Annotated in this window: 96 protein-coding genes, 1 pseudogene and 1 riboswitch (1 of these 98 running past the window's edge); of the genes and pseudogenes, 50 read left to right on the top strand and 47 right to left on the bottom strand. The window is 74.7% G+C overall.

Going from position 1 to position 115,343, the window contains the following annotated elements; translation table 11 throughout:
• A protein-coding gene (locus WA788_RS08330) for an FGGY-family carbohydrate kinase (protein WP_335973397.1) crosses the window boundary here: on the bottom strand, positions 1–691 show its beginning. 836 nt of this gene lie to the left of the window's left edge; only the first 691 of its 1,527 coding nucleotides appear in the window; the start codon lies at positions 689–691; its stop codon lies off the left edge, out of view.
• 329 nt (positions 692–1,020) lie between these two features.
• Here WA788_RS08330 and WA788_RS08325 point away from each other — a divergent pair, with 329 nt between their 5' ends.
• The 3 genes from WA788_RS08325 (at position 1,021) to WA788_RS08315 (ending at position 4,440) form a co-directional block, all read left to right on the top strand.
• Positions 1,021–1,812: a DeoR/GlpR family DNA-binding transcription regulator gene (locus WA788_RS08325; RefSeq protein ID WP_335973395.1), complete on the top strand. Its 792-nt coding sequence runs from the start codon at positions 1,021–1,023 to the stop codon at positions 1,810–1,812.
• Positions 1,813–1,861: 49 nt separating this feature from the next.
• Positions 1,862–2,878 carry a 2-hydroxyacid dehydrogenase gene (locus WA788_RS08320; protein ID WP_335973394.1) on the top strand — a complete coding sequence of 339 codons (1,017 nt, stop codon included), beginning with the start codon at positions 1,862–1,864 and terminating at the stop codon, positions 2,876–2,878.
• 107 nt (positions 2,879–2,985) lie between these two features.
• A complete protein-coding gene (locus WA788_RS08315; protein WP_335973391.1) occupies positions 2,986–4,440 on the top strand; it encodes an FGGY family carbohydrate kinase in 1,455 nt (484 codons plus the stop codon).
• A gap of 76 nt (positions 4,441–4,516) precedes the next feature.
• On the opposite strand, the gene WA788_RS08310 is transcribed toward WA788_RS08315, so the two are convergent.
• Genes WA788_RS08310 through WA788_RS08290 form a run of 5 tightly spaced genes read right to left on the bottom strand, consistent with a single transcriptional unit; the run spans position 4,517 to position 14,819 of the window.
• The gene (locus WA788_RS08310) at positions 4,517–8,722 is read right to left on the bottom strand and encodes a glycosyl hydrolase (protein WP_335973389.1); all 4,206 of its coding nucleotides are present in this window, start codon (positions 8,720–8,722) and stop codon (positions 4,517–4,519) included.
• Positions 8,706–9,608, bottom strand: a complete 903-nt coding sequence (locus tag WA788_RS08305) for a carbohydrate ABC transporter permease (RefSeq protein WP_335973385.1) — start codon at positions 9,606–9,608, stop codon at positions 8,706–8,708. Before WA788_RS08305 ends, WA788_RS08310 begins: the two co-directional genes overlap by 17 nt.
• A complete protein-coding gene (locus WA788_RS08300; RefSeq protein WP_335973381.1) occupies positions 9,605–10,522 on the bottom strand; it encodes a carbohydrate ABC transporter permease in 918 nt (305 codons plus the stop codon). Before WA788_RS08300 ends, WA788_RS08305 begins: the two co-directional genes overlap by 4 nt.
• Complete coding sequence (locus WA788_RS08295) at positions 10,519–11,826, bottom strand: ABC transporter substrate-binding protein (RefSeq protein WP_335973379.1); 1,308 nt, start codon at positions 11,824–11,826, stop codon at positions 10,519–10,521. Before WA788_RS08295 ends, WA788_RS08300 begins: the two co-directional genes overlap by 4 nt.
• A complete protein-coding gene (locus WA788_RS08290; protein ID WP_335973376.1) occupies positions 11,823–14,819 on the bottom strand; it encodes an alpha-L-rhamnosidase in 2,997 nt (998 codons plus the stop codon). The genes WA788_RS08295 and WA788_RS08290 overlap by 4 nt, the downstream gene beginning before the upstream one ends.
• 316 nt (positions 14,820–15,135) lie before the next feature.
• On the opposite strand from WA788_RS08290, the gene WA788_RS08285 reads away from it, so the two are divergent.
• Complete coding sequence (locus WA788_RS08285) at positions 15,136–16,518, top strand: aminotransferase class V-fold PLP-dependent enzyme (RefSeq protein WP_335973372.1); 1,383 nt, start codon at positions 15,136–15,138, stop codon at positions 16,516–16,518.
• Here WA788_RS08285 and WA788_RS08280 read toward each other — a convergent pair.
• Positions 16,496–18,334, bottom strand: a complete 1,839-nt coding sequence (locus tag WA788_RS08280) for an ATP-binding cassette domain-containing protein (protein WP_335973370.1) — start codon at positions 18,332–18,334, stop codon at positions 16,496–16,498. The two genes, WA788_RS08285 and WA788_RS08280, sit on opposite strands and share 23 nt — an antisense overlap.
• Before the next feature lie 346 nt (positions 18,335–18,680).
• Here WA788_RS08280 and WA788_RS08275 point away from each other — a divergent pair, with 346 nt between their 5' ends.
• A complete protein-coding gene (locus WA788_RS08275) occupies positions 18,681–20,270 on the top strand; it encodes a hypothetical protein (protein ID WP_335973367.1) in 1,590 nt (529 codons plus the stop codon).
• 93 nt (positions 20,271–20,363) lie between these two features.
• Here WA788_RS08275 and WA788_RS08270 read toward each other — a convergent pair whose 3' ends face one another.
• The 5 genes from WA788_RS08270 to WA788_RS08250 form a co-directional block, all read right to left on the bottom strand.
• Complete coding sequence (locus WA788_RS08270) at positions 20,364–21,008, bottom strand: HNH endonuclease family protein (protein ID WP_335973364.1); 645 nt, start codon at positions 21,006–21,008, stop codon at positions 20,364–20,366.
• A 202-nt stretch (positions 21,009–21,210) separates the two neighbouring features.
• Positions 21,211–22,479, bottom strand: a complete 1,269-nt coding sequence (locus WA788_RS08265; protein ID WP_335973362.1) for a TerD family protein — start codon at positions 22,477–22,479, stop codon at positions 21,211–21,213.
• Positions 22,480–22,513: 34 nt separating this feature from the next.
• Positions 22,514–26,692, bottom strand: coding sequence for an ABC transporter ATP-binding protein (locus WA788_RS08260; RefSeq protein WP_335973361.1), 4,179 nt, complete (start codon positions 26,690–26,692; stop codon positions 22,514–22,516).
• Positions 26,692–27,741 carry an ABC transporter substrate-binding protein gene (locus WA788_RS08255; protein ID WP_335973359.1) on the bottom strand — a complete coding sequence of 350 codons (1,050 nt, stop codon included), beginning with the start codon at positions 27,739–27,741 and terminating at the stop codon, positions 26,692–26,694. Before WA788_RS08255 ends, WA788_RS08260 begins: the two co-directional genes overlap by 1 nt.
• 208 nt (positions 27,742–27,949) lie before the next feature.
• Complete coding sequence (locus WA788_RS08250; protein ID WP_335973354.1) at positions 27,950–28,822, bottom strand: NAD-dependent epimerase/dehydratase family protein; 873 nt, start codon at positions 28,820–28,822, stop codon at positions 27,950–27,952.
• Positions 28,823–29,072: 250 nt separating this feature from the next.
• Between WA788_RS08250 and WA788_RS08245 the strand changes: the two genes are divergently transcribed.
• From WA788_RS08245 to WA788_RS08215, 7 genes are all read left to right on the top strand, one after another.
• On the top strand, positions 29,073–30,005 hold the full coding sequence (locus tag WA788_RS08245; protein WP_335973350.1) for a 5-dehydro-4-deoxyglucarate dehydratase: 933 nt from the start codon (positions 29,073–29,075) through the stop codon (positions 30,003–30,005).
• Positions 30,006–30,057: 52 nt separating this feature from the next.
• Positions 30,058–31,263 carry a hypothetical protein gene (locus tag WA788_RS08240; RefSeq protein ID WP_335974132.1) on the top strand — a complete coding sequence of 402 codons (1,206 nt, stop codon included), beginning with the start codon at positions 30,058–30,060 and terminating at the stop codon, positions 31,261–31,263.
• Between the two features lie 266 nt (positions 31,264–31,529).
• Complete coding sequence (locus tag WA788_RS08235; protein ID WP_335973347.1) at positions 31,530–32,225, top strand: TetR/AcrR family transcriptional regulator; 696 nt, start codon at positions 31,530–31,532, stop codon at positions 32,223–32,225.
• A gap of 226 nt (positions 32,226–32,451) precedes the next feature.
• Positions 32,452–33,594 (top strand): FAD-dependent oxidoreductase, encoded by a 1,143-nt coding sequence (locus WA788_RS08230; RefSeq protein ID WP_335973344.1) that lies wholly within the window; start codon positions 32,452–32,454, stop codon positions 33,592–33,594.
• A gap of 61 nt (positions 33,595–33,655) precedes the next feature.
• A complete protein-coding gene (locus WA788_RS08225; protein WP_335973342.1) occupies positions 33,656–34,408 on the top strand; it encodes an alpha/beta fold hydrolase in 753 nt (250 codons plus the stop codon).
• 402 nt (positions 34,409–34,810) lie between these two features.
• Entirely contained in the window at positions 34,811–35,278 is a 468-nt protein-coding gene (locus tag WA788_RS08220) for a hypothetical protein (RefSeq protein ID WP_335973340.1), read from the top strand.
• 6 nt (positions 35,279–35,284) lie between these two features.
• On the top strand, positions 35,285–38,029 hold the full coding sequence (locus WA788_RS08215) for a tetratricopeptide repeat protein (protein ID WP_335973336.1): 2,745 nt from the start codon (positions 35,285–35,287) through the stop codon (positions 38,027–38,029).
• 42 nt (positions 38,030–38,071) lie between these two features.
• Here WA788_RS08215 and WA788_RS08210 read toward each other — a convergent pair whose 3' ends face one another.
• The 5 genes and pseudogenes from WA788_RS08210 to WA788_RS08190 form a co-directional block, all read right to left on the bottom strand.
• The gene (locus WA788_RS08210) at positions 38,072–38,989 is read right to left on the bottom strand and encodes a hypothetical protein (RefSeq protein ID WP_335973332.1); all 918 of its coding nucleotides are present in this window, start codon (positions 38,987–38,989) and stop codon (positions 38,072–38,074) included.
• Between the two features lie 353 nt (positions 38,990–39,342).
• Positions 39,343–39,903 (bottom strand): annotated as a pseudogene (locus WA788_RS08205) (SigE family RNA polymerase sigma factor); the annotation flags it as partial.
• A gap of 98 nt (positions 39,904–40,001) precedes the next feature.
• Positions 40,002–40,832, bottom strand: a complete 831-nt coding sequence (locus WA788_RS08200) for a class I SAM-dependent methyltransferase (protein ID WP_335973328.1) — start codon at positions 40,830–40,832, stop codon at positions 40,002–40,004.
• 65 nt (positions 40,833–40,897) lie between these two features.
• The gene (locus WA788_RS08195; RefSeq protein WP_443033992.1) at positions 40,898–42,412 is read right to left on the bottom strand and encodes an eCIS core domain-containing protein; all 1,515 of its coding nucleotides are present in this window, start codon (positions 42,410–42,412) and stop codon (positions 40,898–40,900) included.
• A gap of 183 nt (positions 42,413–42,595) precedes the next feature.
• Positions 42,596–43,366, bottom strand: a complete 771-nt coding sequence (locus WA788_RS08190) for an IclR family transcriptional regulator (RefSeq protein ID WP_335973326.1) — start codon at positions 43,364–43,366, stop codon at positions 42,596–42,598.
• A gap of 194 nt (positions 43,367–43,560) precedes the next feature.
• Between WA788_RS08190 and WA788_RS08185 the strand changes: the two genes are divergently transcribed.
• The gene (locus tag WA788_RS08185) at positions 43,561–45,093 is read left to right on the top strand and encodes an aldehyde dehydrogenase (NADP(+)) (RefSeq protein ID WP_335973322.1); all 1,533 of its coding nucleotides are present in this window, start codon (positions 43,561–43,563) and stop codon (positions 45,091–45,093) included.
• A gap of 43 nt (positions 45,094–45,136) precedes the next feature.
• Here the strand turns inward: WA788_RS08185 and WA788_RS08180 are convergent, their stop codons facing one another.
• Complete coding sequence (locus tag WA788_RS08180) at positions 45,137–45,511, bottom strand: DUF488 domain-containing protein (protein WP_335973316.1); 375 nt, start codon at positions 45,509–45,511, stop codon at positions 45,137–45,139.
• Between the two features lie 59 nt (positions 45,512–45,570).
• Positions 45,571–47,043, bottom strand: coding sequence for an MFS transporter (locus tag WA788_RS08175; RefSeq protein ID WP_335973313.1), 1,473 nt, complete (start codon positions 47,041–47,043; stop codon positions 45,571–45,573).
• A 70-nt stretch (positions 47,044–47,113) separates the two neighbouring features.
• On the opposite strand from WA788_RS08175, the gene WA788_RS08170 reads away from it, so the two are divergent.
• The 5 genes from WA788_RS08170 to WA788_RS08150 all read left to right on the top strand — a co-directional run bounded on the left by WA788_RS08170 (position 47,114) and on the right by WA788_RS08150 (position 55,677).
• The gene (locus WA788_RS08170) at positions 47,114–48,298 is read left to right on the top strand and encodes a GlxA family transcriptional regulator (protein WP_335973309.1); all 1,185 of its coding nucleotides are present in this window, start codon (positions 47,114–47,116) and stop codon (positions 48,296–48,298) included.
• Between the two features lie 199 nt (positions 48,299–48,497).
• Positions 48,498–49,832 (top strand): SGNH/GDSL hydrolase family protein, encoded by a 1,335-nt coding sequence (locus tag WA788_RS08165; protein ID WP_335973304.1) that lies wholly within the window; start codon positions 48,498–48,500, stop codon positions 49,830–49,832.
• A gap of 77 nt (positions 49,833–49,909) precedes the next feature.
• A complete protein-coding gene (locus tag WA788_RS08160; protein WP_335973300.1) occupies positions 49,910–51,010 on the top strand; it encodes an amidohydrolase family protein in 1,101 nt (366 codons plus the stop codon).
• A 243-nt stretch (positions 51,011–51,253) separates the two neighbouring features.
• Entirely contained in the window at positions 51,254–52,423 is a 1,170-nt protein-coding gene (locus WA788_RS08155) for an SCO1860 family LAETG-anchored protein (protein ID WP_335973297.1), read from the top strand.
• A 134-nt stretch (positions 52,424–52,557) separates the two neighbouring features.
• A complete protein-coding gene (locus tag WA788_RS08150; RefSeq protein WP_335973293.1) occupies positions 52,558–55,677 on the top strand; it encodes an ABC transporter substrate-binding protein in 3,120 nt (1,039 codons plus the stop codon).
• Positions 55,678–55,913: 236 nt separating this feature from the next.
• Here the strand turns inward: WA788_RS08150 and cobC are convergent, their stop codons facing one another.
• The 10 genes from cobC to WA788_RS08100 form a co-directional block, all read right to left on the bottom strand.
• Entirely contained in the window at positions 55,914–57,383 is a 1,470-nt protein-coding gene (gene cobC, locus WA788_RS08145) for an Rv2231c family pyridoxal phosphate-dependent protein CobC (protein ID WP_335973289.1), read from the bottom strand.
• Between the two features lie 23 nt (positions 57,384–57,406).
• Positions 57,407–58,804, bottom strand: coding sequence for a cobyrinate a,c-diamide synthase (locus WA788_RS08140; protein ID WP_335974124.1), 1,398 nt, complete (start codon positions 58,802–58,804; stop codon positions 57,407–57,409).
• A 59-nt stretch (positions 58,805–58,863) separates the two neighbouring features.
• The gene (gene cobO, locus WA788_RS08135; RefSeq protein WP_335973285.1) at positions 58,864–59,460 is read right to left on the bottom strand and encodes a cob(I)yrinic acid a,c-diamide adenosyltransferase; all 597 of its coding nucleotides are present in this window, start codon (positions 59,458–59,460) and stop codon (positions 58,864–58,866) included.
• On the bottom strand, positions 59,460–61,574 hold the full coding sequence (locus WA788_RS08130; RefSeq protein WP_335973279.1) for a putative cobaltochelatase: 2,115 nt from the start codon (positions 61,572–61,574) through the stop codon (positions 59,460–59,462). Before WA788_RS08130 ends, cobO begins: the two co-directional genes overlap by 1 nt.
• 91 nt (positions 61,575–61,665) lie before the next feature.
• A complete protein-coding gene (locus tag WA788_RS08125) occupies positions 61,666–63,159 on the bottom strand; it encodes a cobyric acid synthase (protein WP_335974121.1) in 1,494 nt (497 codons plus the stop codon).
• Between the two features lie 8 nt (positions 63,160–63,167).
• A complete protein-coding gene (locus WA788_RS08120; protein ID WP_335973273.1) occupies positions 63,168–64,124 on the bottom strand; it encodes a cobalamin biosynthesis protein in 957 nt (318 codons plus the stop codon).
• Between the two features lie 111 nt (positions 64,125–64,235).
• Positions 64,236–64,367, bottom strand: a riboswitch (cobalamin riboswitch).
• A 109-nt stretch (positions 64,368–64,476) separates the two neighbouring features.
• Entirely contained in the window at positions 64,477–65,400 is a 924-nt protein-coding gene (locus tag WA788_RS08115; RefSeq protein ID WP_335973270.1) for an SDR family oxidoreductase, read from the bottom strand.
• Between the two features lie 15 nt (positions 65,401–65,415).
• Positions 65,416–66,162, bottom strand: a complete 747-nt coding sequence (locus WA788_RS08110; RefSeq protein ID WP_335973266.1) for an SDR family oxidoreductase — start codon at positions 66,160–66,162, stop codon at positions 65,416–65,418.
• 196 nt (positions 66,163–66,358) lie between these two features.
• Positions 66,359–66,571, bottom strand: a complete 213-nt coding sequence (locus WA788_RS08105) for a hypothetical protein (protein ID WP_335973262.1) — start codon at positions 66,569–66,571, stop codon at positions 66,359–66,361.
• 11 nt (positions 66,572–66,582) lie between these two features.
• The gene (locus WA788_RS08100; RefSeq protein WP_335973259.1) at positions 66,583–67,896 is read right to left on the bottom strand and encodes an inorganic phosphate transporter; all 1,314 of its coding nucleotides are present in this window, start codon (positions 67,894–67,896) and stop codon (positions 66,583–66,585) included.
• Between the two features lie 290 nt (positions 67,897–68,186).
• On the opposite strand from WA788_RS08100, the gene WA788_RS08095 reads away from it, so the two are divergent.
• The 3 genes from WA788_RS08095 (at position 68,187) to WA788_RS08085 (ending at position 71,958) form a co-directional block, all read left to right on the top strand.
• Positions 68,187–68,837 (top strand): class II aldolase/adducin family protein, encoded by a 651-nt coding sequence (locus WA788_RS08095; protein WP_335973255.1) that lies wholly within the window; start codon positions 68,187–68,189, stop codon positions 68,835–68,837.
• Between the two features lie 502 nt (positions 68,838–69,339).
• Positions 69,340–70,473 carry an alpha/beta hydrolase gene (locus WA788_RS08090; RefSeq protein ID WP_335973251.1) on the top strand — a complete coding sequence of 378 codons (1,134 nt, stop codon included), beginning with the start codon at positions 69,340–69,342 and terminating at the stop codon, positions 70,471–70,473.
• 54 nt (positions 70,474–70,527) lie between these two features.
• A complete protein-coding gene (locus tag WA788_RS08085; RefSeq protein WP_335973247.1) occupies positions 70,528–71,958 on the top strand; it encodes a hypothetical protein in 1,431 nt (476 codons plus the stop codon).
• A 7-nt stretch (positions 71,959–71,965) separates the two neighbouring features.
• Here the strand turns inward: WA788_RS08085 and WA788_RS08080 are convergent, their stop codons facing one another.
• Complete coding sequence (locus WA788_RS08080; protein ID WP_335973242.1) at positions 71,966–72,370, bottom strand: VOC family protein; 405 nt, start codon at positions 72,368–72,370, stop codon at positions 71,966–71,968.
• 319 nt (positions 72,371–72,689) lie between these two features.
• Here WA788_RS08080 and WA788_RS08075 point away from each other — a divergent pair, with 319 nt between their 5' ends.
• From WA788_RS08075 to WA788_RS08065, 3 genes are all read left to right on the top strand, one after another.
• On the top strand, positions 72,690–74,288 hold the full coding sequence (locus tag WA788_RS08075; protein WP_335973237.1) for an ABC-F family ATP-binding cassette domain-containing protein: 1,599 nt from the start codon (positions 72,690–72,692) through the stop codon (positions 74,286–74,288).
• Between the two features lie 423 nt (positions 74,289–74,711).
• Positions 74,712–74,933, top strand: coding sequence for a helix-turn-helix domain-containing protein (locus WA788_RS08070; RefSeq protein WP_335973233.1), 222 nt, complete (start codon positions 74,712–74,714; stop codon positions 74,931–74,933).
• A 154-nt stretch (positions 74,934–75,087) separates the two neighbouring features.
• Positions 75,088–75,879, top strand: coding sequence for an enoyl-CoA hydratase/isomerase family protein (locus WA788_RS08065; RefSeq protein ID WP_335973228.1), 792 nt, complete (start codon positions 75,088–75,090; stop codon positions 75,877–75,879).
• A gap of 502 nt (positions 75,880–76,381) precedes the next feature.
• Here the strand turns inward: WA788_RS08065 and WA788_RS08060 are convergent.
• On the bottom strand, positions 76,382–77,143 hold the full coding sequence (locus WA788_RS08060; protein ID WP_335973224.1) for a hypothetical protein: 762 nt from the start codon (positions 77,141–77,143) through the stop codon (positions 76,382–76,384).
• Between the two features lie 143 nt (positions 77,144–77,286).
• Here WA788_RS08060 and WA788_RS08055 point away from each other — a divergent pair, with 143 nt between their 5' ends.
• The 5 genes from WA788_RS08055 to amaP all read left to right on the top strand — a co-directional run bounded on the left by WA788_RS08055 (position 77,287) and on the right by amaP (position 79,770).
• Positions 77,287–77,784, top strand: coding sequence for an Asp23/Gls24 family envelope stress response protein (locus tag WA788_RS08055; protein ID WP_335973222.1), 498 nt, complete (start codon positions 77,287–77,289; stop codon positions 77,782–77,784).
• Positions 77,785–77,847: 63 nt separating this feature from the next.
• A complete protein-coding gene (locus WA788_RS08050; protein ID WP_335973218.1) occupies positions 77,848–78,048 on the top strand; it encodes a hypothetical protein in 201 nt (66 codons plus the stop codon).
• Between the two features lie 23 nt (positions 78,049–78,071).
• Positions 78,072–78,419: an Asp23/Gls24 family envelope stress response protein gene (locus tag WA788_RS08045; protein ID WP_335973215.1), complete on the top strand. Its 348-nt coding sequence runs from the start codon at positions 78,072–78,074 to the stop codon at positions 78,417–78,419.
• A gap of 113 nt (positions 78,420–78,532) precedes the next feature.
• The gene (locus WA788_RS08040) at positions 78,533–79,162 is read left to right on the top strand and encodes a DUF6286 domain-containing protein (protein ID WP_335974119.1); all 630 of its coding nucleotides are present in this window, start codon (positions 78,533–78,535) and stop codon (positions 79,160–79,162) included.
• Between the two features lie 11 nt (positions 79,163–79,173).
• Positions 79,174–79,770, top strand: coding sequence for an alkaline shock response membrane anchor protein AmaP (amaP, locus tag WA788_RS08035; protein WP_335973210.1), 597 nt, complete (start codon positions 79,174–79,176; stop codon positions 79,768–79,770).
• 16 nt (positions 79,771–79,786) lie between these two features.
• Here amaP and WA788_RS08030 read toward each other — a convergent pair whose 3' ends face one another.
• The 3 genes from WA788_RS08030 to WA788_RS08020 all read right to left on the bottom strand — a co-directional run bounded on the left by WA788_RS08030 (position 79,787) and on the right by WA788_RS08020 (position 83,208).
• The gene (locus WA788_RS08030; protein WP_335973205.1) at positions 79,787–81,574 is read right to left on the bottom strand and encodes a glycoside hydrolase family 15 protein; all 1,788 of its coding nucleotides are present in this window, start codon (positions 81,572–81,574) and stop codon (positions 79,787–79,789) included.
• A 154-nt stretch (positions 81,575–81,728) separates the two neighbouring features.
• Positions 81,729–81,980, bottom strand: coding sequence for a hypothetical protein (locus tag WA788_RS08025; RefSeq protein WP_335973202.1), 252 nt, complete (start codon positions 81,978–81,980; stop codon positions 81,729–81,731).
• 106 nt (positions 81,981–82,086) lie between these two features.
• Complete coding sequence (locus WA788_RS08020) at positions 82,087–83,208, bottom strand: DEDDh family exonuclease (RefSeq protein ID WP_335973198.1); 1,122 nt, start codon at positions 83,206–83,208, stop codon at positions 82,087–82,089.
• Positions 83,209–83,435: 227 nt separating this feature from the next.
• On the opposite strand from WA788_RS08020, the gene moaA reads away from it, so the two are divergent.
• Positions 83,436–84,425, top strand: a complete 990-nt coding sequence (moaA, locus tag WA788_RS08015; RefSeq protein ID WP_335973194.1) for a GTP 3',8-cyclase MoaA — start codon at positions 83,436–83,438, stop codon at positions 84,423–84,425.
• Here the strand turns inward: moaA and WA788_RS08010 are convergent.
• Positions 84,408–84,635, bottom strand: a complete 228-nt coding sequence (locus WA788_RS08010) for a hypothetical protein (protein ID WP_335973191.1) — start codon at positions 84,633–84,635, stop codon at positions 84,408–84,410. The two genes, moaA and WA788_RS08010, sit on opposite strands and share 18 nt — an antisense overlap.
• Before the next feature lie 303 nt (positions 84,636–84,938).
• Positions 84,939–85,334, bottom strand: coding sequence for a DUF3099 domain-containing protein (locus tag WA788_RS08005; protein ID WP_335973189.1), 396 nt, complete (start codon positions 85,332–85,334; stop codon positions 84,939–84,941).
• A gap of 245 nt (positions 85,335–85,579) precedes the next feature.
• Between WA788_RS08005 and WA788_RS08000 the strand changes: the two genes are divergently transcribed.
• Positions 85,580–85,861, top strand: a complete 282-nt coding sequence (locus WA788_RS08000) for a GlsB/YeaQ/YmgE family stress response membrane protein (protein WP_335973188.1) — start codon at positions 85,580–85,582, stop codon at positions 85,859–85,861.
• 8 nt (positions 85,862–85,869) lie between these two features.
• Here the strand turns inward: WA788_RS08000 and WA788_RS07995 are convergent, their stop codons facing one another.
• Genes WA788_RS07995 through WA788_RS07985 form a run of 3 tightly spaced genes read right to left on the bottom strand, consistent with a single transcriptional unit; the run spans position 85,870 to position 89,424 of the window.
• Positions 85,870–86,442, bottom strand: a complete 573-nt coding sequence (locus tag WA788_RS07995; RefSeq protein WP_335973184.1) for an RNA 2'-phosphotransferase — start codon at positions 86,440–86,442, stop codon at positions 85,870–85,872.
• Between the two features lie 58 nt (positions 86,443–86,500).
• Positions 86,501–87,907, bottom strand: coding sequence for a metallopeptidase TldD-related protein (locus WA788_RS07990; protein WP_335973179.1), 1,407 nt, complete (start codon positions 87,905–87,907; stop codon positions 86,501–86,503).
• On the bottom strand, positions 87,904–89,424 hold the full coding sequence (locus tag WA788_RS07985) for a TldD/PmbA family protein (RefSeq protein ID WP_335973176.1): 1,521 nt from the start codon (positions 89,422–89,424) through the stop codon (positions 87,904–87,906). The genes WA788_RS07990 and WA788_RS07985 overlap by 4 nt, the downstream gene beginning before the upstream one ends.
• Before the next feature lie 596 nt (positions 89,425–90,020).
• Here WA788_RS07985 and WA788_RS07980 point away from each other — a divergent pair.
• The 5 genes from WA788_RS07980 to fabI all read left to right on the top strand — a co-directional run bounded on the left by WA788_RS07980 (position 90,021) and on the right by fabI (position 93,870).
• Positions 90,021–90,434: a globin family protein gene (locus WA788_RS07980; protein ID WP_335973173.1), complete on the top strand. Its 414-nt coding sequence runs from the start codon at positions 90,021–90,023 to the stop codon at positions 90,432–90,434.
• A 90-nt stretch (positions 90,435–90,524) separates the two neighbouring features.
• Positions 90,525–91,631 carry a globin domain-containing protein gene (locus tag WA788_RS07975; protein ID WP_335973168.1) on the top strand — a complete coding sequence of 369 codons (1,107 nt, stop codon included), beginning with the start codon at positions 90,525–90,527 and terminating at the stop codon, positions 91,629–91,631.
• A 49-nt stretch (positions 91,632–91,680) separates the two neighbouring features.
• On the top strand, positions 91,681–92,196 hold the full coding sequence (locus WA788_RS07970; RefSeq protein ID WP_335973166.1) for a DivIVA domain-containing protein: 516 nt from the start codon (positions 91,681–91,683) through the stop codon (positions 92,194–92,196).
• 160 nt (positions 92,197–92,356) lie between these two features.
• Entirely contained in the window at positions 92,357–93,076 is a 720-nt protein-coding gene (fabG, locus tag WA788_RS07965; RefSeq protein ID WP_335973162.1) for a 3-oxoacyl-[acyl-carrier-protein] reductase, read from the top strand.
• 5 nt (positions 93,077–93,081) lie between these two features.
• On the top strand, positions 93,082–93,870 hold the full coding sequence (fabI, locus tag WA788_RS07960) for an enoyl-ACP reductase FabI (protein WP_335973159.1): 789 nt from the start codon (positions 93,082–93,084) through the stop codon (positions 93,868–93,870).
• Between the two features lie 55 nt (positions 93,871–93,925).
• On the opposite strand, the gene WA788_RS07955 is transcribed toward fabI, so the two are convergent.
• Positions 93,926–94,609, bottom strand: coding sequence for a FadR/GntR family transcriptional regulator (locus WA788_RS07955; RefSeq protein WP_335973155.1), 684 nt, complete (start codon positions 94,607–94,609; stop codon positions 93,926–93,928).
• 22 nt (positions 94,610–94,631) lie between these two features.
• Between WA788_RS07955 and WA788_RS07950 the strand changes: the two genes are divergently transcribed.
• The 4 genes from WA788_RS07950 to WA788_RS07935 all read left to right on the top strand — a co-directional run bounded on the left by WA788_RS07950 (position 94,632) and on the right by WA788_RS07935 (position 97,317).
• Positions 94,632–96,020 (top strand): CynX/NimT family MFS transporter, encoded by a 1,389-nt coding sequence (locus WA788_RS07950; RefSeq protein ID WP_335973153.1) that lies wholly within the window; start codon positions 94,632–94,634, stop codon positions 96,018–96,020.
• Positions 96,021–96,063: 43 nt separating this feature from the next.
• A complete protein-coding gene (locus WA788_RS07945) occupies positions 96,064–96,186 on the top strand; it encodes an SGM_5486 family transporter-associated protein (RefSeq protein ID WP_262413603.1) in 123 nt (40 codons plus the stop codon).
• Between the two features lie 227 nt (positions 96,187–96,413).
• Positions 96,414–96,674, top strand: a complete 261-nt coding sequence (locus tag WA788_RS07940; protein ID WP_335973149.1) for a hypothetical protein — start codon at positions 96,414–96,416, stop codon at positions 96,672–96,674.
• Positions 96,675–96,795: 121 nt separating this feature from the next.
• Entirely contained in the window at positions 96,796–97,317 is a 522-nt protein-coding gene (locus tag WA788_RS07935) for a SixA phosphatase family protein (RefSeq protein WP_335973147.1), read from the top strand.
• Between the two features lie 48 nt (positions 97,318–97,365).
• Here the strand turns inward: WA788_RS07935 and serB are convergent, their stop codons facing one another.
• On the bottom strand, positions 97,366–98,634 hold the full coding sequence (gene serB, locus WA788_RS07930; RefSeq protein ID WP_443033991.1) for a phosphoserine phosphatase SerB: 1,269 nt from the start codon (positions 98,632–98,634) through the stop codon (positions 97,366–97,368).
• A gap of 299 nt (positions 98,635–98,933) precedes the next feature.
• Here serB and WA788_RS07925 point away from each other — a divergent pair, with 299 nt between their 5' ends.
• Complete coding sequence (locus WA788_RS07925) at positions 98,934–101,648, top strand: FHA domain-containing protein (RefSeq protein ID WP_335973145.1); 2,715 nt, start codon at positions 98,934–98,936, stop codon at positions 101,646–101,648.
• A gap of 92 nt (positions 101,649–101,740) precedes the next feature.
• Here the strand turns inward: WA788_RS07925 and WA788_RS07920 are convergent, their stop codons facing one another.
• From WA788_RS07920 to WA788_RS07910, 3 genes are all read right to left on the bottom strand, one after another.
• Complete coding sequence (locus WA788_RS07920) at positions 101,741–102,604, bottom strand: transglycosylase SLT domain-containing protein (protein ID WP_335973143.1); 864 nt, start codon at positions 102,602–102,604, stop codon at positions 101,741–101,743.
• Between the two features lie 274 nt (positions 102,605–102,878).
• Entirely contained in the window at positions 102,879–103,991 is a 1,113-nt protein-coding gene (locus WA788_RS07915) for an S-adenosylmethionine:tRNA ribosyltransferase-isomerase (protein WP_435129462.1), read from the bottom strand.
• Positions 103,988–104,803 (bottom strand): SDR family NAD(P)-dependent oxidoreductase, encoded by an 816-nt coding sequence (locus tag WA788_RS07910; RefSeq protein WP_335973141.1) that lies wholly within the window; start codon positions 104,801–104,803, stop codon positions 103,988–103,990. The genes WA788_RS07915 and WA788_RS07910 overlap by 4 nt, the downstream gene beginning before the upstream one ends.
• Positions 104,804–105,005: 202 nt before the next feature.
• On the opposite strand from WA788_RS07910, the gene WA788_RS07905 reads away from it, so the two are divergent.
• From WA788_RS07905 to WA788_RS07895, 3 genes are all read left to right on the top strand, one after another.
• Complete coding sequence (locus WA788_RS07905) at positions 105,006–106,205, top strand: GAF domain-containing sensor histidine kinase (protein ID WP_335973139.1); 1,200 nt, start codon at positions 105,006–105,008, stop codon at positions 106,203–106,205.
• On the top strand, positions 106,198–106,842 hold the full coding sequence (locus WA788_RS07900; protein ID WP_335973137.1) for a response regulator transcription factor: 645 nt from the start codon (positions 106,198–106,200) through the stop codon (positions 106,840–106,842). Before WA788_RS07905 ends, WA788_RS07900 begins: the two co-directional genes overlap by 8 nt.
• Positions 106,843–107,061: 219 nt before the next feature.
• Positions 107,062–107,301, top strand: coding sequence for a chaplin family protein (locus WA788_RS07895; protein ID WP_335973134.1), 240 nt, complete (start codon positions 107,062–107,064; stop codon positions 107,299–107,301).
• A gap of 109 nt (positions 107,302–107,410) precedes the next feature.
• Here the strand turns inward: WA788_RS07895 and WA788_RS07890 are convergent, their stop codons facing one another.
• Complete coding sequence (locus WA788_RS07890) at positions 107,411–108,199, bottom strand: hypothetical protein (RefSeq protein WP_335973132.1); 789 nt, start codon at positions 108,197–108,199, stop codon at positions 107,411–107,413.
• A 133-nt stretch (positions 108,200–108,332) separates the two neighbouring features.
• Here WA788_RS07890 and WA788_RS07885 point away from each other — a divergent pair, with 133 nt between their 5' ends.
• The 4 genes from WA788_RS07885 (at position 108,333) to WA788_RS07870 (ending at position 111,715) form a co-directional block, all read left to right on the top strand.
• On the top strand, positions 108,333–109,124 hold the full coding sequence (locus tag WA788_RS07885) for an ABC transporter ATP-binding protein (RefSeq protein WP_335973131.1): 792 nt from the start codon (positions 108,333–108,335) through the stop codon (positions 109,122–109,124).
• 78 nt (positions 109,125–109,202) lie between these two features.
• The gene (locus WA788_RS07880; RefSeq protein ID WP_335974110.1) at positions 109,203–109,613 is read left to right on the top strand and encodes an NfeD family protein; all 411 of its coding nucleotides are present in this window, start codon (positions 109,203–109,205) and stop codon (positions 109,611–109,613) included.
• Positions 109,614–109,762: 149 nt separating this feature from the next.
• Entirely contained in the window at positions 109,763–110,782 is a 1,020-nt protein-coding gene (locus tag WA788_RS07875; protein ID WP_335973128.1) for an SPFH domain-containing protein, read from the top strand.
• A 165-nt stretch (positions 110,783–110,947) separates the two neighbouring features.
• Positions 110,948–111,715 (top strand): sulfite exporter TauE/SafE family protein, encoded by a 768-nt coding sequence (locus tag WA788_RS07870; RefSeq protein ID WP_335973125.1) that lies wholly within the window; start codon positions 110,948–110,950, stop codon positions 111,713–111,715.
• Between the two features lie 27 nt (positions 111,716–111,742).
• On the opposite strand, the gene WA788_RS07865 is transcribed toward WA788_RS07870, so the two are convergent.
• Both WA788_RS07865 and WA788_RS07860 read right to left on the bottom strand, forming a co-directional pair.
• A complete protein-coding gene (locus WA788_RS07865; protein WP_335973122.1) occupies positions 111,743–112,246 on the bottom strand; it encodes an HNH endonuclease in 504 nt (167 codons plus the stop codon).
• A gap of 121 nt (positions 112,247–112,367) precedes the next feature.
• The gene (locus tag WA788_RS07860) at positions 112,368–112,910 is read right to left on the bottom strand and encodes a YbhB/YbcL family Raf kinase inhibitor-like protein (RefSeq protein ID WP_335973119.1); all 543 of its coding nucleotides are present in this window, start codon (positions 112,908–112,910) and stop codon (positions 112,368–112,370) included.
• Positions 112,911–113,006: 96 nt separating this feature from the next.
• On the opposite strand from WA788_RS07860, the gene WA788_RS07855 reads away from it, so the two are divergent.
• Both WA788_RS07855 and tyrS read left to right on the top strand, forming a co-directional pair.
• Positions 113,007–113,645, top strand: coding sequence for a DNA-3-methyladenine glycosylase (locus tag WA788_RS07855; protein WP_335973117.1), 639 nt, complete (start codon positions 113,007–113,009; stop codon positions 113,643–113,645).
• A gap of 142 nt (positions 113,646–113,787) precedes the next feature.
• Positions 113,788–115,062 carry a tyrosine--tRNA ligase gene (gene tyrS / locus WA788_RS07850; protein WP_335973114.1) on the top strand — a complete coding sequence of 425 codons (1,275 nt, stop codon included), beginning with the start codon at positions 113,788–113,790 and terminating at the stop codon, positions 115,060–115,062.
• Positions 115,063–115,343 lie beyond the last annotated feature (281 nt).

Raw genomic sequence — 115,343 nt, 5'->3', positions numbered from 1 at the left:
CCGTGGCGGCCGCGGCCTGCGCGCACACGGTGCCGAGCACACTGCCGGGCGCCACCACCGGCGGGAACTCCAGCTCGGCCAGGCCCAGTTGCTCGTGGAGAGCGTGCGGCCACTCCCGGCGGCGCAGGTCGTAGCCGGTCTTCAGGGCGTGGCTGGAATCGGCCGCCACCGGGTGCCCGACCAGCCGGCTGGTGACGAAGTCCGCCTGGTGGCAGACCCGGGCCCCCCGCAAGGCGGCCGCGCCGCCGCGGTCTTGGTGCCCGGCCAGCCACAGCAGCTTCGCCAGCCCCCAACTCGGCTGGATGCGGTAGCCGAGCGCGTCCCACACCTCGGCGCCGGTCTCCTGCGCGAAACGCGCCTCGGCCGACGCCCGCCCGTCGTCGTACATCAGCGCCGGGGTCAGCGGCTCGCCCTGCGCGTCGGTGAGCAGGACCGTCCCGGAGGTGGCGCAGACCGCCAGGCCCCGCACCCGCGCGGGCGCCACCGTACGCAGCGCCCCGGCCACCGCGGAGGTGACGCCCTGCCACCAGTCGGAGGGGAGCTGCTCGTGCCGGTGGCCGTCGCGGTGGCCGGTCAGCGGCGCGGAGCCGCGGCCGAGCACCTGGCCGCCGCCCGCGACCACCAGGGCGCGTACGCCCTGCGTCCCGAGGTCGATCCCCACCCACAGGTCCTGGCCGGGCGTGTCCGTCACGGGCTCGGGTCCTCTCGTTCGTCGTCCGCTCGCCGCACGTTCGCCGCCCGGTGGCGCGGGGAGGCTTTTCACACCGCGACCACAGCCGGGCCGGTGCCGGTCCAAACGGGCCCGCGAGCGCCGATATCCGGCCTCCCACCTGCCCAGAGGCGGAGGCGCGGGCCGCCCGACGCCTTGACCGGGCCGCCGCGTGTGGTGAACACTGCCGAACGCTACCTCAGTATTGAATGTTATATCCACAGTGCAGACTGTTATGGGCAGGCCGTCGCGCGCACCGACCGCGGCGGACCGCCGTCGTCGGTCGCCGGATCGGAACGGGAACCGCAGGGATGCCACAGGACAAGAACCGCCGGGGGCCGTCGCAGCGCCGCCGCGAGCTGTCGGACCACGTGCTGGCCGAGGGCTCGGTCTCCGCGTCCGTCCTGGCCGAGCGGTTCGGGGTCAGCCTGATGACGATCTACCGCGACATCGACGAGCTGGAACGGGAGGGCATCCTGCGCAAGTTCCGCGGCGGCGTCACCGTCCAGCCCTCCGGCGTGTTCGAGAGCAACGTCGCGTTCCGCAAGAAGACCATGCGCGCCGAGAAGGAGGCCGTCGCCGCGAAGGCGGCCACCCTGATCGAACCCGGCATGTCCGTGATGATCGACGACTCCACGACCGCCCTGGAACTGGCCCGGCTGCTGCCCGGCATGGAACCGCTCACCGTGGTCACCAACTTCCTCGAAGCGCTCAACCTGCTCTCCGACGAGCGCGGGCTGCACCTGATGGCGCTGGGCGGCGACTACGACCGGCTGCACGACTCCTTCCTCGGCGTGCCCTGCGTCGAGGCCGTCGAGGCGCTCCGCGTCGACCTGTGCTTCGTGTCCACCTCGTCGGTCTACGGCTCCTACGCCTACCACCAGGAACAGCGCATCGTGGCGGTCAAGCGGGCGATGCTCGGCGCCGCCGACCGCAGCGTCCTGATGATCGACCACTCCAAGCTGGGGCGCACCGCGCTGCACCGGCTGGCCCCGCTGAGCACCTTCGACCTCGTCGTCGTCGACGACCGCACCCCGCCCGACGTCCTGCGCTCCCTCGACGAGAGCGGCGTCCCCTACGAGACCGCTCCGACCGGGACGTGAGAGCGCCCCGGCCCGAGCACGCGACCGACCGATGAAGGAGACCTCGGCCATGAGAATCCTCGCAGCGGGCGACCACTTCGTCGCACCCGACCTGTTCGCCCGGGAACTGGCGTCCGAGATCGGCGCCGGCCACAGCGTCGAGCACCTGCGGCTGCCGTGGCCGCTCACCCCGTTCGGCCCGGTCGCCGAGGTCGACGAGGCGTCCGGCGACGAGGACACCATGCTCGCCGCACTGGGCGGGGCGGAGGTGTGCGTCACCCAGATGGGCCCGGTGACCCGCAGGGTCCTGGACGGCGCCCCCGACCTGCGGCTGGTGGTCGTCGGCCGCGGCGGCCCGGTCAACGTCAACCTGGAGGCCGCCAGGGAGCACGGCGTCCAGGTCTGCAACACCCCCGGCCGCAACGCCGCCGCCACCGCCGAGTACACCGTCGGCATGATGCTCGCCGCGATGCGCCGCATCCCCGAGACGTCCGCCGCGCTGGCCGCCGGCCGCTGGGCCGGCGAGTTCTACACCTACGACAACTGCGGCCCGGGCCTGGACGGCGCCCGGGTCGGGCTGATCGGCTGCGGCGCGGTCGGCAGCAGGGTGGCTCGCGCCCTGACCGCGTTCGGCGCCCGGGTGCGGGTGTACGACCCGTACGCCGACGAGCAGGTGCTGCGCGCGGCCGGCGAACCCGTCGCCGACCTCGACGCGTTGCTGCGCGAGTCCGACGTGGTGTCCCTGCACGCGCGGCTGACACCGCAGACCCGCGGGATGCTCGGGGCCCGCGAGCTGGCGCTGCTGCCGGACGGCGCGGTCGTCGTCAACTGCGCCCGCGGCGCGCTGCTGGACGAGGACGCCCTGTGCGACGGCCTGGAGACCGGGCACCTCGCCGCCGCCGCGCTCGACGTCTTCGCGGTCGAGCCCCCGCCGCCGCACTCCCGGCTGCGCACCGCCCCGCGCCTGGTCATGACCCCGCACCTGGCCGGCGCGAACACCTCCGTCGCCCACAACGCCGCCCGGATCGCCGCGGCGGAGGTCGGCCGCTTCCTGCGCGGCGAGCCGCTGGCCCACCGCGTGGCGTAGGCGCGCCGCCTGCTCCCGCCGTACCTCCCGCCTCACCCGCAAGCGGCGTTCGCGCCCTGTGCACGTGGTTCAGCCGAAGGTCTTCCAGCCGAGGGAAGGAACGCACGGTGTTCGTCGGAGTGGACATGGGGACATCCGTCGCGAAGGCGGCGGCCTTCGCCGAGGACGGCACGACCCTGCGCGTGGAGTCGGTGCCGATCGCGCTCGGCGGGCACGGCGAGGCCGTCGAGCAGGACGTCGAGGAGGTCGCGCGCGCCGCGACCGCCGTGATCGGCGCGGTCACGAACGGGCAGCGGCCCGCGCTGGTCGCCGTCACCGGCCAGGGCGACGGCCTGTGGCTGGTGGACGACCGGGGCCGGGCGGTGCGCCCGGCGATGTCGTGGATGGACGGGCGGGCCGGCGTCCTCGTCGCCGAGTGGATGGCCGACGGCACCGCCGACCGGCTCTACCACCGCACCGGCAACGTGCTCTTCCCCGGCTCGCCCGGGCCGCTGCTCGCCTGGCTGGACCGCCACGAACCGCACGCCCTGGACGCGGCGGCCACCGCCGCCTGCTGCAAGGACGTCATCCACCTGCGGCTGACCGGCGAACGCGGCACCGACCTGTCCGACGCGTCGGTGCCCTTCCTCGACCCGTGCACCCGCACCTACGCCCCCGACGCGCTCGCCGCGCTCGGCGTCGCCCACCGCGCCGGGCTGCTGCCGCCGATCGCCGCCACCCTGCCGTACGGGCAGGCCCGGGCGGGCACCGCGGGCCTGCCGGACGGCACCCCCGTCACCGGCGGCCCCTACGACCTGCCGGCCTGCGCGACGGGCGCCGGGGTCACCGAACCCGGTGACGGGCTGCTCATCGTGGGCACCACGCTCGCCTGCCAGGTGGTCGTGGCGGACGTCGACCTCGAAGGCGACCCGGTGGGCTTCCACCTCGCCACGGCCCGCCCCGACCGCCACCTGCGGGCGCTGCCGGCGATGACCGGGACCGCGGCGCTGGAGTGGGTGCTCGGGCTGACCGGCACGACCCACGACCAGCTCTCCGACCTGCTCGACGCCTCCCCGCTCGGGGCCCGCGGCGTGGCCGCGCTGCCCTACCTGTCGCCGTCGGGCGAGCGCGCGCCCTTCGTCGACCCGGCCGCGCGCGCGGAGTTCACCGGGCTCGACCTGCGGTCCACCTCCGCGGACGTGGTCCGCGCGATGTGCGAGGCGATCGCGTTCGCCGCCCGGCACTGCCTCGAAGCGGCCGGGCTCACCGGGCAGTTGGCGGTCTGCGGCGGCGGCGCCCGCAACTCCGGGTGGCTGCGGCTCTTCGCCGATGTGCTGGGCCGCCCGCTGCGGGTCGCGCGCGGCCCCGAGCCCGGCGCGCGCGGCGCGGTGCTGGCCGGCCTGGCCGCCCACGGCGCCGCGATCGGACGGGCGGTGGACACGGCCGCCTGGACCGCGCCCGAGGCCGTGGTCGACCCCGACCCCGCCGCTGTCGCCCACTACGAACAGGGCTACGCCGACTACCTGTTCAGGGTCGGCTGCGCCCGGGACCGCTGGCGGGGCCCGCAGTCCAGCCGCCCCTGAGGCGCACGCCACGACCCTGTCGTGCGGTCGGCGAGGCGTCGCCGCGTGCGGTGGGCGCGGCACGCGCCGGGGCGGGTCAGGCGTCGCGGGAGCCGCCACCGGCAGCGGGCGGCGGGGCGTCGGTGAGCAGCCGGACCGGGCCGAGCAGGCCCGAGACGCGCTGGCCGGGGAAGACGAAGTGCGTGGGGCTGGTGGCGTCCAGCCAGGGCGCGAGGGTGCCGAACACCGTGACGTCCACCGTGTTCGGGCCCGGCGCCACCAGCCCGGTCAGGTCGAAGACGTACGGTCCGCAGATCCGCACCCCCGCCGGGACGCCGCCGACCGCCACCTCCGCGGTGCCGCGGACCCGGCCGAGGTCCAGGCGCACCCGCCCGGCCGCGGCCGGCACGTGGAGGACCCGCCGGTAGCGGACCCCGCCGCTGTACCCGGCCAGGCCGCGGTCCTCCCAGTCGCCGACCGCGATCCGGCCCGGGCCGACCTCGCAGCGCAGCGGCCCGGCCAGGGCGGCGCCGCCCTCGCACCCCGGCTCCGGGACCAGCCGCAGCGCGGCACGGCGCACACCCGGCAGGTCCGCTCCGGCGGCCAGACACGCGGACAACGTCTGCCGTCCGCGGGCGCCGGACGTACGGCCGCACTCCTCGCCGTCGACGAACAGCGTGCCGCCGCCGTACACGTCGACCGCCACCCGTACGGCGCCGGGCGGCAGTTCGCACCACAGCCACTCCACCCGGGGCCGGGCCCGCCCCGGCACCGCGAACCCCGCGGGCAGCACGGTGCCGTCGTCGGCGTCCGGGTCCAGCCAGGCCGCGCCCGGCAGCGGGTGCGGCCGATGCCACAGGTGGAGGGCCGCCGGGTCGCCCTCGGGCGCGCGCCGCACCACCGGCGGCACCCGTACGCCGCCGCGCTCCGCCCACCAGCGGCCGTCGCTGTGGAAGGCCGCGGCCACGGCTCCGGCGGCGTCGTGGCAGCGCGCGTCCACCAGCACCGCCAGGCCGTCGCCGCCCGCGCCCTCCACCACGATCTCGTTGCGGCCCGCCCGCAGCGCCGCGGCCACCTCGTGCCGCCGCACCCGCGGCACCGCGTGCTCCACGTACGGGTCGAACCCGCCCTGGCGGCCGACCACTTCGCCGTTGACCCGCAGCACGCACCGGCCGAGGGCGGCGACCTGCACCACGGCGCGCGCGGGCCGCCGCGCCAACGTCACGGAGGTGCCCACGCGTACGGCTCCTTCAACGGCCTCATCAGGCGGGGGAGTCGCGGTGATCCACTCCGGGCGGCGGTAGCGTGCCGCGTCCCGGACCAGCGCCATGTGCACCCGCAGGTCCGTGTCCTGATGCGGCGTCAGATCCAGCTCCAGCGGGATACGGCCGGGCGACAACCGCACCCGGCCGAGGGCGAGATGGCCGCCGTCCGCCAACTCGACCGGCCGCCCGGCCAGCCGCACCGCCTTCGCCGCGGTGGCGCCGACCGCGAGGTGCCCCTCGAACGCCGCCGGAAGCAGCAGGTCCGCGGCCACCCGCCGGGTCGTGCCCGCGGGCGTCGGACCGACGTGCACGAACTCCTCCGGCACGTGGCCCTTCGGGCCGAGCACCGCCCGGTGCACCGGGTCCTTCCGGATGCCGCGCGTCTGCGACCACTCCAGCACCCGCACCGACTTCCCGGCCGCGCCCCGCAGCACCGCGTGCGGCCCGAACGTGGCGTACACGCCCACCGCGTCCGGCACCGCGCCGCTGCCCGCCTCGGCCCATCCGTCCCGCACGCCGTCCTCCCCGGCCGCCTCCACCCGGTGCCGGAACGCGTGCACCTCGGTGCGGACCAGCCCGGGCTGTTCGGGCCGATTGCCCGCCGGACGGTCGAAGTCGCCCCAGGAGTTGTCGGCGGTCGGCACCAGCACCGACTCCCACGCGGTGCCGGGAGGCAGCGTGGTCACGTGGACGGGGGCGCCGTCCCGCGACGGGCCGCCGCCCACCGGGTCCGTTCCGGCGGTCGGCGGGAGGAGGAGCAGGAGCGCGGCGGGGCCGGCGTCGAAGGGGACCTCGATGTCGTGGTGTCCGGGGGAGTCCGGGGCGGGGGTGGGGGTCAGGGTGCGGGGGGCGGCGCCGAACGGGTCGAGGAGGAGGGCGGGGCCGGGCGCGGGTCCGGTGCGTACGCGCACGCGGGCGGTGGGGGCGTAGCGGGCCGGGTCGAAGTCGTAGCGGGCGTCGAGCCAGCCGAGGGCGGCGCCGCGCGCGTCGGGGGCGGCGACGCGGGCGCGGGTCGCGCGGGGGGAGGCGGCCGTCAGGAACACGACCGTGGTGCCGGCGACCTGCCGGACGAGCGCGGGCACCGTCGCCTCGACGCGCGGCCGCGGACCGGCGGTGGCGTCCGTCAGCCGGCCGGGCGAGGCGACGAAGGCGGCCCGCCCGTCGGCGAAGCACGCCCGCAGCGCGCCGAGGGCCTCGGCGCCGCCCGCGCCGACCGCCTCCTCGGGCAGCGCGCCCACCGCGACGACCCGGCCGCCGGCGGTCGCGAACTGCGCCAGTCGGCGGGCGGTGTCCGCGGTGAGGACGGTGCACGCGGGCAGCAGGACCGTCGCGTAGCGCTCCTCGGCGACGCACAGCCGCGGCCCGTCCCCCGATCCGCCGCCCGAACCGGCCGACGATCCGTCCGCGGGCGCGCCGCCGTGTACCTCCGCCCGCGCCAGGGAGTCGTCGTCGATCACGTCGGCGTCGCGACCGAGCCGGTCGAGCACGCCGGGCCGGGTGCGGAACCAGGCCATGTCGCCGACGAGTTCGAGATACGTCTCCTGGGCGCGGGCCGCTGCCGCCGAGACGCCGTCCAGCGCGGTGCCGGCCTGCGCGGTGGTGGTGGGCGCGAGCACCGCGGTGTCGCACAGGTGGCGGCCCAGGCCGAGCACGGCGCACAGCCGGGTGACGGCGGCGGCGAAGACCCGGTAGTGGCGCCAGTACGGCTGGCGCCAGTCGGTGCCCGGCGGCGCCCACTCCCACCAGCCGCCCTTGGTGGTGCTGTACACCGCGTGCGGGTTGTACAGCGTCGCGCCGGCGCGCAGCCACGGCAGCAGCCAGTCGTAGGTCTCCTCCAGGGTGCCGCCCCACCCGGTGGAGTGGAACGCCTCGATCCAGGTGCGGCGGCGGCCGTAGAGGTGGGCGAGCGAGGAGTGCACGCGGGCGTCGCCGTGGTGGTCGCTGCCCGGCGCGGAGAACCAGCGGTGGGTGCGGGCGTAGTCGGCGTAGAGCTGGACGCCGCCGACGGGGTGGCCGGCGCGGGCCGGGTCCTGCTGGTCGCAGCCGACGAGCAGCCCGTGCCGTTCGTGCCAGGCGGCGAGCGGGCGGAAGAACGCGGCCTCGGCCAGCTCCGCCCGGGTGAGCTGGTAGTCGTGCCGCACCTGGGCGACGCCCGGGCCGGTGCCGGCGGGATCGGTGCCGGCGGGATCGGCGCTCGTACGAGGGGTGCCGCCGTCCGCGTACAGGGCGGGCAGATGCGGCCGCAGGTCGTAACCGCGCCGCCGCGCGAACTCCTCGGCGAACTCCGCCGACCAGGTGGGCAGGGACGGCAGTTCGTCCTGGAAGGAGCCGACGACCACGCTGCCGAGCCGGTCGCCGAGGTGCCGCTCGAACGCGCCGTGCACCCGGTCCAGGAGCGCCGCGCACGCCTGCGCGCCGAGGTAGTCGAAGCCGCGCGCCACATGGTGGTGGAGCGTCAGCCGCCAGTGCCCCGGGCCCGGCGGCCGCACCGCCCGGCCGTCGACGGGGAGGTGCACCGCGGGACCGGCCGGGCGGCCGGCGGCGGACAGCGGTACGGCGTGGCCGGCGACGGGCTGCCCGTGCGCGGGGCAGCGCAGCACACCGGTGCCGTCCACGTCGGCGCGGACGCGTTCCAGCGCGCGCCCGCCGTAGTCCGGCCGCTCGTCGACCAGCCGGGCCTGGAGGTCGGCGCCGGAGAAGCCCAACTGGTCGTAGAACCACAGGAAGACGCCCAGGGCGGCGGCGTCCTCGCACACCCCGTCGAGCAGTTCCCACCAGGCGGCCGACATGAAGGGCGGGTCGTCGGCGTCGGACCCGAACAGCGGCCCGGACGGTGCCAGGTTGAGGATGACGAGGTGGAACACCCCGCCCTCGGCGAGGCGTTGGAGCTGCGCCCGCAGCCGGGCCCGCTCCAGCCGCTCCCCGCTCCACCACCACAGCGCGGCCGGCGAGAAGGCGCGCGGCGGGTCGGCCATGACCGCGGCGATCTCCGCGGGGACCGCGGGCCCGGCGGGCGGGCTCTCAGCCCTTGAGGCCACCGGCGAACCCCTTGATCACGTAGCGCTGGAGCAGCAGGAAGACCACGAGCACCGGCAGCGCGGCGAGGACCAGTCCGGCGAAGACCAGGCCGTAGTCGGAGACGTACTGCCCGACGAAGGAGAAGACCGCCACCGGCACGGTCTGCTTGCCCGAACCGCCCAGGTACAGCAGCGGGGTGAAGAAGTCGTTCCAGACGAAGACCGCGTTGAGGATGATCACGGTGCCGGTGACCGGCCGCAGCAGCGGGAAGACGACCCGGGTGAACGCCTGCCGGTGGTCGCAGCCGTCGATCAGCGCGGCCTGCGCGTAGTCCCGGGGCAGCGCCCGGATGAAGCCGGTGTAGAGGAAGACGGTGAACGGCATCTGGATGCCGGTGTAGAAGAGGATCATGCCCTGGTAGGTGCCGAGCCAGCCGAGGTCGTCGACCAGCTTGTACAGCGGGATCATGCCGAGCTGGAAGGGCAGCACGATCCCGAGCAGGAACAGCACGTACAGCCCGTAGCCGAGGCCGCTCGCGCACCGCGCGAGGTAGTAGGCGCCGGTGGAGCCGACGACGACCAGCAGCACCAGGCTCGCCGCGGTGATGACCGCGCTGTTGACCAGCGCCGAGCCGAGCGACGCCGACGACCAGGCGTCGCCGAAGTTGCCGAACGTGGGTGACGTCGGCGGCGACAGCGGCGAGTCGGCGATCTGCTGCGGGTTCTTCAGCGCCAGCGTCACCAGGGCGTACACGGGGAAGAGGAACGCGACGGCGGCCGCGACCATCACCAGCTCCAGCAGGTAGCGCCCGTAGCCCGGCCGTCGGCGCCGGCGGCCGGGCGCGGCCACCGGGCGCCCAGCGCCGCCGGCGTCCGCGCCGACCGGTCCGGCCGTCGCGGCGGTCACGCGGCGACCTCCCGGGCCCGCAGGTAGTGCAGCTGGACCAGGGAGACCGCCGCCACGAACAGCGCGAGCACCAGCGCCACTGCCGTGCTGTAGCCGAACTTCCCGTACACGAACGCCTCCTTGTACAGCACCGTGGACAGCGTCTCGCTCGACGTGCCGGGACCGCCGTCGGTCGCGGCGTACACCTGGTCGAAGAGCTTGAGGCCGCCGATCGTCGACAGCATCAGGTTCACCGTCAGCGCGGGCGCCAGCAGCGGCCAGGTGACGTAGCGGAACCGCTGCCAGGTCCCGGCGCCGTCGATCCGCGCCGCCTCCTGGAGCTCGGGCGGCACGTCCTGGAGCCCGGCCAGGAAGATCACCATCGAGTAGCCGGCGTACTGCCAGACCACCATCGCCGCCACCGACCACAGCGTCAGCGACGGGTCGCCCAGCCAGTCCTGCCGCAGGCCGCCGAGCCCGACCGCGCCGAGCACGCCGTTGAGCCCGGCGCCGCTGTCGGGGTTGTAGACGTACTTCCACAGGAACGCCACCATCACCGGGCTGACCACGGCGGGCGCGAAGAAGACCACCCGCAGCAGCGTCCTGGAGCGGATGTTGGCGTTGACACCGAGCGCCAGCAGCAGCCCGACGAGGTTCTGCACCACCACGATCGCCACGGTGAGCAGCAGCGTGTTGCCGATCGACTGCACGGCCCGGTCGTCGTGCAGCAGAGTGTGGAAGTTGGCCAGGCCGACGAAGGAGAACGACCCGATGCCCGACCAGTCGGTGAACGCGTAGACCACGCCCGCCACGCTCGGGTAGAGCACCACGAGCGCGTACACCGCCAGCGCGGGCAGCACGAAGACCCACGGCGGCACCGTGGGGTCGCGCCGGCGCACCCGGACGGCGGGCTTCACGGCAGCCGCCCGCTTCACGACGCCTTCCTGTACGCCTTGTCCATCTGCGCCAGCGCGCCCTTGACGTCGGTGCGGCCGGCGAGCAGGTCCTGCACGGCGGCGAAGTGGGCGGGCTGCACCTCGGCGTTGGGCCAGCGCTGGTCCATGAACGGCACGGCGCGGCCCGCGTCGATGATCGGCAGGAAGGGCGACAGCACCGGGTCGAGCTTGGTGGTCGCGTCCCGCGAGAAGGGGATGGCGGACACCGCCGACGCCCAGGCGTTGAGGTTCTTCTGCTCGCCGAGGAACGCGACGAACTGCTTGGCCTTGGCGGCGTTCCTCGCCCGCGCGGAGACCCCGAGCCCGACGACGATGCCCGCCGGTATCCACAGCTTCGACGCGTCGTCGCCGCCGGGGAAGGGGAACATGCCCAGGTCGTCGGGGGACTTCGCGGCCTGCCGGAAGTTGGCGAGCACCGAGGTGACCTGAACGGCCATGGCCGCCTTGCCGGTTGCCACCATCGAGGTCTGCTGCTCGTACGTGGTGCCGTCCGGGTGGTCGTTGAAGAAGCCGCGCTTCTGCAACTCCAGGTAGCGGCCCATCGCGTCGGCCCAGCCCGAGCCGGCGAACGTCGCCTTCCCCGCGGCCATCTCGTCGTCGAAGTGCGGGTCCTTCGCGTACACGGCGTTGGGCACCAGCGCGTAGGTGATGAGCTGGGTGACCCAGGGCGTCTGCGCGCCGAGCGCGATCGGGATCGTGCCCTTGGCCTTCAACTTGCCGCACACATCCAGCAGTTCGGACCAGGTGCCGGGCGGCTCCACCCCGGCGTCGGCGAACGCCTGCTTGTTGTAGATGGCGCCGATGACGCTGCTGCCCGCCGAGTACAGGTACGTGTGGCCGTCCCTGCGGTAGGCGGCGTCGAAGTTCTTCGGGATGGTCTTCGTCCACGCCTGGTCGTCCAGGTCCGCCAGCAGCCCCGCCTTGGCCAGCTCCACCATGGACATCGCGCTGCCGCTGCCGGGGTAGAGCACGTGCACGTCGGGGGCGTTGCCGCCGGCGAGCTGGGTGCGGACCACCGTCTGCACCTGGTCGGTGGGCGCGAAGGAGGTGCTGAAGGAGACACCCGGGCGGCTCTTGCGGTAGGCGGCGATCAGCTCGGTGACCGGCTGCTGCTCGTCGGCCACCCCGACGACCCGCACCTTGCCGCCCGAGCCGCCCGACCCGGAGCAGGCCGCAAGGACCGGGGACAGCGCGGCCGCGGCCGCGACACCGCCACCGGTCCGCAGCAGTCCTCGGCGGCTGACTGCGCCCTGGCCGGGCAGGCTGCGGGAACCCGTGCTCATGCTGTGTCCTCCTCAGGGTGGCCGGCGGGCGGGAGTGCCGCCGCCGGGCGGTACACGGCGGTGAAGTGGTAGGTGCCGGAGGCGACGTGGCGGTGGACGTGACCGGGGACGGGGGAGGGGTCGGGTGCGGGGCTGAGTCCGGGTGCGGGTGGCGGGGCCGGCGCGGACCCGGGCCCGGCCGCGGGTACGGGTACGGGTTCCGGGCGGCGGCCCGGCGTGCGGGACGGCTCGGCGCTCTCGCGGACCGAGTCCGGATCGGTGGTGGGCACGTACACGTCGGCGGTGGCGCCCGGCGGCACCTGCACGCGCAGGCTGATCCGGCCGCCCTCGCGCCGCCACCGCACGTCGACGGTGCCGCGCGCGGACTCGTATCGGGCGCCGGCGTGGTCGAAGGCGCCCGGGCGGGGCCGGACCAGCAGCCGCCGGTACGCCACGGAGTCCGGGTGCTGGTCCAGGCCCGCGACACCGCGGTAGAGCCACTCCCCGACGGAGCCGAGCGCGTAGTGGTTGAAGGAGTTCATCGCCGGTGCCCGGAAGCCCGCCTCGGGGGTCCAGCCGTCCCAGCGCTCCCAGATCGTGGTGGCGCCGTGCCGCAGCGGGTAGCGCCAGGACGGGACGTCGGTGCGGCGCAGCAGCGCGTGGGCGAGGTCGGCGCGTCCGTACGCGTCGAGGACGGGCGCGGCGAGCGCCACCCCGAGGAAGCCGGTGTGCAGGGCGGGCCCGGCCGCCTCGACGAGTTCGGCGAGCCGGCGGGCGGCGGGGGCCGCGAGGCGCGCGGGCAGCAGGCCGAAGGCGAGTGCCAGCAGGTAGCCGGTCTGGGTGTCGCCCGCGATCCGCACCTGCCGCGGGCCGCCGCCGTCGCTGTCGTGGGCGATGCCGCCGTCACCGCCGCCGTGCGGTTCCGTGGTGACGAAGCGGGCGGTGAACGCGGCCCGTACGGCGGCGGCCAGCCCGTGGTGCTCGGCGGCGACGTCGTGCCGGCCCAGCTCCTGCGCGGCCAGCGCGGTGAGGTGGGCGCTGTGCGCGAAGTACGCGGTGGCGACGACCTCGCGCGGGGTCGGCGTGCCGGGCGCGAGCCAGTCCGCGAAGTGCGGGCCCACCCGGTTGCGCCACACCAGGTCGGGGTTGTGCCGGTGGACGAGGGCGACCCAGGCCCGCATCGCGTCCAGCGCCCGGCTCAGGAACCGCCGGTCGCCGTACGTCCGGTACAGGTGCCAGGGCACGATGACGCCCGCGTCGGCCCAGCCGGGCGCGCCCTCGTCGGCGACGCCGGCCAGCCGCGGCGCCACGTTGGGGAACCCGCCGTCGGGGGTGCGGGCGTCGGCGACGTCGTCCAGCCACTTGGTGAAGAAGGCCGCGACATCCGCGTTGAGCGCCGCCGTGGGCAGGAAGACCTGCGCGTCGGCGGTCCAGCCCAGCCGCTCGTCGCGCTGCGGGCAGTCGGTGGGCACGCTCACGAAGTTGGAGCGCTGGCCCCACTCGACGCAGGAGTGCAGCCGGCGCACCTCCGGGTCCGAGCAGTCGAAGGAGCCCGACCAGGCGGTGTCGCTGTGCAGGGCGACGGCCACCACGTCGGTCGCCGACAACTCCGGCATGCCGCTGATCTCGGCGTAGCGGAAGCCGTGGTAGGTGAAGCGCGGCTCGAACTCGACCCGGTCGCGGCCGTCGCCGACCAGGACGTCGGTGGCCGCGGCCGTGCGCAGGTTGGCGGTGTACAGGCGCTGCCCGTCGAGGACTTCGGCGTGCCGGACGACCAACCGGGCGCCTTCGGCGAGGCGGTTGACGGTCAGCCGGACCCGCCCGGCGAGGTTCTGCCCGAAGTCCACGATGTGGGTGGCCGGTCCGACCCGGGTGATGGCGGCCGGCGGCAGCTCCGCCATGGCCCGCACGGGTTCGTCGACGGCGGCGACCAGGGTGCGGTGGTCGGCGTCCACCACCAGGGCCGGCGCCCAGCGGCCCGCGTCGTAGCCCGGCAGCTCCCAGCCGTCCGCGGCCCGCCGCAGGTCGTGGCACTCGCCCTTGAGCAGGTCGGCGTACCGGATCGCGCCGGTGCGGGTGCGCCATGTGCGGTCGGTGACCACGGTGCGCACGGTGCCGTCGGCGGCGGTGAGGTGCAGTTCGGCGAGGAACTGCGGGCGGGTGCCGTAGTGCGCGCCGGCCCGGCGCGGCTCGAAGCCGACGAAGCCGCTCCACCAGCCGTCGGCGAGCGTGGCGGCCAGGACGTTCTCGCCGGGGACGACCAGCTCCGTGACGTCGTAGGTCCGGTACTGGACGCGGCGGGTGTAGTCGGTCCAGCCGGGGTCCAGTTGGGCGTCGCCGACCCGCGTGCCGTTGAGGTGCACCTCGTACAGGCCGCGGGCGGTGACGTACAGGCGGGCGCGGGCGAGCGGGGAGGTGCCCGGGGTGCCGGCCGGGCCGGGGAAGGCGCGGCGCAGCAGCGGACAGGGCGACAACCCGTAGTCGTCCAGCGCGAGTTCGCCCTCGGTGGGCGCGTCCATGACGTCGACCGGGTTCGGGTCGTGGGTGATCCAGGAGGCGCGCCACTGCGGCGGGCCCGACCCGGGCGCGCCGCCGGGCGGGCGCATCGCCATGCCCGTCTCGAACCAGGAGGACGCGGCCGCCGGCGGCCCGCCCGCCGCCGCCCACACCTGCACGCGCCAGTGGTAGCGGGTCCGCGCCCGCAGCGGCCCGCCCGCGTACACCGCGCCGACCGCGCCCGCGTCCTCGACCCGGCCGCTGTCCCATTGCGGGGCGCCCGCCGGGCCCGGCTGCTCGCCGTCCCGCTCGTCGTCCAGGGGCTGTTCGGCGACCACCACCCGGTAGGCGGCCGGGGCGTCGCCGCGCAGGTCCGACGCGAGGCGCCAGGACAGCAGCGGGGCGCCGTCGTCGATGCCGAGGGGAGTGGTGCGGTGCTCGCACCGCAGGGCGTACGGCCGCAGTGCGGTCACCGGCACGTCCTCCTTCCACACCATCTGACGCGTGAAGACGATCACCGTGGATGTGAAAACTAACGGCCATTCTGTGGCGTGGAGACTATGATCCCCCTGTGACGGGTGTCAATAGCCGCGTACGGCCGCCCCCACGGGGGCCTCGAACACCCGAACCACCCGCCTGACGCCCTCTTGTCGCCGGCGCCCCCCTGGTGATATCCGCACGTGATAACCACATCCGCGGACGTGAAATCGCGCTGCGGGGACGGCCGGCCGGACGAACACGACCCCGAACAGGCGCCACCCTTCCGCGCGTCACGGGACCGGGGGCATGCTGGGGGAGGAACTGCTCGGGGGAGCGAAGGGCGGTGGGCCTGGGATGCGGACCATCGACGCACTGCGCGCCGCGGCGGACGGATACCGATACCTGGACGAGGGCGGCCACGTCTACCTCGACTTCACCGGCGCGGGACTGCCCGCGAGGGCCCAACTGCGGGCGCACGCCGCGCGCGTGACCGCCGGCTGCTACGGCAACCCGCACTCCGTCAGCCCCGCCTCCGCGGCCTCGGGCGAGCTGGTGGAGCGCGCCCGCCGCCGGGTGCTCGCCCACTTCGACGCCGACCCGGCGCAGTACGCGGTGGTGTTCACCGCCAACGCCACCGGCGCCTGCCGGCTCGTCGGCGAGGCGTACCCCTTCGCGCCGGGCACCCGGCTGGTCCTCACCCTGGACAACCACAACTCCGTCAACGGCCTGCGGGAGTACGCCAGGAGCCGCGGCGCCGACACCGTGTACGTACCGCTGCGCGCGCCCCTGCTCGGCGTGGACGAGGACGCGATGGACGCGGTGCTGGCCGACCCGCCGCCGGGCGGCGGCCTGCTGGCCTACCCCGCGCAGAGCAACTTCAGCGGCGTACGCCACTCGCTCGCGTGGATCACCCGGGCGAAGGCGGCCGGGTGGGACGTGCTGCTGGACGCGGCCGCCTACGTGCCGGCCAACCGGCTCGAACTGTCCGAGCTGCGACCGGACTTCGTGGCGGTGAGCTGGTACAAGGTGTTCGGCTACCCGACCGGCGTCGGCTGCCTGCTGGCCCGCCGGGACGCACTGGCCCGGCTGCGCCGCCCCTGGTTCTCCGGCGGCACCATCCACGTCGCCAGCGCCCAGGGCCAGTGGCACCACATGGCCGACGGGGAAGCCGCGTTCGAGGACGGCACCGTCAACTACCTGAGCATCCCCGACGTCGAAGTCGGCCTGGACTGGGTCGAGTCGGTCGGCATCGACGCGATACACCGCCATGTCACCGCGCTCACCGACCAGTTGCTCACCGGGCTGGCCGGGCTGCGGCACTCCTCGGGTGCGCCGCTGGCCCGCGTCTACGGCCCGCCCGGCACCGACGGCCGCGGCGGCACCGTGGCACTCAACCTGCTCGACCCGTCCGGCGCCGTCATCGACGAGCGGATCGTCGCGCGCGACAGCGCCGCCCGCACCATCTCGCTGCGCACCGGCTGCTTCTGCAACCCGGGCACCGGAGAGGCCGCCTTCGCGATCGACCGGCGCACCCTGGACGGCGCGGTGCGCACCGCCACCGGCACCATCGACGACTACCTGGGCCGCCTCGGCCTGCCCTCCGGCGGCGCGGTCCGGGTCTCCCTCGGCCTGCCCTCCAACCGCGCCGACGTCACCGCCTTCCTGGACTTCGCGGCCGCCACCTACCGCGACCGCACCCCGGACCCGGCCGGGCTCAGCCCGCGGCTGGTGTGCTGACCGCTGCCGCCCGGGCGCCCTTCCCGGCCCCGGCCCCGGTGCTCCGCGCGGGCCGGCCGACCGTACGGCACCGCCCGGCCAGCACCGCCCACGCCGCCGCGAGGAACAGCGCGGCGAACCCCGCCAGCAGCAGCCAGTCCACCCACACCGCCCGCCCGAACGAGTCGCCGTAGGACGCCAGCAGCGGCGGCCCCAGCGGCGAGGCGCCGTGCGCCCACAGCCGGGGCAGCCCGATCCCGCCGCCCAGCGCCTCGAACGCCCACCGGTTGGTCATCGCCGCGCTCAGCACCCGCCCCGCCCACGCCATCTGCGGCACCGGCACGAACGCACCGGAGAAGAGCACCTGCGGGAAGCACAGCAGCGGCAGCATCAGCGTCGCCTGCTGCGGCTCGGCCACCGACGAGGACGCCAGCAGCCCCAGGGCCAGCGCCGCCGCCGACGCCAGCAGCACCGTGGTGAACAGCGACCCGTACGTGCCCCACCCGGCGGCCGGCAGCCGGTCCAGCCCGCGCAGCACCGCGAGCAGCAGCGCGTCCGCCCCGGCCAGCACCGGCAGCAGCAGCGCCGCCTTCGACAGCAGGTAAGGGCCCAGCCGCAGCGCGGTCAGCCGCTCCCGGCGCACCACCGGCAGTTCGGCGCTGACCTGGAGCAGGCCGTAGGTCAGCCCGAAGAAGAAGCCGCCGAACGCGATCCAGAACAGGATCATCGCCGCCGAACCCGGGCTGGGCGCGGCCGGGTCGAAGGCGCCCGGGCGGAAGAGCAGCGCGAACATCGCGGCGATCACCACCGGCGAGCCGACCACGACAGCCGCGGTCAGCCGGCTGCGCAGCATCAGCTCGGTGCTGCGGCGGGTAAGCAGCCACCACTGGCCGACCGCGCCCAACGGCCGCTGCGGGGAGCTGCCTTGACGCTCCGGACCATGCGGCGCCGGGGCCGGCGTCGGGTCGGGCTCGGGCAGTTCCGGGAGGTCGCGGGCGCCCCGGCGGGCCACCGCCGCGTACACCTCCTCGACGCTCGGCACCGCGAACGCCGTGGTCAGGTCCTTCGGGCGGCCGAGGTAGCCGGGGCGGCCGTCCGGGGTGAGGAAGAGCACCCGGTCGCAGCGGGCGAGGTCGGCGGGCGCGTGCGTCGTGAGCACCACCGTCACCCCCTCGCCGGCCAGGTCCCGCAGGGTCCGCATGAGCCCGGCGCCGGTGGCCGGGTCGAGCCCGGTGGTCGGCTCGTCGAGGAACAGCACCCGCGGCCGGGTCAGCAGCTCCACCGCGATGCACGCCCGGCGCCGCTCGCCCTCGCTGAGGGTGCGCACCCGCTGGGTGGCCCGCGCGGACAGCCCGACCGCGGCCATCGCGCCGTCCACCGCGGCGGCCCGCCGCTCCCTGCCGGTGCCCGCGGGCATCCGCAGCCGCGCCGCGTAGGACAGCGCCCGCACCAGCGGGAGGTCCTCGTGCATCAGGTTGCCGTGCGGCAGGTAGCCCAGCGCGGACCGCAGCCCGGCCGGGTCGGCGCCGTCATGCAGCACCCGGCCGCGCGAGGGCGGCCGGACCCCGGCGAGGATCTCCAGCAGGGTGGTCTTGCCCGAGCCGCTGCCGCCGGCCAGCGCCAGCAACTCGCCCGGAGCGACGGCCAGATGGATGCCGCTGAGGATGTCCCGGCCGCCCCGCACCCGCCGACCCACGCCGTGGGCCGCGACCGCCAGCCCGGTGCCGGCTGCCATTACCGGCCCGTTCGGCCCGTCCAGCCCGGTCGATCCGTCCAGCCCGTCCGGTCCGGTCGACCCGTGCACGCCGTCGCCGTCCATGCCGCCGTCCTCGCTCATGTCACCTGCCCCGTCCGCCGCCGGCCGCCCTCTCCCGGGCCCGCCCGTTCGGACTTCCTACCCCGGGGCGGCACGTAACGTACGCGACGGGGTGCGCGCCGGGGCGCGCGGCGCGGAGTGAACGGCGTCCTGCGGATGGATGAATACTGCGGGCCGCACCCGATCCGCCGGGTGGTGGCTCCGGGGATGTGCCGCGACGGCAATAGGCTGGTCCGCAGCGGCCGTTGTGCGCCGCCGTCGCTGCCACCGGGCGCCGGTGGCCGCCGCCGCGGGCGGCTGCGGCGGTCCGTGGAGCCGCCGCCTTGACCGTATCCTCGCCTCCTGAAGCCGAATGGGAGCCCGCACCATGTCCGCAAGTCCCCTTGCCCTGCCGCCGGTACGGCTGCTGTCCGTGGACGTGCTCGCCGGGCGGGCGCTGGCCGCGCCGCTGCTCGACCGCGCGCTGCGGCTGACCCGATGGGCCGGACAGGAACGGCGCGTCGACGGCATGGGCGAGCTGCTGGACGACGAACTCGTGGCCGCGGCCGAGGAGTTGGGCCTGACCGGTGGCGAGGGGCAGGCCGACGCCGCGCAGGCGTGGGGCATCGCGGTGGACACCGGGTTGCTCGTGCTGGAGATCGAGGAGGAGGCCGAGGAGTCCACGCCGCCCGGCGAGGCGGCCGGGCGGGCGGTCCCCGGCGAGCTGTACGCGCGGATCGGCGCCGGCGTCTCCGCCGCGGAGGGCGCGGGAGGGGCCGAGGGCGCCGCGGGGGCCGATCCGCACGACGTGCTCGACCTGTGGCTGGGCATGCTGGAGTGCGCGCTCGCCGAGTCCACCGCGCCGGACTTCGACAACCTGCCGGGCGACCTGGACGGCGACTTGGCCGGTGGCCTGGGCGGCGACGGCCTTCCGGTGAGCGTCGAGGAGGCGGACCGGGAGGCCGAGGCGGAGGCCGAGCTCCTCGACGCGGCGCTGGTCAACCTGTACGCGCTGTCCGCGATGGAGGACGGCGAGGCGGCGGCCGGCGCAGCGGAGCAGGAAGCGGACGGCGGCGGCCCCGCGGTCCCGCTGCCGGTGCTCGCCGCCTCCCTGGTGCTGCCCGAGGAGGAGGCGGAGCAGCCGAGCGAGGAGGTCCTCGAGGAGGTCACCGCCGTGATGCTCCGGCTGGACGGGCACTTCCGGCTGCTGGAAGGCACCGGCCTGGTCGCGTACACGCCGATGGACGACGCGCTGATCGAGGAGACCGACGACGAGGTGGCCGCGCTCGGCGGCGGCCCCGACGAGCCGGACGACGACGAGATCGCCCGCTACGGCGCGGTCCGGCTCACCGCGCTGGGTACGTACGGCGTCCGCGAGCGGCTGACGGACGCCGGGGCGTACGCGCCGGTGCTCGGCGACCTCGCCGGGGTGAGCGCGGACGACCTGCTCGGCGCGCTCGGCGGCTACCCCGACCACGGGCTGCGGGCCGAGGCGGAGTTGTGGCTCGACCGGCGCGAACCGGCCAAGGCGGCCGCGGAGTTGCTCGCCGCCGCGCAGGACGACGGCGCCGACGGGCCGACCCGGCGGCTGGTCTGCCAGCAGGTGCTGGCGCTGATCGGCGCCCAGGCGGAGACCGCGGTGCGCGACGTCCTCGACGACCCCCGGCTCGGCGGGCTCGCCCGCGTCTGGCTCACCGAGCGCGGCGCGTCCGACGTGCCCGCGCCCACCACCGACATGGTGTACTGGCTGACCATCGACACCATCGCGGCCCAGCTCGCCGCCGACGGCGACAGCGACGAACTCGCCTCCCTCGTCACCGAACTCGTCGCGCGCCACGAGGAGTTCTTCGCCGACGCCTGGCGCGTCGACCACCCGGCCACTGCCGCGGTCCTCGAAGCCATCGGCCGCCTCCACCCCGACCGCCCCACCGCCAAGGCCTCCCGCAAAGCCGCCTTCAAGGCCCGCTCCCGCCCCTGACCGCGCGACGCGGCGCGGGTGGGCGGCGAAGGGGGCCGCCCACCCGGGGCCGGGGCGCCGCTTCCCGGCGTTCCCGGCGAGGGATCGTTTCCGCTAGCAGCCGCTCAGCACCGAGCTGAGCGCGGACTTCTCGGCGCTGTCCACGGTCAGACCGTAGTAGTGCTTGACCTGCACGTAGGCACGCGCGTAGGTGCACTGGTAGGACGCCTGGGGCAGCCACTCCGCCGGGTCGTCGTCACCCTTGGAGCGGTTGGAGTGCGCGGAGACCGCGAGGAGCTGGGGCCGGGTGGTGTCGTTGGCGAACGCCTGGCGCTGCGCGGTGGTCCACGCCCACGCGCCGGAGTCCCACGCCTCGGAGAGCGGCACCAGGTGGTCGATGTCGAAGGTCGACGGGTCGGTGGTGGTGACGCCGTCGTACGGGCTGGTCCAGCTCCCCGAAGTCGCCTTGCAGGAGCTGTCGGTGACGACGTTCGAGCCGTCCCGCTTGATGACGTACTCGCGGGTGTCGCAGGTCCCGGAGATCGTGATCCAGGTCGGGAACAGGTCCCGGTCGTAGGTGGACGCGTGCGTCTCGGGCGTCGCGGTCATCCCCGAGAGGTACGTCCGCGCGGTGGAGGCGGCGATGGGTGTGGGCAGCGCGGCCTGGGCCGTACCGCTGCTGGTGAGCAGGAGGGTGGCCGTGAGCAGGGCTGCCCCGGCTGACGCGCAGAGGCCGCGCAGGAGACGGGTTTTGGGCATGGCTGAGCGCTCCCGTGACTAGAGGGTCGGAAGGTGTCGGGGGGTTGCCCGTCCAGCGTCCCGTCCTCAGGTCTATGCGGGTAGACAGTCAACGGTAAATTTTAGGTGACCATGACATTTTGTTCGGTGTCGGCATGCCAACGGCCCGGTCCCGTACGGGAACCGGGCCGCTTGTTCGAACGGGCGGCGGGTGGCGGGCGGGTCAGAGGGCGGCGGCGCCCGGGTTGACCATGTCGCGCGCGGTGCGGCCGTCGGCGAAGGTACCCAGGGCGGTCATGTCCCACTCGCCGGAGTTCTGGCGGATCAGTTTCGCCATCAGGACACCGCGCTTGGCCTCGCCGTTGGTGAGGTCGAAGCGGACCATCTCCTCGTTGGTGCTCGCGTCGAAGAGTCGGCAGTACGCCTTGGCGACCTTGTTCAGCTTCTGGCCGCTGTAGGAGTTGACGGTGAAGACCAGGCCGGTGGCGTTCGGCGGGAGGGCGCCGAGGTCGATGGTGATGACCTCGTCGTCGCCCGAGCCGGCCCCGGTCAGGTTGTCGCCGGAGTGCTGGATCGCGCCGTTGAGCACGGTGAGCCGGCCGAAGTAGCAGCTGGTGATGTGCTCGCGCTGCGGCCCGTAGACCAGAACCGAGGCGTCCAGGTCGATCGAGCGGCCGCCCCATGCGGGCTCCCAGCCCAGGCCCATCTTCACCCGGGTCAGCACCGGGCGGCCGCCCTTGACGAGCGAGACCGTCTGGTTCTTCTGGAGGTTCACCCGGCCCTTGTCGAGGCTGATCTTGCCGGTGCCGGTGCCGGTGCCGGGCGCGGCCGGGGGCGGCGGGAACTGCGCGGCGGGCGCGCCCTGCGGGGGCGGCGGCAGGTGCGTGGCCGGCGGTCCGGACGGGGGCGCCGAGAACGGCGCCGCCGGGGGAGCGGCGGGCGGGGCCGGAGGCGGCGGAGGCGTGGCCGCGGGCGGCGCCACCGGCGGCGCGGCCGGGGCCGCGGGCTCCTCGACGCTCACCCCGAAGTCGGTGGCGATCCCGGCCAGCCCGTTGGCGTACCCCTGCCCGACCGCGCGGACCTTCCACGCGCCGCCCCGCCGGTAGATCTCCACGACCACCAGCGCCGTCTCCGGCCCGAGCCCGGCGGGCGCGAAGGTGGCGACCACCGAGCCGTCGGTGCCGCGGAGGGTCGCGGTCGGGGTGGTGCCGGCGAAGACGCCGCCGCCGTCGATGCTGGCGGTCACCACGATCTTGTCGATCTCGGCGGGCACCGCCGCGGTGTCCACCTCGATCGAGTCCGGCGCCGACCGGCCGCCGGAGTGGTGGCTCACCCCGGGGCCCTGCGGCTGGTTGTAGAAGACGAAGTCGTCGTCGGAGCGCACCTTGCCGTCGGCGGTGAGGAGCAGGCCCGACACGTCGAGCCGCACCGGGGCGGTGACGTCGACCACCACTCGGGGTACGGAGAGCGGCACATTCGAGCCAGGCGTCATTGCGGTCATGCTGTAGGTAACGACAGATCGGGCGTCACGGTTCCACCCCGCGGGGCACGGACCGGGCCGCCGGACCACCCGCACCAGCGGCCGCAGGGGTATCGGCGGCGGTACCCCCGGCCGCGCCGGCACCCGAGCCGGAGGCCGAGCCGACGTCGGAGCCCGAGCCTGCCTTCGGGGCCGGCGTGGCGTCCGGGCCTGCTTCCGGGTTCGGCGTGGCGTCCGGGCCTGCCTTCGGGTTCGGCTTGGCGTTCGAGCCTGCTTTCGGGTTCGGCGTGGCGTTCGAGCCCGCTTCCGGGTCCGGCGCCGGTACCGCGGCGATCCGCCACCCCCGCGCCCGCTCGTACTGCGCCCACAGCTCCGCGTAGCGTCCCCCGCGCGCCAGCAGTTCCGGGTGCGTACCGCTCTCCACCACCCGGCCGCCGTCCAGCACCGCGATCAGATCGGCGCCCGCGACCGTGGTCAGGCGGTGCGCGACCATCAACAGGGTGCGCCCGGCGCCGAGTTCGGCCAGCGCCTCGTGGACCGCCGCCTCGTTCTCCGCGTCGAGCGCCGAGGTCGCCTCGTCCACCAGCACGATCGGCGCGTCCTTCAGCAGCGCCCGCGCGATCGCCACCCGCTGCCGCTCACCGCCCGACAGCAGCCGCCCGCCCTCGCCGACCCGGCTCCCCCAGCCGTCCGGCAGCCGCTCCGCGATCGGCTCCACCCGGGCCCGCCGAGCAGCGGCCCGCACCTCCTCGCCGGTCGCGTCGGGCCGCCCGAGCCGGATGTTCTCCTCGATCGTGCCGTCGGTGAGGTACACGTCCTGGAAGACCAGCGACACCGCCCCGGTCAGCTCCGCCGACGCCACGTCCCGCACGTCGAGGCCGCCGACCTCCACCCGGCCGCCGTCCACGTCGAAGAAGCGCGCGACCAGCTTGGTGACGGTGGTCTTGCCCGCGCCCGACGGCCCCACCAGCGCCACGGTGCGGCCGGCCGGCACCTCCAGGTCCACGCCGTCGAGCACCGGCCGGTACCCCGGCGCGGAGGCGTCGCCGTAGCCGAAGCGGACACCGGACAGCCGGACCGAGGGCGGGCCCGGGCGGTCCGCCGCCCGCAGCGGCGCGGGCTGCGCCGGTTCCGGCAGCGGCGCCGTGTCCAGGACGGCGGCCACCCGCGCGACCGCCGCCCGGCAGGCGCGCAGCCCGCTCGCGGCGCCCGCCACCACCGAGAACGGCTGGAGGAAGTGCACACCCAGCACCAGCAGCGCCACCAGCCGCGCCGCCCCCACGTCCCCGCCGGTCGCCAGCCGCATCCCCACCACCAGCACGGCGGTGAAGGCGAGTTGGATCGCCAGCCGGCCGAGGTTCTGGCCGGGCAGGGCGCCCAGCACCTCGCGCCGCGCCGCCCGGTGCTGCGCCTCCAGCGCCCCGCCCAGCAGCCCGCGGCCGGCCGCGCCGCGCCCGTACGCCCGCAGGACCGGCTGCGCGCCCGCGAACTCCACCAGCCGCGCGCCCGCCTCGGCCGCCGCCGCGTCGTGCTCGGCCTCCGTACGGTCCGTCACCCGCCGGGCGACCGCGAACACCGCGAGCACCACCGGGACGGTGACCAGCACCGACAGCGCGATCCGCCAGTCGTAGCAGAGCAGGAACACGAAGATCACGGCCGGCGTCAGCAGTGCGCCGACCAGCACCTGCGCGAGCCGCACGCCGAGCGTCACCGTCTCCACGCCGGGGCTGATCAGCCGGGGGAGCTCGCCGGTCCTGCGCTCGTCGAACCAGCCCAGCGGCAGCCGCACCACGTGCGCGCCGAGCTTCGCGTACAGGCCGCGCTGCCAGGCCGCCGACAGCCGCAGCGCGCGCATCTCCATCGCGTAGTGCGCGAACCAGCCGACCACCACCGCCGCGGCCTCGGCCGGCAGCCACAGCGCGGCCCGGCCCGCGTCCCCGGACAGCAGCGCGGTCAGCAGCGGTACGAGCAGGCCGAACGCGGCGCCCTCGCTCACCGCGTACACCGCGGTGGCCGCCAGGTGCCCCGCGACCAGCCGCCGCCGCCCGTCGCCCAGCACCCGCCCCAACATCCCCAGAAGCCCCTGCGGGGCGGCTTTTTCGGCCGGACGGTCAGAGGGTGCCGTGCCGGCGGCAACGGTGCGCCGGGGCGGTGCGATGCCGGTGGCCGGGGTGACGGTCGCGGGTTTCGCCTCGGGGGGCGAACTGCTCGCCGGTGTGGAGGCGTTGGCGTGGTCAGGGCGGTTGGTGTGTGGCGCGTCGGTGGTGGTGCTATCGGTCGGTGCGGCGGGGGCCGGGGTGGCGGTCGCGGTCCTCGCTTCGAGGGGCGAACCGGGCGCCGGTGCAAGGGCGTTGGAGGCGTCAGGGCGGTCGGAGGGCGCCGGGTCGGCGGCGGCCTCGGCCTTCGGGGCGGGCGGGTGCTGGGCGCGCCACATGCGGGCGTAGGGCCCGTCGGCGGCCAACAGCGTTTCGTGGGTGCCGCGTTCGACGATCTCGCCGGCGTCGAGGACGAGGATCTGGTCGGCGTCCACGACGGTGCGCAGCCGGTGCGCGATGACCAGGAGGGTGCGGCCGGCGGCCAGGCGAGCCACGGCGTCCTGGACGGCGGCCTCGGACTCGGGGTCGGCGAAGGCGCTCGCCTCGTCCAGGACCACGATCGAGGTGTCGGCGAGCAGCGCGCGGGCGATGGAGACCCGCTGCGCCTCGCCGCCGGACAGCCGCGCGTCCTCGCCCACCACCGAGTCGTAGCCGCGCGGCAGCCGGCAGACGCGGTCGTGGATCGCGGCGGCGCGGGCGGCGGCCTCGACCCGTTCCCGGCTCGCCCCGGGGTCGCCGAGCGCGATGTTGTCGCGGACGGACTGCCGCAGCAGCACCACGTCCTGGAAGACGAACCCGACGTGGCGGTGGAGTTCGGCCCGGTCCAGTTCGCGGATGTCGACGCCGTCCAGCCGTACCGCGCCGCCGGTCACGTCATGGAAGCGGGCGGGCAGCATCCCCAGCGTGGACTTGCCCGCGCCCGACGGTCCGACCACGGCCGTGACGGTGCCGGGCCGCAGCACCGCGTCCACACCGTGCAGCACCTCGCGGTCCTCGGTGTAGCCGAAGCGCACCGCGTCGAAGGTGAGCGTGGGCGCCGTACCGGGGGCGGGCGCGAGCACCGCGGGGTGCTCGGGCACCGCCTCGGCCGGTTCGCGCAGCAGCCCCGCGACGCGGTGCGCGGCCGCGCGGGCCCGGCGGGCCTGGTCGCGGGCGGCGTAGATCGGGGTGAGCTGCTCGAACAGGCCCAGGCCCAGCAGGACGAACGCGATCACCCGCACCGGGTCGGTCCAGCCCGCGGCGACCAGCGCGATGCCGCACCCGGTGACGAGCAGCAGCACCGTGGTCGGGGCGACCGTCGCCCGGGTCAGGCCGCGCTGCTTGGCGAACCCGGCCTGCGCCGCCTCGCCCGCGTCGGCGTACTCCGCCGCGGCCGCGGTGAAGCGGCGCGGCGCGCCCTGCCCGCCGAACGCCTTCGCGACCGCTATGCCGCGCACCAACTCGATGGTGGCGGCGGACAGTTCGAGCCGGGCGGCGCCGATCCGCCGCAGCGGCTCCGCGGTCTTCGCGGCCAGCCGCATCCGGATCGTCTGCGCGCCGCCGACCAGCGCCACGGTGAGCAGCGCCAGCCGCCAGTCCGCCCACAGCAGGTAGCCGACGATGACGGCCGGGCCCGCGACGGCGGCCGCGAGGTCGCCCCTGGCGTGGGCCACGGCGTGGTGCAGCGCGGCCACGTCGTCCTGCACCACGGTCTTGACCTGTGCCGAGACCCCGCCGGCGAACCAGCGCAGCGGCAGCACCGCGAGGTGGTCGGCGAGCGCGCGGCGCAGCGCGATCGCCAGGTCCGCGTCGGCGAGGTGGCTGACCAGCGCGGCCAGCAGCGACAGCACCAGCCGCGCGGCGAGCAGCCCGGCCGCCCACCAGGTGACCGTCCACAGCCCGCCGGCGTCGCCGCTCCACCGGCCGTGCGCGTCCACCCCGGCGAGCAGCCGCCGGGCCAGCTCGACGACGGCCACCATCGGCGCCACCGCGAGTGCGGCCGCCAGCGCCTCCATGACGGCGGCGGCCGTCACCCGGCCCCGTACCGGCCGCTGGATGTCCGCGAGGTCGGCCCGCGCCTCGGCCTCCCGCGTCTCCCGCGCCGCCTTCGCCGCGTCCTGCGTCCCGCCCTGCTGCCGTGTCCGGCGCATCAGGCGGCCGCCACGGCCTTGACCAGCTGCGGCACCGTGCTGTCCAGCCCGTAGGGGATGCTCAGCACGGACGGGAAGGCGACGGCGATCGCGGTCTTGAAGTCCAGGGCGATGTACGAGCCGCGCTTGACCGCCTTGAGGTTGCGGAAGAGCGCGCCCTTCTCGAAGGCGGCCTGGTCCTTGGGGGTGGGGTAGGTGAGGATCAGTACGTCGGCCTCCAGCAGGTCCAGCCGCTCGGCGGAGATCTGGGAGCGGCCCGGCGTGCTGCTCGCGGGCAACTTGGTGACCTGCGGGGCGAGTTCCATGCCGAGCTGGCTGAAGAAGACCGCCGAGGCGTCGGTGGGGCTGCTGATCGTGTAGACCTGGCCGGCCGTGACCGGGCCGAACGTGAAGGTCTTGCCGGCGAGTTCGGGGTGGTCGGTGCGGACCCCGGCGATCTTCGCCTTGACCTGGGCGACCAGGTGGTCCGCCTTCGCCTTCTGCCCCAGCGCCTGCCCGGCGCGTTGCGCCATCACGTCCCAGGTGTCCTTGCCGATGCCCGACTTGACGCCGAGCGTGGGGGCGATCGCCTTGAGCTTCGCGAAGTCGTCCTGGAGGGCGTAGTCGTCGGCGGCCAGGATCAGGTCGGGGCGGGCGGCGGCGATCTTCTCCAGTGGCAGCCCGGCGGTGCTGTCGACGAGGGTGACGCCGCTGCCGGGGCGGGCCCAGGGTGAACGCCCGTCGGCGAAGCTGCCGTTGCGGTTGGCGAGGACCAGGCTCGCGCCGAGTGCGAGCGCGAGGTCGGTGTCGCGGCCGTTGCCGTACGCCACCACGCGCTTCGGCGCCGACTTCACGGTGAGCGGGCCGGGTTGGCCCGGCACCGTCACCGGGAAGCCGCCGGCCGTTCCCGTGCTGCTCTTGGCGCTGTCCTTCGGGGCGTTCTTCGTGTCGGAGCCGCAGCCCGTCAGCGTCAGGGCGGCGCCCGAGGCCAGCGCGGCCCCCGCGAACAGGACGCCGCGCCGCGAGGCGGGGACAGGGGCCTTGGCGGTGGTGCGGGGGCGGGCGTTCACGGGCGGGGCTCCTTCGACGTCGGTAAGTTAGGTGAGCCTAACCAAACCGCCGTCCCTTCGCCCGGGCCTGTCCGGCTGGCGACACAGCCTGTCCGCAGCCTGTCCGCGGGCTTTCCGCCGCCGTCGCCCCGGCCCGCCCGCCGCCCTTCCCGCCGTGCGCCCGCCCCCGCCGTACGACTGCCGTCCGGCTGCCGACACGTGCTGTCCGTCAGTACGGCCAGATCGGCGGGTCGGTGCAGAACGCGCCGCCGAGGTTCGCGTGGGCGGGGTTGTCCGGGTCCAACTCACCCTGTTCGGCGATCAGTTGCGCGGCGAACACCTCGGAGTCGTCCTGCGGTTCGTAGCCCAGCGCCCGCGCTGAGGCAAGGTCCCACCACAGCCGGGTGTTCGCGGAGGAGCCGTAGACGACGGTGTGCCCGGTGGTGCCCGCGCTCAGCGCGGCGTGGAAGAGCCGGGCGCCGTCGGCGGGGCTCATCCAGACCGACAGCATCCGCACGTTCGACGGCTCGGGGAAGCAGGAGCCGATCCGGACCGAGACGGTGTCGACCCCGTGCTTGTCGGCGTAGAACTGCGCCAGGTCCTCCCCGAAGCCCTTGGACAGCCCGTAGAAGGTGTCGGGGCGGTGCGGGGTGCCGATCGGGATCAGCGGGTCGTCGCCCTGCGGGCGCGGGGTGAAGCCGACCGCGTGGTTGCTGGAGGCGAAGACCACCCGCGGGGGCGCGCCCCCGGTGCGGACGCCCTCCTCGCGGACCGCCTCGTAAAGGTGGTAGGTGCCCTGGATGTTGGCCGCGAGGATCTTGTCGAAGGTGGACTCCACGGAGATGCCCGCCAGGTGCAGCACCGCGTCCACCCCGCGGACCGCCTCGCGCAGCGCGTCCCGGTCGGCGAGGTCGGCGGTGATCGCCTCGGGCGCGCCGGCCGGGTCGCGGTCCGCCTCGCGGTCCGCCTCGCCCGGCAGCGGTTCGACCGGCCGTACGTCCAGCAGCCGCAGGTCGTATCCGTACGACGGCAGCAGCCCGCGCATCAAGGTGCCCAGCCCGCCGGCGGCGCCGGTGAGCAGGACGGTGCGAGGAGCGGTCATGGAGATGCCTCCTGGTTCGACTGGTTCGACGGGTTCGACGGGTTCGACGGCCGAGTGGGCCCGTGCAGCGTATGCAGACCCGCAGCGTATTCAGATACATGGACAATGGGGAGGGGGCGCCGGGGGCGCCGGGGAAAGTCCGTCCGCTTGACCCGTGCCCGGGGCCTCGCCTAGCGTGGCAGCGTTCATAAATATGGACGTGAATCACAAGGGCGCACGACGCGCCGTACAGCTCCGAGGGGGACACCCGATGACCTCGCCCGCGCTCGCCGAGCGACTTGACGGTCTGCTGTTCTTTCCCGTGACGGCGTTCGACTCCGACGGCGCGCTCGACCTCGACGCCTTCCGCACGCACGTCCGGCGCGGCATCGAGGCCGGCGCCGCGGCCGCGTTCGTCTGCTGTGGCACCGGCGAGTTCCACGCGTTGACCCCCGAGGAGTTCGGCGCGTGCGTGGCCACGGCCGTCGAGGAGGCGGCCGGCCGGGTCCCGGTGGTGGCCGGCGCCGGATACGGCACCGCGCTCGCCCTCCAGTACGCCGCCGTGGCCGAACGGGCGGGCGCCGACGGCCTGCTCGCCATGCCCCCCTACCTCGTGGTCGCCGACCAGCAGGGCCTGCTGCGCCACTACACCGCGCTCGCCGCGGGCACCGGCCTGGACGTCATCGTCTACCAGCGCGACAACGCCGTCTTCACCCCCGAGACGGTCGTCGCCCTGGCGAAGGTGCCGAACATCATCGGCCTCAAGGACGGCGTCGGCGACCTCGACCTCATGCAGCGGATCATCAGCACCGTCCGCGCCGAACTGCCCGGCCACCCCTTCCTGTACTTCAACGGCCTGCCCACCGCCGAACTCACCGGCCTCGCCTACCGCGGCATCGGCGTCACCCTCTACTCCTCGGCGGTGTACGCCTTCTCGCCCGAGATCGCGCTCGCCTTCCACCGCGCGCTCACCGCCGGCGACGACGACACCGTGCGCGCACTGCTCGACGGCTTCTACCTCCCGCTGGTCAACCTCCGCAACCAGGGCCGCGGTTACGCCGTCTCGCTGGTCAAGGCCGGGGTGCGGCTGCGCGGGCTGGACGTCGGCGAGGTGCGGCCGCCGCTGTCGGAGCCCACCGCGGCCCACGTCAAGGAGCTGGGCGAACTCATCGAGCGCGGCCTCGCGCTGGCCGGCGGGCGCTGACATGGCCACCGGCCGGCCTTCCGGCGCAGACGTCTCCGGCGCACCCGCCCCCCTGCGGACCTCCGCCTTCCTCTACCCCTGGGACGTCCTCGGCGACCCCGCGGCCGCCGACCGCGTCGCCGCCCTCGGCGTCCAGCAGGTCACCCTCGCCGCCGCCTACCACTCCACCCGCGCGCTGACCCCGCGCCACCCCGCGCGCCGCGTGGTCACCGCCGAGTACGCCGCCGTCCTCTACCCGCCCGACCCCGCCCGCTGGCAGCCGCACGCCCTGCGCCCGTACCCCGCGGGCGCCTGGACCGGCGGCGACCCCGACGCCTACGGTACGGCCGCGGCAGCGCTGGCCGCCGCGGGCCTGGACGTGCACAGCTGGGTGGTGCTCGCCCACAACTCCCGGATGGGCGCCGAGCATCCGGACACCAGCGTGGTCAACGCCTACGGCGACCGCTACCCGTGGGCGCCGTGCATCGCCCAACCCGCCGTCCGCGCCCACCTGGTGGAGCTGGCCGCCGAAGCCGCCCCCCGACCCGGCGCCCTCGGCACCGAGTTGGAGTCCCTCGGCTGGTACGGCCTGGCCCACCTGCACGCCCACGACAAGATCGGCGGGGTGCCGCTCGGCGACGCCGCCACCTACCTGATGTCGCTCTGCTTCTGCCCGCACTGCCGCGCGGGCTACGCCGGGCTCGGCGCCGACCCCGACCGCCTCGCCGCCGACGTGCGCGCCGCCCTCGGACCCGTCTGGTCCGGCGCCGCGGACGGCGCCGCCGACGGCGGGGAGCGGGCGGCGGGCCGCGACGGCATCGAGCGGCTGCTCGGCGCGGAAGCGACCGCCCTGACCTTCGACTGGCGCACCCGCACCGCCGGTTCGCTCCAGGTCGAGGCGATCGCCGCGGTCCGGGCCGCGGCCGCACCCGGCTTCCAGGTGCTTATGCACGCCGACCCGCTGCCCTACCGCTGCGGCGCGAACGCCGGGGTGGACCCCGCGCACATCCTCGGCCACGCCGACGGCCTGGTGCTGCCCTGCACCGGCGGACCGGCCGCCCGCGAGGCGGTCCTCGCGCCGTTCGCCGCGCACCGCCGCGACGGCACCGTGCTCGCCGCGAACTTCACGGTCGTGTCCGGCATGGGCGGCAGCCCCGGCACCCTCGCCGCCGACGCGGCCCACGCCGCCGCCCTCGGCGCCACCGAACTGCGCCTCTACCACGCGGGCCTGGCGAGCGACGCCGACCTCGCCGCCGTCCGCACCGCCCTGCACCCGTAGCCGCCTCCGCACAGCCCCTCTCCCGCCATGCGGCCCGGAGGACGTCCCCGCCGACGGCGCGGGCCCGCTCTTCGGCGTGGGGGCGGGCCTCCGCCGGGGACCGGCCACGGTGCCTGCGGCCGAAACGAGACCAACGCGGGTCCGGCGGCCCCTCGCCGATCCCGCTCCGGCAACGGATCGTTCGCGGCAACCGTCGTTCGCGGCGGGACGAGAGGGGACCGGACAGCCGGCCGGTGCGGCCCGAACATGTTCGTTACGATCGGGTGATGACCGCGAGAAGAGAGCCGATCAGCCGCCGGGAGCGTCCGGCGAAGCCCGCCCTGTCCCGGCGCTGGATCGTGGACACCGCCGTGCGGATCATGCGGGCGGAGGGCCTGGGAAAGGTCACGATGCGCCGCCTGGCGCAGGAGCTGGATACCGGCCCGGCGTCGCTGTACGTCTACATCGCCAACACCGCCGAACTGCACGCGGCCGTGCTGGACTCCCTGCTCGGCGAGGTCGACCTGACCGGGCGGGACGGCGGTGAGGACTGGCGCGAGCAGCTTCGTGCCGTCATGGCGTCCTACACCCGGGTGCTGTTCGCGTACCCGCAGTTGGCGCGGGCCGCGCTCGTCGCCCGTCCGAGCGGCGAGCACTACCTGCGGCTGTTGGAGCGCGTCCTCGATCTCCTCTCGCACAGCGGCGCCGGTCGCGAGCAGGTCGCCTGGGGGGTGGACAAGCTGCTCCAGGACGCGACGGCCACCGCTGCCGAGCACGCGACGCGTGAGCACGACCCTTCCTCCGCGGACGAGTGGAACGCCACGGCGCGTGCGCTGCACGCCGTGGACGGCGCGACGCATCCGGCGATCGCCGCGCACATGCCCGCGCTGATCGGCGGCTCGGTGCCGGCCAGGATGCGTTGGAGCTTCGACGTCCTCGTCAACGGCATCACGCGCACACCGCTGCCGGAAGCAGGGGACTGATCCCGGGCGGGGTGACCGGCTCCGGCGACGAGGTCGCCGGGAAGCGGCAGCCTCCCCGCCGTCTCTTGCCGCGGCGAGTCGAACTTGTTCGCAACGAACATGTTCGTTACCGTGGACGGAGTGAACGCGGCATCCCTCCTCCTCGCCGCGCAACCGCCCGTGCGAGCAGCCGTGCGCTGACGGACCCGCGCACCGAGGTGTTCCCTTACTGCTTTCGGAGGCCCCCATGAGCACCAGCCACGTCCCGATCGCGATCATCGGCGCGGGCCTCGGCGGCCTGACCGCCGCCCGTGTCCTGCACGTCAACGGCATCGGTTCGGCGATCTTCGAACGGGAGGCGTCGGCGGCGGCCCGTACGCAGGGCGGGATGCTCGACATCCACGAGGGCGACGGGCAGAAGGCCCTGCGCGCCGCCGGCCTCCACGACGGCTTCCTCAAGATCGTCCACGAGGGCGGTCAGGCCATGCGCCTGCTCGGCCCCGACGGCGCGGTGCGCGTGGCCGAGGAGGACGACGGCACCGGCGGCCGGCCGGAGGTGGACCGCGGTGACCTGCGGGACCTGCTGCTGGGCTCCCTGCCCGACGGCACCATCCACTGGGGACGGAAGGCCACCGGGGCCCGGGCGCTGGACGACGGGCGCCACGAGGTGGCGTTCGCCGACGGCTCGGCCATCACCACCGATCTCCTGATCGGCGCGGACGGCGCCTGGTCCCGCATCCGGCCGCTGGTCTCCAGCGCCCGTCCCGCCTACACCGGCATCTCGTTCGTCGAGACCGACCTGTTCGACGCCGCCACCCGCCACCCACGCAGCGCCGAGGTCGTCGGCGGCGGGTTCTTCATCGCGCTGGGAGGCGAGCGAGGTGTCCTCGCGCACCGGGAGAGCGACGGCAGCCTCCACGTCTACACGGCGCTCAAGGCCGGCGAAGACTGGCTGGACACGGTCGACTTCACCGACCACGCCGCCGCCAAGGCCGCGGTCCTCGCCCGCTTCGAGGGCTGGGACGAGGGCCTGCGCGCCCTGGTCGCCGACGCGGACACGATCACCCCGCGCCGTATCCACGCCCTGCCCGTCGGGCACCGCTGGGACCGCACCCCGGGTGTGACGCTGCTCGGTGACGCCGCCCACCTGATGTCCCCCTTCGCCGGGGAGGGCGCCAACCTGGCCATGTTCGACGGCGCCGAACTCGCCCTGGCCGTCGCCGCGCATCCCGGCGACACCGATGCCGCTCTGGCCGCGTACGAGGAGGCGCTGTTCCCGCGCAGCGAGGCGTCCGCCGCCGAGTCCGCCGCCAGCCTGGACAGCATGTTCGGCGAGCGGGGCCTGGAGCACATGGTCGCGTTCTTCACCTCCGGCCCGGCAGCCCGGTGACGCCGGCCCCTTCGGCCACCCCGCCCTCAGCCACCGAACCCCCCGCAACTGGAAGCACCTCATGACCGCACCTGAGCAGCGCACCGTTCCGGTGCGGCCCGGCCTGGACCTCGACGTGCGCGCGGCCGGCACCAGCGGCAACCCGGTCCTCGTCCTGCACGGCGGCCCCGGCCCGTCCAGCATCGCGCCCCTGGCCGACCACCTCGCATCGGATCACAGGGTGCTGGCGCCCACCCACCCGGGCTGGGACGCCACCCCGCGGCCCGACGATCTGGACTCCGTGCCCGCACTCGCCGCTGTCTACCTGGACCTGCTCGGCCACCTCGGGCTGGACGACGTCACGGTGATCGGCACGTCCTTCGGCGGCTGGGTCGCCACCCAGACCGTCCTGGACGACCGCGAGGGCCGGATCTCCAAGCTCGTCCTCATGGACGCCATCGGCCCCGCCCTCCCCGGTCGGCAGATCACTCTGCCCGCCGGGCCACCGGCTCCGACGGCCGCAGGACCGGCGCCGCAGGGCGGACCGTCCGCCCCGTCGACGGCCGCCATGCGCGCCTACGCGGGGCCGGCCATGGCGGACGCCGGCATGCTGCCCCGCCTTTCCACCGTCACCTGCCCGGTCCTGGTGCTCTGGGGCGCCGACGACGCGGTCGTCACCCCCGACTTCGGCCGCGCCTACGCCGCGGCGTTCCCCGACGCGCGATTCGCACTCATCCCCGGCGCAGGACACCTGCCCATCCGTGAGAAGCCCGAGACGGTCTTCACCCATCTCGACTCCTTCCTCGCCCCCCGGGCCCGGGCCGCCCGCCACTGAACCCCTGCCCGCCGGTTCCCCGCCCGCCGGCCGACCGCGGCGTGGTCCTCGGCAAGCGGCGGCGGGCGCAGCGAGCGAAAGCTTCCCCCAGGCGCCGCAGGCCCTCTCCTGCCGGAGCACCCCGGGGCGCGGCGATCATGGGGGTACCGCCGCGCCCCGGCTCCTCCGCCCCCGCCGGGGCGGGAGGGTCGGTGCGTATCCATGTCGCCACCGGGGCGCGAGGGGTTGCCGTGGCGGCGCAAATATTTCCCGAAGCCGCCGGAAGAGGGTGCCGATGGCCCTGCGGCGCCGGCGCCCGGCACGCCGGCCGGCCTCCGCGCTTCCGCTGACGCGGGCCGGCCGGCGCGGCATGATGGACACACGCGAAAGGAGCGCCGCAGCCCCGGACATCGAGGAGGATGCATGCTGGAAGCAGCCGCGGACCTGGCCCTGTCGGGCGCGACGACCGTGGTGGCGGCGATGGCGACCGACGCGTGGGCGGGCGCCCGTGACCGGCTGGCCCGGCTGTTCGGACGCTCCGGCGGCGCCCAGCAGGCATCCCTGGACGCCCAGTTGGAGGGAAACGCGGCCCTTGTGGCGCAGGCCGAGGACGCCGAGCGCGTGCGGGCGGCCCTGGTCCCGGTGTGGCAGCTGCACTTGGAGGGCTTCCTGCGCGAACACCCCGAGGCCGCGGACGAGTTGCGCGTCCTGCTGAGCGAGATCCGCTCCGCGCTGCCCGAGGACCGGCGGGCCCAGGTCCAGATGAACGTCGCCCGCGACAACGGCCGGGTGTTCGCCGCCCAGGGCGGCGACGTCATCGTGCACCAGGCGCCGGAGAACCCGCCGGGCGCACCCGGGCCCGGCGCCGGCCCCGCAGCGGATCGACGGTGACCGGCGGTGGCACCGCCGGCGACCCCGCCCCCTGACACCGGGGGCGACCGCCAGGTCGTCCAGGTCGAAAGCGGCTTCGGCTACGGCGTGGTCGGTGCCGACCTGCACGTCTTACCGGACCGGGGCCCGGTCTACCTGCTCGGTGAGCACCGCGCCACCGCGCAGCCGGACCCGCACTGGCTGCTGGCCCAGCCCAGCCGGCTGCTCAACGCCCGCTTCCGGCTGGTGGAGTTCACCGGACGGGCGCGGGAGCAGGCCGAGTTGGCGGCCTGGCGCGACGCGGACGGGCCGCGGCTGGCGGCCCGGTGGCTGCACGGGCCCGGCGGCCAGGGCAAGACGCGGCTGGCCGCCGAGTTCGCCGAGCAGAGCGCGGCCGCCGGGTGGAAGGTCGTCAGTGTGACGCACGGCCCCGGCACGGCCGCGCCACCCCCGGGCAGCCACGCCCTGGAACCCGGCGCTGCCCCCGGCATCCTGCTGGTCGTCGACTACGCCGACCGTTGGCCGCTGACCCACCTGACCTGGCTGTTCAGCAACAAACTGCTGCACCGCGACCTCCCGACCCGGTTGCTGCTCCTCGCCCGCTCGCTCCACCCGTGGCCGCCGATCCGCGCCGCGCTGACCGAGCTCCAGGCCCGCACCGACGCCTGCCTGCTCCGGCCCATCGGCGACAGTGGCGACGGCGGCGGTGGCAACAGCGACAGTGGCTACGGCGGCGGCCCCGGCGGCAGCGGCACCGACGCCGCCGCGGACGCCGCCCGGCGCCGGATGTTCACGGTGGCGCGCGACTGCTTCGCCCACCGCTACGGCGTCCGCGACCCGACGGCCGTCGAACCGCCCGGCCCGCTGCGGCACGCCGACTTCGGCCTCGTCCTCACGCTGCACATGGCCGCGCTGGCCGCCGTCGACTCCCACGTCCGGGGCGGCCGGCCCCCGACCGACCCAGCGGGCCTGTCCGCCTACCTCCTGGACCGCGAACTGCGCCGCTGGACCCAGCTCTTCGAGAACCAGGTCGAGGGCCTGGACTTCCGCACCCCGCCCGAGGACATGGCGCGGGTGGTGTTCGCCGCGGCGCTCACCGGTCCCACCGCCCGGCCGCGGGCCAAGGACATCGTGCGCGGCCTCGACCTGGAACTCCCCCCGGGCCGGGTGCTCGACGACCACGCCGCCTGCTACCCGCCCGCCGAACCCGGCGCGGCCCTGGAGCCGCTGTACCCGGACCGGCTCGCCGAGGACTTCATCGCCCTCACCCTGCCCGGCCACACCACGACCGGCCACCCCGCCCGGTCCTGGGCGTTCCCCGTCGCCCAGGCCCTCGGCCGGGCCGCCCCCGACGGCTCGCCGCCCGGCCACATCGGCCGCACCATCACCTTCCTGACGGCGGCAGCCGGGCGCTGGCCCCATGTGACGGCCCACCTGTCCCAGATCCTGGCAGCGGACCCCGGACTGGCGCTGGAGGCGGGCGGCCCGGCGCTGACCGCCCTCGCCGGCCTCGACCTGGACACCGGACTGCTCGAAGCGCTGGCCGCGCGCTTCCCCGACCGCCATGTCGACCTCGACACCGGCATCGCCTCCGTCGCGGCGGCCCTGGCCCGGCGCTACCCGGCGACGACCCACCCGCACGCCCGCGCGGACGCCCACTTCACCCTGGTCTACCGGCTCAACGACGCCGGTCTGCACCAGGAGGCGCTGGCGGCGTCGCAGGAGGCGGTGCGCCTCTACGAGCGCCTGGCCGGCACGGACCCGGCCGGCTACGAGATCGCTCTCGCCCGGGCCCTGCACAACCACGGCCACGTCCTCGGGCGGATGGGACAGCTCCGGGAGGGCCTGGCCGCGACGGAGCAGGCGGTGGCGGTCTACCGGCGCCGCACCGCCCGCGGTGCGCTGGCCCGGCTGCTGCGCTCGCGGCGCCCGGGCCCCTACGACGCCGACCTCGCCACCTGCCTGCTCAGCCTGGGCAGCCGGCTGGCCGAGGTGGGCCGTGAGGAGGAGGCCCTGACGGTCACCGAGGAAGCGGTGGCGGTGCGCCGCCGGCTGGCCGCGTTCGACCCCGCGGCCGCCGACGAGGACCTGGCCGACTCCCTCGCCAACCTCGGCATCTACCTGTCCGGGGTGGGCCGGGGCGAAGAGGCGCTGGGGCCGGCCCAGGAGGCGGTGGACGTCTACCGGCGGCTGGCCGCGCGCGACCCGCAGGCGTACGAACCCAACTTCGCGTCCTTCCTCAGCAACTTCGCCCTGCACCTCATCTATGCCGACCGGGCACGGGAGGCGCTGGGCCCGTCCGAGGAGGCCGTCGCGCTGTACCGGCGGCTGGCCGCGAGCAACCCGCACGCCTTCGAGGACGGCCTCGCGCGGGCCCTGCACAACCACGGCCTCGCGCTGGCGGACACCGACCAGGAGGCGCAGGCCCTGGCGGTGACCAGGGAGGCGGTGGAGTGGTACCGGGCGGCCGGTGCCAGGAGCCCGGCCGCCGTCGAGCCCGAACTCGGCGCGGCCCTCACCCTCTTCGCCCAGGTACGGGCGGGCGCGGGCCGGGAGCAGGACGACGCGCTGCGGGCCGCCGAGGAGGCGGTCGCCCGCTACCGGCGGCTGACCGAGGAGACACCGGGCGCGTTCGACGACCGGCTGCGCAACGCCGTCCGCGCCGCCGCGCGGGTGCTGGACGGGCTCGGCCGCACACGGGAAGCCGCGGAGCTGCGGCGCGCCCACGGCATCGACGAGGGCACCGGCGACGGTTCGGCGCCCAGCAGCTGAGGGCACCCCGGTCGGCTGCCCGGCCGGCTGTCCCGTCCGCGGTCAGAACCCGCCGGTGCAGGTGGCCGGTCCGGCCGGCCCGTCGGCGGTGACGGTGTAGCGGTCGGCGGAGGTGGCGCGGTCGCGGGCGGCGTGGTCGAACTGGCCGGCGAAGGTGTACGTGCCCGGCGGCAGCGTCTGGCCCGGGTTGAGCGTCCAGCGGTAGAGCAGGTCGCCGCCGCTGGTCGAGACCGAGGTGGTGACCCCGCTCGCCGAGGTGTAGCTGCTGTTGCTGTCGACCTCGCCCGACCGCCCGGACACGCGCAGTTCCACGGTGAGCGAGGTCAGCGCCACCGTACTGGTCACCTTGACGTCGTCCTCGGTCCAGTAGGCGTTGCTGTTCGGGTCGACGCTGCCGCCGGAGGTGACCCCGCCGTTCGCGTGGCCGGTCTCGGTCCCGGTCCCGGTCCCGGTGGCGGGCGTGGACGGCCCGGTGCCGTCGGGTGCCGCGGCCACCCCGCCCGCGGACGGTGTGCGGGTCGGCGCCTTCCCCTGGCCGCGGGTGGTGCGGTGCGCGCTCGGCGTCGTACGGCCCGGGTGCGGGGCGCTGTGCTGCTCGACCGGGTCGGACCGGGCCGCGCCCCCGGAGGCGTCCGACGGCGCGGGCCGCGGCGCTGTGGCGCTGGCGGCGCCGGACGTCACCGCGCCGTGTCCGGGCGCACTGCCGTCGCCGCCGACCTCGCCGACCGCGAGGCCGCCGATGGCGATCGCGGCGGCCACGGCCGCGGCTGCCGCGCTGACCCGCATCCAGGGGGCGGGGGAGTGCTCCCGGGGCGCCGCGTCCGGGGCGGCAGCGTGCGCCGGCCCGCACTCCGGGGCGGCGATCGCACGTTCCACCCGGGCGAGCATCCGCTCCCGGTCCGGGCGGTGCGCGTCGGCCGCCTCGCGCAGTTGTCGTGGCAGATGCGGCAGTTCGGTCATCGCAGTTCCCGTCCGGTGTGCGTACGCGGGCGTGCCGTGGGATGCGCCGATCCCGGTAACGGTGCCGCCGCGCCTGGTTCTGCGCCGGTCCCCGCCGCGGGAGCGCTCCCGCGGACCGGCGTACTGTCCCCCGTCCGTGCCTGCCGCCCTGTCTCGGCGCCCTCGCCGTCGCCTTCCGGCTCGGGCTCCCCGCCCCGGTCGCCGGTGCAGGGAGCCGCCAACTCGGCGGTCTGCGTGGGGCGTTGCGCCGCAAGGAGGGTAGCGCGCGCAACGGTGTCCACGGCGTTCGCGCCCTCCTGGGGACGCGCCGGGGCGGGCGCGGGAGCCTTGGCCAGGGCGGGCGCCCGGACGGTGGCCACCGTCGCGACCGGTGCCTGTGCCGGTGCCGGGCGGGGCGGCTCGGCCGGCTGGGCGAGCAGCCGCTCCAACTCCGCCACCCCGCGCGAGGTCTGGCTCTTCACGGTGCCCACGGAGATGCCCAGCGCCTCCGCGGTGTCCTTCTCCGACAGGTCGAACGCGTGCCGCAGCACCACGCACGCCCGCTTGCGGAACGGCAGCCGCTGCAACGCCTCCCGCAGGTCCAGCACCGCGGGCACGTCCGGCTGCTCCGTGACCCGTTCGGCCCGCTGCGACCAGAACAGGGCGACCCTGCGCCGCTCCCGGACCGCGCTGCGGATGCGCGAGCGGGCCAGGTTGGCCACCACCCCCCGCGCGTACGCCACCGGGTGCTCGGCCGCCCGCACCCGGTCCCAGTGCCGCCACAGCGCCACCAGCGCGTCCGCCGCGAGGTCGTCCGCGGTGTCCGCCTCACCCGTCAACAGGTGGGCGAGGCGGGCGAGTTCGGCGTAGTGCTGTTCGAAGAACGCGTGGAAGGCGGCCGCGTCGTCGGCCTCGGCGCCGTGCTCGACGGACATGCCCACGGTCACCTCTTCCTGCCCGGACCTCCGCGCTACGGCGCGGCGCGAGCGTAGCAGCGGGGTCCGGGCCGGCGGCAGAGGCCGGGAGCGCCGACTTACCGCCGTACCGAGCGCTGCACGACGGTGATCAGGGCCAGTTCGAACTCGCCCTCCGCGGTCTCCGGGCGCGCGGCCAGATACGAGCGCACCCGCTCGACCAGCGCCTCCCGCTCGGCCGGTTCGCGGGTCAGCGCGTGCGAGTGGGTGCCGATCGTCGCCGCCAGCGAGTCGGCGGTACGCCGCTGGGTGTGCGGGAAGTACGCCTCCTCGACCGGGAACAGCTCGGGGTGGGACCCGATCGAGCGGTCCCGGGACCAGGTGCGAAAGCCCAGCCGGCTCGCCAGGACCGTGCCCAGGCCCGCGACCCAGTCGACCCGTTCGTCGTCGGTGTTCCACAGCGCGCCCAGCACGCCGCCGGGCCGCAGCACCCGGGCGATCTCCGGCAGCGCCCTGGTCTGGTCGAACCAGTGCAGGGCCTGCCCGGCGAGCACCGCGTCCACCGAGGCGTCCGGCAGCGGGATCTCCTCCGCGCCGCCCTGGAGCGCCCTCACCCCGGGTGCATAGCCGCGCAGTTCGGCGAGCATCTGTCCGTCGGGCTCCACCGCGGTCACCCGGTGGCCGAGTCCGGCGAGCACCGCGCTCAGCTTGCCGGTGCCCGCGCCGAGGTCGAGGACGTCCAGGGTGCGGTCGGCCGCCCCGAGCCCGGCGTCCAGCGCGGGCTGGAGCGCCCAGCGCACGCCGTTGGCCGGGTAGTCGGGCCGGTGCCGGGAGTACGCGGCCGCCGCCGCGCCGAAGGACGAGGCGAATCTGCCGATCGTCTCCGGGGAGAACTTGTCGATGCCGCCGGTGTCTTCCGTGCGGGTCCCGCCCGCGTTCACGTCAGCCATCCCCCGAATCTACGGCGCCCCGCCCGGAGTCCGGCTCCCCGGGCGGGCGACTGACCGCTCCCGTCCTAGACGGCGGGTGCCTTCGGGTTGACGTTCTTCGCGAGGAGTTCGGTCATCTCCGCATGGGCCACGGACGCCTTGCTGTTGCTCTCGTCGTGGAAACGCAGCAGGTAGTGGTACATCACGGCGACGCACTTGTCGCGGCTGCGGTACTCCGCGTTGTCGGTGAGTTCCAGGCGCTCGGAGATCTCCCTGATCTTCCCGTCGGGCGTGGTGTAGAGCGGGTGCCACATCAGGGTGACCGCCGGGTTGAGCCGCTGGATCATCCGCAGTTGGGGGATCTCCTGCGCGATCAGGACGCTGTCGGGGTTGTAGGCCCGCAGGAAGACGTGCACCGGGCCCGTGGCGCGCTCGACGAACGCGGTGGACAGCACGTTCCACAAGGGCGCCTGGAGCTTCCAGTTGGCGTGCAGCTCCAGTTGGTCGACGACCTTGCCGAGCCGGGTGAACTCCAGCGAGGTGTGGCCCTTGCCGTGGGCGTAGACGCTCACGTCGAAGCCGCCCGACCACAGCGCCAGCGTCGGGGTGGTGATCCGCAGGTGGTCGCCGACGAGGTTGACCAGCTCGCGGAACCAGGTGTTCGAGGCCCGGATCTTGCGGCGCTCCGCGGAGTCGATCGACGGGTCGGCGGACTTGCGGTTCAGCACCTCCTGCTCGGCGATGCCGCCCAGCAGCAGCTGCCAGGCGCTCTCGATCACGTCCGCGGGGAAGCCGCCGGCCTTCATCATCTTCTGGAACACCGCCCATTCGGGGTGTTCCTGGGCCCGGTCCGCGAAGTGCTCCGTGGGCGCGGCGGCGGAGGGCTTGCGGCGTTGCAGGGCGGGAGCGGCCCCGTCGCCGGCCGTCGCGTCCTGGGCGGCCGGTTCGGCGGCGGGGGCGCTGCCGGACATGACGCGCCGGGCGTTCTCCTCGGCGGCGACCTCGAAGCGGTCGGACGGGTCGGAGATCTTCATCCCGTTGCCGTGGTCCGTCCCCGCGACGGGGCCCTGCCGCTGCTGGAGGACGTGCGTGAGTTCGTGGGCGAGCGTGTGGCGGTCCCCGCCGCCCTCGCCGATGACGATGTGGCTGCCGGAGGTGTAGGCGAGGGCGCCGATCTCCTGCGCCGACCGCTTGGCCACCGCGTCGTCGTGTATGCGTACGTCGCTGAAGTCCGCGCCGCCGAACCGTGCCTGCATGTCGTGCAGTTCAGGCTCCGGCAGCGGCTGCCCGGCACGGCCCAGCACGTCGTGCGCGGCCGTCCGCCGCTGTACCGGGCCGCCTTCGGGTTCCGGCGCGGCCTGCTGGTGCGCGCAGGACGGGCCGTGCGTGTGGCGCTGGGTCTCCAGCAGGTGGGCGACGCCGGCGTTGCCGACCGAGCGCTGCAAGGCGATGACGGACGCCGGTGAGTGCCCGCCCGGCAGCTGCCCGGCGGCAGCGGCGGCGGCCCTCGCCAGTCCCTCGGCGGACGGCAGGGCAGTGGGCTTGCGCGGTACGGCTCCCTGGTGTCGCTCGGCGCTCGCAGCCTGCTTTCGCTCCTGCACGTACTCACTCCTTCGGTGCGTCACACGGACGGCCGCCGGCGCGCGGTACGGCAAGAAACGCGGGAGCGCGCCGGACGTTCGTGCGGGTAGCGTACGTGCCCCGCCGGGCAATCGCGCGTGCGCCGGGGCAAGTTCTGTGGCGATGCGCCCTCGCTGCGGGGACTGCGGGCCGGAACGGGGCCCTCAGAGGCGGCGGGTGGCCAGCAGGAGGCGGTCGCGGGCGTCGAAGAGGGTGTCCTTGATCATCTGCTCGTGCCCGGGGGTGAGCCGGGCCACCGGCACCGAGCAGCTGACCGCGTCCCGCGCGGGGGTGCGGTAGGGGATGGCGATGCCGAAGCAGCGCAGCCCGAGGGTGTTCTCCTCGCGGTCCACCGCGTACCCCTGCTCGCGGATGGCCGCCAGCTCCTCGATCAGCTTCTCGCGGTCGGTGTGCGTGTGTTCGGTGAGCGGCTCCAGCGTCTCCGGGAGCAGCCCCCGCACCTGCTCGTCGGTGTAGGTGGCCAGCAGCGCCTTGCCCAGCGAGGTGGAGTGCGCGGGCAGGCGGCGGCCGACGCGGGTGAAGGGCCGCAGGTAGTGCTGGGACTGGCGGGTGGCGAGGTAGACCACGTTGGTGCCGTCGAGCCGGGCCATGTGGATGGTCTCGCTGGTCTCGTCGGAGAGCCGGTCCAGGGTGGGCCGGGCGGCGGCCACCACCTCGTCGCCGTCGATGTACGACGTGCCGACCAGCAGCGCGCGCACCCCGATGCCGTACCGCGTGCCGGTCGCGTCGGTCTCGATCCACCCCAGCTCGACCAGGGTGCGCAGCAGCATGTACAGGCTCGACTTGGGGTAGCCGACGGACTCCTGGACGGCGGCCAGGCTGTGCATGCCGGGGCGGCCCGCGAAGAACTCCAGCAGTTCGACCGTGCGGACCGCGGACTTGACCTGGGAACCGGCCCCCTCGGCAGCAGCCATCGCGTCTGACCCCTCTTGTTCGGCCGGGCCGCGTGGACGTAGGCTCCGGGCGTAGATTCACATGTGAAGACGTTGTTCAGTATAGAGAACGAGCGGGTCGGGACAACGGGCGCCGGGGAACAACCCGGGCGCACCGGCGGGCGATCGGCTCGCCCGGCAGCCGGCCGGCCCGCACACACGGAGGTGGAGATCCGGTGGCAGCAGTACCAGTCTGGAGCGTGGACCCCCGAACCGGGAAGCAGCGCGAGCAGGTCGCCGTCGAGGCCACGGCCGACGACGTCGACGCCGCCGTACGCGCCGCCGCCACCGCGCTCCCCGGCCTCGCCGACCGTAGCGCACGGGCCCGGCTGCTGCGGACGGCCGCCGGCCTGCTGGAGCGCGACGCGGAGCGGGTGATCGCCGCCGCCGACGCCGAGACCGCCCTCGGCACACCCCGCCTCACCGGCGAACTGGCCCGCACCGCCTTCCAGTTGCGCACCTTCGCCGACGTCGTGGACGAAGGCGCGTTCCTCGACGTGATCATCGACCACCCGGACGCGGACGCCAAGCCCATCCCGCGGCCGGACCTGCGCCGCTACAAGATCCCGCTCGGCGTGGTGGCGGTCTACGCGGCCAGCAACTTCCCGCTCGCCTTCTCCGTCCCCGGCGGCGACACCGCGAGCGCGCTCGCCGCGGGCTGCCCGGTCGTGGTCAAGGCCCACCCGGACCACCCGGCCACCTCCGAGCTGACCGCGGGGCTGCTGCGCGAGGCCGCGGTCGCGGTCGGGCTGCCCGCCGACACCGTCGTGCTGCTGCACGGTTTCACCGCCGGCGTCGAACTGGTCCAGCACCCGCTGGTGGCCGCGGCCGGCTTCACCGGTTCGGTCGGCGGCGGCCGGGCGCTGTTCGACGCGGCCGCCGCCCGCCCCCGCCCGATCCCCTTCCACGGCGAACTGGGCAGCCTCAACCCGGTGGTGGTCACCCCCGCCGCCGCGGCCGAGCGGGCCGAGCAGATCGGCACGGGCCTGGCCGGCTCCTTCACCCTCGGCAGCGGGCAGTTCTGCACCAAGCCCGGCCTGGTGCTCACCCCCGCCGGCGCCGACGGGGACCGGCTGGTCGCCGCGCTCACCGCCGCCGCGGACAGCGCCCCCGCCGGGGTCCTGCTCGACGGGCGGATGCGGGAGAACTTCCTCAAGGGCACCGCCGCCCGCGCCGCGCTGCCCGCCGTCACCGCACCGGTCACCGCGGGCGGCGCCGCCGACCCGCTCGCCGTCCGCCCCGGCTACGTCGTGGCCGACGCCGCGGAACTCGCCGCCCCCGGCGCGTACGACCTGCTGCTGGAGGAGTGCTTCGGCCCGCTCACCGTGGTCGTCCGCTACGACGGCGCCGGCCAGCTCGACGCGGTGCTCGACCGCCTGCCGGGCAACCTCACGGCCACCGCGCACCTCGGCGCCGACGAGGCGGCCGACCCCGACGGCCCGGCCGCCGCACTGCTCCACCGGCTGACCGCACTGGCCGGCCGGGTCCTGGTCAACGGCTGGCCCACCGGCGTCGCCGTCACCGGCGCCCAGCACCACGGCGGCCCCTACCCGGCCACCACCTCCACGTCCACCTCCGTCGGCGCCACCGCCATCGAGCGCTGGCTGCGCCCGGTCGCCTACCAGGACACCCCGCCCGCGCTGCTCCCGCCCGAACTGCGCGACGACAACCCCCACCGCGTCCCGCAGCGCGTCACCGGCCGCCCCTGACCGCCGCGGCAGCCGCGCCCCCGTACGATCCCGCTCCCTGCCGCTACGACGCGTCGCCGTCGCGCAGGGAGTCCAGGAGGACGGGGACGTGGCTGTGGTCGGGGTGCTTGACCGCCGTCAGCAGGGTCACCGGCTGGGAGGCGGCCAGGTCGCGCAGGTGGGCGAGGTCGTCCGCCAGGTCCGGAGCGCTCAGTTCCGCGCGGTAGCGGTCGGTGAACTCGCCGTACCGGTCCTCGTGCGCGTGGTACCACTTGCGCAGGTCGGCGGAGGGGGTCACCGACTTCGGCCACTCGTCGATGCCGGCCGCGTCCTTGGACACCCCGCGCGGCCACAGCCGGTCGACCAGGACCCGCACCCCGTCGTCCTTCTCGGGCGGGTCGTAGACCCGGCGCACCTTGAACCCCTTGCCGGACGCCATGGCGGACCTCCTCGGCCTCGGTGGATACCCCCGGCCGGGGGCTTGCTTCCCGGCCGGCCTCATTGACTCCCCCCTCCCAGCTTGCGTCCTCCCGCCGCGGACGTCTCGCCCCGCGCGCCGCGCAGCCCGTACGCGGTGGCCAGGGCGGCGGCCGCCAGCAGCACCGCCGCGATCAGCAGCCCCCGGCGCATCCCGGCCACGAAGTGCGTGCCGTCGCCGACCAGCGCGCCGAAGACCGCCACGCTGAACGCGCCCGCCACCTGGCGCCCGGCGTTGAGCACGCCCGCCGCCATCCCGGCCCGCTCACCCGGCACCGCCCCCATCGCCGCGGCCGTCAGCGCAGGCACCGCCAGCGCGGCGCCGAGGCTGAGCGGCACCATCGCGACCGCGGTCAGCACCGCGGGCGTGCCCGCGCCCACCGGCAGCAGCACCAGCAGCCCGACGACCGCCCCGCCCTGCCCGACCAGCATCGGCACCCCGGGCCCGTGGCGGTCGGTGATCCGGCCCGAGAGCACGTTCATCACCGAGATCACCAGCGTCATCGGCAGGAACATCAGCCCCGCGGTCAGCGCCGACTCGCCGCGCACCTGCTGGAAGAACAGGCTGAGCACGAAGACCCCGCCGAAGAACCCGAACGTCACCGCCGCGCCCGAGGCGATCGCCGTCGCCGCGGCGCCGTTCCGGAACAGCCCGAGCGGCACCACCGGGTGCGGGTGCCGGGCCTCGACCCGCAGGAACACGGCCAGCGCCAGCACCCCGGCGGCGCCCGCCACCGCGCCCGCCGCGCCGCCCTCGATCACCGCGTAGGTCAGCGCGGCCAGCGCCACCACCGCCGTGGCCTGCCCCGGCAGGTCCAGCGGCGCCGGGCGCCGCGGGGAGCGGGCCACCCGCGTGGACAGCGCCAGCGCGGCCGCGCCCACCGGCAGGTTGACGAAGAAGACCGCCCGCCAGCTCCACGCCGTGGTCAGTGCGCCGCCGGCCACCGGGCCGAGCGCCACCGCGATCGACCCGCCCGCCGCCCACACCGCGATCGCCCGCGCCCGCCGGCGCGCGTCGGGGAACGCCTGGCGCACCAGCGCCAGCGACGAGGGCAGTACCACGGCCGCCGCGCTCCCCTGCACCACCCGCGCCGCCACCAGCAGCGCCAGGTCCGGCGCCAGGCCGCACGCCACGGACGCGGCGGTGAACACCGCGGCCCCGACCGCGAACGCGCGGCTCGCGCCGACCCGGTCCGACAGGGCACCGGTGGACAGCATCAGCGACGCGAACGCGAGCGTGTAGCCGTCCACGACCCATTGCAGGGCGGACAGGCCGCCGTGCAGTTCGCGGCCCATGGCCGGCAGGGCGACATTGACCACGGACGTGTCGAGGGTGACCAGGAAGAACCCGATCACCGCCGCGACCAGGGTCAGGCGGGGGGAGGAGCCGGCCGGCGACGGGTCCGCGCCGGCGGGTGCCGCCGCGGGGGACGGGAGCGGTTGCTCCCGGCAGGACGGGAGGTGCGGCTCGGGGGTGACGCGTTCCTGTGGCATGCGTTCAGCGTGCCGAGCGCGGCCCGCCTACAGTAGTGGCCTGAATGCCATACTCCCGGAGGTTCTGGCCATGACGATCGCGGGGCCGAAGACGGCCGACCACCCGAAGACCGCGGACCGCCCCGAGACGGCGGACCGGCCCGAGACCGTCGACCGCCCCGAGACCGCCGACCACCCCGAGCCCGCCGACCCGGAGGCGCCCGGCCCTGCGGGCGCGGCGCGCCGGCCCGCCGCCGGACCCTTCACCTCCCACCGCCCGCACCGCGTCGCCGTCATCGCCTCCGAGCCCGTCTCGCTGTTCAACCTCGCCGTGCCCGAACTGCTCCTGCTGAAGGTCCAGTTGGACGGCCGGCCCGGCTACGAGGTCGAGATGTGCACGCCCGACCCCGGCACCGTCACCACCAGCGGCGGCGCCGACCTGGTGATCCGCAGCGGCCTTGACGCGGTCGACCGCGCCGACACCGTGATCGTGGCCGGCACCGGCGCGGCCGAGCACCCCGACCCGCGCGTGCTGAGCGCCCTGCGGGCGGCCGGGCGGGACGGCAAGCGGATCGCCTCCATCTGCACCGGCGCCTTCCTGCTCGCCGAGGCCGGGCTGCTCGACGGCCGCAACGCCACCACGTACTGGGCCTACACCCGGCAGTTCGCCGAGAAGTACCCCGACGTGGTCATCCAGCCCGACGTGCTCTACGTGCAGGACGAGCACATCCTCACCTCCTCCGGCTACGCGGCCGGCATCGACCTGTGCCTGCACCTGGTGCGCACCGACTACGGCGCCGCGGTCGCCAACACCGTCTCCCGTCTCGCGCTGGTCGCCCCCGTACGGCCGGGCGGCCAGGCGCAGTTCACCGACACCCCGCTGCCCGCCGAGACCGGCACCTCGCTCGCCGGGACCCGCGCCTGGGCGATGACCCGGCTCGACCGCCCGCTGACCCTCACCGACCTCGCGCGGCACGCCGCCGTGAGCGTGCGCACCCTCAGCCGCCGCTTCCACGCCGAGACCGGCCTCAGCCCGTTGCAGTGGCTGCTGCACCAACGGCTGGAGCGCGCCCGGGAGTTGCTGGAGACCACCACCCTGCCGGTCGACCAGGTCGCCCGCGCCAGCGGCCTGGGCACCGCCGACTCCCTGCGCCAGCACCTGGTCCGCCGGGTGGGGCTCACCCCCTCCGACTACCGCGCCACCTTCACGCGGCTGCCCGCGCCGGAACTGCCGGCGGAACCGGAACAGACCTCCGGCGCGTCCCCGTACGGGTGACGGAGACGGCCGCACCCCGGGTGCGGGTGTGCGGGGCTGTGAAGGGCCTGAGCACATGGGACGCTGATGTGGTCGTGACCAGTTCTCCGCATATGCTTTCGGAAGGGCTGTAGACATGCGACGGATCTCCGCCGCCCGGCACGGGGCGTCCGACCCGCCAGACCGCAGGCCGCACGCGACCACCTTGGGAGTAACCCGCATGTCCCGCGCCAGCCGCGCCCCCCGCCTCCGCACCCGCGGCCGGTCGCTGCGCCGTTCGGTGCTGGCCCCCGCGGCCGGCGTGGTCGCCGCCGCCACGGTCGGCGCGCTGCTGGTCTCCAACGCGCACGGCGGCCGCCATGACGACGGCCGCGGCCAGGCCACCGCCACCGCGACCGCCACCAGCAGCCGGCAGAGCGCCGCGACCTACCCCGGCCGGGTCGGCGCCTGGGAGAGCGCCATGAGCGCCGGCGGGCCGTCCTTCCGCCGCCAGACGGTCCGGATGGTGGTGCACACCAGCGTCGGCGGCTCCGGGCTGCGGATCAAGGTCTCCGACCTGCGCAGCGGCCGCCCGCTGACGGTGGGCGCCGCCGACGTCGCCGAGCAGTACGACGGCGGCCGCGCCGTGGCGGGCAGCCACCACCGGGTCACGTTCGGCGGCTCGCGCTCCACCACGGTGGCCGCGGGCGGCGAGCGCTACAGCGACGTCATCCCGATGCGGGTGAACGCCGACCAGAACCTGCTGGTCAGCCTCTACCTGCCGGGCCCGACCGGCCCCTCCACCTTCCACCGCGAGGCGTACGAGACGACGTACGTCTCCACCGACGGTGTCGACCACGCCGCCGACGACTCCGCCGCGGGCTACGCCCGTACCCGCGGCTCCTGGTACTACCTGTCCGGCCTCGACGTGGTCTCGCCGACCGCGCACGCGACCGTGGTCGCCTTCGGCGACTCGATCACCGACGGCTACCACTCGACCGCAGGCGCCAACCGCCGCTGGCCCGACCAGCTCGCCCGGCGGCTGTCCAGCGCCCCCGGCGGGCAGCGGCTCGGCGTCACCGACGCGGGCATCGCGGGCAACCGCCTGCTGAGCGTCGCCCCGCAGATCTACCGCGGCCCCAGCGGCGTCCAGCGCTTCGACCACGACGCGCTCGGCGTGCCCGGCGTCAAGGACGTCATCGTGCTCGAGGGCGTCAACGACCTGAGCAACGACATCAACAGCACCGGCGGCCCGCTGACCGCGCGCGACCTCATCGACGGCTACCGCACCCTCATCGCGAGCGGCCACGCCGCCGGGGTCCGGATGATCGGCGCGACGATCCTGCCCTACAGCAAGCTCAGCCCCGCGATGAACGCGATCCGCGAGCAGGTCAACCGGTGGATCAGGACCAGCGGCGCGTTCGACGCGGTGGCCGACTTCGACCAGGCCGTCCGCGACCCGTCGAACCCCGGCGCCCTCGCCCCCGCGTACGACTCCGGCGACCACCTGCACCCCAATGACGCGGGGATGCTGGCGATGGCCGACGCCGTCGACCTGTCCTCCCTGGTCTCCTGACGCGGTCTCCTGATGCCCTGGCGTCTCACGTCGTGACGCCCTGACGCCGGGGCCGCCCGGGGCCGTACAGTGCCCGTATGGGAGCCGGAGCGAACGAGGTGCTGCACGTGCGGGGCCGGGTGCTGGCCGGCCCGGACGACGCGGAGGTCAGGGACGAACTCTGGGTGGTCGGCGGCCGGATCACCTACCGGCGGCCCGCCGCCGAGGTCACCGCGACCGCCACCGGCTGGGTGCTGCCCGGGCTGGTGGACGCGCACTGCCACGTCGGCCTCGACGCGCACGGCGCCGTGGACGAGGCCACCACCGAGAAGCAGGCGCTGACCGAGCGCGAGGCGGGCGCCCTGCTGCTGCGCGACGCCGGCACCCCCGCCGACACCCGCTGGATCGACGACCGCGCGGACCTGCCCCGGATCATCCGCGCCGGCCGCCACATCGCCCGCACCCGCCGCTACATCCGCAACTACGCCCACGAGATCGAGCCCGGCGACCTCACCGCCTACGTGCGCCGCGAGGCGCGCCGGGGCGACGGCTGGGTGAAGCTGGTCGGCGACTGGATCGACCGCGGCATCGGCGACCTTGCGCCGTGCTGGCCGCGGGACGCGCTGCGCGAGGCGATCGCGGCCGCTCACGAGGAGGGCGCCCGGGTCACCGCGCACTGCTTCGCCGAGGACTCCCTGACGGACCTGGTGGCCGCCGGGATCGACTGCGTCGAGCACGCCACCGGCCTGACCGCCGAGACGGTCCCGCTCTTCGCCGAGCGGGGCGTGGCCATCGTGCCCACCCTGGTCAACATCGCCACCTTCCCGCGGCTCGCGGCCGGCGGCGCCGCCAAGTTCCCCCGCTGGTCCGCCCACCTGGAACGGCTGCACGCACGCCGCTACCAGACCGTACGGGACGCGTACGACGCCGGCGTCCCCGTCTACGCGGGCACGGACGCGGGCGGCAGCCTCCCGCACGGGCTGGTCGCCGCGGAGGTGGCCGAGCTGGTGGCCGCCGGGCTGCCGGCCACGGCCGCGCTGTCCGCCGCGACCTGGGGCGCCCGGCGCTGGCTGGGCCGCGACGGCCTGACCGAGGGCGCGCCGGCCGACCTGGTCGTCTACGAGGCGGACCCGCGCGCGGACGTCCGCGTCCTGGCCGCGCCGCGCCGGGTGGTGCTGCGCGGGCGCACCGTCGCCTGAGGCCGGGAGCGCGCCGGCGCGCTCCCGGAAGGGCGCGCGCTCGCCCGCGGCGGTGAACCGTACGGAACGGCCGTACGCCGGAAATCGAAGAAACGCGCGGAAACCACCCTTCTGAGTGAACTGGCTCCGTGTAGCCGTGTGTTGACGCTCAGTGCGTAAATATTGCCGGGTCGATGTCCCCGGCGGCTGTCCCCAATCAGCGCGCGCCGGGGGCGCCATCCCGTACGTGGGGGTTTCCCAACCGTGTACCGCACCATCAATTTCCGCCTGCCCGCACGCCGTTCGGCCGCCGCCCTGGGCGCCGCGACGGCGGTGGCGGCCGTGGCCGTGCTCGCCGTCGCACCGACCGTGCAGGCGGCGCCCGCGACCGCGCACGACCCCGGCGCCGCCACGGCCGCCGACCTGCGCGCGAGCCTGGACGTGGCCCTGCTGGGCCGCGCCGTGGACGTCCCGCTGAACGTCTCGCTCAACGACGTGCAGGCCCCGGCCGACGCCAGGAAGACCGCGCTGACCGTCACCGTCGGCCACGGCGTCGAGTTCGGCCGCGCCGTAGACCTGCTGCGCGCCACCGCCGCCACCGCGAACGCCACCACCGGCCCGGACAAGGCCGAGGGCGTGGCCCGGATCGCGGGCGCCGACCTGCACGTGCCCGGCCTGCCGCTGCTGTCCGCGGTCAAGCTGGACGCGGTGACGTCCACCGCGACCTGCCAGGTCGGGCACCGCCCGACCGCCTCCTCGCACCTGGTCGGCCTGACCGTGCTCGGCCGGCGGACCGAGCTGTCGGCGGTCGGCACCACCAAGGTCGCCGTCCCCGGCGTCGGCGAGGTCGACCTCCAACTGACCGACGCCGTCACCACCTCCAGCACCGCGGCGGCCACCGCGCTGCACCTCAGGGTCGACATCGACCCGCTGAACCTCGGCGTCGCCCACGTCACCGGGGACATCACCCTCGCCCGGGCCACCTGCCGCACTCCCAAGGGCGGCAGCACCTCCTCCACCGGCGGTTCGTCCAACGGCGGTTCGTCGACGGGCGGCTCCTCCACCGGCGCGGACAACGGCGGTACGTCCGGCGGCCACTCCTCGGGCGGCTCCGGCAACGGCGGCGCCGCGAACGGCGGTTCGAGCAGCAGCGGCGGGTCCGCCGGTGCGGCGGGCTCCTCCGGTTCGTCGGGCTCCTCCGGCTCCGCGGGTTCGTCCGGCGCGTCGGGTTCGGCGGGCTCGTCCGGCTCCGGGGTCCGCACCCAGACCGTCGCCGACACCGCGTCCACCGGCAACCTCGCCGAGACCGGCGCCAGTTCCAGCACCCCGTACCTCGCCGGCGGCGCCGCGGCGCTGGTGGCCGCGGGCGCGCTCACCTTCGTGGTCACCAACCGCCGCCGCAAGGCGGCCGGTTCGTCCACCGGCGGCGCGTGACCGGCACAAGGCGGTAACAAGCCCGGGGGGCGGCACCGGCACCGGCGCCGCCCCCGTAGGCTGTCCCCACGCCCGGGGACGGCTGACGATCGCCGCATGGGCACTGACACGGTGGGGCGACAGGGCGGGCAGGTATGAGCGACGGGCTTTTCGCGGGCAGATACGAACTCGCGGAGCTGCTCGGCTCCGGCGGCATGGCACGGGTGCACCGCGCCCGTGACACCCGGATGGGCCGGATCGTGGCGATCAAGACCCTCATGCCGGAACTGGCGCTCGACCCCGACGCCCGCCGCCGGTTCGCCCGCGAGGCGCACGCCGCGGGCGGGCTGAACCACCCCGGCATCGTCACCGTGCACGACCAGGACGAGTACCGGGACGGCGACACCGTGGTGCCGTACCTCGTCATGGAGTACGTCCGCGGCGGCACCCTGTCCCAACTCGTCCGCGAGCAGGCCCCGTTCGAGCCGGAGCGGGCGGTGCGGATCGTCTGCGACATCCTCGACGCGCTCGCCCACGCGCACAGCCACGGCACCGTGCACCGCGACGTGAAGCCCGCCAACGTCATGGTCACCGAGGAAGGCGCGGTCAAGGTCGCCGACTTCGGCATCGCCCGCGTGCTGGACACCGACACGCGGCTGACCACCGCCGGCTCCTCCGTCGGCACCCCCAGCTACATGTCGCCCGAGCAGATCAACGGCGGCGACGTGGACGCCCGCAGCGACATCTACGCGGTCGGCTGCGTGCTCACCGAACTGCTCACCGGCAAGCCGCCGTTCCACGACGGCAACCCGCTGAGCCTGATGTACTGGCACGTCCACGCCGAGCCGCCCGCGCCCTCCACCCGCAACCCGCGGGTGACACCGGAGCTCGACGAACTGGTGATGACCGCGCTCGCGAAGGCGCCCGCGGACCGCCCGGCCGACGCCGGGATCTACCGGGCCCGGCTGTGGGCCTGGCTGACCGCCGCCCGCTCCGCGGCCGTGAACGGCCCGGCCACGATGCCGACCGCCGACTTCGGCCTGGCGAAGCCCGCTCCGAGAAGCGGCCCGGCGTCCACCCCGAACCCGGCCCCCACCCCCGCCTCCACCCCGGGCCCCGCCTCCACCCCGAACCCGGCCGCGCCCGCCCAGCCGCCGGCCGGCGCCGACCCGCGCGCCACCTTCGGCGTCGGCGGCGCCCTGCCCGTCCTTCCCGCGCCGCCCGGCCAGGGCACGCCCCCGCCGCAGATACCCGGCCCCTACCAGCCCGCCGCGGCCGGCCCGCAGCCGTCCCCGACCCCGCCGCCGGAGCACCCCGCCTACTCCCGCAGCCCGCAGGTCCCGCTGCCCCCGCCGTATCAACCGGGCACCCCGCCGCCCGCGAACAACGGCACCCCGCCGCCGTCCGCCCCCGGCCTGGCGCAGGTCCCCGGGCCGCGCTGGAACACCCGCCGCAAGGTCCTCACCGGCGTGGCCGGACTCGCCGTCGCCGGCATCACCGTCTCGGTCGTGCTGGCCACCGGGGCCCTCAGCGGCGGCGGCAAGCCGGACCCCTCGCCCGACCCGCACCCGACGACCTCGGGACCGGTCGTCGGCACGCAGGCCGCCCTCAAACGGCACGGCGGCAAGGAGGGCAGCGGGTTCAACGGCGGCAACGACGGCGTCGTCCGCCCCTCCACCCAGACCGGCGGCACCGTGCAACTGGCCACCTCCAACTTCCCCGACGCGCTGCTGGACCCGGCCAACACCTACGACCCCGGCGCCTGGAACATCCAGCGGCTGCTCTACCGCAGCCTGGTCAGCTACGCGCCCGCGCCCGGCGACAAGGGCCGCCGGCTCCTGCCCGACCTCGCCACCACCACCGGCGACGTCAGCGACAACGGCCGGACCTGGACCTTCCACCTGAAGAAGGGGCTGCGCTTCCAGGACGGCTCGGCGATCACCTCCAAGGACGTCAAGTACGGCGTCGAGCGCACCTTCGACCTGACGGTGCACCCCAACGGCTCCACCTACCTGTCCGACCTGCTCGACCAGGGCCAGCACTACCCGGGCCCGTACGACGACAGCGACCCGGACAAGATGGGCCTGAAGTCGGTCACCACCCCCGACGACAGCACCGTGGTCTTCTCCCTCGCCAAGCCCTACACCGACTTCCCGTACATCCTCGCGATGGCCGACGGCGCCGTGGTCCCGCCGAGCGCCGACACCGGCGGCGGCAAGGACTACGAAGCGCACCCGGTGGCCAGCGGCCCGTACAAGGTGGCCGACTACACCCCCGGCAAGTCGCTCCACCTGGTGCGCAACACCGAGTGGCAGGCGAGCACCGACCCGGTGCGCTCCCAACTGCCCGCCGGCTACGAGCTGAAGTCCTACGACACCCAGCAGGCCGTCGAGCAGGCACTCCTCGACGGCAGCGCCGACCTGGACTTCACCGAGTCGCTGCTCGACGACGACACCGAGACGAAGGTCATCAACGACCCGTCCAACAAGGCCAACGCCGACCTCGCCTACACCGGCGCCACCCGCTACCTGAGCCTGCGCACCGACGTGGCGCCGTTCGACAACGTCGCCTGCCGCCGGGCCGTCGCCTACGCGATCGACCGCGAGCAGGTGCGGGCCGCGCTCGGCGGGCAGTACGAAGGCGGCGACGTCGCCACCACGATGCTGCCGCCCACCAACATCAGCTACGACCCCAAGGCGAACATGTACGCCTCCACCACCGGGGGAGCGGTGGACAGCTACGCCAAGACCGAACTGAGCCAGTGCGGCAAACCCGGCGGCTTCAGCACCACCCTGGTGGGCCTGTCCGGCGCCTCCCGGGGCCAGCAGGCGATGGAGGCGATGCAGGCGGCCCTGGCGAAGGTCGACATCAAGGTCACCGTCAAGGTCGTGGACAGCACCGACTTCTACGACACCCTCTTCTCCTCGGCGAAGCTCAAGGCGGCCAAGTGGGGCATGGTGTACACCGGTTGGGTCGCCGACTACCCGACCGGCGGCGGCTTCCTGCGCCAACTCGTCGCCCCCGGCTCGGAGACCAACTACGCGGGCCTCGACGACAGCACCCTGAACAGCATGGTCGACCAGGCCGACGCGCTCACCAGCGCCTCGGCCGCGCAGAAGGCGTGGACGAAGATCGACGCCCAGGTGCTCTCCGACGCCGCCACGGTGCCGGTCGTCTACGACCGCCACCTGGTCTACCGCGGCCCGCGGCTGACCAACGTCTACCAGCAGCAGGTGCTCGGCCAGATCGACCTCAGCGCGCTGGGCCGTGTCTGACAAATCCCTCCTGGCCGACGGGGTCTGGCACGCACGCTCTCCCCCTGCCTTCGGCGGGAGGTGCCCCCAGCGTTGTCGGTCGTCGGCGCAGCCCGCTGCGCTCTCTCCCCCAGAGCTTCGCCTGGGGGGACCCCCACCCTCCGCCTTGCGATCGGGGGGCACCTCCCATGCCGGAGGCCATGGGGGAGCACCAGACCCCGTCGGCCCCCGCCCTTTGGGCGGGACGACGGTATTTGTCAGACACGGCCCGGGCGTGAAATGAGCACCTCGGCCAGCGCGTCGGCGAAGCGGTCGGTGGTACGGCGGTCGCGTACCGCCACCCGCAGCCAGTCCGGGCCGAGACCGGGGAACGTGTCGCCGCGGCGCACCGCGTAACCGGACTCCCGCAGCGCCGCGCGCACGTCCGCCGCCCCCGGCGTGGACAGCAGGACGAACGGCGCCGCGGGGGCCGGCCCGGCGACCTCGACCCGCGGCAACTCGCCCAGCCGCGCCAGCAGGTGGGCCCGGTCGGCCGCGACCTGCCGGGCGGCCTCGGCGGCCTCGGCGACCGCGGCCGGCGACACGCACGCCTCGGCGGCCGCCAGCGCGGGCGACGACACCGCCCACAGCGGCTGCGCGGCGGCCAGCGCGGCCACCAACTCCGGACCGCCCAGCACGTATCCGATCCGCAGGCCGGCCAGGCCCCAGGTCTTGGTCAGGCTGCGCAGCACCACCAGGCCAGGCACCGCGCCGCCGCCGTCCGCCAGGGACTCCCGCTCGCCCGGCACCGCGTCCATGAACGCCTCGTCCACCACCAGGGTGCGCCCCGGCCGGGCCAACTCCCGCAGCAGCGCCGCCGGATGGAGCACCGAGGTGGGGTTCGTCGGGTTGCCGACCACCACCAGGTCCGCGTCGGCGGGCACCTTGCCCGGGTCGAGCCGGAAGCCGTCGGAGGCGTCCAGCAGTACCCGCTCGACCAGGTGCCCAGCCGCCCGCAGCGCCGCCTCCGGCTCCGTGAACTGCGGGTGCACCACCACCGCGCGCCGCGGCCGCAGCACCCGCGCCAGCAGGACGAACGCCTCGGCCGCGCCCGCGGTCAGCAGCACCTCCGCGTCCGCCCGCCCGTGCCGCACCGCCACCGCGTGCCGTGCCGCCCGCCCGTCCGGATAGGCCGCCAGCCCGGTCAGCGTGGCACCGACCACCTCGACCAGCCAGTCCGGGGGCGTGCCCGCGCGGACGTTCACCGCCAGGTCGACCAGCCCCTCACCCACCTCCGCGTCGCCGTGGTGCCGCAGGTCGTGGCCGTCGGGATACACGTCGTCGGCTCCAGGGGGGACACGGGCGACCGCCACCGTGGCGTGCGCCGACTTCCGTTTGGGCAGGGCGAGTTCGGCGCCGGGACCGGCCGACAGGAGCGCCGCGGCCTCGGCCACCGACGGGGTGCCGAGCGCGCCGAGCGCCACCGGCGACGGCGTCGGGACCGCCACCCGCGCCAGCTCCGCCGGGCCGAACCCGGCCACCGCCACGCCGAGTTCGGCCGCCGCACCGGCGATCGCGGGCGCGCCCTCCTTCCCGGCCACGGTGGCGATGCGCGCCAACCCTGGTGCGGCGGCGGGCCCCGCTGCCGCGACCGGCCCGGGGGACTCCGCCAGTGCGGCCGCCTCCGCCAGTGCCGCGCGGACCAGCGCCAGCACCTCGGCCGGGTCCGCGGCGCGGCTCGCGCCCACCCCGACGTGGTACGGCCGTCCGGTCACCGGGGCGGCCCGGCCGCGCAGGAGGTGACCAGCCGCCGGGCCAGGGCGGGCGCCGCGGCCCAGTGCGTGTGCAGGTAGGAGGCGTGCAGCCGGCCGTGGGCGAAGCCCTCGACGCGGCGCTCGGGGCGGACGAAGCCCCACGCCGGGGCCGGCCCGGCGCCCGGCTCGACCCGGGTGCGGTGGAACTCGTGGCCGCGTACCCGGGTGCCGGCGGCGGCCAGCACGCTGTCGCCGACGGCCACCGCCTCGCGGTAGCCGAGGGTCAGCCGCTCGCCCATCCACGCCTTCGCGTCGAGCACCCCGCACATCGGATGCCCGTCCAACTCCCGTACCAGGTACAGCAGTCCGGCGCACTCGGCGGCCACCGGGCCGGAGAAGCGCGCGACCTCGCGGCGCAGCGCGCCGTTGGCGGACAGCTCGGGCCCGTACATCTCGGGGAAGCCGCCGCCGATCACGACCCCCCGGGTGCCGGGCGGCAGCGCCTCGTCGGTCAGCGGGTCGAAGCCGACGACGTCGGCGCCCGCGGCGGCCAGCAGCTCTTCGTGCTCGGGGTAGGCGAAGGTGAAGGCGGCGCCGCGGGCCACCGCGACCACAGGTCGGGCGGCCATACGTCCGGCGCGTTCGGCGGGGGCGCCGGCGGTCACTTCGGCGGCGACTTCGGCGGCGGGGTCCCACGCCGGGCCGGCCAGCGGGGGAGCGGTGCGCGCCAGCGCGAACAGCGCGTCCATGTCGCAGCCCGCGGCGACCTTTCCGGCCACCGCCCGCACCCACGCCAGCGCCTCCGCGCGCCGCTCGGCCGCCGGCACCAGCCCGAGGTGGCGGGCCGGCACCGCCAGCACGTCGGAGCGGCCCAGCGCGCCCAGCACCGGCATACCGACCTCCTCCAGGGCCGTGCGCAGGATCTCCTCGTGCCGGGCCGACCCGACCTTGTTGAGCACCACGCCGCCCAGCCGCACCCCCGGGTCGAAGGACGCGAAGCCGTGCACCAGCGCGGCCACCGACCGGGCCTGCGCGGACGCGTCCACCACCAGCACCACGGGCGCGGCCAGCACCTTGGCGACCTGCGCGGTCGAGGCCAGTTCGCCGTGCCCGGTGGCGCCGTCGAACAGGCCCATCACCCCCTCCACGACGGCCAGCCCGGCCCCGGCCGCACCGTGCAGGAATAGCGGCACCATCCGCTCCACCCCGCACAGGTACGGGTCGAGGTTGCGGCCGGGCCGGCCGGTGGCCAGCGCGTGGTAGCCCGGGTCGATGTAGTCCGGGCCGACCTTGTGCGGGGAGACGGCCAGGCCGCGCGCGGCGAACGCGGCCATCAGCCCGGTGGCGACCGTCGTCTTGCCGCTGCGCGAGGACGGCGCGGCGACCACGAACCGCGGCACCGCGAGCCGCGGCACCGCGCCCTGCGGCACCGTCTCCCGCGGCTCGGGCACCGCGCCCGTACCGGTGGCCGGACTCACCACTCGATCCCCCGCTGCCCCTTCTGCCCGGTGTCCATCGGGTGCTTGACCTTCGCCATCTCCGTCACCAGGTCCGCGAAGTCCAGGAGTTCGGCCGGCGCGTTGCGCCCGGTGACCACCACGTGCTGGCTGCCCGGGCGGTCCCGCAGCACCTCGACGACCTCCGCCACCGGCACCCATCCCCAGTGCATCGGGTACGCGAACTCGTCCAGCACGTAGAGCCGGTAGGTCTGGGCCGCCAGGTCCCGCTTGACCTGCTCCCAGCCCTCCCGGGCGGCGTCCTCACTGGAGGCGGGGTCGCGCTGCACCCAGGACCAGCCCTCGCCCATCTTGTGCCAGACGACCTCGCCGCCCTCGCCGGAGGCGCCCAGCACCTTCAGCGCCCGCTCCTCGCCGACCTTCCACTTCGCCGACTTCACGAACTGGAACACCCCCACCGGCCAGCCCTGGTTCCAGGCCCGCAGCGCCATCCCGAAGGCGGCCGTGGACTTCCCCTTGCCCGGCCCGGTGTGCACGATCGTCAGCGGCCGGTTGCGGCGCTGGCGCGTGGTCAGCCCGTCGTCCGGCACCACACTCGGCTGTCCCTGCGGCATTACGCGGCCCTCCGTACGTCCTTGACCAGCGCGGACACCGTGTCGGCCCGCAGCTCCTCCAATGTCACCGCGGCGGCGCCCAGATCCCGGGCGAGCGTCCCGGCCAGGCCCAGCCGGACCGGGCCCGTCTCGCAGTCCACCACCACCGACGCGACCCCGGACGCGGCCAGCAGCCGGGCCGCCCGCGCCGCCCGCGGCAGCGGCTCGGGCCCGCCGGTGGCGCGCCCGTCGGTCACCACCACCAGCAGCGGCCGCCGCGAGGCGTCCCGCAGCCGCTCCACCCGCAGCACCTCGTGCGCCCGCAGCAGCCCCGCCGCCAGCGGGGTGCGGCCCCCGGTCGGCAGCTTCTCCAGCCGCGCCGCGCCCGCGTCCACCGACGACGTCGGCGGCAGCGCCAACTCCGCGCCGGCGCCCCGGAACGTGACCAGGCCGACCTTGTCCCGCCGCTGGTAGGCGTCGAGCAGCAGCGACAGCACCGCGCCCTTCACCGCCACCATCCGCTTCCGCGCGGCCATCGAGCCCGACGCGTCGACCACGAACAGCACGAGGTTGCCCTCCCGGCCCTCCCGCACCGCCTGCCGCAGGTCCGCCCGGCGCACCACCAGCCCGGCGCCCGCCCGCCCCCGCGCCCGCTGGTGCGGCGCCGCCGCACGCAGCGTCGCCGTCAGGTGCAGCGCCGCGAGCCGGCCGTGCGGCAGCTCCGCGCCCGTCGTCCGCCCCTGCGCGGTGCGGGCCCGAGAGCGCCGCCCGGCCGCGCCCTCTCCGAGCCCGGGCACGGTCAGCGCCCGGGTCCGGTACGGCTCACCGGCGGCGGACGGCGGCTGCTCGGCACCTGCCGCCGCGCCCGCGCCGGGCTGCGGGGATGCGGGTTCGGCGCCGGCGTCGGGGGCCGACTCGCCGGCCTCGGGGGCTGCGGTGTCCTCGCGCTGCGGCGGCACCCCGCCGCCCCCGCCGGGGCCGTCGCCGTCCGGGCCGCCCTCGGGGCCGCCGTCCGGGCCGGGGCCGCCGTCAGGATCGGGGTCGGGCTCCGGGTCGTCGTCCGGGCCCGGGCGCTCGTCCACGTCGTTCGCCGCCTGCTCGGCCGCCGCCTGCTCGGCCTCCTGCCGGGCCTGCTCCAGCGCCTCGTCCAGCTTCTGCTCGTCCAGCCCGGGCGCGTCGAACGGGTTGCGGCGGCGCCGGTGCGGCAGCGCCAGCAGCGCGGCCTGCCGGACGTCGTCGGCCGTCACCTCGGTGCGGCCCGCCCACGCCGCCAGCGCGGTTGCGGTACGCGCCATCACGATGTCCGCGCGCATCCCGTCCACCTCGAAGGCCGCGCAGGTCGCCGCGATCTGCCGCAGCACCGTGTCGCCGAGCACCACCGACGGCAGCAGCGCCCGTGCGGCCGCGATCCGCTCCCGGGTCCGCCGCTCCTCCTCCGCCCACCGCGCGGCGAAGGCCGCCGGGTCCGCGTCGTAGGCCAGCCGGCGGCGCACCACCTCCACCCGCTCGTCGGTCTCGCGCGAGGCGGTGACCTCCACGGTCAGCCCGAACCGGTCGAGCAACTGCGGCCGCAGCTCGCCCTCTTCGGGGTTCATCGTGCCCACCAGCAGGAAACGCGCCGCGTGCCGTACCGACACGCCCTCGCGCTCCACGTAGCTCGCCCCCGTCGCGGCGGCGTCCAGCAGCACATCCACCAGGTGGTCGTTGAGGAGGTTGACCTCGTCGACGTAGAGCACACCCCGGTGCGCCTCGGCCAGCAGCCCCGGCTCGAACGCCTTCACGCCCTCGGCCAGCGCCCGTTCGAAGTCCAGCGCGCCGACGAGCCGGTCCTCGGAGGCGCCCACCGGCAGCTCGACGAGCTTCGTGGCGCGCCGGGCGCCGGCCGGGTCCGGGTCGTGCGGCCCGTCCGGGCAGCCCGGGTCCGGCGCGGCCGGGTCGCAGCTGAACCGGCAGCCGGGCACCACCGCCACGTCCGGCAGCAGCGCGGCGACCGCGCGCACCGTCGTCGTCTTCGCCGTCCCCTTCTCCCCGCGCACCAGCACACCCCCCACCGCGGGCGAGACCGCGTTGAGCAGCAGGGCCAGCCGCAGGTCGTCCTGCCCGACGACAGCGGTGAACGGATAGGTGATGCTCATGCCAGGATCGCTCCTTCGAGCGGAAGTCGTGGGTTCAGGGCCATGCGCGGCGCCTGCGGCGGTGCCTGCTGCGCGCGGGGCGGCGGCGGTCTCACGGCGCCCCCGGCGGCAGGAACGGCAGGCCCTCCGGCGGGCCCTGCTCCACCAGCCGCAGCAGCGCCCCGGTGTCGGCGTGCTCCTCGACCAGGTCCGCCAGCCGCTCCAACTGCTCCTCCCGCAGCGCCTCGAAGCGGGTGCCCGGCGCGGGCACGAAGCGCCGCCCGGCCGCCGCGGCCACCTGCCGCAGGAACGCCCGCCGGAAGCCGTCGCTCTCCAGCGACCCGTGCCAGTGGGTGCCCCACACCGCGCCGACCCGGCAGCCGTCGAGGAACGGCTCGTCGCCGCCGCGCAGTTCGGCCACCCCGTGGTGGATCTCGTAGCCGCGCACCGGCTCGCCGTACTGCGTGCCCTCCGGGCGGGCGAGGGTCTTCTCCCGGGCGAAGCGGACCCGCACCGGCAGCAGGCCCAGCGCCCGGACCGTGCCCGCCTTCGACTCGACCTCGTCGTCGATGCGCTCGGCCAGCAACTGGAAGCCGCCGCAGATGCCCAGCACCGGGCGGCCCTGCGCCGCACGCTGCCGTACCGCGTCGGCCAGGCCGCGCGCGTGCAGCCACTCCAGCGCGCGGACGGTGCCGCGGGTGCCGGGCAGCACCACCAGGTCGGCGTCGGCCAGTTCGTCCGGGCGGTCCACGAACCGCACCACCACACCGGGTTCGGCGGCCAGCGCGTCGAGGTCGGTGAAGTTCGACATCAGCGGCACCGCGGCCACCGCGACCCGCAGCACCTCCTCGCCGTGGGGCGCCTCGACCGCGGACTCGCGCACCGCGCCGCGCAGCGACACCCGCAGCCCGTCCTCCTCGTCGATGCCCAGGCCGTGCGCGAAGGGCAGCACCCCGAGGGTGGGGCGGCCGGTGAGGCCGCGCAGCATGTCCAGGCCCGGCCGGAGCAGCGAGACGTCACCGCGGAACTTGTTCACCAGGTAGCCCGCGACGAGCCGCTGGTCCTCCTTCGCGAGCAGCGCCGTCGTGCCGTAGAAGGACGCGAAGACGCCGCCGCGGTCGATGTCGCCCACCACGACCACCGGCAGCCGCGCGCTCCTGGCCACCGCCATGTTGACGATGTCGGTACGGCGCAGGTTGATCTCCGCGGGGCTGCCCGCGCCCTCGCAGACCACCGCGTCGTGCGTACGGCCCAGCTCCTGGAGGCAGTCCACCACGGTGCCGAGCAACTCCGCCTGCTTGCCGCCGTGGTAGCCGCGCGCGCTCAGCTCGCCGACCGGCCTGCCCAGCACCACCACCTGGCTGCGCTGCTCGCCGCCCGGCTTGAGCAGCACCGGGTTCATCAGCGCCGACGGCTCCACCCCGGCCGCCTGCGCCTGCATCGCCTGCGCCCGGCCGATCTCGGCGCCCTCCCGGGTCACGTACGAGTTGAGCGACATGTTCTGGCCCTTGAACGGCGCCACCCGCAGGCCCTGCCGGGTCAGCCACCGGCAGATCCCCGCGGTCACCACGCTCTTGCCGGTGTCCGAACCGGTCCCGGCGACCATCAGCCCCTTCACCGCGCACCCCTCCTGCCGGTCCGGCCGCGGGCCGCCGACAGCAGCACCGACGCGCCCAGCGCGAGCGCGCCGACCCGGCGGGACAGCCGCACCGCGCGCCCGATGTCGGCCGGCCGCGGCGGCCGGAACCCCGCGCCCAGCACCGGCCGGTGCTCGACCCGCCCCCCGTACGCCAGGGTGCCGCCCAGCCGCACCCGCAGCGCCCCCGCGAACGCGGCCTCGACCGGCCCGGCGTTGGGCGAGGGGTGCCGCGGCCCGTCCCGGCGCGCGGTGGCCAGCGCGCTGCGCGGATACGGCCCGGCCAGCGCGGCGAGCAGGGCGGTCAGCCGCGCGCCGGGGTAGCCGGCCGCGTCGTCCAGCCGGGCGGCCGCCCACCCGAAGCGCAGGTGCCGCGGGGAGCGGTGGCCGACCATCGCGTCCAGCGTGTTGGCGGCACGGAAGCCGACCAGCCCGGGCACCCCCGCGAGCCCGCCCCACACCAGGGCGCCGACCACCGCGTCCGAGGTGTTCTCCGCGACCGACTCCACCACCGCCCGCGCCAGCGCGTCGGCGTCCAGCGCGGCCGGGTCCCGCCCGCACAGGTGCGGCAGCCGGTCCCGGGCGGCGGCCAGGTCGCCCGCCTGAAGCGCCGCGCCGATCGTGCGGGCCTCCCGGGCGAGCGAAGTGCCGCCCAGCACCGACCAGGTGGCCGCCGCGGCCAGCGCCGCGCCCAGCAGCGGGCGGCGCCGGGCCGCCCGATCGGCGACGGCGGCCGCGGCCACCGCGCCGCCCACGCACAGCGCCGCGTACGCGCTGCCGGCGCCCCGGTCGTCGCGCCACATGCGCTGTTCCAGGGCGCCGGCGGCCCGCCCGAACCCGGCCACCGGGTGGCCGCGGCGCGGGTCGCCGATCAGGAGGTCGCCGAGGAAGCCGAGTGCGGCGCCGTACGCGTAGGCACGGTGGCGGCCGCTCATGCCGCGGATATCCGGGTACCGGCGGCCGCCAGGGCGGGTGCCGCCTGCGTGCAGGGCATGGCGAAGTCCTCACTCAGGGTCCGCGCCCTGGCTCGACGTGACCGGCGGTGAGAGTCTCCTGGCTCCCGGATCAACGCACTCCCGGGCCTTCCCGCCGGCGTGCGCCGGCCGTGGCCTCCAGCTTCGGGAGTGCACTCCCCGGTGACAGTGGCGGGACCGCGTCGGATTCGCACCGACTTCCTCTCCTGCCGCCGCATTGCTCCCGGCAGTTCACCACGCCCGGAGAAACCCCGTCAACCGGGCCTGCCTGCGGCTTTGCGGCCCCGCGCCGACGGGTGGGCGCGCGGCCGGCTCAGAGGGAGGCGTGCTCGGGAAGCAGCTCCTGGATGCCGATGCGGTGGTAGAACTCCGCGCGGATGCGGTCGCTGACCGCGGACACGACCTCGCTGCCGTCGCGGCTGGGGTCGATGTGGGTGCGGAACGGCCGCTCGCCCTGCGGCAGTCCGACCACCCGGACGATCTCGTCCGCGACCTCGTCCACGGTCCGCCCCGCGGGGAAGAGGTCGGTGAGCGCCTGCGCCATGGAGTCGCGCACCGCGCCGTACGCCTCGTCGTACGCGGTGTCCCGTACGGTGTCGGCCGGCCGGGCCGCGTGGGCGAAGTGGTTGGTGCCCGACGGGTAGGCTCCCGGCACCACGATGACGGTGTCGATGCCGAACCGGACCAGCTCGGCGGCGTAGCTCTCGGCCAGTGCGTCCATGCCCGCCTTCGCCGCGAAGTACGGGGCGAGGAACGGCGGGTGGCCGCCGCGGGTGGAGGACGACCCCACCCACACCAGCAGCCCCTCGCCCTGGCGGCGCAGGTGCGGCAGCGCGGCGCGGTTGACGCGCTGGGTGGACAGGACGTTGGCGTCGTAGAGCGCGGCGAGCTGTTCGGGGGTGAACGCCTCGGCCGGGCCCAGCGCCATGTGGCCGGCGTTGTGGACGACCACGTCCAGCCGGCCCTGCTCGGCGGTGACCTGCTCGATCGCCGCGTCGACGGACGCCTGGTCCTGCACGTCCATCTCGATGCCGCGCACGTCCACGCCCTCCGCCTCTGCGTACGCGGCGAGTTCGGCCACGCGGGGGGCGTTGCGGTCGGCGGTGGCGCGCATGCCCGCGTAGACGGTGTGCCCGGCCCCGGCCAGGAAGCGGGCGGCGAGGTTGCCGATGCCGCTGGAGGCGCCGGTGACGACGATGACCTTCGGACCGGTGCGGTGTGTCGTGGCTGGTGTCATGGCTGTTCCTGCCTCCTAGATGATTCCGCCGTTGGCGCGGACGGTCTGGCCGTTGATCCAGTGGCCGGCGGGGCCGGCCAGGAAGGCGGCCACCTCGGCGATGTCCTCGGGGGTGCCCAGGCGCTCCAGCGGGGGCTGGGCCGCGAGGCGGTCGACGGTCTCCTGGTCCTTGCCGGCCATGAACAGCGGTGTGGCGGTGGGCCCGGGGGCGATCGCGTTGACGGTGATGTCCCGGCCGCGCAGCTCGCGGGCGAGGATCAGGGTCAGCGCCTCGACGGCGCCCTTGCTGGCGGTGTAGGCCCCGTAGCCGGGGAACTGGAGCCCCACGACGGAGGTCGAGAGGTTCACGATGGCCCCGCCCGCGCGCAGCCGGCGGGCGGCCTGCTGGTCGACCACGAAGCTGCCGCGGATGTTGGTGCGGTGCACCGCGTCCAGCTCCGCGAGGTCCAGGTCGACGATCGGCTTCAGCCGCATCACGCCGGCGGTGTGCACGACGGCGTCCAGCCCGCCGAAGGCGGCCTCCACGGTGTCGAAGGCGGCGGCCATGGCGTGCTCGTCGGCGACGTCGCCGCCGACGGTGACGGCCCGGCCCCCGGCGCCCGTGATCTCCTCGGCGAGCGCCTCGGCGGCGGCCTTGTTGCCGGCGTAGTGGATGCCCAGGGCGTACCCGTCGCGGGCGAGCCGCCGGACGACGGCCCGGCCGATGCCACCGGACCCACCGGTGACCAGGGCGACGCGGACAGGGGTGGCGCTGGTGGACATGGCGTCCTCCTTGTTTTCGTCGATACGATCTGACGAGATCAACGATAACACAGATGGGGATCGATGATTCGGTCAGAGTGTTATCGGCGAAAACAGGAGAGGGGCCCGCGGGCGCCGGCATGCGAACAGCCCGCCGCCGGGACCCAGGTGGCGGGTCCCGGCGGCGGGCCGGGGTGACGGCGGAGGGAGGGTGCGCTCAGCCGGCTATGAGGTGGATGCCGTAGGCGACGGCGGCGGCGCAGGCCGCGAAGCACAGGTAGGCGCCGGTGCGCGTCAGGAGCGCGGTGCCCTGGGCGGACGAGGGGCGGGAGAGCCCGACGATGCCGAGCGTGAAGACCCCGACGAGGCCGACGGTGGACAGCAGTGTGACCGCGAGGACCGTGCCGAGCGCGTGCCAGTCGATGCTCATGGCGTGCCCTTTCAGACCGTGGTGGGAGCGGAGGCGGGAGGCGGGACGGGGGAGGCCGCCGGAACGGCGGGCCCGGGGGCGGGTTGCGGCTCGGCCGCGGGCTCGGAGGCGCTGTCGACCACGGTGACCGGGACGAGACGGACGGCGGGGGTGGTGGGGGCGAGGTGGACGGCCGGTGCGGCCGGGACCGGGACCGTGGCCGGGACGGGGGCCTCGGCGGCCGCGGCGTCGTTGACGTTCGCGTGCGTGACCGGCTTGCGGCGGGCCGCCGTACGGACCACCGCGCACACCGCGAGGCCGATCACGCCGACCGTGGTGACCCCCCAGGTCCCGCGGTCGGCGAGGTAGGCCGCGGCGCCGGCGACCAGCCCGGCCGCGGGAAGGGTGAGCGCCCACGCGGCGACCATGCGCCCGGCGGTGCCCCAGTGAACCACCGCCCCGCGCCGCCCGAGCCCGGCCCCGAGTACCGACCCGGAGCAGACCTGCGTCGTCGACAGCGCGAACCCCAGGTGTGAGGACGCCAGGATCGTCGCCGCGGCGCCGGTCTGCGCCGCGAACCCCTGCTGCGGCTGGATGTCGGTGATGCCGCGGCCGACGGTCCTGATGATCCGCCAGCCGCCGATGTACGTGCCCAGCGCGATCGCGGTGCCGGCCGCGCAGATGACCCACAGCGGCGGGTCGGACCCGGGCGCGAGCGAACCGCCGGCGATGAGCGTGAGGGTGATGACGCCCATCGTCTTCTGCGCGTCATTGGTGCCGTGCGCGAGGGACACGAGCCCGGCGGAGGCGATCTGCCCGACCCGGTAGCCGCGCGAGGTGGCCGCCGGATCGGCGGCGCGGCCGAGCCGGTAGGTGAGCCGGGTGGCGAGCATCGAGGCGAGGCCGGCCACGACGGGCGCGGCCACTGCCGGAATGATCACTTTCATGACGACCGCGTCCCCGTGCACGCCGTGCGCGCCGACCGAGACGAGGGTGGCGCCGATCAGTCCGCCGAAGAGCGCGTGCGAGGAGCTGGAGGGGAGCCCGGCCAGCCAGGTCACCAGGTTCCACACGATCGCGCCGACCAGTGCGGCGAAGATCATCGCGGGTCTGATGCCGGCCGACTCGTCGATGATCCCGCCGGAGATCGTCTTGGCGACCTCCACCGACAGGAAGGCGCCGACCAGGTTGAGTACGGCTGACATGCCCACCGCGACGCGGGGTCCGAGGGCCCCCGTCGAGATGGTGGTCGCCATGGCGTTGGCGGTGTCGTGGAAGCCGTTGGTGAAGTCGAAGACGAGAGCGGTGGCGATCACGAGTCCGATCAGGAGCGTGATGTGTTCCATGGGCCCAGCAATCGTTCGGTCGGGCAGTGGCGAGGTGAACGTACGGAGCATTGATGAACGGAAGGTGAACTCACGGCAGACTCGGAGTGCTGACATGAATCATCGGTGAACGCGAGGGGATCGGGAAGGGGTGCGGAGCGATCGGGAGCGGTCGGCACGACGCCCTGGCGCACTCCTGCGTGATCCCGCGGACCGGTGAAGCGAGCTGTAATCCGTGCTCTTTGGTGGTCGGTCCGCCCGTGGCACCCTCGAACCGGTATCAGCGGCACCAACGGCAGCAAGGGGTTCCCGTGCACGACGCAGCACAGCAGACCTGGTCCGACGTGGTCGACGCGGCCCGCCGCACCGTCGCGGACGGCCTCGTGGTCGGCACCTCCGGCAACGTCTCCGCCCTCGTCGGCGACGACCTCGTCCTGGTCACCCCCACCGGCGTGCCCTACCACCGGCTCGGGCCCGGCGACCTCGTCGGCGTCGACCTCGCCAGCGGGCGCCAGGTGCGCGGCGAGCTCAGACCGACCAGCGAACTCCCGCTCCACCTCGCCGTCTACCGCGGCACCCCCGCGCGGGCGGTCGTCCACACCCACGCACCGCACGCCACCGCCGTCTCCACGCTCGTCGCCGAGCTGCCCGCCGTCCACTACATGGCCGCGGAGCTCGGCGGACCCGTCCGCGTCGCCGACTACGCCCTCTACGGCACCCCCGAACTCGCCGACGCCGTCCTCCACGCCCTCCGCGGCGACCGCACCGCCTGCCTCATGCGCAACCACGGGATGATCAGTCTCGGCGACACCCTCGACCGCGCCTACGACCGCGGCGCCCAGCTCGAATGGATGTGCCGCGTCTGGCTCACCGCGACCTCCACGGGCTCCACTCCCACGACCCTCACCCCCGCGGAACTCGAAGCCGCGGCAATCAAGTTCCGTGGTTACGGCCAACCCTGACCCCCCGGGTGCCCCCGTCTCCCCGTGCCGGGACCTTCCGGCCCGTGGGTGGCTTGTCGCGCCGTTCCCCGCGCCCCTGAGCACGCCCGGGTACCCCGTGGTGCGGGCCCGCCCGGGGGTGCCCCTGTCCGACGGCTCCCGGACCTTGCGGTGAGTGGGTGGCTTGTCGCGCCGTTCCCCGCGCCCCTGGGTAGCTACCTGGTCCTACCGGAGTGACCTGACCCGGTGCAGGAGGGACGTCGGCTTGCTCCGGAAGGACCAGAAGCATTCCAGGGGCGCGGGGAACTGCGCGACCAGCCCACCACCGGCCGCAAGGTCCGGGAACCGGACAGCAGGGGCACCCCGTGCGGAGCCCCGCCGCGGAAGACCAGAAGCGTTTCCAGGGGCGCGGGGAACTGCGCGACCAGCCACCCACGGGCCGGAAGGTCCCGGCACCCCCGTGGGAGGGGGCACACGTCGGGTGCGGTGGCGCCCGCCCGGAGGGGGTAGCAGAGTGAGGGTGATGCGCTTTCGACACGCGGTGGCCGTGGCGGCCACGACAGTGGTGAGTGCCGGCGCGGCCGCATTGGCGGCGGGCCGGTACGGATCGAGGTTCGCCCTGAACCCGGGGGTGGCGGGCCCGCCACCGGGCGGGGCGGTGACGGTGCACAGCGTGACGCCGCACGAGGTCGTGCTGACCCGCACCACGGAGTCGGGCCGCCCGGGGGTGTACGGCCTGAGCGGCCCGGGCGTGCACGCGACGGTGGGCCGGGTGCTCAGGACCGACGGCCGCTCCGTGACCAGGGAACTGCTCGGCACGGGGAAGGGCACCGTGGACGCGGGCGCGTTCGTCCGGCTGACCCCGCAGGCGTACGCGGGCGACCCGCGGACCGCGTGCGGCCTGGAGTTCCACGACGTGGAGGTCGAGGGCGAACTGGGCCCGATGCCCGCCTGGTACGTACCCGGCGCCCGCTCGATCTGGGTGATCGCGGTGCACGGCGTGGGCGCCACCCGCGAGCAGGCCCTCGCGGTCCTGCCCGCCCTGCACCGCTTCCGGCTGCCGGTCCTGGTCCCGACGTACCGCAACGACGCGGGCGCCCCCGCCTCCCCGGACCGTATCGGCCACCTCGGCGCCACCGAGTGGCGCGACCTGGACGCGGCGATGCGCCACGCGGTGGCGCACGGCGCGACGGCCCTGGTGCTGTACGGCTGGTCCACCGGCGCGGCGATGGCGCTGCGGGCCCTGCGCCGCTCCCCGTCGGCCGACAAGGTCGCCGGCCTCGTCCTGGACTCGCCGGTGCTGGACTGGCGCGCCACGGTCACCGCGGCGGTCCGCGCCCGCGGCCTGCCCGCCGCCGTCACGCCGCTCGCCGTCCGCGCCGCGCAGGGCCGTACCGGCGCGCAGGGCCCCCGCTCCGCGGAGGAAACCGCAGAAACGGAAGCGGGCGGGCCGGCCGGCCTGGACGTACCGACGCTGATCGTGCACGGCCCCGACGACACCTTCGCCCCCTGGTCCGCCTCGCGCGCGCTCGCCGCCCGCTACCCCGGCAAGGCATCCCTGCACACGGTGCCCGGCGCCGCCCACACCGCGATGTGGAACGCCGACCCGGCCGCGTACGAGGAGACGCTGCGCCGCTTTCTGACCCCGCTCATGTGAGCGCGTTCACAGTCGGGTTTGGGATTCTGGGTGCTGAGCGGCGAGACTGATCAGGTGACGTCCCGTATCCCGCGAGACACTCCGCTCCGCCTCGTCCCCCGCCGGCCGCTCACCGCGGCCCGCAGGACCGCCACGACGCGCAGGTCGCGACCGGCGCGCCCCCCCGAGGGCACCCCCTCGATCCCCGAACTCGCCCACGTCGCCAGGGCCGAACTCGCCGCCGCGGTACGGCTCGCGCGGTGGGCCGGCACCGGCCCCGGCACCGCGGGGCCGACCGGGATACTGCCGGACGGCACCGTCGCCCAGGCCGCGGCCGACCTCGGGCTGACCCCCGGCCAGGTCCGCACCGCCTGGGACCGGGCCCGGCTGTCCGGCCTGATCGAGCTGCACCGCGGCACCGCCCGCCCCGGCTGGCGGCTGCGCGCCTGGGACACCGACGACACCGCGGTGCTGCGCGGCTGGGTGGCCCTGTTCGACGCCTGGTCCCTCGCCCACCCGTTCCTCGCGCCCGACACGCGGGGAGACGGTGTCGACGGTGTCGACGGTGCCGATGGTGCCGCCGGTGCCGACACCGGCGGCGCGCTGGGCGCCGACCCCGCCCTGGTCGCCGAAGTCATCGAGGCCGCACCGCAGTTGCTCTCCTTCCTGCACCTCTCGCAGGGCCCGGTGCCGCTGGACACGCTGCTGGACCTGCTGCGGCAGCGCGTCGCCGAACTGCGCACCGAGCGGCACGAACCGCCCGCCGCGGGCGACCCGCTGCCCGCCCTGCTGGACTGGGTGCTGGAAGCCGCCACCGACGTGGGCGCGCTGCGCCCGCGCGACCCGAAGCGCCCGGACGAGGCCGCGCTGACCGCGCTGGGCAGCTGGGCGGTGTGGGTCAAGCTGGAGCAGATCTGCGTGGCCGCCCAGGGCCCGGCGGGGAACATGGAGCAGTCCGCCGAGACGATGCTGCGCGCCTGCGCCCGCCTGTCCCCGGGGCCGGCCCGCGCCGAGTACCGCGCGTGGCTGGCCGCCCGCCCGGTCGCGCCGGCCGTCGCCGAGCTGCTGGAGACCGCCCGCGGCGAGGACGCGCTGCTGCGCGGGCTGGCCTTCGAGGCGCTGCGCGTGGTCGGCGACCCGGCGGAGGCGGCGGTGCGCGCGGTCGTCAACGAACCGACACTGCGCCCCTACGCGGTGCTGTGGCTGGCGGAGTTGGACGGCGGCGACCCGGACACCGCGACCGGGCTGCTGAGCCGCGAGGAGGCCACCTGGCTGTGGGTGGACACCGCCGCCGCGGTCGCCGACCACGGCGACGAGCACCTGCTCGTCAGCCACCTGGAGACGGCCGTCCAGGGCTCGGTGCCCGGGCTGCTCCAGGAGGTGCGGCGGGCCGGCCACCCCCGCACCGTGCAGGTCCTGGTCGCCCTCGCCGCCGCGCACCCCGACCCCGCGCTGGCGAAGGCGATGCGCAAGGCGGCGTTCCAGGTGCACACCGGCGAGGCGTGAACAGGCCCTACGACGATGGGAGTTCGGGCGCGTAGGTGCCGAAGCACCACAGGTTCCCCTCCGCGTCCCGGACCACGTAGTCGCGCGAACCGTAGTCCTTGTCGGTGAGCGGCGCCACGATCTTCGCGCCGGCGGCCGCCGTACGGGCGTAGTGCGCGTCGACGTCGTCGACCGCCACGTAGACCGAGGTGGGCCCCAGGTGCTGGGCGGCCTGCCCGTACGCGCCTTCGTCCGTGGCGGTGCCGAGCATCACGATGCCGTTGCCGTGGGCGAGTTCGGCGTGGGCGACGGTGCCGTCGTCGTTCTCGTACACGGCGACCTCGGTGAAGCCGAACGTGTCCTTCAGCAGCGCGATGGCGCCCTTCGCGTCCTGGTACCGCAGGGCGGGGCAGACGCTGAGCCGGCCGGTCATGGGTGGTCTCCCTTCCCGAGGGCGGCCAGTGCCCGTCACTGGCACATGTCCGAGTATGGGCGATGTGCCCGGCGGGTGCGCGCAGCCGTGGCGGCGGAGCCGGGAAAAGCGGTTGCGGGTCGGTCGTAGAATGCACCTATGGCAGTTCTGCTCCTCGATTAGCCGAGTCGACCAGCCGCGGCGCCGACCCACCGGTCACGGCGCCCGCCCCGACCGCAGTCCGCGGGCCGGCTTCCGACGCCTTCGCGCCGCCGCGCCCCCGGACCTCTCGTCCTCCGCTGCCGCCTGGCGCGGCGCCCATCGCCCTGGAGCTTCACCCGTGATCACTGCCACCGGCATCGAGTTGCGCGCCGGCGCCCGCATCCTCATCGAATCCGCCTCCTTCCGCGTCGCCAAGGGCGACCGGATCGGCCTGGTCGGCCGGAACGGCGCCGGCAAGACCACCCTCACCAAGGTGCTGGCCGGCGAGGGCCAGCCCGCCGCCGGAAGCGTCACCAACTCCGGCGAGGTCGGCTACCTCCCGCAGGACCCGCGCGCCGGCGACCTCGAGACCATCGCCAGCGACCGGGTGCTGTCCGCCCGCGGCCTGGACGTGGTGCTGCGCAAAATGCGCGAGAACGAGGAGCGGATGGCCAACGGCAAGGGCGCCACCCGCGAGAACGCGATGAAGAAATACTCGCGGCTGGAAACGGAATTCCTCACCAAGGGCGGATACGCCGCCGAGGCCGAGGCCGCCACCATCGCCGCCGCGCTCGGCCTGCCCGACCGGGTGCTCGGCCAGCCGCTGCGCACCCTGTCCGGCGGGCAGCGGCGCCGGGTCGAACTGGCCCGCATCCTGTTCTCCGACGCCGACACGCTGCTGCTCGACGAGCCCACCAACCACCTCGACGCCGACTCCATCACCTGGCTGCGGGACTACCTCAAGTCCTACCGCGGCGGATTCATCGTCATCTCCCACGACACCGACCTGATCGAGACGGTCGTCAACAAGGTCTTCTATCTCGACGCCAACCGCTCCCGTATCGACGTCTACAACATGGGCTGGAAGCTCTACCAGCAGCAGCGGGAAGCCGACGAGAAGCGGCGCCACCGCGAGCGCGCGAATGCCGAGAAGAAGGCCGCCGCGCTGAATTCGCAGGCCGACAAGATGCGCGCGAAGGCCACCAAGACCGTTGCCGCGCAGAACATGGCGCGCCGGGCGGAGAAGCTGCTGTCCGGGCTGGAAGAGGTCCGGCAGGCCGACAAGGTCGCGAAACTGCGCTTCCCCGACCCGGCGCCGTGCGGCAAGACCCCCCTGATGGCCGAAGGGCTCTCGAAGTCCTACGGCTCGCTGGAGATCTTCACCGACGTCGACCTGGCCATCGACCGCGGCTCACGCGTGGTCATCCTCGGGCTGAACGGCGCCGGCAAGACCACGCTGCTGCGGTTGCTGGCCGGGGTGGAGCAGCCCGACACCGGCGCCGTCACCCCCGGCCACGGCCTCAAGCTCGGCTACTACGCGCAGGAGCACGAGACCCTCGACCCGGACCGCACCGTGCTGGAGAACATGCGCTCCGCCGCGCCCGACACCGACCTGGTCGAGATCCGCAAGATCCTCGGTTCCTTCCTCTTCTCCGGCGACGACGTCGACAAGCCCGCCCGGGTGCTGTCCGGCGGTGAGAAGACCCGGCTGGCGCTGGCCGCGCTCGTCGTCTCCAGCGCCAACGTGCTGCTGCTCGACGAGCCCACCAACAACCTCGACCCGGCCAGCCGCGAGGAGATCCTCGGCGCGCTGCACACCTTCACCGGCGCGGTCGTGCTGGTCACCCACGACGAGGGCGCGGTCCACGCGCTCGAACCCGAGCGGATCATCATGCTGCCCGACGGGGTCGAGGACCTGTGGAGCCAGGCGTACGCCGACCTGGTCGCGCTGGCCTGAGCCCGGGGCCCTGCGGCGCCGCTCCGACGCGGTGCCGCAGGGCGGGGGAGCGGGGCCCGTACTGCGCCGTTGGGCCGGATGATCATGCTGAATCGATCATTCGGCCCATCGTTGATCCTTCATCTGTATGAGTCGGCCTCGTACCGCCGCCCTGCCCCGGCCAGCCGCCCGCCCGGCCCGCCGATCAGTGCCATGACGTCGGTGAACTCCTTACCCACCGGGCTGACCTGCCGGTATTCCCCGGGGGAAGATCTCGGCACGGGAATTACGGCCGGGAAATTGCCCGCACACCGGGTTCTGCGGGGGCTATCGGCACATTCGGTCGCCGAATGTACGGCGATCGACCTTGTCGAATGGGTGGCCAGGAACCGGGTTAGGGGTGATCATGAGAGTCCATAGCGCACTTCCCTGGAGGAGGCACGGGTGGCCGAGACTCTGAAGAAGGGCAGCCGGGTGACCGGCGCCGCGCGCGAGAAGCTCGCGGCAGACCTGAAGAAGAAGTACGACTCCGGTGCGAGCATTCGTGCCCTCGCCGAGGAGACCGGGCGTTCCTACGGGTTCGTCCACCGGATGCTCAGCGAGTCGGGCGTGGTCCTGCGCGGCCGCGGCGGTGCGACACGCGGCAAGAAGGCCGACGCGGCCTGATCACCGCGGGGAATTCCCGCGGGCGGGGGCGGAGCGGGCGCCGGACGGCGTTCACGGTCCGCCCCGGGGTGTGTACGGGCACCCGTACGACCGGCGCGCCGAGCGAGTGGTTACTCTTCGGTAATCATGTTCGCGGTCCGCTCGGAGGTGCCCGATGCCCGATGCCCACGTCCTGCTCGAACGCGACGGAGTCCGGCTCACCCTGGACGGTGCCGTCGCACACATCACCCTCTGCAACCCGGCCAAGCGCAACGTCCAGTCACCCGCCCTGTGGCGGGCCCTGGCCGAGGCGGGGCGGCTGCTGCCGGGGAGCGTACGGGTCGCGGTCCTGCGCGGCGAGGGCGTGTCCTTCTCCGCCGGGCTCGACCGGCGTGCGTTCACTCCTGAGGGCTTCGAGGGCGAACCGTCCTTCCTCGACCTCGCGCGCGGCACCGAGCAGCAGCTCGACGCGGCCATCGAGGGGTACCAGGAGGCGTTCACCTGGTGGCGGCGCACCGACCTCATCACGGTCGCCGCTGTCCAGGGGCACGCGATCGGGGCCGGCTTCCAGCTCGCCCTCGCCTGCGACCTGCGGGTCTGTGCGGACGACGTCCAGTTCGCCATGCGGGAGACCTCGCTCGGGCTCGTGCCCGACCTCACCGGGACCAAGCCGCTGGTCGAACTCGTCGGCTACGGCCGCGCCCTCGAGATCTGCGTGACCGGACGCTTCGTCCACGCGGACGAGGCCCTCCGCAGCGGCCTCGCCAACGTTGTCGTGCCCGCCCCCGAACTCGACGACACCGTCTCCGACCTCGTCGCCGCAGTACTCTCGGCGCCCCGCGACGCCGTCATCGAGACAAAGGGGTTGCTGCGCTCCGCGCTGGTCGAGGACGAGGGTGCCCAGCGCGCCGCCGAGCGTGCGGCCCAAGGCCGCAGGCTTCGTGACCTCATGACCGTCTCCGACTGACCGGACCCCCCGGGCGCCCCCGTCCCGCCCGTCCCGGGACCTTGCGGCCGGTGGGTGGCTTGTCGCGCCGTTCCCCGCGCCCCTGGAAATGCTTCTGGTCTTCCGTGGCGGGGCCCCGCACCGTCTGCCCTGTCCGGCGGTTCCCGGACCTGACGGCCGGGAAGTGGCTGGTCGCGCAGTTCCCCGCGCCCCTGGGAAAGCTTCTGCTCCTTCCGGAGCAAGCCGATGTGGTGCTGCCAGCAGTCGACATCCCTCCTGCACCGGGTCAGGGCACTCCGGCAGGACCAGAAAGCTACCCAGGGGCGCGGGGAACTGCGCGACCAGCCCACCACCGGCTGCCAGGTCCGGGAACCGTCGGACAGGGGCACCCCCGGGCGGGCCCGCACCACGGGGTACCCGGGCGTGCTCAGGGGCGCGGGGAACGGCGCGACAAGCCACCCACCGGCCGCAAGGTCCCGGGACGGGCGGGACGGGGGCACCCGGGGGGTGCGGGCCGACCCCGCTACGCGAGGTCGGTGATGAGGACCGCGGTGGAGACGGAGCCGGGGGCGCCCGGGGTGGCGGCTTGGGTGGCGGCGGCTGAGGCGGCGCGGGCGACGGTGAGGGGTCGGTAGGAGGGGGCGGCGGCGAGTTGGAGCCGTACGTAGCGGGCGGAGCCCTGGGCCGCGTCGGAGTCGTGGACGTGGACACCGGCGTGTCCGGCGAGCCGCCGGGTCACCCGGGCGACGCCCGGTACGGAGAGGACCGCGGCCTGGACGGCGGCGGCGGTGCCGGGCCGGGCGGGGGCGTCGGACGCGGACGTGGGTCCGTAGTCGTCGGCGAGTTCGGGCCGCGCGGGGGGCGCGGGGGCACCGGCCAGGGCGGTGGCGTCGTCGACCAGCCCGGTGACCGCGAGGTCGACCACCTGGACGGGCAGCCCCAGCCCGCTGTCGCCCGCGGCAGCGAACAGCGCGGTGCGCAGCCGCTCCGCCAGGACCGGCAGCGGCTCGCCGAGCGCCGCCTCGAACCGCGCCTCGATCCGCAGCGGCCGGTGCGGCACCGCGCCCACCGGGGCGGCCGGGGACACCTCGGGGCCGACCGGGCCGTCCGGCACCGGCAGGATGTTCACCCGGCCGAGCCGTACCCCGGGCAGCGCCGCGCAGACGGCCCGGAGTGCCGCCACGGCCGTCCGCTCGGTGATCCAGGCGCCGTCCTCGGGCGCGCCGAGCGGCAACAACCGCCCCAGCGCGACCTGTTCCCGTACCGTTCGGCTCAGCCGGTCCATGACCTCCACCCCTCGCTTCGACGGGCCGGCCACCCGATCGGGGGAAGGCCGGTGGCAACCCACTCGCCGCATCCCCCACGCGTGCGGGGGCATGCGCACTTAGTGTGGTGCACGGAGCAGCCGAGACGGAGGGACGACTCGCGATGAGCGACAGCGCACAGCATGGCAGCCCGGAGCCGAACAGCACGTCCTCGGCCGAGGGAAGGACGCTGGACAAGGGCGCGTCGGGCGGCCGCAAGGCGCTCGGTGACCCGGCCACCCGCGGCCGTACGACGATCGCCGACGGCGTGGTCGAGAAGATCGCCGGGCTCGCCGCCCGCGATGTGGTGGGCGTGCACGCGATGGGCACCGGCCTGTCCCGCACGTTCGGCGCCGTACGCGACCGCGTGCCCGGCGGCGGCCGGTCGGTGGCCCGCGGGGTCAAGGCCGAGGTCGGCGAGGTGCAGACGGCGCTCGACCTGGACATCGTCGTGGAGTACGGCGTGTCGATCGTCGAGGTCGCCCGCGCTGTGCGGGAGAACGTGATCACGGCGGTGGAGCGGATGACCGGCCTCGAGGTCGTCGAGGTCAATGTCGCGGTCGGCGACGTGAAGCTGCCCGACGAGGACGATGACGACGAACGCGAGCAGCGGGTCCAGTAGCGGGCCGGCTCCGGAACGGACGCAGGCGGAGGCGGTCATGGCTGAGGGGACGGAGAGCGCGGAATGAGTATGGCGGTGATCGGCCTGGCGGTGGGAATGGCGCTCGGGTTCGCCGGATGGTTCGGCGGGTTCGGGGCCTTCCTGCTGGTGGCGGCGCTCGGCGTGGTCGGGTTCGTGGCAGGCAAGTTCCTGGACGGCGACCTCGAACCGGGCGAGTTCTTCCGGACGCGTGACCGTGACCGCGACCGCGACCGGCGGCGCTGATGGCGGGAGCCCAACCCGCCAGGATGCCGCCCGCGGAGCGCGGGGCGCTGCGGATCGCGGACCGGGTGGTCGCGAAGATCGCCGCGCAGGCCGCCGGTGAGGCGCTGAGCGACGCGCCGGGTGCCGAGTTGGTGCCCGGCGACGCGCGCCCGCATGCCACGGTGTCGGTGCGCAAGGACACCGCCCGGCTGCGGCTGGCCCTCGAACTCGGCTACCCCACCGACATCGGCGCCGTATGCGGGAGCGTACGGCGCCATGTCACCGGCCGGGTCGAGGAACTGACCGGGATGGCGGTACCGGAGGTGGCGGTCGAGGTCGAGCGCCTGCACTCGGCCGCCGCCCGCCGCAAGGACGACGGGAGGGTGCAGTGAGCGACGACGGCCCGGACCCGAGGCGTTCCGCGGACGCCGGCGGCGGCAGCGGCGCCGACCCGGGCGCCGGGTACGGCGAGCGCGCGGACGACCGCCCCGAACCCACCGTCAGGCTGCCCACCCTCGACCCGGACGAGGCGGGCCCGGGCTCCGGCGCGCTCCAGTACGCCCCGGCCGCCGGTGAGCCCGGCGCGGTGCGCGTCAAGCGCTTCTGGTCCGGGCGCCGCGTCCCCGCGGCCCTGACCGCGGCCGTCTGCACCGCGCTGACCGGCCTGTTCCTCTACGACATCGCCGCGGTGCGCACCGACCGCAAGGCGATGGCCTGGCGCAAGACGCTGGCGGACGAGCTGGCCACCCGCCACCTGGACAACGTCTGGATCATCGTCGGCGCCGCGGTGGCCGCGGTGCTCGGGCTGTGGCTGCTGCTGCTCGCGGCGACCCCCGGCGAGCGCAAGGTGCTGCCGATGGCCCGCCGCGGCCCGCAGGGCGTACGGGCCGGGCTGGACCGGCACGCGGCCGAACTGGTGCTGCGCGACCGGGCGATGGAGGTCGCCGGGGTGCGCTGGTCGCGGGTGAAGGTGGGCCGCCGCAAGGTCACCGCCCGCGCCACCTCGCACTTCCGCGAACTGGACGACGTACGGCGCGACCTGGCCGGCGCGCTGGACACGGCGGTCGCGCAGCTCGGGCTGGCCAGGGAGCTCGCGATGCGCGTACACGTCCGGCGGGCCGACAAGAAGGCGTGAGGAGAGGGCGCATGCGCACCACACTCAACCGGGTCATGCTCGGGCTGCTCGGCCTGCTGCTGCTGGTGGTGGGGCTGTCGGTGCTGGTCGGCAGCCTGGACCTGGAGCGGCACTGGAACTTCACGATGCCGCACTGGTGGCCGTGGAGCGGCCCGAAGGACGTGCTGCTGAGCGACCACGACCGGACCCGCTACCGCTCCGACGGCTGGTGGTGGCCGGTGGTGATCGCGGTGCTGGCGGTGCTGCTGCTGATCGGTCTGTGGTGGCTGTTCGCCCAGGCGCGCAGCCGCCGGGTCCGGCAGATCCGGGTGGACAGTGGCGACGGTCAGGGCGCGCAGCTGCGCGGCCGGGCGGTGGAGGACGTGCTGCGCGCGGAGTCGGAGGCGTACGACGGGGTGGCGTGGTCCGGGGCGCGGCTGGTGGGCCGGCGCGGGCGGCCCTCGGCGCGGCTGGTGCTGGGCCTGGAGCCGGACGCCAACCCGCGGGAGGTCGTGGCGGGCCTGGACACCTCGGTGCTGACCCGGGCCCGCGGCTCGGCCGGGCTGGACGAGCTGCCCGCCGAGGCGCGGCTGCGCGCGGTGCGCCACCGGGCCCGGCGGGTCAGCTGACGGCGCCCGCCCGCGGTCAGGCGGTGTCGCCGGTCCGGCCGGTGAGCGTCAGCGCGCTGTTGACCAGGCCGATGTGGCTGAAGGCCTGGGGGAAGTTGCCCAGCTGGCGGCCCGCGACCGGGTCCCACTCCTCGGCGAGCAGCCCGACGTCGTTGCGCAGCGACAGCAGCTTCTCGAACAGCTCCTTCGCCTCGTCCGGCCGCCCGGTGGTGTGCAGGGCGTCCACCATCCAGAACGAGCAGGCCAGGAAGGCGCCTTCGGTGCCGGGCAGGCCGTCCACCCCGGCCGCCTCCGGGCTGTAGCGGCGGACGAAGCCGCCGAGGTCGAGTTCGGCGCGGACCGCCTCCACGGTGCCGGCCACCCGCGGGTCGTCCGGCGGCAGGAACCCGACCTGCGGGATCAGCAGCGTGGCGGCGTCCAGTTCGCGGGAGCCGTAGGACTGGGTGAAGGTGTTGCGGTCCGCGTCATAGCCCTTCGCGCACACCTCGGCGTGCACCTGGTCGCGCATCGCGCGCCACTTGTCGACGTCGCCGCGCAGCTTGGGGCGGGACTCCATGGTGCGCACCGCGCGGTCGGCCGCGACCCAGGCCATCACCTTGGAGTGCACGAAGTGCCGGCGCGGGCCGCGGACCTCCCACAGGCCCTCGTCGGGTTCGCGCCACTTGGACTCCAGGAAGTCCATCAGGGAGCGCTGGAGGTTCCAGGCGTGCGACTCGGTGGCAAGGCCCTGCTCGCCGGCGAGGAAGAGGGAGTCCATCACCTCGCCGTAGACGTCGAGTTGGAGCTGTCCGGCGGCGGCGTTGCCGATCCGGACCGGGGCCGAGCCCTGGTAGCCGGCCAGCCACGGCACTTCGTACTCCGGCAGTCGGCGCTCGCCCGCGATGCCGTACATGATCTGGAGGTCGGCCGGGTCGCCGGCGACCGCGCGCAGCAGCCAGTCGCGCCAGGCGCGGGCCTCGTCGAGGTAGCCGCCGGCGATGAGGGCGTTGAGGGTCAGGGCCGCGTCGCGCAGCCAGCAGTAGCGGTAGTCCCAGTTGCGGACGCCGCCGATCTCCTCGGGCAGCGAGGTGGTCGCCGCGGCCGCTATGCCGCCGCTGGGCGCGTAGGTCAGCGCCTTGAGGGTGATCAGGGAGCGCAGGACCGCGTCGCGCCAGGGGCCCTCGTAGCGGCACTGCGCGGACCAGGACTCCCAGTCCTTCAGGCAGGTGTCGAGGGCCGCGAACGGGTCGACCTTGCGCAGGTGCCGGGCGTGCGAGACGTTCCAGGTCAGCACGAAGCCGACGCGTTCGCCCGCGCTGACGGTGAAGTCGGCGTGGGTGCGCATGTCCTTGCCGTACATCGGCACGTTCGGGGTGCTGCGCAGCCATGCGGAGTCGGGCCCGGCGGTGGCCACGTGGTGGCCGTCGACGCGGCGCATCCAGGGCACCACGTTGCCGTAGTCGAAGCGCAGCACCAGCTCGGTGTGCATGGCGACCTCACCGGATATGCCCTCCACGACGCGGATCACGTCCGGCGCCTTGTCGCGCTGCGGCATGAAGTCGGTGACCCGCACGGTGCCGCTGGGCGTCTCCCACACGGTGTCGAGCACCAGGGTGTCGCCGCGGTAGGAGCGGCTCGCACAGTGCCCGGAGTTGACCGGGGCGATCCGCCAGCGGCCGTTGTCGCGGTCGCCGAGCAGGGCGGCGAAGCAGGCACCGGAGTCGAAGCGGGGCAGGCACAGCCAGTCGATCGAGCCGTCCCGGCCGACGAGCGCGGCGGTCTGGAGGTCGCCGATGATCGCGTAGTCCTCGATGGGTGCTGCCACGTGTCCGCCTCGCCGCCTTCTTGGGGCCGTCGCCGGCCGCCCCCGTGCTGTCCGCCGTGCAATCCCCTGACCGTACAACTCGGCGGCGGGGGTGGGGAGCGCGGGTCCGGGAAGGTGCGGGCGCGGTGGGGCGGGCGGTCGGGCGGCGCGGCGGTCAGGCGGGGGAGGGCGTGCCGACCCGGTCGACGATGCCGACCGCGCCCTCCGCGTTGGCGCAGTGCGCGCAGCAGTAGAACCGGCCGTCGACCTCCACCCCGTGGCCGACGATCTGCACGCGGCAGTGCTCGCAGATCGGTGCCAGCCGGTGGATCGCGCACTCGAAGCTGTCGAAGACGTGCACCGCGCCCTGGGCGTGCACCTCGAAGCTCAACGCGTAGTCGTTTCCGCAAACCTCGCAACGGGCCATGCCGTTCAGGGTGCGGACCGGCCGCCGGGTGGGCAACGCTCCGCGCGGCGCGGCGGCGGGTCGGGCCGCCCCTTTCACCCGTACGGCGGTGTACGGCACCCAGGCGTCAACCGTGTACACCGTCGGCGGGCCGGACGGCCTTGAGCAGTTCGGCGAAGCGCGCCTCGTCGATGATCGGGGTGCCGACCTGCCGGGCGCGGACCGCCTTGGTGGTGGGGGAGTCGGGGTCGTTGGTGACCAGCAGGCTGGTCAGGCGGCTCACGGACGACGCGACGTGCAGCCCCGCGTCGGTGGCCCGGTCCTCCAGCAGCTCGCGGTCGATGCCGGTGTCGCCGGAGAACGCCACCCGCATGCCCTGGACCAGCGGCCCGTCCGGCGCCAGCCGCCCGGGGTTCGGATACGGGCAGACCGGCCGCTTGCGGGCCGGGCGCCAGCCGGAGTTGCCGTACCCCGAGCCGTACAGGCGGCCGGCGCGCGGCGCCGCGGTCCGCTCCTCCTGGCCGGGGCGCGCCGGTGCGCCCGCGGCGTCCTTCCACTCCGTCAGCGGGCGGCAGGCGTGCAGCGGCAGCGGCAGGTCGGCGGCGGCCGCCAGGTGCAGGCTCGGCCGGAACGTCTCGGCGAGCACCCGGGCGTCGTCGAGCGCGTGGTGCGCCCGGCGCTGCTCGACCCCGTAGTGCGCGGCGAGCGTCTCCAGCTTGTGGTTGGCAAGCGGCAGCCCCAGCTCCTTGGCCAGCACGATGGTGCACAGCCGGTGCTCGACCGGTGCGGTGGTCTGCGCGCGGGCGAACTCCCGCGCCAGCATGGACCAGTCGAAGACCGCGTTGTGCGCCACCAGGACCCGCCCGGCCAGCTGCTCCGCGAGGGCGTCGGCGATCTCCGCGAAGAGCGGTGCCTTCGCCAGGGCCGCCGCGGTCAGACCGTGAATCCAGACCGGGCCGGGGTCGCGCTGCGGGTTCACCGGCGAGTACCAGTGGTCCTGCACCGTGCCGTAGGCGTCCAGCCGGTAGACGGCCGCGGACACGATCCGGTCGTTCCGGCTGAGCCCGGTGGTCTCCACGTCGACCACGGCGTAGCCCTCGGGGTAGCCGGCGGGCCACGACGCCGGTGCGGGCAGCCAGGGCGGCGGGGCCGGGGCGGGGATCGCGGCGCGGACCGCCGCCGGGGCGGTGGTCGGCGTCGGGGTCGGCCCGCCGGGAGCGGTGGGCGGCTCGGTCCGGTTGTCCAGCATGGTCATTGAGGATAAGGGCCGTCGCCGACAGCGTTTCCCACCCCATGGCCGGACCGCGGGTGATGACGGTGCCGCGCGGGCCCCCGAGCCGCCGTTCCACCAGTCCGTCGCGGCAGGCGCGGGCCGGGAGGACCTAGGGTGGGAGGTGAGCAGCGGGCCGGTGCCGTACGCGCCGGCCGCGAGCACCGGCGGACCGCCGCGCCGGTGCGGGAACGGAAGGAGGGGCCGTGCTCGTCGACACCTACGGTCGGGTCGCCACGGACCTCCGGGTCTCACTCACCGACCGCTGCAACCTGCGCTGCACCTACTGCATGCCCGAGGAGGGCCTGCGCTGGCTGGCCCGTCCCGACCTGCTCACCGACGACGAGGTGGTCCGGCTGGTCCGGGTCGCCGTCACCGAACTCGGCGTCACCGACGTGCGGTTCACCGGCGGCGAGCCGCTGCTGCGCCCGGGCCTGGCCGGCATCGTGGCCCGCTGCGCCGCACTGGAGCCGCGCCCCCGGCTGTCGCTGACCACCAACGGGATCGGGCTGGGCCGCACCGCCGGCGCACTGCGCGCCGCGGGCCTGGACCGGGTCAACGTGTCGCTGGACACCCTGCGGCCCGACACCTTCCGCGCCCTGACCCGCCGGGACCGGCACCGCGACGTGCTCGACGGGCTGGCCGCCGCCCGCGCCGCCGGGCTCACCCCGGTCAAGGTTAACGCCGTCCTGATGCGCGGGGTCAATGACGACGAGGCGCCCGATCTGCTCGCATGGGCCCTGGCCGAGGGCTACGAACTGCGGTTCATCGAGCAGATGCCGCTGGACGCGCAGCACGGCTGGCAGCGCTCCGGCATGGTCACCGCCGAGGAGATCCTGACCGCGCTGCGCACCCGCTTCGCGCTCACCGCCGAGGGCGAGCCGGCCCGCGGCCACGCGCCGGCCGAACGCTGGCTGGTGGACGGCGGCCCGGCCCGGGTCGGGGTGATCGCCTCGGTGACGCGGCCGTTCTGCCGTGCCTGCGACCGTACCCGGCTGACCGCCGACGGCCAGGTGCGCACCTGCCTGTTCGCCCGCGAGGAGTCCGACCTGCGCGGGGCGCTGCGCTCGGGCGCCGGGGACGCCGAGATCGCCGAGCGGTGGCGGACGGCGACGTGGGGCAAGAAGGCGGGCTCGGGCCTGGACGACCCGGCGTTCCTCCAGCCGGACCGGCCGATGTCAGCCATCGGCGGCTGACCGGGCCTCCCACTCCGTCAGCGCCACCACGTCCTTGAGGAAGCCCCGCACCCCGAGGAACTGGGACAGGTGCTCGCGGTGCTCCTCGCACGCCAGCCAGGTCTTGCGCCGCTCCGGGGTGTGCAGTTTCGGGTTGTTCCAGGCCAGCACCCACACGGCAGCCGCCCGGCAGCCCTTCGCCGAGCAGGTCGGCGGCATCTCGTCGCTCATGGCACCCAGTAAACAGGGCGGCCGCGGAGCACCGGACCCGGCCGCCTCGGACGCGGCTTCGGGCGGCATCGGACGCGGCGGTTTCGAACACGGCGGCCGCGCACATGGCGACGCCGGGCAGCCACGGGGGGAGCCGCCCGGCGTCGGTCCATCGCTCCGACGGGGGATACGGAGCGCGTACCGCAGTATGGCACGCGCTCCGCCGCTCGTGGAGGGGGAACAGGACGATTGATCTGAGCTTTTCTTGAGCTTTCCCGGCCCACCGCCATTGGTCTGGACCGGTCGCTGTTCGAAAGGGCGCGGTCAGTCCGCGTCCGGCTGCTTTCCGAACGCGTCTCCGCCCGTGTCCCCGCCCGCGTCCCCGGGCCGGGCCGGGGCGGCCTCCGCGCCCGGCACCACCTCCGACGGCTCCAGGGCCGGCCGGGACAGCGGCGGCACATAGGACGACGGCAGGTCCGGCGCGTTCTCCCGCCCGCCGTTGGCGAAGACCACGGCCACGTACGGCAGCAGCAGGCCCACGACGAGCGTCGCCCACGCCAGCGGCCGTTCGACGTTCCACAGCACCACCGTCAGGACCACCGAGACGGTGCGGATCGACATCGAGATGATGTAGCGCCGCTGGCGCCCGCGTACGTCGTCGGTGAGCCCGGCCCGTGCCCCGGTGATCCGGAAGACCTCAGGACCGCCCTGCTTCCCCATCCCGCTCCACCGCCTGCTCCACGCACCGGGCCGTGCCGATCACGGGTCACGACACCTGCTCACCGGTGGCACCACGGTACGCCGCCGGGGCGCCGCACAGCAGAGCGGGGCGGCCTGCCGCGCGCCGTGCCGCTGCTGCGCCGCACGCGGTAGGGCGCTGCCCGACATGCGGCGTAGGCCGTCCGGGCGGAGACTGGCGGGACATCTGCCGGGCGCACGCGGCCCGGCCGGAGGAGGCGAGCGGCATGGGTTGGTTGTGGGCGATCATCGTCGGCCTGGTGCTCGGTCTGATCGCCAAAGCGATCATCCCCGGCAAGCAGAGCCTGCCGCTGTGGCTCACCGTGATCTGCGGTATCGGCGGCAGCGCGCTAGGCAACGGCGTGTCCCGGTGGCTCGGCGTCCGCCACACCAGCGGCTTCGACTGGACCCGGCACCTGCTGCAACTCGTCGGCGCCATCGTGCTGGTGGCGATCGGCGACGCCCTGTGGGCCGGGCGCAGGCGCCGCCGCGACGCGGCGCGGAGGTGACCGCCGGCTCAGCGGCGGCCCGGCCCGCCCTGCGGCGCCTGCCGCAGCCACCGCGGCGGCACCGCGTCGGTGAGCCACACCCCGTTGTCGCTGACCCGGAACGCGTGCCCGGCGGCCGCCATCCCCGCCGCGTCCACCACCAGCACCACCGGGCGGCCGTGCCGGGCGCCCACCCGTAGCGCTGTCCCGGGGGCCGCGGACAGGTGCACGTCCTGCCGGGACATCGGCCGCAGGCCCTCCTGCCGGATCAGCGGCCACGCCGCGGCCGCGGTGCCGTGGTAGAGCACGTCCGGGGGAGCGGTGGCGGGCAGGCCCAGCTCCACCGGGACCGAGTGGCCCTGGCTGGCGCGTATCCGGCGGCCGTCTAGGGAGTAGGCGAACCGGCGCTTGTTGTTCGTGGCGACCACGTGGTCCAGGTCCGCGCGGGAGATGCGGCGGCCGTGGGCGGCGCACGCGGCGAGCAGTTCGTCGACCCCCACCCAGCCGGCCTCGTCGAGGGTGACGCCCACGGCCTGCGGGTTGTGCCGCAGCACCAGCGACAGGAACTTCGACACCTTGACCGTCTGCTTCTCGTCGAGCACGTTCCCGCCCCTGTTCCGGCCGTCGCCTCGGCCCGCGCGTGTTCCGCCGCCCGGCCGCTCAGACGCCCTGGCTGACCGAACTCATGTTGAAGTCGGGAATCCGCAGCGCCGGGGTGGCGGCACGGGTGAAGTAGTCGCCCCACTCGCGGGGCAGGGTGCGCTCGGTGCGGCCAGCCTCGGTGGCGCGGCCCAGCAGGTCGACCGGCGACTCGTTGAACCGGAAGTTGTTCACCTCGCCGGTCACCTCGCCGCCCTCCACCAGGTACACCCCGTCCCGGGTCAGGCCGGTCAGCAGCAGCGTCGCCGGGTCCACCTCGCGGATGTACCACAGGCAGGTCAGCAGCAGACCGCGTTCGGTGCCGGCCACCATCTCCTCCAGGGAGCGGGTGCCGCCGCCGTCCAGCACCAGGTTGTCCACCATCGGCGCCAGCGGCACCCCGGTCAGCTCCGCGGTGTGCCGGCTGGTGAGCAGCTGGTTGAGGGTGCCCTCGCGCACCCAGTCCACCGGGCCGAGCGGCAGCCCGTTGTCGAAGACCGACGAGTCGTCGTCCGAGGCGTGCGCGATGACGAACGGCGCCGCCTCCAGGCCCGGTTCGGCCGGGTCGCTGCGCAGCGTCAGCGGCAGCGCGGCGACCTTGTCGCCGATCCGGGTGCCGCCGCCGGGGCGGGAGAAGACCGTACGGCCCTCGGCCGCGTCGCGGGCCCCGGACGACCAGAGCTGGTAGATCAGCAGGTCCGCGACCGCGGTGGGCGGCAGCAGCGTCTCGTAGCGCCCCGCGGGCAGTTCGACCCTGCGCTCCGCCCAGGCCAGCCGCCGGGCCAGCTCGGCGTCCAGCGCCAGCGGGTCGACATCCCCGAAGTCGCGGGTGGCGCGGCCGGCCCACGCCGAACGGGTCCGGTCCGGGGACTTCGCGTTCACCTCGAGGGTGCCGGAGGGCTGGTCGTGGCGCAGCCGCAGCCCGGTGGAGCTGCCCAGGTAGGTGGACGTCACATAGTGGTGGGCGAAGCCGTACAGCTCCCGGCCGCCGGCCGCGGCGGCGCCGAACGCCTCGCCGAGCGCGGGCGCGAACGCCGCGAACACCTCGGAGGAGGTCTCCGCGGGCGGCGCGGTGAAGTCCGCCGACGGGGCGCGGCCGGGCACCAGCGGCCGGGCGTCCTCCGCGGGCCCCGCCGCCCGCGCCGCCGCCTCCGCGGCCCGTACCAGCGGCTCCAGCTCGTCGGCGGTCACCGCGCTGCGCGAGACCGTGCCGGAGGCGGTGCCCTCGGCGCCGTCGACCGTGGCGATCACCGTGAGGGTGCGGCCGCGGGTCACGCCGTTGGTGGTCAGGGAGTTGGCCGCCCAGCGCAGGTTGGCGCTGGACTGCTCGTCGGCGATCACCACGCAGCCGTCGGCCCGGGACAGCTCCAGGGCGCGCTCCACGATCTCGTGCGGCGTGGTCGCCGCGCTGCTGACAGTGCCGCTCATCGGCCGGCCTCCTGCGTGGTGTTGAGAATGCTGACGCCCTCGAAGAGGGCCGACGGGCAGCCGTGGCTGACCGCCGCGACCTGGCCCGGCTGGGCCTTGCCGCAGTTGAAGGCGCCGCCGAGCACATAGGTCTGCGGGCCGCCGACCGCGGCCATGGAGCCCCAGAAGTCGGTGGTGGTGGCCTGGTAGGCGACGTCCTTGAGCTGCCCGGCGAGCCTGCCGTGCTCGATCAGGAAGAAGCGCTGCCCGGTGAACTGGAAGTTGTAGCGCTGCATGTCGATGGACCAGGAGCGGTCGCCGACCACGTAGATCCCGCGGTCGACGGAGCCGATCAGCTCCTCGGTGGACGGGCCGCCGGGCGCCGGTTGGAGCGACACGTTCGCCATGCGCTGCACCGGCACATGGCCGGGGGAGTCGGCGAAGGCGCAGCCGTTGGACCGCTCGAAGCCGGTGAGCTTCGCGATCCGGCGGTCGAGCTGGTAGCCGACCAGGACGCCGTCGCGTACCAGGTCCCAGGACTGGGCGGCCACGCCCTCGTCGTCGAACCCGACGGTGGCCAGGCCGTGTTCGGCGGTGCGGTCCCCGGTGACGTTCATGTGCGCGGAGCCGTACTTCAGGGTGCCGAGCTGGTCGAAGGTGGCGAAGGAGGTGCCCGCGTACGCCGCTTCGTAGCCGAGCGCGCGGTCCAGTTCGGTGGCGTGGCCGACCGACTCGTGGATGGTCAGCCACAGGTTCGACGGGTCGACCACCAGGTCGTAGCGGCCGGCGCGCACCGAGGGGGCGCGCATCTTCTCGGCCAGCAGCTCCGGCAGCGCCGCCAGTTCGCCGGACCAGTCCCAGGTGCCGCCGGTCAGGTACTCCCAGCCGCGGCCGGCCGGCGGGGCCAGGGTGCGCATCGAGTCGAAGTCGCCGCCCGGGTCGACGGAGACCGCCGTCAGCGTCGGATGCAGCCGGACCCGCTGCTGGATCGTGCTGGTGCCGGCGGTGTCGGCGTAGAACTTGTTCTCCTGGACGGTCATCAGCGACGCGTCCACATGGGAGACGCCGTCCGCGGCCAGCAGCCCCGCACTCCACTGTGCGAGCAGCCCGGTCTTCTCCTCGTCGGGCACGTCGAAGGGGTTGACCTCATAGGACGACACCCAGGTGCGGTCCGCGTGCACCGGCTCGGCGGCCAGTTCGACCCGCTCGGGCGAGCCGGCGGCCGCGATCACCCTCGCCGACAGCTTCGCCATCGCGACGGCCTGCGCGGCGACCTTCGCCGCGCCGTCCATCGTCAGGTCGACGCCGGCGGCGAAGCCCCACGCCCCGCCGTGCACCACGCGGACGGCGTACCCCAGGTCCGTGACGTCCGAGGAGCCGGCCGGGCGGGCGTCCCGCAGCCGCCACGCCGCGCTGCGCACCCGCTCCAGCCGGAAGTCCGCGTGCTCGGCCCCCAGCGCACGCGCTCTGGCCAGCGCGGCATCGGCCAGCGCGCGCAACGGCAACGCCACGAACGACCCATCCACCTCATGCGGCACGACGACTTCCCTTCCTTCGCGTGCCCGCAGTGAACCACGCCCCGCCCGCCGCATGCGCCGGATTCGCCCACACCACGGCCGCGCCCCCGACCGGCCCGCCCCCAACTCCCGGCGGCGGCACGTGAGAAGGGGTGTCGCGGCAAAACCGCGGATGTTCATGACCCGGGCGCGGATGATCGGGTTCCGGAATAACGTCGCGGGCATCACGAGAGCGCGCGGAATCCGCAATGCCGGAAAACAGCCGCGGCCGTCCGGGATTTGCCGACCGCTTTCGAGTCAGGCGCCGCGCGGATGCTTCGGGCCGGAGACTTCCACATGCCGGGACGCCTTCACAAGTTCGGGCCGCCGGTACCCCTCTCGCGCACCTGCCGCGGCGTCAGGAAGGGCGGAAAGCGGCCTGTGTCCTGGCAGTTCAGAGGATGGCGGTCCCATATGCGCGGAATCCACCCATGGATGGGCTGATTGCGGGCAATGTCCGTCAGGGGAGAGGGTCCGTCGAGATATCCGACATCAAGATGCGGATTTTCTGAGATGGTTCCGGCACACTCCCGACCCAACTTGTTCGATTCACGGGCGCCTCGCTAGAGTCGGCCGCCATGACCGTAGACACTTCGCTGATCCGCAGCAGTTTCAAGGTTGTCGAGCCGAACGGCACGCAGGTGACCGCATATTTCTACGACCACCTGTTCACCCATCACCCCGAGGTGCGCCCGCTGTTCGCGCCGCACATCGACGAGCAGCGCGACCGCCTCTGGGCGGCGCTGGGCGCGCTGGTCTCCAACATCGACAACCCCGAGACGCTGACCGGCATGCTGCAGAACCTCGGGCGGCGCCACGTGGGCTACGGCGCGCTGCCCGAGCACTACCCGGCGGTGGGGGCCAGCCTCATCGCCACCTTGCAGCACTTCGCGGGCGACGCGTGGACGCCCGCCATGGAGGAGTCCTGGGCCGGGGTCTACGGCGTGATCACCGACACCATGCTCGCGGCCGGCGATGCGGTCGCCCGCTGACGGAGCCGTCGGCGGTCCGCCGCGGCGGGCCGCCGGTCACCCCCCAACTGTCCGGAGGTCTCGGATGATGTCAGCCGCCGGTGGCCGCCCGTGAGCGACACCCAGGCGCTGCGGGACTCCTTCGCCCTGGTCGGCAAGTCCGGGGACGAGGTACCGCGGTACTTCTACTCCTACCTGTTCCTCATCGCGCCGGAGGTCCGGCCGATGTTCCCGGTCTCCATGGGCCTCCAGCGCGACCGCCTCGTCGCGGCCCTGGGCCGGATCGTCGCCGATGTCGACGACCCCGAGCGGCTGGTGCCGTTCCTCCAGCAACTGGGCCGCGACCACCGCAAGTTCCAGGTGGTGGCCGAGCACTACGACGCGGTCGGCCGGGCGCTGCTGGCCACCCTCGGCTACTTCCTGGGCGAGGCGTGGACCCCGGAGCTCCAGCGCGGCTGGACCGAGGCGTACGGCGTGGTGGCCCGCACCATGTTCCAGGCCGCCGAGACCGACGCCGCGGTCAACCCGCCCTGGTGGAACGCCGAAGTGGTGCGGCGCGAGCAGCGCGGCTTCGACCTCGCCGTCCTCACCCTGCGCCTGGACCAGCCGATGGCCTACGCCGCCGGGCAGTCCGTGATGGTGGAGACCCCGGTGCTGCCGAGCACCTGGCGCTCCTTCACCCCGGCCAACGCCGTACGCGCCGACGGCACCATCGAACTGCACGTGCGCTCCATCGACGGCGGCCTGGTCAGTCCCGCCATGGTCTACTCGCTGCGGCAGGGCGACGTGCTGCGGCTGGGCGCCCCGGTCGGCGACCGGCTGGGCCTGCGGCGCTCCCAGGGCCGGGACCTGGTGCTGGTGGCCGGCGGCACCGGCCTGGCGCCGCTGCGCGCCCTGGTCGAGGAGATCGCCTGGTACGGCCCGGCCCGCCGGGTGGACCTGTTCTTCGGGGCCCGCGACGTCCACGGCCTGTACGACATGCCCGCGCTGCGGCAGATGGCCGAGGCCCACCCGTGGTTCCGCGTCACCCCGCTGACCGGTGTGGACTTCGGCACCTTCGAGAACCGCAGCCTGGCCGGCCCGGTCCTGCGCTCGGGCACCTGCCCCGGGCGCTCGGTGTACGTCTGCGGCTCGCCGTCCATGGTCACCGCGACCGTGCGCGACCTGGCGGCCGGCGGCATCCCCCAGGACCTGCTGCACTACGAAGACGCTCGGTGATCGGAGACACGTGAACGAGCCACGAGCACACCGCCCGGAGGAGCGCCGGGTGACGCCCGAGACGCTGCGCTCGATGACGTTCCCCCGCGCCCCCCTGACCCGCCGCGGCTACAACGAGGAGGCCGTGCACGACGCGTTGCGCCGCTGCGCCGCCGAACTCCTCGCGCTGGCGCAGGAGAACGACCGGCTGCGCACCGACATGCAGCGCCACCGGGACTGGATCAGAGCGAACAACATCGGCGACGGCGCCGGGCCTACCGGGGTGCCGACCGTGGACGCGGTCCTCCAGCAGGCCCGCGCCCAGCAGTCGGCCGAGCAGACCGTGGTCGCCGCCCGCGAGCAGGCCCGCAACATGGTGCGGGCCGCGCGGATACAGGCCGAGGCGGTCCTGGAGCAGCTGCGCGCCCAGGACGGCAGGACGGCCGGCGGCGAACAGGAGGAGACCGAGCGGCTCATCTCCTATCTGCGCCAGATCGCGCAGTCGCTGACCGTCACCGTGGACCAGTACGCCACGAAGCACGCCCAGCCCGACCCGTCGGCGGCCGCCACCCCGCACGACGCCTGACCGGCGGGACGTATCCGCAGGCCCCGGCGCCGCCGGGCACTGTAGGAACCCCACAGGGTCCTCGTGGGCAGGCTGTACGGCCCGATTCCCCGGAACGCGAGCGCTACCGGTAGTTTTCAGGCAGACAGCCGACCCATCGACGCAGGGAAAGAGTGATCCGTTGAGCCGCTCGGTTCTGGTCACCGGAGGAAACCGGGGCATCGGTCTCGCCATCGCGCGGGTCTTCGTCGAGGCGGGCGACAAGGTCGCCATCACGTACCGCTCGGGTGAACCGCCGGCGGAGCTGGTCGAGTCGGGCGCGCTCGCGGTGCGCTGCGACATCACCGACAGCGAGCAGGTGGAGCAGGCGTACAAGGAGATCGAGGAGAAGCACGGCACCGTCGAGGTGCTGGTCGCCAACGCGGGCATCACCCGGGACCAGCTGCTGATGCGGATGTCCGAGGAGGACTTCACCACGGTCCTGGACACCAACCTCACCGGCACCTTCCGCGTCGTCAAGCGGGCCAACCGCGGCATGCTGCGGGCGAAGAAGGGCCGGGTCGTGCTGATCTCGTCCGTCGTGGGCCTGCTGGGCAGCGCCGGACAGGCCAACTACGCCGCGTCCAAGGCCGGACTGGTGGGGTTCGCCCGTTCGCTCGCCCGCGAACTGGGCTCGCGCAACCTCACCTTCAACGTCGTCGCGCCCGGTTTCGTGGACACCGACATGACCCGGGCGCTCACCGACGAGCAGCGCTCCGGCATCGTCTCCCAGGTGCCGCTGGGCCGGTACGCGCGACCGGAGGAGATCGCCGCCACGGTGCGCTTCCTCGCCTCCGACGACGCCTCGTACATCACTGGAGCCGTCATCCCGGTTGACGGCGGATTGGGCATGGGTCACTGATCACCATGAGCGGAATCCTCGAAGGCAAGCGCATCCTGATCACCGGCGTGCTGATGGAGTCGTCCATCGCGTTCCACGCGGCCAAGCTGGCGCAGGAGCAGGGCGCCGAGATCATCCTCACCGCCTTCCCCCGGCCCACCCTGACCGCCCGTGTCGCCAAGAAGCTGCCGAAGCCGACGAAGGTCATCGAGTTGGACGTGACCAACGCCGAGCACCTGGCCGGCCTGGAGGAGGTCGTCCGCAAGGAGCTGGGCGGCCTCGACGGGATCGTGCACTCCATCGGCTTCGCCCCGCAGGACGCGCTCGGCGGCAACTTCCTCGACACGCCCTTCGAGTCGGTGTCCACCGCGATGCACGTCTCGGCGTTCTCGCTGAAGTCCCTCACCATGGCGCTGCTGCCGCTGATGACGGAGGCCGACGGCCCGGACGCGGTGAGCGGCGGCTCGGTGGTCGGCCTGACCTTCGACGCGCAGTTCGCCTGGAAGCAGTACGACTGGATGGGCCCGGCGAAGGCCGCGCTGGAGTCGACGTCCCGCTACCTCGCCCGCTACCTCGGCGAGCGGAACGTGCGCTGCAACCTGGTGTCGGCCGGCCCGCTCGGCTCGATGGCCGCCAAGTCGATCCCCGGCTTCAGCGACCTGGCCTCCGCGTGGGACACCCGCTCCCCGCTGGCGTGGGACCTCACCGACCCGGAGCCGGCCGGCCGCGGCGTCGTGGCGCTGCTGTCGGACTGGTTCCCCAAGACCACCGGCGAGATCATCCACGTGGACGGCGGCCTGCACGCGGTCGGTTGATCCGGCCGACAGGTCCTGGACGGCCTTCCTGCCCTCGCGGGCAGGGAGGCCGTCGTCATACCCGGAAGGCGCCGAACCGGCAGGAGAAGGCGTGGTTGCGGGCCTCGGCGGCCGCGGCGGCGGCGTCGCCGGCGCGGATCGCGGCCAGCAGCCGCGCGTGGTCGACGTAGTCCTCGGGGCGCACCTGCGGGCCGACGTCCGCCCGCAGGAAGTCGCGCAGCACCTCGCCGAGGTCGGCGTACAGCGCGGTGAAGACGTCGTTGTGCGAGGCGGCCACCACCGCCAGGTGCCAGGTGGCGTCGGCCTGGACGAAGTCCTCGGCGCCGCCGGAGTCCCAGGCGCGCTCGCGCCGCTCGGTCAGCGCGTCCAGCCGCCGCAGGTCCGCCTCGGTGCGGCGCTCGGCGGCCAGCCCTGCCGCGCTCGCCTCCAGGGAGCTGCGCAGTTCGGCGACGTGCAGCGGGTCGGCGTCGGCGAAGCGGCGGTGCATCACCCCGGCCAGTTCGCTGGTCGCGACGACGTAGGTGCCCGAGCCCTGCCGGATGTCGAGCAGCCCGTTGTGCGCCAGGGCGCGGACCGCCTCCCGGACGGTGTTGCGGGCCACCCCCAGTTGCGCCACCAGCTCCGGCTCGGTCGGGATGCGCGATCCGACCGGCCAGTTCCCGGCGGCGATCTCCGCGCGCAGCCGCGCGATGACCTGGTCGGCGAGGGGAGCGGGGCGGGAGACGGGTCCAAGATTCATCCCATCATTCTATGATGGGTTCATGCGTGATGACGAATCGCTGGCCCTCAACCCCGCCGCGACCGCACCGTCGGGCGCCGCCGCCCCCGCGGACGCCCCCGGCGCCGGCCCAGGCGCCGCCCCCGGCCCGCCCCTGCCCGCGCGGTGGATACGCCGCCTCGTCGTCGTGGCCCTGATCCTCGCCGCGCTCAACCTGCGCCCGGCCATCACCAGCCTCGGCGCGCTGCTGAAGGAGGTCCGCGACGGCCTCGGCATGAGCGGCACCATGGCCGGGCTGCTCACCTCGGTACCCGCCGCGTGCTTCGCGCTGTTCGGCTTCGCCGCGCCCCGGCTGGCCCGGCGCTACGGGCCCGGCGCGGTGGTCTGCGCCGGGATGGCCGCCATCACCGCCGGCCTGCTGCTGCGCCCGCTCGCCGGCGGCACGCCGGTCTTCCTGGCCACCAGCGCGCTGGCGCTGGCCGGGATCGCGGTCTCCAACGTGCTGATGCCGGTCATCGTCAAGCGCTACTTCCCCGACCGGGTCGGCACCGTCACCGGCGTCTACTCGATGGCCCTGTCCCTGGGCACCTCGGTCGCCGCGGCCGTCACGGTGCCGCTCACCGACGCGATGGGCGGCAGCTGGCGGCTGGGCCTGGGCATGTGGGCCGTGCTCGCCGCGCTCGCGATCCTGCCCTGGCTGCCGCTGGTCCGGGACCGGTCCGGGCAGCAGCCGCCGCGCCCCCGGGCCGTACGCGGCGCGGCCGCCACCGAGGCCGGCGCCCCCGTAACGGGGCCCGCGCCCGCCGCCGGGTCCGCGTCCACGCCCGCCCCCGCCCCCGCCCCCGGCGAGCACGGCCGGATCGGCCGCAGCCGCACCGCCCGGGTGCTCGCCGGCTACTTCGGCCTCCAGGGCACCGCCGCCTACGTCACCATGGGCTGGATGCCGCAGATCTTCCGGGACGCCGGGCTGTCCGCGGACAAAGCGGGCCTGCTGCTCGCCGTCACCATGGCGCTGGGCGTGCCGCTGTCGTTCGTGCTGCCGCTGCTCGCCGCCCGCATGCGCTCGCAGGCCCCGATCGTGGTGGTGCTCGCCGCCTTCCAGATCGCCGGGTTCGCCGGGCTGTGGGCCGCGCCCGCCGCGGCGCCCTGGGTGTGGGCGGCGCTGCTCGGCGTCGCCAACTGCGCCTTCCCGCTGGTGCTGACGATGATCGGGATGCGTGCCCGCAGCGGACCGGGCGTCGTACGGCTGTCGGCGTTCGCGCAGAGCAGCGGCTACCTGCTCGCCATCCCCGGGCCGATCCTGGTCGGCACCCTCAACCAGGCGACCGGCGGCTGGGGCCTGCCGATGGCGCTCATGCTCGTCCTGGTGGTGCCCCAGGTGCTGTGCGGGGTGCTGGCCGGGCGGAACCGACACGTCGAGGACGAACTGTGACCCCGCCGCACCGCGCCCGGGACGCGGTGCCAGACTGGACGCCATGCCGGTACTCGAACCGAATCCGCCGCAGCCGCAACGCCGCCTGCTGATCATCTTCGGCCTCATGATGGGCGTCCCCGCGATCGTCGCGGTGGTCGCCACCATCGCCGCCCGCATGGGCTAGCCCACCCGCCCCCCGGCCCGTCCTCCCCAGTGGTCCGCGCGGGCGCGGACCACCGACCCCGCGACCCTGACCGCAGGGTGGGGACAACCCCACCTCCCCTAGGGGGTCAGGCTCAGGGTCAAGTGGGTGGACGACCGGATGGGCCCCGCCACCGCGCCGCCGTAGCGTCGAACCGCACCGGGAAGAGCGACCCGGCAGTTCGACGGTCCAGCACGGAGGCGGCCCACGTGACCACGCAGTCCCCGCACCTGTACGAGCGGCAGCCCCGGTCCGCGGTCCGGCCCGGCGCCGGCCGCGGCCCCGGGCGGGAGCCCGCCGCCCAGACCAGGGTGCCCTGGTGGGCGGTGGCGCTGCCCGTGGTGGCGTTCGCCGTGCTGCTGGCCCTGCTCAGCGGCGGCGCCGCGCACGCCTCCTCCGGCGCCGCAGGCAGCGACCTGCTCGCACGCTTCACCACGGCCTTCACCGCCCTGCTGCACCACCTGTGGTGACCTGTTCCGACCTGCTTCCGAGCCCGCGTACGCCCCCGGTCGTGCGCCGGCGCGAAACCCCGGTCCGGGCCAGGTGGCCCAGCCCGCGCCTGACGGCCCGAATTCTGGAAAGCTGAAGGGCATGAGCGCCGATTCGACCCGCACCATCGTCCTGCTCAGGCATGCCAAGGCCGACTGGCCGGCCGTGCCCGACCACGAGCGCCCGCTGGCCGACCGCGGCCGGCTGGACGCGCCCGCGGCCGGCCGCCGCTTCACCGACGACGGCATCGCCCCCGACCTCGCCCTGTGCTCGACGGCCACCCGCACCCGCGAGACCTGGAAACTCGTCGCGCACGAGATGACGCACCGGCCCAGGACCGTCTACGAGGAGCGGCTCTACGACGCCTCCCTCGGCGACCTGCTGGCCCTGGTCGGCGAGACCCCAGACAGCGTCGGCTCGCTCCTGCTGATCGGCCACAACCCGGGCATGCACGCCCTCGCCGAGGCACTGGCCGGCACCTCGGACGGCGACGCCCGCGCCCGGATGCACCGCGCCGGCTTCCCCACCGCGGCCTTCGCCGTCCTGACCTTCACCGGGCCCTGGAAGTCCGCCGAGCACGGCGTGGCCCGCCTCACCGCCTTCTGGGCGCCGCACGAGGAGTGAGGACCCGGGGCCCGTACCGACGGCGGCGCGGTACGGCCTGCGGGCGGGTCAGTCCGTGGCCGTGCCGTCCAGCGCGTCGGCCGCCTCGATCTCCTCGCGGGTGATCCCCAGCAGGTAGAGCACGGCGTCCAGGAACGGCACCGTCACCGCCGCGTCGGCCGCCTCCCGGACCAGCGGCTTGGCGTTGAACGCCACGCCCAGGCCCGCGGTGTTGAGCATGTCCAGGTCGTTGGCGCCGTCGCCGATCGCCACCGTCTGGCTCAGCGGCACCCCGGCCAGCGCGGCGAAGGACCGCAGCAGCCGCGCCTTGCCCGCGCGGTCCACTATCGGCCCGGTCACCTTGCCGGTCAGCCGCCCGTCGACGATCTCCAGGGTGTTCGCGGCGGCGAAGTCCAGCCCCAGCCGCTCCTTGAGGTCGTCGGTCACCTGGGTGAAGCCGCCGGAGACCACCCCCACCTGGTAGCCCAGCCGCTTCAGGGTGCGCACCAGGGTGCGGGCGCCGGGCGTCAGCCGCACCTCGGCGCGGACCTTGTCCACCACCGACGCGTCCAGCCCCGCCAGCAGCGCCACCCGCGCGTGCAGCGACTGCTCGAAGTCCAGTTCGCCGCGCATCGCGGCCGCCGTCACCTCGGCGACCTGCGCCTCGCACCCGGCGTGCGCGGCGAACAGCTCGATCACCTCGTCCTGGATAACGGTGGAGTCCACGTCCATCACCACCAGCCGCTGCGCCCGGCGCTGGAGCCCGGAGGGCACCACCGCCACGTCCACCCCGCGCGCGGCCGACTCCAGCGCCAGCGCCGAGCGCAGCGCGGTGTGCTCGGCACCCGACACCGCGAACTCCACCGCGGTCACCGGGTACTTCGCCAGCCGGAAGATCCGGTCGATGTTGCCGCCGGTGCCGGTGATCAGGGCCGCTATGGCCGCGATGGACTCCGGTGCCAGCGGCCGCCCGAGCACCGTGACGTGGGAGCGGCCCGCGCCGCGCGGACTGTTGTCGCCGATCCCGGAGATGATCTCGGCCTGCATCTTCATCGACTCGGCCCAGCCGTGCACGGTGACCCGCAGCTCGCTCTCCGCGCCTCGGCCGGCCGGGGCGGTGACCAGCGCGCACAGCACGATCCGGCCGCGGGTGACCACCTGCTCGATGTCCACCACGGCCACGTCGTAGCCGGCCAGCGTCTCGAAGAGACCGGCGGTGAGCCCGGGCCGGTCCCTGCCGAAGATCTTGACCAGGAGGGTCGGCGCGTCGGCCGCGGGGATCATGGGGACGGTCTCGTCCGCGGCGGCAGCCGGTGGGGTCTGCGGGGCGTCGTTCATGGTGCTCCCACCGTATCGGCCGACCGCCCGCGGGGCGCGGGCTGTCCCGGCTGGCGGACACCCGCACAAAACCCGCGGCGCGCGGGCTGCCCTGCCTGGTGCGCCGGGGTGGTACTACTGGTGCCCCCGCGGCGAACCCGCGGCGAACCCGGGGTGCCGCGGCACGGAACCGGGGGTGCGCGACGTGCGTCGTGGGGCGTGGAGGGGGCCCTCGGCAACCGGGCCGAGCCGGAAATATTTCCTCCCGATGTTCGTAATCCCTAGACTGCCCCTCCATGGGGGACTTCGGGGGACAACAAATGGGGCATGGGGTGCCTGAACTCGTACTTGAACTCAACGGACAGACCTGGCCACTGGACCCGTCCCGGTCCTACAGCCTCGGCCGGGACCCGCAGGGCGACCTCGTGCTCGACGACGCGCGAGTCTCCTGGCGGCACGCCACGATCCGCCGCGGGGAGCGCGGCTGGCTGCTGGAGGACCAGGGCAGCACCAACGGCACCTTCGTACAGGGACAACGGGTCCAGCACACCGACCTCGGCCCGGGGGCGGTGGTCAACCTCGGCAACGCGACCGACGGGCCCCGGCTGAACTTCACCGCTCCGGCGGGAGCCGGCGCGGGCGCGGCGGCGGGTGTGGCGGCCGCGGCGGCCGCCGGGGCCGGGGCGGTGCCGGCCGCGCCGGCGCAGGCGCCGTACCAGGCGCCCCAGCCGGCCGCCGCCTACCAGCAGGCCCCGCCGCAGGCGCACCCGCAGCAGCAGCCGCCGTACCAACCCCCGCAGCAGCAGCCGCAGATGTACGCGGCGCCGCCGCAGGCCGCACCGCAGCAGGGGCAGCCGGGCGCCGGGGGATGGGGCGCGCCGCCCCAGCACGGGGTACCGCAGCAGCACGCAGTGCCGCAGCAGCAGGCCGCCCCGCCGCAGCAGGCTTGGGGCGCCCAGCCCCAGCCGGGGGTGCCGCCGCAGGCCGGGGCGCCGCAGCCGCCGCAGGGCGCACCGGGCGCCGGGATGCGCAGCCCCACCACCTTCCACCAGCTCGCGCTGGGCCGGGTGATGAAGATCGGCCGCGCGCTGGAGAACGAGCTGGTCGTCTCCGACCTCCAGGTCTCGCGCTACCACGCGGAGTTCCGCGCGCACCCCGACGGCCGCTACGAGATCGTCGACCTCGGCAGCCACAACGGCACCTATGTCAACGGCCAGCCGGTCCAGCGCCACCTGCTGGGCCCCAACGACATCGTGGGCGTCGGCCACTCCACCTTCCGGCTGGTCGGCGACCGGCTGGAGGAGTTCGTCGACACCGGCGACGTGTCCTTCTCCGCGCGCCGGCTGTCGGTCACGGTGCCGCACGGCAAGACCACGAAGACGATCCTGAAGGACGTCTCCTTCGGGGTGCCGGAGAAGTCGCTGATCGGCGTCATCGGCCCGTCCGGCTCCGGCAAGTCGACGCTGCTGCGCGCGCTGACCGGCTACCGCCCCGCCGACCAGGGCGAGGTGCTGTACGACAACCGCAACCTGTACAAGCAGTTCGCCGAGTTGCGCCAGCGCATCGGCCTGGTCCCGCAGGACGACATCCTGCACAAGGAGCTCCAGGTCAGGACCGCGCTGCGGTACGCCGCCAAGCTCCGCTTCCCCGGCGACACCGCGACCGCGGAGCGCGAGGCGCGGATCGACGAGGTGCTGCGCGAGCTGAAGCTCGACATCCACGCGGACAAGAAGGTCACCTCGCTCTCCGGCGGCCAGCGCAAGCGCGTCTCGGTCGCCCTGGAGCTGCTGACCAAGCCGTCGCTGATCTTCCTGGACGAGCCGACCTCCGGTCTCGACCCGGGCATGGACCGCGACGTGATGAAGCTGCTGCGCGGCCTGGCCGACGACGGCCGCACGGTCCTGGTCGTCACCCACTCGGTGGCCGAACTGGCGCTGTGCGACAAGCTGCTGGTGATGGCGCCGGGCGGCGCGGTGGCGTACTTCGGCCCGCCGGACGAGGCGCTGACGTTCTTCGGCTACGACAACTGGGCCGACGTCTTCTCCGCGTTCGAGAACTACCGCGACTACGACTGGTCGGGCCGCTGGCGCGGTTCGCAGCACTACCAGACGTATGCCGCCCACCTCGACCAGGCAGCCCCGCAGGCCGCGCACTACATCCCGTACCAGGCGGCCAGGCCGCCCAAGCCGCAGGCGTGGGGTTCCCAACTGGGCACCCTGATACGGCGCTACCTGTCGGTGATCCTCTCCGACCGGGGCTTCATCGGGCTGATGGTGATCCTGCCCGCGGTGCTCGGCGTGGTCAGCATCCTGATCCCCGCCGACTACGGCCTCGGCTTCGGCAAGCCGCCGTTCCTCCAGAACAAGGACGCGGGCACCATTCTGATGATCCTCGCGGTCGGCGCCTGCTTCGCCGGCTCGGCGAACTCCGTCCGCGAGCTGATCAAGGAGCGGGTGATCTACGAACGGGAACGGGCGGTCGGGCTGTCCCGGTCGGCGTACCTGATGTCGAAGGTCATCGTGCTCGGCCTGATCACGGCGCTCCAGGGCGCGATCATCTGCGGCATCGGCTTCGCGCCGCGCAAGATGCCCACCGAGGGCGTCGTCCTGCACAGCCACCCGGGCGTGGAGATGACCGTGGTCATCATCGTCTTCGGCTTCGCCTCGATGATGGTCGGCCTGATCATCTCGGCGCTGGTGAAGACGGCGGAGAAGACCATGCCGCTGCTGGTGATGTTCGCGATCGTGCAGATCGTCTTCACCGGGGTGCTCTTCCAGCTCTACGGCAAGCCCGGGGTGGAGGAGTTGGCCTGGCTGATGCCGGCCCGCTGGGCGGTGGCCGGCACCGGTGCCACCGCGAGCCTCAACACGCTGCTGCCGTGGGACCCGACCCGCAAGACGCACGACGCGCTGTGGCAGCACACCGCGGGTGCGTGGACGCTGGACGTCCTGGTGCTGGTGGTGATGTCCGTGCTGTGCGGCGTCGTCGTCGCCCGGCTGCTGCGCCGGCACGAACCCGAGGTCATGCGGAAGTAGCCGGCGCCGGGCCGGCCAGGTCGCGCGCGAGGGCGGTGGGACGCACAGGTCCCACCGCCCTCGTGTTTTCCCGCATTCAGCGGATACGCCGGTCAGTACGCCGAGTTCACGTTGTCCATGCCGCCGTACACGTGGTACGCGTAGTTGCACGCGGCGGCGATGTTCGCGACCGGGTTGTAGACGTTCCACGAAGTACCGGAGACGTGGTACGCGTTGAACGTGGGGTCGATCGTCTGGAGCAGGCCCTTGGACGGAATGCCCTTGGCGGCGTTCGAGTCCCACAGGTTGATCGCGTTCGGGTTTCCGGACGATTCCCGGATGATGTTGCGGTAAATGCCGTTGTAGGTCGGGACCGGAATGTTGTGCGCGGCCAGGACGGCGCGGGCCTGGCGAATCCAGCCGTCCAGGTTGTTCGGGTAGGTCACGGCGACGGGCGTCGCGGTGATCGTCTTCGAGACGGTCGTCGACTTGGCGGTCGACTTGGCGGTCGAGGTGCCGGTCGACCTGGTGGCCGTGGTGGACTTCTTCGTCACCGGCGCGGTCTTCTTGACGGTGGTGCGCTGGGTGGAGCGGTTGGCCGCTTCCTTGGCGCGCTCGGCGGCCAGCGCCGCCGCCTTCTTCTTCGCGGCCGCCGCGTCGGCGGCCTTCTTCTTCGCCGCGGCCTCAGCGGCCGCCTTCTTCTTCGCCGCTGCCGCGGCGGCCTTCTGCTGAGCGTCGCTCTGGTCCTTGATGGCCTTCTGGGAGGCCATGCCGGACTCGGGGCTGATGCCCTTGACCTGGTCGCCGGTGGACACGGAGAACCCAGTCGGGTCGCCGTCGGCGACAGCCGACCCACCAGCGGTCGCCTCGAGACCGGTGACTGTCAGCGCAACGGCCGCGGCGGCGGCGACACCGGCCGCCGTGATCTTGTGCTTCCTGGACAGTCGGCCGATCTTCGGGATCGTGGGGAGCTGCATGCGGGATTACCTCTTCCGATTGGGACCCGAGAATTGTTAGAGGGTCGGAAATCGGGGGTCAATGAGCCTGGCTACGAGCGTGGCTCGTAGCCGCGGCCGAAGTGCCCGAGGCAGTTTCCGTGATATGTCCGCGCGTTTGCCGCGGCGAATTCCACTAAGCGGCTTAGTATGTGACGCAGGCCCTATCGGTGAGGTCACAGGGGCGCGCCCCCTGCGTCGCGGATGGTGACGGAGGAGGCGCTTTATGTGACGCTTATTCGGGGCCCGAAGGCCCTTATGGGAGCAGCAGGTTGACGTCTCCGAACTCGTGCCAGCGGAAACGGCCGCGCAGCGCTTCCGCGTAGACCCGGGCCAGCAGGCCGTCGCCCGACAGGGCCCGCAGCATCAGCAGGTGCGACGCCTGCGGCTCGTGCAGCCCGGTCAGCAGGCCGTCCACCGCGCGCACCCCGCGCTCCGGGGTGATCACCAGGTCCGTCCAGCCGTGCGCCGCCCGCACCCGGCCGCGCCCGTCGGCCGCCGACTCCAGCGCGCGCACCGCGGTGGTGCCCACCGCCACCACCCGCCCGCCGGCCGCCCGGGCCGCGTTCACCTGCCACGCGGTGCCGGCCGGCACCGTGTACGGCTCGGGGTACGGCGGTTCGTGCGCCTCGGCGGACGCCACCCCCGTGTGCAGCTCGATCGGCGCGATCTGCACCCCCCGGCTGACCAGCGCCGTGACCAGGGGCGCGGTGAACGGCCGGCCCGCGCTCGGCATCTCGGCCGAGCCCCGCCCGTCGGCCGACGGCGTGCCGAAGACCGTCTGGTGGGCCGACAGCGGCTGGTCGCGGGCGGTGTACCCGTAGCGGATCGGCCGCCCGTGCCGCCGCAGGTGCCGCACCAGGTCGGGCACCCGCACCGACGCCACCCACAGCCGGTCGGCCGCCGGGTCCAGCGGGTGCTCCAGCACCAGCCGGCCGCCGCCTTCCAGCCGCACCTGGGCGCCGGCCGGTCCGCCCGGCCGGCGTACGGTCGTGCCGCGCCCGTCGGGGGAGCGCAGCTCGACCACCCAGCGGCCGTCGTCACGCCGGGTGGAGAAGTGCACCACGACCGGTGCGCCGCCGCCGTCGATCCGGCCGTCCAGCGCTGCGGGCAGGGTCTGCGAGGTGTTGACGACCAGTACGTCCCCGGCCCGCAGCAGCCCGGGCAGCTCGCGGAAGCCGTGGCGGGAGACCTCGCCGCTGCCCTGCCGTCCGACCAGCAGCCGTACCGCGTCGCGGCGGGGCGCGGGCGCCGCCGCCGACAGCTCCGGCGGCAGCCGCAGGTCGGCCAGGCTCCCGGCGTCCAGCCGGTCTGCCTCGTCGTCGCAGGTCGGGCAGGTGACCGGGGCCGCCGGCGCCGCCGCGCTCATCGTGCCCGCCCCGGCTCGGCGGGAGCGGCCGGCGAGGCCAGGGGGTCCGGTCCGGCCGGCGTCTGCGGACCCGCCAGCTCGGCCGCGACATAGCGGCCGCCGGGCGCCGGACCGTCGAGCAGCCGCAACAGCGCGGGCGCGACCTCTTCCGGCAGCGGGCGCTGCGCGAAGCCGGGGTCGTCCGGCACCGCGGCCGCGTACAGCGCGGTCCGCAGGTCGCCCGGGTCGACCCACCACACCCGGACCGCCGGCTCCTCCGCCGCCAGCACCGCCGACAGGTGGTCGAGCGCGGCCTTGCTCGCCCCGTAGCCGCCCCAGGCGGGGTAGGCGGCCACGGCCGCGTCCGAGCTGATGTTCAGCACCGCGCCGCCGGCCGCCCGCAGCCCCGGCAGGGCCGCCCTGATCAGGGCGAAGGGCGCGAGCACATTCGTCTCCAGGGCCGCCCGCAGCCCGTCCTCGGGGAGTTCGGCCAGCGGCAGCAGGGGTTCGGCGCCCAGGGCGCTGGCGTTGTTGACCAGCAGGTCCGGGCCCGCGCCGCCGCCCAGCTCCCGGGCAGCCGCGAGCAGCTCGGCGCGGTGCGCCGGGTGCGTCACGTCGCCGGGCACCGCCCGCACCCGGCCCGCACCCGCCGTACCTTTGTCCCCTATATATAGGGCATTGCGACTTTTGTCCGTTATGAGGTCCTGGGCGGAGGCGCGCAACGCGTCCGCGTCGCGGCCGTCCAGCACCAGATCCCAGCCGCGGCCGGCCAGCCCCTCGGCCAGCGCGCGGCCCAGCCCCCGCGACGCGCCCGTGATGATCGCCACCGGCATGGTCCCCGCCTTCCGCCACGGCCCGGCGCGGTCGCCGGACCCGTTGCCCCCACCGTAGGAACGCCGCCCCGCCCCGGGCCTCGGGCGCCCGCCGCAACCCCCGCGGGCCCTTCGCCCTACGCCGGGCCCTAGGCCGAGCGGACCAGGACCGTACGTCCGGCGGCGCATACGGGGTGTCACCTGCGCCGAGTACCGTGGAGACATGTCCGGACGGGCGCCGCGAGGCGGCATCGAAGCGGTCAGCGCCGCGATCGTGGCGATGAACCGGCGGCTGGAGGTGCGCGAGGTCCTCCAGACCATCGTGGGCTCCGCCCGCGAGCTGCTCGACGCCCAGTACGCGGCGCTCGGGGTGCCCGACGACCACGGCGGGTTCGCCCAGTTCGTGGTCGACGGCGTCAGCGACGAGCAGTGGAAGGCGATCGGCCCGCTGCCCCGGCAGCACGGCGTGCTCGCCGCCATGCTCCGCGAGGCCACCCCGCAGCGCCTCGCCGACGTCCGCGACTTCGAGAGCTTCGCCGGCTGGCCGCGCGCCCACCCCGTCATGAAGGACTTCATCGGCATGCCGGTGGCCGACGGCGACGAGATCCTCGGCGCGATCTTCCTGGCGAACAAGAACGCGCCGCCCGCCGGGGACACACCGTCCGCCAGGGACACACCGCCCGCCGAGAACTGCCCGGCCGCCCCCGCGGGCTTCACCCAGGACGACGAGGACCTCCTGCGCATCCTCGCCGACCACGCCGCGATCGCCCTGACCAACGCCCGCCTGCACGAGCGCAGCCGCGAGCTGACCCTCGCCGGGGAGCGCGCCCGCATCGCCCACGAACTGCACGACGCGGTCTCCCAGAAGCTGTTCTCACTGCGGCTGACCGCCCAGGCGTCCGCCGCCCTCGTCGACACCGACCCCGCCCGCGCCAAGGAGGAGCTGCGGCAGGTCGCCGCGCTCGCCGCCGAGGCCGCCGACGAGCTGCGCGCCGTCGTCGTCGAGCTGCGCCCGGCCGCCCTGGACGACGACGGCCTCGTGGCCACCCTGCGCACCCAGGCCGACGTCCTGGACCGGGTGCACGCCGCCCGCGTGACCTTCCACGCCGACCGGATGCGCGCCCTGCCCGCACCGCAGGAGGAGGCCCTGCTGCGCGTCGCCCAGGAGGCCACCCACAACGCGCTGCGCCACGCCCACCCGCGGAGCGTCGCCGTCACCCTCGAAGGGCACGGCGGCGGGGGCGCCACCCTGCGCGTGCGCGACGACGGCCGCGGCTTCGACCCCACCGCCGTCCGCCGGGCCGGCCGCCACCTGGGGCTGGTCTCCATGCGGGACCGCGCCGACGGCGTCGGCGGCTCGCTGAGCGTGCAGTCGGAGCCCGGCCGGGGCACCGTCGTCGAGATGGAGGTGCCAGGTGGCTGACAAGGTGATCCGGGTGCTGCTCGTGGACGACCACCAGGTGGTGCGCCGCGGCCTGCGGACGTTCCTGGAGGTCCAGGGCGACATCGAGGTGGTCGGCGAGGCCGCCGACGGCGACGAGGGCGTGGCCCGCGCGCTGGAGCTGCGCCCCGACGTGATCCTGATGGACGTCAAGATGCCCGGCACCGACGGCATCGAGGCGCTGCGGCTGCTGCACGAGGCGGACAGCCCCGCCCGGGTGCTGATCGTGACCAGCTTCACCGAGAAGCGCACCGTGGTCCCCGCGCTGCGGGCCGGCGCGGCCGGATACGTCTACAAGGACGTCGACCCGGTCGCGCTCGCCGACGCCATCCGCTCGGTGCACGCCGGGCACGTCCTGCTCCAGGCGGAGGTGGCCGGCGCGCTGCTCGCCCCGGACCAGCCGGCCGGCGGCACCGGCCGCGGCAGCACGCTGACCGAGCGCGAGCGCGAGGTGCTGGGCCTGATCGCGGACGGCCGCTCCAACCGGGAGATCGCCCGCGCCCTGGTGCTCTCGGAGAAGACCGTCAAGACCCACGTGTCGAACATCCTCATGAAGCTCGACCTCGCCGACCGCACCCAGGCCGCGCTGTGGGCGGTCCGCAACGGCGTCGGCAACTGATCTGCCGTGCGAGCAGGCGCCTGACCTGGCGTGCGCGGGCACGCGGCACGCCCCCGCGGGCGCCGGTGCGCCACGCCCGCGCACCCGCGCTTGGCGGAGTGAGATTCATACTGTCGGGTGTATGTCCTCCGGGGTGCGCATCCCCAGCGGCGGCGGACCGTTCTCCATGGCGTGCCGCGGCGGATGGCCGCGGCACGTCTCGCAAGGAGGAAGTTCGAAGTGAAGAACCTGAAGAAGGCCGCGACCCTCACCCTCGTGGCGGGCGGGCTCCTCGCCGCCGGTGCCGGTGCGGCCTCGGCCGACTCGGGCGCGCAGGGCGCCGCCGTGAAGTCCCCGGGCGTCGTCTCCGGCAACCTCGTGCAGGTCCCGGTGCACGTCCCGGTCAACGTGGTCGGCAACACCGTCAACGTGATCGGCCTGCTCAACCCGGCCTTCGGCAACACCGGCGCCAACACGTGACCCCGCCTGCCGTCTGACCCCCTCCGGACGGCAACCCGCACGGGCCCCGCGGCCGACGTCACCGTACGCCGCCCGCGGGGCCCGCGCGCTGTCCCGCGACCCCGGCCCCTCAGGGCCTGCGGCGCTCGGTCTCCTCCACGTACGCGTTGTACGCCGCGACCTGCGCGCGCCGGGCGGTCCGCTCCACCGGGCGCAGCAGCTCCGCCCGGGCGGCGATCTGCGAGGCGCTCACCGCGCCGCCGTGCCCGTCGGACGCTATCGACACCAGCGCCGCCACCCGCTGCGCCAGCTCCAGCACCCGCACCGCGCGCGGCGGGTAGCCGGGTGCGAGCACCTCGCGCCCGCGCTCGGCCCGGGCCCGGTACGCCTCCAGCGCCGCCTGGGCGGCGGGCCCCGCGCCGGCGACGTCGAGCTGGGCGAGCGCGTCCGTGGCGTCGCGCAGCGCCTCCGCCAGCTCGCGTTCCGCCTCGCCGAGCGAGGGCACGTCGGCCGGTGGCGCGTCCCGCACCGGCAGGCACTGCCACTCCACGTCCACGTGCAGGTCGCCGACCGGCCCGGCCTCGTGGACCTCCGGCACCAGGCCGAGCGCGACCGCGCCCACGGTGAGCACCGCCTCACCGGCGGCCATCGCGCGGGCGTTGAACTCCGGGGGCCCGGTCAGCCCGAGCGGGTGCCCGGCCACCGGCAGCGCGAGCCGCAGCCCGGTGGCGCCCAGGGCGCGGAGCCGGCCCAGCGCCAGGGTCAGCCCGACCGGCGCCGGCTCGCCCGGCAGCCCGGCGACACGGTGTACCGCGTCCTCGGCCGAGATCCGCTGGGCGACGTCATCAGGGGCGGCAAGTCCGGCAAGCAGGGCATTTCCCCATGCCGTCAGCCGCCCTGAACGAGGTTCATCAAGCATGCCCCCAGCCTATGGACTGGACCGGCCGCGCGGTGGCGTAAGTTTTCCCCGGGGGTTGTTCCTTCCGGCCCGTGCCGATCCCGGCACACCGACCTGCCGAGACTGCCGAGATGCAAGGGGAGACAACGCGCTCATGAGCGATGTACTGGAGCTGGTGGACGTATCCGTGGTCCGCGACGGACGGGCTCTGGTCGAAGGGGTCTCCTGGTCGGTGGCCGAAGGGGAGCGCTGGGTCATCCTCGGCCCCAACGGCGCGGGCAAGACCACCCTGTTGAACGTCGCCTCCAGCTACCTCTACCCGAGCACCGGCACCGTGCAGATCCTCGGCGAGAAGCTCGGCAACGTCGACGTCTTCGAGCTGCGCCCCCGGATCGGGATGGCCGGGGCCGCGATGGCCGAGAAGATGCCGCGCCGCCAGACCGTCCTGGAGACGGTCCTCACCGCCGCCTACGGCATGACCGCCACCTGGAACGAGGGGTACGAACAGGTCGACGAGGACCGCGCCCGCGCCTTCCTCGACCGGCTCGGCATGACCGAGTTCCTCGACCGGAAGTTCGGCACCCTCTCCGAGGGCGAGCGCAAGCGCACCCTCATCGCCCGCGCGATGATGTCCGACCCCGAACTGCTGCTGCTCGACGAACCCGCGGCCGGCCTCGACCTCGGCGGCCGCGAGGACCTGGTCCGCCGGCTCGGCCGGCTCGCCCGCGACCCGATCGCGCCCTCCATGATCATGGTGACCCACCACGTCGAGGAGATCGCGCCCGGCTTCACCCACGTGCTGATGATCCGTCAGGGCCGGGTGATCGCCGCCGGCCCCATCGACACCGAGCTGAGCTCGCGCAACCTCTCGCACTGCTTCGGACTGCCGCTCGTCGTCGAGCGCCGCGGCGACCGCTGGACCGCCGCCGGACTGCCGCTGAAGTAGCCCGCGGCACCGCCGTCCGGATCGCGCACTGCCGCAACTGCCCCGAGTACGCCTACGATTGACCCCGTGGACGCATGGGTGTGGTGGTTGGTGGCCGCAGTGGGGCTGGGCATCCCGCTGGTGATCACGGCGATGCCCGAGTTCGGCATGTTCGCGGTCGGCGCGGTCGGCGGAGCGGTCACGGCAGGCATGGGCGGCGGCATCGTCGCCCAGGTCATCGTCTTCGTCGTGGTCTCCGTGGCGCTGCTGGTCTTCGTCCGGCCGATCGCCTACCGGAACCGCCAGAGCGCCGGCCAGCGCAGCGGGGTGGACGCGCTCAAGGGCAAACGGGCCCTGGTGCTCGAACGGGTCGACGACGGCACGGGCGGACGGATCAAGCTCGCCGGTGAGATCTGGTCGGCCCGCGCCCTGGAACACGACCGCGTCTTCGACCCCGGCCAGCACGTGGACGTGGTCGAGATCGACGGCGCGACGGCCGTCGTGATGTAGATGTAGTCGCCACGCCCACCGCAGCCAACGGGCCGCCCGGCGCCGGGAATTCGCGGAACCCCGCGCACGGCACGCCTACCGTCTGCGACAATTGATCATGTTGTTGTAGTACGTGCTCCATCCGCACTCAACCCGGCGCCGGAGTGACCATGCAGCCCATCATCATCGTCCTCATCATCCTGGTGGTGCTCGTCTTCATCGCGCTGATCAGGACGGTCCAGGTCATCCCGCAGGCCAGCGCCGCCATCGTCGAGCGCTTCGGCCGCTACACCCGCACCCTCAGTGCCGGGCTGAACATCGTCGTCCCGTTCATCGACACCATCCGCAACCGGATCGACCTGCGCGAGCAGGTCGTGCCCTTCCCCCCGCAGCCGGTGATCACCCAGGACAACCTGGTGGTCAACATCGACACCGTCATCTACTACCAGGTCACCGACGCCCGGGCCGCCACCTACGAAGTCGCCAGCTACATCCAGGCGATCGAGCAGCTCACCGTCACCACGCTCCGCAACATCATCGGCGGCATGGACCTGGAGCGGACCCTCACCTCCCGCGAGGAGATCAACGCGGCGCTGCGCGGCGTCCTCGACGAGGCCACCGGCAAGTGGGGCATCCGCGTCAACCGCGTCGAGCTCAAGGCGATCGAGCCGCCCACCTCCATCCAGGACTCGATGGAGAAGCAGATGCGCGCCGACCGTGACAAGCGCGCCGCGATCCTCACCGCCGAGGGCATCCGGCAGTCCCAGATCCTCACCGCGGAGGGCGAGAAGCAGTCCTCGATCCTGCGCGCCGAAGGCGACGCGCGCTCCGCCGCGCTGCGCGCCGAGGGCGAGGCCCAGGCGATCCGCACCGTCTTCGAGTCCATCCACGCCGGCGACCCGGACCAGAAGCTGCTCGCCTACCAGTACCTCCAGATGCTGCCGAAGATCGCCGAGGGCGACGCCAACAAGCTCTGGATCATCCCCAGCGAACTCAACGACGCGCTCAAGGGCCTCGGCGGCATCGTCAACATCCCCGGCGTCACCGGCAACGGAGGCGGCGGCAACGGCGCAGGCAACGGCGGCGCCCCCGCGCCCGCCCCGGGCAGCGCGGCCGCCGCGCCCCCCGCCACCCGTCCCGCGGCCGCACCCGCGCCGCGCCGCGAAGCCCCGCCCTTCGACAAGGACTGACCCGGGAGCACACCCCCGGAAGCCCCCGGAACCCGTACTCCGGGGGCCGTCCCGGCCCGGGCGCACCGGTGTGGCATGATCGCCGCGCCCCCGACCGCCGTCCGGCACCCCCGGAACCCCCCGGCCGCCACGGCGCACAGGACGCGCACCGATCACGGAGGACCCATGTCACCGGCGGAAGCCGTCGCCGTGCTCGCCGCCGGAATCGGCGCGGGCACCATCAACACCATCGTCGGCTCCGGCACCCTGATCACCTTCCCCGTCCTGCTGGCCGTCGGCCTGCCGCCCGTCACCGCGAACGTCTCCAACACCCTCGGCCTGGTGCCCGGCTCGGTGGCCGGCGCCATCGGCTACCGCGGCGAACTGACCGGCCAGCGCGGCCGGTTGCTGCGCCTGGGCGCCGTCTGCCTGGTCGGCGGCGCGATCGGCGCCGTCCTATTGGTCAACCTGCCGTCCGGCGCGTTCCACGCGATCGTGCCGGTGCTCATCGCGCTCGCCCTGGTGCTGGTGGTCCTGCAACCGCGACTGACCCGCGCCCTCCAGGCCAGCCGACAGCGCAGCGGGTCCGCCGCCCCCGTGCACGGCGGACCCGTCCTCCTGCTCGGACTCTTCCTCGCCAGCATCTACGGCGGGTACTTCGGAGCCGCGCAGGGGGTCATCTACATGTCCCTGATGGGGGTGCTCCTCGACGAGTCGCTCCAGCGGATCAACGGACTGAAGAACGTGCTCGCCGCGATGGTCAACGGCATCGCCGCGCTCTTCTTCGTCGTCATCGCCCACATGGACTGGGCCGCGGTCGCCCTCATCGCCGCCGGCGCCACCATCGGCGGGCTGATCGGCGCCCGGGTCGGACGCCGCCTCCCGCCGATGGCACTGCGCGGCCTCATCGTCGCCGTCGGCATCGCGGCGATCGTCCAGCTCCTGCTGAAGTAGCCCGCGCCGGGCCGCGCCCGGGCCGCCTCACGCCGGCAGCGCCAGCCACTCCGGCAGGTCCGTACGGTCCCGCGCCCCCAGCGCCAGCAGCAGCGCGTCGGCCGGTGTCGGCTCGAACGGCCGCACCAGCAGCCGCATCCCCGCCTGCTCCGGCGTACGGTCCGCCTTGCGCTGGTTGTCCTCGCTGCACGCCGCCACCGTGTTCAGCCAGGTGTCGCCGCCCCCGCGCGACCGCGGCTGCACATGGTCCACGGTCGTCGCCCGCCGCCCGCAGTACGCGCAGCGGTGCCGGTCGCGTACCAGCACACCGCGCCGCGACCACGGCGCCCGTTGTCGGAACGGCACCCGCACATACCGGCACAGCCTGATCACCTGCGGCATCGGCACGTCCACCCGCGCCGCGCGCACCCGAAGACCGGGATGGGCCTGCTCGACAACGGCCTTGTCCTGCATCACCAGCACGACCGCACGCCGCAGCGACACCGTCGACAGCGGCTCGAAACTCGCATTCAGCACCAGCGTCTCACGCATGTCCGCCCACCTCCCGGGGTCCTTCAGGTGGCACCACTGTGACCCCCGGCGCCGTACCGGACAACGGAGTTTCCGGCCGCGTACGGGGGCCACCGGCCCCGGGAGGGCAGGCGGGGCGGGCTCAGCCGGCGTCGGCCGGCACCTCGTGGACACCGATCAGCTGCGCCCGCGCCAGCGCGTGGAAGCGGAGGTTGAAGCCCACCACCGCCGGCGTCGCGTCCGCGTCAGGACCCAGCTTCTCCGTGTCCACCGCGTACACCGTGAACACATAGCGGTGCGGGCCGTCCCCGGGCGGCGGCGCGGCACCGCCGAAGTCCCGGGTCCCGTAGTCGTTGCGCACCTGCACCGCGCCCGCGGGCAGCCCGGCGAAGTTCCCCGACCCCGCACCCGCGGGCAGCTCCGTCACCGACACCGGGATGTCGAACACCGACCAGTGCCAGAAGCCGCTGCCGGTCGGCGCGTCCGGGTCGTAGCAGGACACCGCGAAGCTCTTCGTCTCCGCCGGGAAACCCTCCCACCGCAGGTGCGGCGAACGGTTGCCGGCCGCGAACACCTGGTCGTCCTTGAGCGCCGCACCCGGCGCCACATCGTCACTGACCACCGTGAACGCCGGCACCGGCGGGTGGAAGTCATGGGGGAGCGGCCGTCGCGCTTGCTCGGTCACCTCGACACCTCCTGTTGGGAACGGATTGGTCCGAGCCTATGGCCTGCCCGACCGATCCCCGCGGCACCCACCCGCCGTCGACTACGCTCCTGCCTCGTGAGCACGCCATCGACCCGGACCCCGCTGGAGCGCGCCTTCTTCGACCGGCCCGTCCTGGAGATCGCTCCCGACCTGCTCGGCCGCACCCTGGTGCGCAGCACCGACGACGGCCCGATCGAACTGCGGCTCACCGAGGTCGAGGCGTACGACGGCCCCAACGACCCCGGCTCCCACGCCTACCGCGGCCGCACCGAGCGCAACGCCGTGATGTTCGGCCCGCCCGGCCACACCTACGTCTACTTCACCTACGGCATGTGGCACTGCCTGAACCTGGTCTGCGGCCCGCCCGGCACCGCCAGCGGGGTGCTGCTGCGCGCCGGCCGGATCACCGCCGGCACCGACCTCGCCCGCCCCCGCCGCCCCACCTCCCGCAAGGACGCCGACCTCGCCCAGGGCCCGGCCCGCCTCGCCACCGCACTCGGCGTCGACCGCGGCCTCAACGGCGCCGACGCCTGCGCCGCCGACGGCGGTCCCTTCCGCGTCCTGACCGGCACCCCGCCCGCCCCCGACGCCGTCCGCAGCGGCCCCCGCACCGGGGTCGGCGGCGACGGCGCCGCACACCCCTGGCGCTACTGGATCGACGGCGACCCCACCGTCAGCCCCTACCGCCCGCACACCCCGCGCAAGCGCGGATAATCGAATCGCCGCCACCACCAGACCTCAGGCACGCTGGTACCAGAAGCCAGGCACCCCGGCGGCAGGCCCACCAGGCGCCCCGGCGCCCGGGCAGGCCGGTGCCGGACCGAGCAGGCCGCAGACCCAAGGAGACACGGACACCGTGACGGACATCGTCGACGAGCTGCGGTGGCGGGGCGTACTCGCCCAGACCACCGACGAGGAAGCCCTGCGCAAGGCGCTCGCGGACGGTCCCCTCACCCTGTATTGCGGCTTCGACCCCACCGCGCGCAGCCTGCACGTCGGCCACCTCACCCAGATCCTGACCCTGCGCCGCTTCCAGCTCGCCGGCCACCGGCCGATCGCCCTCGTGGGCGGCGCCACCGGACTGATCGGCGACCCGAAGCCCAGCGCCGAGCGGGTGCTCAACGACGTGGAGACCGTCCAGCAGTGGGTCGCCGCGCTCCGCGGCCAGCTCGCCGCGTTCCTCGACTTCGACACCGCCGGCCCCACCCAGGCGGTGATGGCCAATAACTACGAGTGGACCGAGGGCATCTCCGCCCTGGCGCTGCTGCGCGACTACGGCAAGCACTTCAGCGTCAACCAGATGCTCGCCCGCGAGACGGTGAAGACCCGCCTCGACGGCGAGGGCATGAGCTACACCGAGTTCAGCTACGTCATCCTCCAGTCGCTGGACTACCTGGAGCTGTACCGGACGTACGGCTGCACGCTCCAGATCGGCGGCAGCGACCAGTGGGGCAACATCACCGCCGGCCTCGACCTGATCCGCCGGGTCGAGGGCAACGCACCGCACGGCCCCGCGCACGCCCTCACCCAGGTGCTGCTCACCAAGGCCGACGGCACCAAGTTCGGCAAGACCGAGGGCGGCGCCGTCTGGCTCGACCCCGAACTGACCACGCCCTACGCCTTCTACCAGTTCTGGCTGAACGCCGACGACCGCGACATCTCCCGCTACCTGCGCACCTTCAGCTTCCGCTCCCGCGCGCAGATCGAGGAGCTGGAGCAGGCGAGCGCCGAGCGGCCGCAGGCCCGGGCGGCACAGCGGGCGCTGGCCGAGGAGCTGACCGAGCTGGTGCACGGCGCCGAGCAGTGCGCGGCCGTCATCGCCGCTTCCAAGGCACTTTTCGGCCAGGGTGAGCTGGCGGACCTCGACGAGGGCACCCTCGCCGCGGCCCTGAGCGAGCTGCCGCACGCCAAGGTGAGCGAACTGGCGCCGGTCGCCGACCTGTTGGCGCTGGTCGAGCTGGCTCCGAGCAAGTCCGCCGCCCGCCGCACCATCAAGGAGGGCGGTGCCTACCTGAACAACGCCAAGGTCGTGGGGGAGGACGCGGTACCCGCCCGGAGCGACCTGATCCACGGCCGCTGGCTGGTCCTGCGCCGGGGCAAGCGCAACCTCGGGGCGGTCGAACTGGCCTGACACGGCCGGAAATCCACGTTTGGGCGGCGGCCGAGCTTGACTCGGCCGCCGCGCCTGCGTAACGTAGTCCGAGTCGCTGAAACGGCGGGCCTGGTTCACACAAGGCTCCGCGGGACGAGCGGCCACCCACTACCTACGTCCTCCCGATCATCGGGTTGGCTTTTGGTGCGCCAAAATCCAATTCGGGGAAGCCGATTATGAATCGGTCCGGGAATGGGGTACGGTAGTGAACACGAAGGGAAAGCCCGGAGGGAAAAACCGGAAACGGTCGGACCGAAGGA

The sequence above is a fragment of the Streptomyces sp. CA2R106 genome (genome assembly GCF_037034245.1).
Lineage (GTDB): Bacteria > Actinomycetota > Actinomycetes > Streptomycetales > Streptomycetaceae > Actinacidiphila.
Note: the sequence above shows the minus strand (reverse complement) of the source record. Positions and strands in the feature narration are given on the sequence as shown.

Excerpts from the sequence above, each read along its gene's own strand:
- amaP (WP_335973210.1), top strand. The coding sequence starts at position 79,174 with ATGCGCACCACACTCAACCGGGTCATGCTCGGGCTGCTCGGCCTGCTG.
- WA788_RS08060 (WP_335973224.1), bottom strand. The coding sequence starts at position 77,143 with ATGGACCGGCTGAGCCGAACGGTACGGGAACAGGTCGCGCTGGGGCGG.
- WA788_RS08225 (WP_335973342.1), top strand. The coding sequence starts at position 33,656 with ATGACCGCACCTGAGCAGCGCACCGTTCCGGTGCGGCCCGGCCTGGAC.
- WA788_RS08105 (WP_335973262.1), bottom strand. The coding sequence starts at position 66,571 with ATGAGCATCGACTGGCACGCGCTCGGCACGGTCCTCGCGGTCACACTG.
- WA788_RS08100 (WP_335973259.1), bottom strand. The coding sequence starts at position 67,896 with ATGGAACACATCACGCTCCTGATCGGACTCGTGATCGCCACCGCTCTC.
- WA788_RS08045 (WP_335973215.1), top strand. The coding sequence starts at position 78,072 with ATGCCGCCCGCGGAGCGCGGGGCGCTGCGGATCGCGGACCGGGTGGTC.
- WA788_RS08275 (WP_335973367.1), top strand. The coding sequence starts at position 18,681 with ATGTCCGCAAGTCCCCTTGCCCTGCCGCCGGTACGGCTGCTGTCCGTG.
- WA788_RS08010 (WP_335973191.1), bottom strand. The coding sequence starts at position 84,635 with ATGAGCGACGAGATGCCGCCGACCTGCTCGGCGAAGGGCTGCCGGGCG.
- WA788_RS07990 (WP_335973179.1), bottom strand. The coding sequence starts at position 87,907 with ATGAGCGGCACTGTCAGCAGCGCGGCGACCACGCCGCACGAGATCGTG.
- WA788_RS08230 (WP_335973344.1), top strand. The coding sequence starts at position 32,452 with ATGAGCACCAGCCACGTCCCGATCGCGATCATCGGCGCGGGCCTCGGC.
- WA788_RS08050 (WP_335973218.1), top strand. The coding sequence starts at position 77,848 with ATGAGTATGGCGGTGATCGGCCTGGCGGTGGGAATGGCGCTCGGGTTC.
- WA788_RS08325 (WP_335973395.1), top strand. The coding sequence starts at position 1,021 with ATGCCACAGGACAAGAACCGCCGGGGGCCGTCGCAGCGCCGCCGCGAG.
- WA788_RS07945 (WP_262413603.1), top strand. The coding sequence starts at position 96,064 with ATGCCGGTACTCGAACCGAATCCGCCGCAGCCGCAACGCCGCCTGCTG.
- cobO (WP_335973285.1), bottom strand. The coding sequence starts at position 59,460 with ATGCCGCAGGGACAGCCGAGTGTGGTGCCGGACGACGGGCTGACCACG.
- WA788_RS08160 (WP_335973300.1), top strand. The coding sequence starts at position 49,910 with ATGGGAGCCGGAGCGAACGAGGTGCTGCACGTGCGGGGCCGGGTGCTG.
- WA788_RS08220 (WP_335973340.1), top strand. The coding sequence starts at position 34,811 with ATGCTGGAAGCAGCCGCGGACCTGGCCCTGTCGGGCGCGACGACCGTG.
- WA788_RS07935 (WP_335973147.1), top strand. The coding sequence starts at position 96,796 with ATGAGCGCCGATTCGACCCGCACCATCGTCCTGCTCAGGCATGCCAAG.
- WA788_RS08265 (WP_335973362.1), bottom strand. The coding sequence starts at position 22,479 with ATGACGCCTGGCTCGAATGTGCCGCTCTCCGTACCCCGAGTGGTGGTC.
- WA788_RS08020 (WP_335973198.1), bottom strand. The coding sequence starts at position 83,208 with ATGCTGGACAACCGGACCGAGCCGCCCACCGCTCCCGGCGGGCCGACC.
- WA788_RS08150 (WP_335973293.1), top strand. The coding sequence starts at position 52,558 with ATGAGCGACGGGCTTTTCGCGGGCAGATACGAACTCGCGGAGCTGCTC.
- WA788_RS08175 (WP_335973313.1), bottom strand. The coding sequence starts at position 47,043 with ATGCCACAGGAACGCGTCACCCCCGAGCCGCACCTCCCGTCCTGCCGG.
- WA788_RS08025 (WP_335973202.1), bottom strand. The coding sequence starts at position 81,980 with ATGGCCCGTTGCGAGGTTTGCGGAAACGACTACGCGTTGAGCTTCGAG.
- WA788_RS07950 (WP_335973153.1), top strand. The coding sequence starts at position 94,632 with ATGCGTGATGACGAATCGCTGGCCCTCAACCCCGCCGCGACCGCACCG.
- WA788_RS07915 (WP_435129462.1), bottom strand. The coding sequence starts at position 103,991 with ATGAGCGCGGCGGCGCCGGCGGCCCCGGTCACCTGCCCGACCTGCGAC.
- WA788_RS07910 (WP_335973141.1), bottom strand. The coding sequence starts at position 104,803 with ATGCCGGTGGCGATCATCACGGGCGCGTCGCGGGGGCTGGGCCGCGCG.
- WA788_RS08125 (WP_335974121.1), bottom strand. The coding sequence starts at position 63,159 with ATGGTCGCCGGGACCGGTTCGGACACCGGCAAGAGCGTGGTGACCGCG.
- WA788_RS07980 (WP_335973173.1), top strand. The coding sequence starts at position 90,021 with ATGACCGTAGACACTTCGCTGATCCGCAGCAGTTTCAAGGTTGTCGAG.
- WA788_RS07955 (WP_335973155.1), bottom strand. The coding sequence starts at position 94,609 with ATGAATCTTGGACCCGTCTCCCGCCCCGCTCCCCTCGCCGACCAGGTC.
- WA788_RS08295 (WP_335973379.1), bottom strand. The coding sequence starts at position 11,826 with ATGAGCACGGGTTCCCGCAGCCTGCCCGGCCAGGGCGCAGTCAGCCGC.
- serB (WP_443033991.1), bottom strand. The coding sequence starts at position 98,634 with ATGAACGACGCCCCGCAGACCCCACCGGCTGCCGCCGCGGACGAGACC.
- WA788_RS07920 (WP_335973143.1), bottom strand. The coding sequence starts at position 102,604 with ATGCAGCTCCCCACGATCCCGAAGATCGGCCGACTGTCCAGGAAGCAC.
- WA788_RS08260 (WP_335973361.1), bottom strand. The coding sequence starts at position 26,692 with ATGCGCCGGACACGGCAGCAGGGCGGGACGCAGGACGCGGCGAAGGCG.
- WA788_RS08165 (WP_335973304.1), top strand. The coding sequence starts at position 48,498 with ATGTCCCGCGCCAGCCGCGCCCCCCGCCTCCGCACCCGCGGCCGGTCG.
- WA788_RS08170 (WP_335973309.1), top strand. The coding sequence starts at position 47,114 with ATGACGATCGCGGGGCCGAAGACGGCCGACCACCCGAAGACCGCGGAC.
- WA788_RS08000 (WP_335973188.1), top strand. The coding sequence starts at position 85,580 with ATGGGTTGGTTGTGGGCGATCATCGTCGGCCTGGTGCTCGGTCTGATC.
- WA788_RS08110 (WP_335973266.1), bottom strand. The coding sequence starts at position 66,162 with ATGTCCACCAGCGCCACCCCTGTCCGCGTCGCCCTGGTCACCGGTGGG.
- WA788_RS07885 (WP_335973131.1), top strand. The coding sequence starts at position 108,333 with ATGAGCGATGTACTGGAGCTGGTGGACGTATCCGTGGTCCGCGACGGA.
- WA788_RS08005 (WP_335973189.1), bottom strand. The coding sequence starts at position 85,334 with ATGGGGAAGCAGGGCGGTCCTGAGGTCTTCCGGATCACCGGGGCACGG.
- WA788_RS07925 (WP_335973145.1), top strand. The coding sequence starts at position 98,934 with ATGGGGCATGGGGTGCCTGAACTCGTACTTGAACTCAACGGACAGACC.
- WA788_RS08180 (WP_335973316.1), bottom strand. The coding sequence starts at position 45,511 with ATGGCGTCCGGCAAGGGGTTCAAGGTGCGCCGGGTCTACGACCCGCCC.
- WA788_RS08250 (WP_335973354.1), bottom strand. The coding sequence starts at position 28,822 with ATGACCGCTCCTCGCACCGTCCTGCTCACCGGCGCCGCCGGCGGGCTG.
- WA788_RS08200 (WP_335973328.1), bottom strand. The coding sequence starts at position 40,832 with ATGGCTGACGTGAACGCGGGCGGGACCCGCACGGAAGACACCGGCGGC.
- WA788_RS08115 (WP_335973270.1), bottom strand. The coding sequence starts at position 65,400 with ATGACACCAGCCACGACACACCGCACCGGTCCGAAGGTCATCGTCGTC.
- WA788_RS08190 (WP_335973326.1), bottom strand. The coding sequence starts at position 43,366 with ATGGCTGCTGCCGAGGGGGCCGGTTCCCAGGTCAAGTCCGCGGTCCGC.
- WA788_RS07905 (WP_335973139.1), top strand. The coding sequence starts at position 105,006 with ATGTCCGGACGGGCGCCGCGAGGCGGCATCGAAGCGGTCAGCGCCGCG.
- WA788_RS08245 (WP_335973350.1), top strand. The coding sequence starts at position 29,073 with ATGACCTCGCCCGCGCTCGCCGAGCGACTTGACGGTCTGCTGTTCTTT.
- WA788_RS07865 (WP_335973122.1), bottom strand. The coding sequence starts at position 112,246 with ATGCGTGAGACGCTGGTGCTGAATGCGAGTTTCGAGCCGCTGTCGACG.
- WA788_RS08130 (WP_335973279.1), bottom strand. The coding sequence starts at position 61,574 with ATGAGCATCACCTATCCGTTCACCGCTGTCGTCGGGCAGGACGACCTG.
- WA788_RS07870 (WP_335973125.1), top strand. The coding sequence starts at position 110,948 with ATGTCACCGGCGGAAGCCGTCGCCGTGCTCGCCGCCGGAATCGGCGCG.
- WA788_RS08235 (WP_335973347.1), top strand. The coding sequence starts at position 31,530 with ATGACCGCGAGAAGAGAGCCGATCAGCCGCCGGGAGCGTCCGGCGAAG.
- WA788_RS08320 (WP_335973394.1), top strand. The coding sequence starts at position 1,862 with ATGAGAATCCTCGCAGCGGGCGACCACTTCGTCGCACCCGACCTGTTC.
- WA788_RS08120 (WP_335973273.1), bottom strand. The coding sequence starts at position 64,124 with ATGAGCGGCCGCCACCGTGCCTACGCGTACGGCGCCGCACTCGGCTTC.
- fabI (WP_335973159.1), top strand. The coding sequence starts at position 93,082 with ATGAGCGGAATCCTCGAAGGCAAGCGCATCCTGATCACCGGCGTGCTG.
- WA788_RS08280 (WP_335973370.1), bottom strand. The coding sequence starts at position 18,334 with ATGAGCGAGGACGGCGGCATGGACGGCGACGGCGTGCACGGGTCGACC.
- WA788_RS07875 (WP_335973128.1), top strand. The coding sequence starts at position 109,763 with ATGCAGCCCATCATCATCGTCCTCATCATCCTGGTGGTGCTCGTCTTC.
- WA788_RS08270 (WP_335973364.1), bottom strand. The coding sequence starts at position 21,008 with ATGCCCAAAACCCGTCTCCTGCGCGGCCTCTGCGCGTCAGCCGGGGCA.
- WA788_RS08090 (WP_335973251.1), top strand. The coding sequence starts at position 69,340 with ATGCGCTTTCGACACGCGGTGGCCGTGGCGGCCACGACAGTGGTGAGT.
- WA788_RS07890 (WP_335973132.1), bottom strand. The coding sequence starts at position 108,199 with ATGCTTGATGAACCTCGTTCAGGGCGGCTGACGGCATGGGGAAATGCC.
- WA788_RS08080 (WP_335973242.1), bottom strand. The coding sequence starts at position 72,370 with ATGACCGGCCGGCTCAGCGTCTGCCCCGCCCTGCGGTACCAGGACGCG.
- WA788_RS08285 (WP_335973372.1), top strand. The coding sequence starts at position 15,136 with ATGCGGACCATCGACGCACTGCGCGCCGCGGCGGACGGATACCGATAC.
- WA788_RS08055 (WP_335973222.1), top strand. The coding sequence starts at position 77,287 with ATGAGCGACAGCGCACAGCATGGCAGCCCGGAGCCGAACAGCACGTCC.
- WA788_RS08065 (WP_335973228.1), top strand. The coding sequence starts at position 75,088 with ATGCCCGATGCCCACGTCCTGCTCGAACGCGACGGAGTCCGGCTCACC.
- WA788_RS08210 (WP_335973332.1), bottom strand. The coding sequence starts at position 38,989 with ATGACCGAACTGCCGCATCTGCCACGACAACTGCGCGAGGCGGCCGAC.